Raw genomic sequence first — 115343 nt, forward strand, 5'->3', positions numbered from 1 at the left:
AAGCGTTTATTTTGAAGTTTTTACAACCGGCTTCTTTCGAAACCCTTCAACCTCAACAACTTACCGCTTGCCTCGAAGCGTTCATCGCTGCGAGGAGGCGAATAATACGCGCTTTGAAATCAGAGTCAACACCTTGATCTGAAAAAACTTTCTTCCGGCGTTTGTCTCCTCGCCGGCAACTAATGAAAGCGCCGCGAATCTGTAGAGAAACACCCCCACGGAGCGTAGCGGCCATGAGCGATGCGCAAAGCGAGAAAACCCCGGGCCTGTCGGCGGACGAGGAGCAGGAAGTCAGTCTTAGCCAGCCGCCCCGCGCGGCAGTACTGCACGAGATCATTCGGTACCAGGGCGACCAGGAACTGGAACGTACACTTGCCGCACTGTGGTGGTCGGCACTGGCCGCAGGCTTGTCCATGGGGCTGTCGCTCATGGCCATGGGCCTGTTCTACGCTCGCCTGCCGGAGGGGGACAGTGCCCAGGTGATCGCCAGCATCGGCTACAGCGCTGGCTTCCTTGCAGTGATACTGGCGCGTCAGCAGTTGTTCACCGAAAACACCCTGACCGCCGTGTTGCCGGTAATGACCGCCCCCACCCTGGCCAACTTCGGGCGCCTGCTGCGCCTTTGGGGCGTTGTACTGCTTGGCAACCTCGCCGGCACCTTGCTGGTGGCCTGGGTAATGCTGGAATTGCCGATCTTCGACAGCAAGACCGACGTGGCCTTCCTGGAGGTGGGCCGCAAGGTCATGAAGAACGATATCAGCCAGATGTTCGCCAAAGGCATCGTATCGGGGTGGATGATCGCCACGATGGTCTGGATGATCCCGTCGATGGAACACGCCAAGATCTGGATCATCCTGATGATCACCTACCTGATGGCCCTGGGCGACTTCACCCATATCGTGGTCGGCTCGGTCGAGGTGTCCTATCTGGTCTGGGCGGGCGATGAAACCTGGCGCAGCTTCTGGCTGGAGTTCGCCCTGCCGACACTGGCGGGCAACATCATCGGCGGCAGCTTCATCTTCGGCTTGATCAGCCATGCACAGGTGCGCAGCGACAGCGGCAAACCGCCCTCACGGCTACTGAAAGAGGACCAGCCACCTTCCCCGCGCCGCAATAACGGCAACAAATGAACGTCAGCGTGCCGCTTACCACGCGCTCGTTCGCCTGGCCGCGCTGACGCACGGGCTGCGGCTGCCACCAGTTCTGCCCGGCGTGCGGAGAGTCGAGGCCCACTGCACCGGCGAGGCGCGCTCGGCGAATACCGGGTCGGTAATAAAGAAGTGCCCGCGCAGTTCGAGCAATACCGTGGAATGGCCAAGACGCCACAAGCTGCGGTCAGGTGCGTCGAGTACCTGCTGGCAGGTAATGGGCTGGAGGCTGACCGGTGTGGTCGGCCGGGTCTCCGGCGGCTAGCGCAGGAACAGGTACTTGAGCCCGATGCGCAGTTTTTTCAATACGCCATCCGGTGGCAACGACGCCTGATTGTGAAAGCGCCCTTCCCGCTGAGGCGCCGGCTCGCCGGCAGGGTTGGCCAAAGGGACCATCAGCAACACTCCTAGCAACAGGAAGGCGTTCATGCTACCTCACAGTGATCGGATCAACCGTGAATTGGCTTGTAAGGTCATTTTTCGTCGATGAAACACTGTTCAACAATATTCATGCGAGTTATGCGATAAACGGTGCTTCAGCAGAAGAACGATGACCAATATGGATAAACGCAGCGGCAAAGGACTTTCATTCGCCAAACGCATCTACCTGCCGCGTGCCATCGGCCTGGGGATCGGCCTGTTCAGCGTCATGGCCGCCATTGCGCCGCTGTCACCGCCCACATGGACATGGCTGCTGCTACTGTTCAACGGCTTGTTGTGGCCGCATGTGGCCTACCTGTGGGCCGCCCGTTCGGCCATGCCCTACCAGGCAGAACAGCGCAACCTGGTGCTGGACTCCCTGATGGGTGGGTTCTGGACCGCCGCCATGCATTTCAATCCATTGCCCAGCGTGACCGTGCTGTCGATGATGACCATGAACAACGTCGCCGCCGGCGGAAAACGCATGGTCGTTCGCGGGGTGCTGGCCCAGCTGACGGGCATGCTCGTCGCCATCCTGCTGCTGGGCCCCGGCCTGCAACTGAACGCAACGCCCCTGCAGGTCTATGCCTGCCTGCCGATGTTGACCCTCTACCCGCTGGCGCTGGGCTGGGTCTGCTACCAGTTGGCGATCAAGCTGGCCGACCACAAGCGCCGGCTGAGCACCCTGAGCCTTACCGACAGCCTGACCGGTCTGCTCAACCACGGCGCCTGGAAAGACCTGCTGCTGCTGAAGTTCCAGGCTTGCCAGCAGCAACAGGGGCACGCGGTGATTGCCCTGATCGACATCGACCACTTCAAGACCATCAACGACACCTTCGGCCACGTGGTCGGCGACTGTGTGCTGCGCCAGCTCGGCGCCGAACTGCGGCGCAATCTGCGCGAAGGCGACCAGGCCGGGCGTTACGGCGGTGACGAATTCTGCGTGATCCTGCCGGACACCAGCGAGGCCCAAGCCTGCCAGGCCATGGAGCGCCTGCGCGTGCAGGTCGCCAGCTACCGTAACCCGCAGCTGCCGCACCTGCGCATCAGCCTGAGCATCGGCCTTTCGGCATTCGAGGCCGACCTGGAGTCACCCGAACACTGGCTCGAACAGGCGGACAAGGCGCTGTACACCGCCAAGCATGCCGGGCGCGACCAGGTCAATTTTGCCCACAGAGACGCTGCGGCGCTCAGGCTGGCCTATCCTGATTGAACCTCCTTCCTGACCAACTGGCGGGAGGCTGCCTGAAGGAGCCGCTCGCGCATGGCCAGGACCGCCAACCTTCCACCCGCCAGCCCCACACCACGCTTCCAGGTGCGTCGCCTGATTGCCGGCTTCAGCGCAGTTTTCGGCCTGGCCTGCCTGATCATCCTCGGCGCCCTGTTCAATATCGCGGGTACTCTTGACCATCAGGAACGCCAGCGCAGTGCCTCGCAGGCAACCAAGGCGCTGGAGCAACGGCTGCTCGCCTCGCGCCAGTTCCTGTCCAGCTATGCCGTGTGGGATGCTGCCTTCGAACACCTGGCGGGCCAGGCCGACTGGAAATGGGCCTACGAAGAAAAGAACGTGGGCGAGTCGCTGTACAGCGCCAGCGGCTATGAAGGGGTGTTCGTGGTGGAGGACGCTCGCACCACCTACGGTTTGTTCAAAGGCCAGCCTACCCAGGCAGCGGCCAATACCTATATTGATGCAGCGCTGCAGCCAATCATCGACCAGGCTCGGGCGGCGGCCATCCCACGTGAACAGATCACCCGTTTCGTCCTGTTCAACGGCTGGCCGGCAGTGCTCAGTGCCGCGGCGGTGCGCCCGGACCGGGATGTCACCGATAGCGAGGTGCGCCAGGCGCCGGTGATGCTGTTCGTCGACCAGCTCACCGAGGAAAAGCTGGCACAGCTGAGCAGCGGTGCCGGCCTGATCGGCATGCACGTGGAAAACGATGATGTGGGGGAGCACGGGCACCTGCGCATCGACCTCGGCGATACCGGCTACCACCTGTCCTGGAGCAGCCCGCTGCCAGGGCAGCAGTTACTGCGCGCGGTGTTGCCGCCGCTGGCGGGTGCCCTGCTGATACTCGGCCTGGTCATGCTGTACCTGTTCCGCCATGCCTTGCGCAGTTCGCGGGCGATCGACCTCACGCTCGCCGATCTGCAGCAGAGCAACCAGGCCCTGGAGGCCAGCGAGCAGCGTTTTCGCGCGGTGGCCGAGTCGGCCTCCGACTGGATCTGGGAAACCGATCGGCAACAACGCCTGACCTACCTTTCGCAACGCTTCGTCAATGTCACCGGCTACCCGGTGGACGACTGGCTCGGCCACCCGCTCAATCAGTTGCTGGCCTGCGATACCACGCCGCTCTCGCCGTGGCTGGATGCCCTGGCCGCGGTCGACCCGCAACAACTGGCCAACCTGCGCTGCACCTACCGCGACCAGAATGGCCAGAACCGCTACTGCCGGATATCGGCCCGCGCCATCTGGTACGACGGCAAGCCCGTCGGTTTTCGCGGCACCGCCAGCGACATCACCGACGAAGTCGACGCTCATGCGCGCATCCAGCACCTGTCGCTGCACGACCCGCTGACCGGGCTGGCCAACCGCAACAAGCTCGCCCGGCACCTCGAGCAGGCCTTGTTGCGCGGCAGTGATTCGCCGCCACTGACCTTGCTGCTGCTGGACCTGGACAACTTCAAGCCGATCAACGACTCCCTCGGCCATGCCGCCGGTGACGCCGTGCTGCAGGAGGTAGCAACACGCCTGCGCGACAGCACCCGCGATGGCGACCTGGTCGCGCGCCTGGGCGGCGACGAGTTCCTCCTGGTGCTCGGCGGCATGGACAACCGCAGCGAGATCGACCGCTTCTGTGCGCGCCTGATCAGCCTGCTGCAGCAACCGATCATCTTCGATAACCAGCCCCTGCACGTTGGCGCCAGTATCGGTGTCGCCCAGACCCGTACCCAAGGCTTCGATGCCGGCGAGCTGATCCGCTGCGCCGATATCGCCCTGTACCAGGCCAAGGCCGACGGCAAGTGCACCTGGCGCTATTTCGCTGCCGAAATGAACCAGCAGATCCAGTACCGCCGCCAACTGGAGAACGACATGCGGCGGGCCCTGCGCAACCAGGAATTCGAGCTGCACTACCAGCCGCGCTATCGCCTCAGCGACCTGCGCATCGTCGCGGTCGAGGCTTTGCTGCGCTGGCAGCACCCGCAGGAGGGGTTGCTGGGGCCGGACACCTTCATTCCGTTGGCCGAACAGAGTGACATCATTGTTGCGCTGGGCCGCTGGGTGCTGCGCGAAGCCTGCCGCACCGCCCATGACTGGCCCGCCGATGTACTGGTTTCCGTGAACCTGTCACCGGCGCAGTTCCTGCGCAGCGATGTGGTGGCCGATGTACGCGAGATCCTGCTGGAAACCGCCTTCCCTGCCCAGCGCCTGGAGCTGGAAATTACCGAGAACGTGATGCTCAATGACATCGAAGGCGCGCTGGGCACCATGCTGTCGCTCAAGGAGCTGGGCGTGCGCCTGAACATGGACGACTTCGGCACCGGCTACTCGTCGTTGGGCTACCTGCGCACCTACCCGTTCGACAGCATCAAGATCGACAAACGCTTCATCGGCGGGCTGAACAACACCGCTGGCAGCGATCGTGCCGTGGTCCAGGCCATCATCAACCTGGGCGAAGCGATGGGGCTCACGGTGACGGCCGAAGGGGTGGAGAGCGAGCAGCAGCTCAGGGCACTGCAGAAGGATCGCTGCCATGAAGTGCAGGGCTATTACCTGAGCAGGCCGCTGGACAGTGCGGGGCTCGAGGCGTTGTTGCAGCAGGCATCCCAGCGTTCGGCGCCCTACCTGTAGCGTAAGTTTGAAAACTTGCGCAGTCCCTGTGGGAGCAGGCGCGTCGAGGCGTCGAACCGCCGCGAACACCGGCGAAGCCGGTGCCATGCACCGCGTTGCATTCTTCGCGGGCACGCCCGCTCCCACAGGGATTTTCAGCACGGCTGCTGCAAGCTGCGCTCAGCCACGATTTCCGGCAGGTCGCGCCGGCGCAGGTAGGTGCGCAGCGGTTCACCGATGTTCAAACGGTCATCCACATGCTGCTCCAGCAACAGCGCCAGCCGTTCGCGGCACAGGGCCATGCGCTGCCCTTGCTCGGGCCGCCAGACAAACTCGCTGCAGGGCGTGATGCTGGCGTCGGCCACGTCCATACCGAACGAATCTTCGGAAAAACGCACGATGTGCACACCGCGCTTGCCATGAAAACCGACGAAGCCCTTGAGCTGGTCAGCAGCGTTGCAGATGTCCTGGGAAGTGATGGCCATGACGTAACCTCGCAATGAAATCGGAAGATACGCACGCCAGGCGGGGGTGGTTGCCTCTGCCGGGCAACTCGTGACTGGCAGCCTAACGCAAGCCGTCGCACAGGCGCCACGCTTTTCATCGATCAGCGGCCACCGTCAACCTGCGAATGCAGCACCTCGCCCAGCCACTGCATGAAGGCCTGCACCCGGCGTGGCACATGCCGTTGCCGGGCATACAGCAGTGACACGGGCATGGCCGGGGCCTGCCAGCCTTCCAGTACCGAAACCAACTCACCGCGCTGCAGGTGCTCGGCCACGCCCACCGCCGGCACCTGGATCAGTCCCAGCCCGGCCAGGCAGGCCGCCGAGTAGGCCTCGGCATTGTTGACCGTGACCACACCGGCCATGGCCTGGAAGTGCAGTTCACCGCCCTGCAGGTATTCGAAACCGGCACTGCGCCCCCCAAGGGTGCGCACGTAATGCACCAGGTGATGCTCGGCCAGGTCCTGCAGCGTGCGCGGCACGCCATGACGGGCCAGGTAGGCAGGGCTGGCACAGTTGCGCATGCTCAGTTGCCCGACCGGGCGCGCCACCACATCCAGGTCATGCAGGGCACCAATGCGCATCACACAATCGAAGCCTTCACGCAGCAGGTCGACCTGGCGGTCGGTGCAACTGAGCTCCACCTCCAGGCGCGGGAAGCGCTGTAGAAACTGCGGCAGCGCCGGGATGATGACCCGACGGGCCATCATGGTCGGCAGGTCGACCCGCAGGCGCCCGGCCAGCTCGGCGTCGTCGGCGCAGAACAGGCTCTCGATCTCGTCCATGCCCGACAGCAGGTCCTTGCTGCGCTCGTACAGCAAGGCGCCATCCTGGGTTGCCTGCACCCGGCGGGTGGTGCGGTTGAACAGCTGCGTACCCAGCAAACGCTCCAGCGCCCTGACCTGCTCCGACACGGTCGAACGGGGCAGCCCCAGGCTCTCGGCAGCCAGGGTGAAACTGCTGACCTCGCTCACCCGTACAAAGGTGCGCAACAACTCCAGCTTGTTCACTTGAACCTCGTCTATCCGGTTTTACCGAACAGTATTTCCATATTTGCCGGATTTAACAGCACAACACCGACCAATAACCTGTGCACATCAGCCCACCATGAGGTTTTCACCATGACCCGCAAGATTGCCCTGATCACTGGCGCCAGCCGCGGCCTGGGCCGCAACACCGCCGAACACCTGGCCGCACGCGGCATCGATGTCATCGGCACTTACCACAGCAAGGCCGAGGAAGCCCAGGCCGTGGCCGTGCGGCTGGAGCAGGCCGGGGTCAAGGCCGCCATGTTGCAACTGGACGTCAGCGACAGCGCCAGCTTTGCCGGCTTCGCCGAACGCCTGGGGGCAACCTTGCAGCAACACTTCGGTAGCGAGCGTTTCGATTTTCTGGTGAACAATGCCGGGATCGGCTTGAACGTGCCATACACCGAAACCAGCGAGGCGCAGTTCGACCAGTTGCTGAACATCCAGCTGAAAGGGCCGTTCTTCCTCACCCAGCGCCTGCTGCCGCTGCTGGTCGACAATGGCCGCATCGTCAACATTTCCACTGGCCTGGCGCGCTTTGCGCTGCCGGGGTATGCCGCCTATGCCGCGATGAAGGGGGCGATGGAGGTTCTGACCCGCTACCAGGCCAAGGAACTGGGCGCGCGTGGTATTCGCGTGAACATTCTGGCGCCGGGGGCGATCGAGACGGACTTTGGCGGCGGCGTGGTGCGGGACAACCGCCAGGTGAATGAATACATTGCCGGCAACACGGCGCTGGGGCGCGTGGGCCTGCCGGATGATATCGGAGCAGCGATTGCGCTGTTGCTGGAAGATGGCAATGGCTGGATCAACGGGCAACGGCTGGAGGTTTCAGGCGGGATGTTCCTCTGAGGTCAGGTTTTCTGGGGCCGCTTTGCGGCCCATCGCCGGCAAGCCAGCTCCCACCTCGACTGCATCGACCTCAAGCATTGTGCAGTACCTGTGGGAGCTGGCTTGCCGGCGATGAGGCCAGGACAGGCAACACAGGACAGTTGCTCCCACCACCGCATGAGCCTGGGTTGCCAGCGATCGGGCCACAGAGTAGCCACCTGCCTCATTGCTCATGCACCTGCACACTGGCCGTCATCCCCGCACTCAGGGTCACCCCCTCCGGCACCCGGTCCAGGCGAATCCTCACCGGTATCCGCTGCGCCAGGCGCACCCAGTTGAAGGTCGGTTCAACCTCCGGCAGCAACTGGCTGTCGGGGTTGCTGTTGCGGTCGGTGATACCACGGCTGATGCTCTCTACATGCCCTTGCATCGGCTCGCCTGCGCCCATCAGCCAGACCTTCACCGCATCCCCCACTCGAATGCGCGGCAGCTTGGTTTCCTCGAAGTAGGCCTGGATATAGAAGGTTGAATCGTCCACCAGGGCCATCACCGGTTCCCCGGTGTTCACATAGTTGCCCTCGGCCAGGCGCAGGTTGGTGATATGCCCGCTGCGCGGTGCCCGCACTTCACTGCGCGCCAGGTTGATTCTGGCAACCTGCAACTGTGCCTCGGCCTCATGCAGCTCACCACGGGCGATAGCCGCATTGATCTGTGCGTTTTCCCGCAATTCGGCACTGATCGCCTCCGGCCCCAGGGCGGTACGCCGGGCCGCTTCACGCTCGCGCAGGCGCAGTTGCTGGCTGCGGGTTTCGGTCACCGCGCTGGCTTGGTCGAAAGCAGCCTGGAAGCGTTCGCGGTCGATGCTCATCAGCAGGTCGCCGGCCTTGACCTGCTGGTTGTCACGGGCCTTCAGCTCGCGCACCCAGCCGGACACATCAGGGGCGATCACCACCACATCGGCGCGCACACGGGCATCGCGGGTCCAGGGGGTGAGCATGTAGTACTGCCACAGCTGATAGCCGGCGAACACGGCAAGGGCCACCACACACAAGGTGACCAGGGTACGTACGGCCGCACGCATCGAAACACTCCTTTATAAAGCTCCCAGCAGTCGCACCACCAGGAACAACACACAAACGAACAACGCCGCGTCGAACAGCGCTTCATGCCAGATCCAGCGCCCCAACGGCGTGGCCTGCACCAGCAGACGCAACAACCCGGTAAGCACCAGCGCCAGCAACACATAAACAAGGAAGGGGCTGAACAGCACGCCGCCCACTTCCCACTCACGCAACCCCATGGGCTTCCTCCTGCCAGCGGCACCACTTGCCCCAGCTTTTCTGCAGCTGCAGCACCGCCCCTTCGGCCAACCGCAGCGGATCGCTTGAGGGTAGACGGCGCAAGGCGCCAATGAACTGTTCGCTGGCGGCATCCAGGCGCTGACCGCGCCCGGGCGCCGGCCCCTTGGCCAGCACGGCCTCTACCTGCTGCAGGTATTCGCGCTCGGCCCGCCCCAACGGGGCCTGGGCAACCGCCAGGCACATGCGCAGGTGCACCAGTTCGTCGCCGATATCCAGGCCGTGCAGGCCGTCGTCCCAGCGCTTGCGTTCGCTCTCGGGCAGTTCGCCGGCATGCCGCGCCAGTTGCATCAGGCGGTCGGCCATGCGCCCGCCAAACCAGCTGTCGGCCCCGCGCAGGTCGCGCCGGGTCAGGCGCACCAGGTCGTTCTGGGTCGCCGCACGCAGGCGCCGGCCCAGCCAGGCCGGGTGGCGAAACACCAACAAACGGAAGGCCATCACCGCTGCCGACACACCCACCAGCATGGCCAGGGCACTGTTGAGCATGGTGGCCACCCCGAACTGCATGGCGTTGAGCGGCGACACCAGCACGATAAAGTGCAGGCAATAGGAGGTGGCCGTGGCCCCGGTCCGCGGATGAGCCATGCCCAGCGCACCAAGAAACAGCGGCACGCCCATGCCCAGGCAGAGCATGGCGAAGCTGCTCCATTGCGGCAGCAGAATCTGCCCGACCAGAAACGCCGCCGGTATCGCCAGGAAAATCCCACGCAAGAAGCTCAGGCCGATCTGCGCGCCGTTCTCGCGGCTGGCGAACAGGCTGCAGACCACGCAGGTCAGCACCAGGCCACCTGGTGCCGAAGGCCAGGCGGTGGCCAGCCAGAAGCCGCTCATTACCAGAAAGGCCAGCGCACTGCGTGAACCGAACAGCAAGGCCAGCGACCAGTCGCGGTGCGCGGCCAGGCCTTGGGACACATCTTTGGGCGCCCTGCCCGCCTCCACATCGTCCAGCGCCTGGCTGGCAGCCATGGCGTAATCCAGCAGCAGCGCCATGCGCGCCAGGCAGAAGTGCTCCGCCGGGCTGATCTGTTCATCGTGGGCAGCACCCCAGATGCGCTGGCGCAGCAACAACAGGCTCGGCTGGTCGGGCTTGCCCAGCAGTGCACGCACTTCCTCCAGCCAGGGTGCCAGGCGTTCGGCCTCGCGCTCATCAAGTTGCCGCCACTGCCGGCGCACCGAACGGGAAATGCGCAACAGCACCATCAGTTTCTGGCTCAGGCCACGAATGGCACGAGCGCGCTGGCGCCCGCGGTTGCCTTCGAACCAGGCGTGTTCGCGTTGGCTGTCGATGGCAACGATGCGCCCCAGGCTTTCCAGCAGGCCTTTGCGCGCCTCGTCTTCGCCGCCCAGCATGGCACTGGCGGCCTGCAGGCCGTTTTGCCAGGCCTGGCGGGCTTGCCCGCCCAGTTGCTGCTCTACCCGCATGGGCCAGAGCAAGGCACTGCTGGCGGTGGCACAGAAGATACCCAGGCAGATCTCGGTGCAGCGCGCCACGGCCTGGTCGAACACCTGCAACGGGTGGTCGATGGCCGGCAGGGCAATGATCGCCGCGGTGTAGCCTGCCAGCACGAAGGCATAGGCCCAGGCGCTGCGCAGTTGGGTGGAGGCGGCGGTGCACAGGGCCAGCCACAGCGCCAAGGTGAGCAGGAACAGCCATGGGGTCTGGGCAAACAGGCCGATGAACAGCACCGACGCAAACGTGCCGACCAAGGTACCGGCCAACCGCGCCAGGCCCTTCTGCACCACCATGCCCGACAACGGCTGGGCGACGATGAAGGCGGTCATCAGTGCCCAGGACGGTTGCTCCAGTCCCCAGCGCATCGCCAGCCACAGCGCCAGGCCGCCACCGAGCAGGGTCTTGATGGCGAACTTGAGGGCGAGGCTGCTGGGGGCGAACAGGGCCTGGAGGGTGATGGGCACGAGACGGACCTTGCGGGGATGGTCTTGTAGAAAGATAGACAATTGGGGAAAGGATAAAGCGGAAACGATTAATTAGCTAGCTAATCATCTTTGTTGTGGACAGGCCCTCCTGTGCTGCCCTCTTCGCGGGCACGCCCGCTCCCACATGGGACCGCGCACAGTCCGAATCCTGTGAAGTCATTGTGGGAGCGGGTTTACCCGCGAAGAGGCCGGTACAGGCAACACCAAAATTGCAGGCAAAAAAATGGGCGACCGAAGTCGCCCTAAATGCCTTGCGTGCTCGTGTACCCGGAAGGTCAGCGCGGCTTGCGCTTGTTCGAGTCCTTCCAGATGAAAATGCCCAGACCGGCAAAGAAGACGACCATCAACCCGACCGTTACCACTCCGGCGATAACCACGTTGTCGAAGAACATGCTGGCCTCCCCATTCGTTTGCCGTTGTCCGATGGGTGCAAGTTAACCAATGTGGGGGCGGGGAAAATTGATCGGTGTCAATGGTGCCCGGGGCCGGGCACGCGAGGCGGGTGCAGGGTTGACCTGCGTCAAGTTTCAGCGCTTCTTCGGCTTGCCCTTGGGCTTCTTTTTCTTGGCGGTGTTCAACGGCAGGGCCTGCTCGAACGCATTGCGCATCTCGTTCAGGCGCTTTTCCTTGAGGTCGTGGACGCGCTTGGCGCGTTCGGCATCGAAATCGATGAGGTTGTCTTGGCTCATGGGTGGGCTCGACGATCAACTGAGACTTGCATGATGAAGCCAGGCGCTGGCGCTGACCAGCCCCATGTCAGACTTCGATGTCCACCAGCAGCCCCTGGCGTACATGCTCGCCCATCAACGGCGCCACCGGCACGGTGTTGTCGGCGTTGACCTCGTCACCCGGCATCGCACTGTAGCGTTCGTCGTCGCCCTTCTGCCGGCGTTGCTGCTGGCGGCGCTGCTCGTCGCGCAGCAGCAGCGCCTGCTCCTGCGGGTCACGCTGGTGCTTGAGGTCGATGGCACTTTCACCGGATGCAGGCTGCGTCGGCACCACCGGCTTGATGTCGGGTGTCGGCTTGACCGGGTCCTGTTGCGAGGTCACCGGCGCGGCACTGAGCGGAATGATCGGTGGCAGCATGGACGTTCTCCTATGCCCCCTGTATCGGCAGGCGCGGGTTTACCTTGATGGCAGGCACAACACTTATTCGGCTTCGTCGTCAGGGTCGTCGTCGCTTGGCGGGCTGGCCTCGCTCCAGGGCCGCTTGTACACCTGCTGCCAGACCGCGTCCATGTGCTCGCGCAGCACCTGCGGCGCGGCCTTGAGCGAAGCGCTGTTCTCACGCTCACCGCCGATCGGCTCTTCGCCCGCCGGGGTGATCAGCGACTGGCCGGTGATACTGTAGCTGGCCTGCCCTTCGCGCATCTCGATGGCGATGTCGTGCGGGTCGATGCCACCGCCGCAGAAGGCGTGGCTGGCAACCGTCACTTCGGCGACGCCGTCCTTGTTCAGGTCACCGACATCGCTTACGTCGTTATAGAAGTCCACGTCCAGGTCCAGGCCCGGGCAGGTGGTTTCCTGTTCGATCTGCCAGCGCGCCTTGAACGCGTCGTTTTCGGCGGTGCGCCCGTACAGCGTGGCCTTGAGTACCACCTTGTCCACTTCCTGCTCGCTTTCCGGGTCGCTGGCCTGGCCATCGCTGCGGCTCAATACCAGCAGGCCTTCACCGTCGCGGTCACGAAAGTGCACGCTCTTGATCGGTGTCTGCACACCCAGTACCTCGAGCTGCTCGATCGGGATGGCGGGCAAGGTCTCGAAGTTTTTCTGCTCGCAGGCGGCCAGCAGCAACAGGCTGCCCACGGCCATCGAAGTGCTGATCCAGCGGTGCTTGGCAGACATGTTGATCCGGGGCCCTCGTCGGCAGCACGGTGGGGGGCGATGAAGCGGCTAGACTGTTGCTACCTATCGCACTTCGGCACCTTTCGATGCGCTCGGCACTTTGGTCTGACCGGCCGATCCGTTAACATAACCGGCTTTTTCATCGCGGGAGTTCAGGCAGTATGGCGCAGCAGTATCAACCGGGGCAACGCTGGATCAGCGACAGCGAAGCCGAGCTCGGCCTGGGTACCATCCTGGCGCAGGATGGCCGCCTGTTGACCGTGCTCTACCCGGCCACTGGCGACACCCGCCAGTATTCCCTGCGCAATGCGCCGCTGACCCGCGTGCGCTTCTCGCCAGGTGACCAGATCACCCACTTCGAAGGCTGGAAGCTGACCGTGCGCGAGGTCGAGGACATCGACGGGCTGATGGTCTACCACGGCCTGGACGGGCAGAACCAGCCGCGCACCCTGCCGGAAACCCAGTTGTCGAACTTCATCCAGTTCCGCCTGGCCAGCGACCGCCTGTTCGCCGGGCAGATTGACCCACTGTCGTGGTTCAGCCTGCGCTACAACACCCTGCAGCACACCAGCAAGCAGATGCAGTCGGCGCTGTGGGGCCTGGGCGGCTGCCGCGCCCAACCCATCGCCCACCAGTTGCACATCGCCCGCGAAGTCGCCGACCGCAGCGCGCCGCGCGTCTTGCTGGCCGACGAAGTGGGCCTGGGCAAAACCATCGAAGCCGGCCTGGTGATCCACCGCCAGCTGCTGTCGGGCCGCGCCAGCCGCGTTCTGATCCTGGTACCGGAAAACCTCCAGCACCAGTGGCTGGTGGAAATGCGCCGCCGCTTCAACCTGCAGGTGGCCCTGTTCGACGCCGAGCGTTTCATCGAAAGCGACGCCAGCAACCCGTTCGAGGATGCCCAGCTGGCGCTGGTGGCCCTGGAGTGGCTGGTCGACGACGAAAAGGCCCAGGACGCGCTGTTCGCCGCCGGCTGGGACCTGATGGTGGTGGACGAAGCCCACCACCTGGTCTGGCACGAAGACCAGGTCAGCGCCGAATATGGCCTGGTCGAACAGCTGGCCCAGGTGATCCCGGGCGTGCTGCTGCTCACGGCCACCCCCGAGCAGCTCGGCCAGGACAGCCACTTCGCCCGCCTGCGCCTGCTCGACCCCAACCGTTTCCACGACCTGGCCGCCTTCCGCGCCGAGAGCGAGCACTATCGCCCGGTGGCTGAAGCCGTACAGGAACTGCTCGACGAAGGCCGCCTGTCGCCCAAGGCCCACGCCACCATCCAGGGCTTCCTGGGTGCCGAAGGCGAAGCCCTGCTGGCCGCGGTCAGCGACGGCGATACCCAGGCCAGCGCGCGCCTGATCCGTGAGCTGCTCGACCGCCACGGCACCGGCCGCGTGCTGTTCCGTAACACCCGCGCGGCGATCCAGGGCTTCCCTGAGCGCCAGCTGCACCCTTACCCACTGGCCACGCCTGAGCAGTACCGCGACCTGCCAGCCGGCGAACATGCCGAGCTGTACCCGGAAGTCGCCTTCCAGGCCCAGGGCGAGGTGGCCGATGACGAGCGGTGGTGGCGTTTCGACCCGCGCGTCGACTGGCTGATCGACACCCTGAAGATGCTCAAGCGCACCAAGGTGCTGGTGATCTGCGCCCATGCCGAAACCGCGATGGACCTGGAAGACGCCCTGCGCGTGCGCTCCGGCATCCCGGCCTCGGTGTTCCATGAAGGCATGAGCATCCTCGAACGCGACCGCGCCGCCGCCTACTTCGCCGACGAAGAGTTCGGCGCGCAGGTGCTGATCTGCTCCGAGATCGGCAGCGAAGGCCGCAACTTCCAGTTTGCCCACCATCTGGTGATGTTCGACCTGCCGGCGCACCCCGACCTGCTCGAACAGCGCATCGGTCGCCTCGACCGTATCGGCCAGAAGCACACCATCCAGCTGCATATCCCGTACCTGCAGGACAGCCCGCAAGAGCGCCTGTTCCAGTGGTACCACGAAGGCCTCAACGCCTTCCTCAACACCTGCCCTACCGGCAACGCCCTGCAGCACCAGTTCGGCCCGCGCCTGCTGCCGCTGCTCGAAGGTGGCGAAAGCAAGGCCTGGGAAGCCCTGGTGGCCGATGCCCGCAGCGAGCGCGAACGCCTGGAAGCCGAACTGCATACCGGCCGTGACCGCCTGCTGGAACTCAACTCCGGCGGTGCCGGCGAAGGCCAGGCGCTGGTCGAGGACATTCTGGAACAGGACGACCAGTTCGCCCTGCCGATCTACATGGAAACCCTGTTCGACGCCTTCGGCATCGACAGCGAAGACCATTCCGAGAACGCCCTGATCCTCAAGCCGAGCGAGAAGATGCTCGACGCCAGCTTCCCGCTGGGCGACGACGAAGGCGTGACCATCACCTACGACCGTGGCCAGGCGCTGTCGCGCGAGGACATGCAGTTCCTCACCTGGGAGCACCCGATGGTGCAAGGCGGCATGGACCTGGTGCTGTCCGGCTCGATGGGCAACACCGCCGTGGCGCTGATCAAGAACAAAGCGCTCAAACCCGGCACCGTGCTGCTTGAACTGCTGTTCGTCAGCGAGGTGGTGGCACCGCGCAGCCTGCAACTGGGCCGTTACCTGCCACCGGCGGCATTGCGCTGCCTGCTCGACGCCAACGGCAACGACCTGGCGTCCCGCGTGGCCTTCGAAACCCTCAACGACCAGCTGGAAAGCGTGCCACGCGCCAGCGCCAACAAGTTCGTCCAGGCCCAGCGTGACGTGCTGGCCCAGCGCATCGGCAGCGGCGAGGCCAAGGTCATGCCGGCCCACGTCGAGCGCGTGGCCGAGGCCCAGCGCCGCCTCACAGCTGAAGCCGACGAAGAACTGGCTCGTCTGGTCGCGCTGCAAGCGGTCAACCCGAGCGTGCGCGACAGCGAGATCGAAGCGCTGCGCAAGCAGCGCGAAGAGGGCCTGGCGATGCTGGAAAAGGCCGCCCTGCGCCTGGAAGCCATTCGCGTGCTGGTGGCTGGCTAATACAGGTCAGAGACCACCGCCTTTGTGGGAGCGGCCTTGTGTCGCGAAAGGGCCGCAACGCGGCCCCAGAATTGACGCGCAATAGTTGAAATTGCTGGGGCTGCTTTGCAGCCCTTTCGCGACACAAGGCCGCTCCCACAGGGGGCCAATTTTCAGAACCCATTTACATATTCCAGGCTGCGATCAGGTTCATAACCAAATCGTAGAAATCAATGTGCCATTAGTCAGGAAGGGTTAAACACCTCTTCCTATACTGCCTCTGGACAGTCTGCACAGGGTTGTAGCGCAGACGAGTGAAAACTCGATCATGAGGCATTCCATGGAATGGCTGGGGCTGCAACTGTTCGCCGACCTGCCGGCAACCGGGCGCATCGTCATTGATTGCCGGCATGAACCGTTCCTGGTTCTGCTCGCCTACTTCGTCGCCTGTGCGGCCTGCTTCGCCACCCTGGACATGGCCGAGCGCCAATCCCACAGCGAAGACCCCACCGCCCACCGACAATGGAACATGCTCGGTGCCTGCTGCCTTGCTGGTGGCATCTGGGCCATGCACTTCATCAGCATGCTGGCCTTCCAGGCGCCAGTTGAAGTGCACTACGACGCGTCCCTGACCATCCTTTCGCTGCTCATCGCCCTGGCCGTCGCCTGGCTGGCCATGCACAGCCTCGACCGCAGCCAGATGCAAACACACCATTACCTGCAAAGTGCGGTACTGATCGGCCTGGGTATCATCGTGATGCACTTCGTAGGCATGGCCGCCCTGGAAACCGGCGCCCGCCAGTACTACCAGTCCGGCCTGCTGCTGGCGTCGGCCACCATTGCCCTGCTCACCAGCCTGACCGCGCTGTACCTGGCCCGCTACTTCCGGCATGGCAGCGGTACCCTGCACCAGGCCATGAAGTACGGCGCCAGCCTGCTGATGGCCGGCGGTATCGTCGCCACCCACTTCACCGCGATGTCGGCCATGACCCTGGTCATCCCGGCCGATACCGCCCTGCGCCTGCCCTCTGGCGACAACAGCCTGCAATTGGCGCTGGGCATCGGCTTCATCACCCTGCTGATCAGTGCTGCCAGCATCAGTACCGCGCTGGCCGACAAGAAGCTGCAAAGCAAGGAGCACGACCTGCGCCGGGTCAGCGTGCTGCTCAGCCAGCTCGACCAGGCCCGCGCGTCGTTGCAGCAGGCCGCGCACTACGATGCCCTGACCAGCCTGGTAAACCGCCGCGGTTTCAACCAGGTGTTCGCCGAACGCCTGGCCGAACACCAAGCCACGGAAAGCCACCTGGCAGTGATGTTCCTCGACATCGACCATTTCAAGCGCATCAACGACAGCCTCGGTCACGACGCCGGCGACGAACTGCTCAAGGTCATCGCCAGCCACATCAAGGCCGCCACCCGCAACCACGACCTGGTCGCACGCTTTGGCGGCGACGAGTTCTGCGTGGTCACCAGCCTCAACAACCGCGACGAAGCCCGCCACCTGGCCCAGCGCATCATGCAGAGGATGAAAGAGCCCATCAACCTGGGCGGCCGGCGCATGGTCATGACCACCAGTATCGGCATCAGCATCTTCCCCGACGACGGCACCACCGCCGAAGAGCTGCTCAAGCATGCAGACCTCGCCCTGTACCAGTCCAAGGGCAACGGGCGCAACAGCCTGAACTTCTTCAACGACAGCCTGAAGACCCAGGCCTCGATTGCCCTGCAACTGGAAGAGGAACTGCGGGTGGCGCTGCTAGAGGAGCATGGGCTGTGCGTGCACTACCAGCCGATCTTCGACCTGCGCAGCAGGCAAGTGGCCAAACTGGAGGCCCTGGTGCGCTGGCGACACCCGCAACATGGCCTGCTCGGGCCCGATCGTTTTGTCGCCATCGCCGAAGCCAACGGGCTGATCATCGACCTCGACCTGTGGGTGCTGCGCCACGCTTGCGCCGACCTGGCCTACCTGCAGCGCCACGGCCATGGCAACCTCAAGGTCACGGTCAATTGCTCGGCCGTCACCCTCAGCCACGACGAACTGCCCAACGAAGTGGAAAAGGCGCTGTTCCACGCCGGTCTCGCGCCTCGGCAGCTGGAACTGGAAGTGACCGAGAACGCCCTGATGGGTGATATCCAGCGCACGGTCAACCTGCTCAAGCGCGTGCGCGCCCTCGGCGTGGCGCTGTCGATCGATGACTTCGGCACCGGCTACTCGTCACTGGCCTACCTCAAGCGCCTGCCGCTGGACGTGCTGAAGATCGACCGCAGCTTCCTGCAGGATGTGCCGGGCAGCCAGAAGGACCGCGAGATCGTCCAGGCGATCATCGTCATGGCGCATACCCTGCATCTGCAGGTGGTCAGCGAGGGCGTGGAAACCGCCGAACAGCTGGCGTTTCTCGAAGCCCACGGCTGCGACTACCTGCAGGGCTACCTGCTGGGCCGCCCGGAGCCGCTTGCCGAACTGCGCTCGCTGCTGGAGCGGCTGCAGCACCAGGGCGGCGTGTTCAGCCCTTGCTGCGATACAGCTCAACCAGGGTCGCCGGATCTTTTTGCAGGTAACCCTGGCTTGCGTGCAGGCGCATCAATTGTGCGGCAAGGCCACTGAGCGGCGTCGCCGAGCCTTGCTCGCGGGAAAACTTGACCGCGCCATCGAGGTCCTTGAGCAGCGTGCGCACGTGCCACTTGATCGGCTCGAAGCGGCTTTCGGCCATTTGCGGAGCGAGGATCTGCAACGGCTTGGAATCGGCAAAGCCGCCCGCCAGCGCTTCGGCGATCAGCGTCGCATCGACCCCGGACTGTTCAGCCAAGGCCACCACTTCGGCGATCACCAGGGCATTGCAGGCCACGATCATCTGGTTGCAGGCCTTGGTCACCTGGCCTGCGCCCACCGCCCCCATGTGCGTCACCCGCTGGCCGAGTACCTGCAGTACCGGGCGCGCCCGCTCCAGGTCGGCCGCCTCGCCACCGACCATGATCGCCAGGGTGCCGGCTTCGGCCCCCGGCGTACCGCCGGAAACTGGCGCGTCCAACCAGGCCATGCCGCACAGCGCTGCCAGTTCGGCGGCCATTTCACGGGTGGCGGTTGGCTCCAGGCTGGAGAAATCGATCAGCAACTGGCCGCTGCGCCCGCCCTGGGCGATGCCTTGCTCGCCGAACACCACTTCGCGGACCACGGCCGTGTCGGCCAGGCACAGCAGCAGCATGTCGCTGTCGCGGCACAGTTCGGCAGGGCTGCTGGCCAGGCGCGCGCCGGCGGCGACCAGTACAGCGCACTTGTCCGGGCTGCGGTTCCACACGGTCAGCGGGTAGCCCGCTGCCAACAGGCGCCGGCACATGGGCAGCCCCATCAGGCCGATGCCGGCGAATCCAAGCGAAGGTAGTTTTGAGTTCATCAATGACTCCGGACAAATTCGATATCGATCCGGGCCGCTTTGCGGCCTTCGCGGGCGCGCCCGCTCCCACGGGACCAGCGCTGGTCTGAAGAGCAACATCTGACCTGTGGGAGCGGGCATGCCCGCGAAGGGCTGCAAGGCAGCCCCCATTACGCATCCCGTAAACTGTTACCGCCACGCCGAATTGTTACTTCCCTCTACCCGCTTTGAGCGCCTTCGAGCACCAAAACAGGGCTGCTGCGCATTTTCGCGCACCAAAAGCGATCACGCCTCTGCCGGGGGCTTCACCTGGATCACGATGAACGGCGAAACCACCACCGCCCAGATCTCTGGATCGCGGCTTTGCAGGTCATGGGCCTGCTCGGCGGTCACCGGCCCAACAGTGCCATCACTACGCCACTTGGCGAAGATCTCGCTGCGATTCTCGGCCATCGCCTCGGCAACGGTGATCAGGTCGAGGCTCGGGTCGACCCAAATCAGGTCACCCTTGGCCCAGAAACGCTCCAGCGCTTTCCACTCGATGATTGCCGTCTCGCCAAGCAATTTGGCATAGAGGGTGCTTGTTTGATCAGTCATGGGTGGTTTCCGCAAAAATCGGCCAATAAAAAAGGTCGGCATTTTTGCAGAAAAACCCGGTTTCAAATATGTAATTTGGTCGATTGATCCCGAACTTGTGGGGCGGGGTCGCAGATGCAGGCAGTTTGATGGCGCCTTTCTGTATCTTTGTGTCGACCATGCGACAACCCAGGAAGCAGGCACTTTTCGACCGCTTTTCAAGCGCTCGAACAGCGCTCTACACTGTACCGGTACAGTTCCGGGACATGTTCCGGGGGAAGGTGGGCTTGCGCGTTGGCATGGCCACGCCGCAAATCCCGCCCGGTCTGTAGCCCTGGCCGCCAGGACTATAAGAATTACAACAGAATGAGTGGAGCACTATGATCAAGATTTCCAAGCTGTTCGCCGCAATGGTTCTGGCAGGGGTAGCCAGCCATTCGTTTGCCGCCGATACCATCAAGATCGGGATTGCAGGTCCCAAGACCGGCCCTGTGACCCAGTACGGCGACATGCAGTTCATCGGCGCAAAGCAAGCCATCAAGGATATCAACGCCGCGGGCGGCGTGGATGGCAAGATGCTCGAAGCCAAGGAATACGACGACGCCTGCGACCCTAAACAGGCCGTTGCAGTCGCCAACAAAGTGGTCAACGACGGCGTCAAGTTCGTCATCGGCCACCTGTGCTCCAGCTCCACCCAGCCTGCGTCCGACATCTACGAAGACGAAGGCGTGATCATGATCACCCCGGCCGCCACCTCCCCGGAAATCACCGCGCGTGGCTACAAGCTGATCTTCCGTACCATCGGCCTGGACAGCGCCCAGGGCCCGGCTGCCGGCAACTACATCGCCGACCACGTCAAGCCGAAGGTGGTCGCCGTCCTGCACGACAAGCAGCAGTACGGTGAAGGCATCGCTACCGCGGTCAAGCAGACCCTGGAAGGCAAAGGCACCAAGGTTGCCGTGTTCGAAGGCCTGAACGCCGGTGACAAGGACTTCTCCTCGATCATCCAGAAGCTCAAGCAGAACAACGTCGACTTCGTCTACTACGGCGGCTACCACCCAGAGCTGGGCCTGATCCTGCGCCAGGCTCAGGAAAAGGGCCTGAAAGCCAAGTTCATGGGCCCGGAAGGCGTGGGCAACGACTCCATCTCGCAGATCGCCCAGAACGCCTCCGAAGGCTTGCTGGTGACCCTGCCGAAGTCGTTCGACGCGGACCCTGCGAACAAGAAGATCGTCGACGCCATCAAGGCTGACGGCAAGGACCCAAGCGGCCCGTTCGTGTTCCCGGCCTACTCGGCTGTCGAGCTGATCGCCCAGGGCATCAAGGCCGCCAAGTCCGAAGACGCCGAGAAGGTGGCCGAGGCCATCCACGCCGGCTCCTTCAAGACCCCGACCGGCACCCTGTCGTACGACGAGAAGGGCGACCTGAAAGACTTCAAGTTCGTGGTCTACGAATGGCACTTCGGCAAGCCGAAGACCGAAGTCTCCCCTCAGTAACTGCGTGACTAATAGCTGACCGTAGAAGCCCACTGTGCGAGCAGTGGGCTTTGTTTTACGAGGTTCATGGGCCTGATCCCCGCGATCCGGGGGCGGGCTCACCTGAAAATCTTAAAACCGTCACCCGCGGTTTCCTGGCCTACCCCCGCCAGCGAAATGCAAATCAGGTTTTTAGGAGCGCTGTAATGCCTGAGATCTACCATTTCTTCCAACAACTGGTTAATGGATTGACCATCGGCAGCACCTATGCCTTGATCGCCATCGGCTACACGATGGTGTACGGCATCATTGGCATGATCAACTTCGCCCACGGCGAGGTGTACATGATCGGTTCCTACGTGGCCTTCATCGCCCTGGCGGGCCTGGCCATGATGGGTATCCATTCGCTGCCGATCCTGATGACCGTCGCCTTCGTCGCGACGATCTTCGTCACCAGTGCCTATGGCTACAGCATCGAACGGGTTGCCTACCGCCCCCTGCGCAACAGCAACCGACTGATCCCGCTGATTTCCGCCATCGGCATGTCGATCTTCCTGCAGAACACCGTCTTGCTTTCGCAAGACTCCAAGGACAAGTCCATCCCCAACCTGATCCCCGGAAGCTTCTCGTTCGGGCCGGGCGGCGCGGAGGAAGTACTGATCAGCTACATGCAGATCCTGGTGTTCGTGGTCACCCTGGTGGCCATGACCTGCCTCACCCTGTTCATCTCCCGTTCCCGCCTGGGCCGCGCCTGCCGCGCCTGCGCCGAGGACATCAAGATGGCCAACCTGCTGGGCATCAACACCAACAACATCATCGCCCTCACCTTCGTCATCGGTGCCGCCCTGGCGGCGGTGGCGGCCGTGCTGCTGAGCATGCAGTACGGGGTGATCAACCCCAACGCCGGTTTCCTGGTGGGCCTGAAGGCCTTCACCGCGGCGGTGCTGGGTGGCATCGGCAGCATTCCGGGCGCCATGCTCGGCGGGCTGGTGCTGGGCGTGGCCGAAGCGTTCGGTGCCGATATCTTCGGCGACCAGTACAAGGACGTGGTGGCATTCGGCTTGTTGGTTCTTGTCCTGCTATTCCGGCCGACCGGCATCCTGGGCCGCCCGGAGGTTGAAAAAGTATGAACAGAAATCTCAAACAGGCGTTCTTCAGCGCCTTGCTGGTATGGGCCGTGGCCTTCCCGGTACTGGGCCTGAAACTGAGCATCGACGGCATCAGCCTGTCCGTGCACAGCCAGGGCTCGTTCAACCTCAGCATCATTGCCCTGTGCTCTGTGCTGATGTTCCTGCGCGTGCTGTTCGACAAGCAGTGGAACTCGGTAATGGGTCGCCGTTCGGATCGCAAGCTGATCCCGCCGGCGGTCAGCAACTACCTGACCCTGCCGAAGACCCAGCGCTACGTGATCATGGGCCTGATCGTCGCGGCACTGGTGTGGCCGTTCTTCGGCTCGCGCGGTGCGGTCGACATTGCCACGCTGATCCTGATCTACGTGTTGCTGGGCCTGGGCCTGAACATCGTGGTCGGTTTGGCAGGCCTGCTCGACCTCGGTTACGTCGGCTTCTACGCCGTAGGCGCCTACAGCTACGCCATGCTCTCGCACTACCTGGGCTGGAGCTTCTGGGTATGCCTGCCGATCGCCGGCCTGATGGCCGCTACCTTCGGCTTCCTGCTCGGCTTCCCGGTGCTGCGCCTGCGCGGTGACTACCTGGCGATCGTGACCCTCGGCTTCGGCGAGATCATCCGCCTGTTCCTGCGTAACCTCACCGACTGGACCGGCGGCCCCAACGGCATCAGCAACATCCCCAAGCCAGAGCTCTTCGGCCTGACTTTCGAACGCCGTGCCGCCGAGGGCATGCAGACCTTCCATGAGTTCTTCGGGCTGGAATACAACTCGATCAACAAGGTCATCTTCCTCTACCTGGTGGCCCTGCTGCTGGCCCTGCTGGCGCTGTTCGTGATCAACCGCCTGCTGCGCATGCCGATCGGCCGCGCCTGGGAAGCCCTGCGCGAAGACGAGATCGCCTGCCGTGCACTGGGCCTGAACCCGACCGTGATCAAGCTGTCGGCATTCACCCTGGGCGCCTGCTTCGCCGGTTTCGCCGGCAGCTTCTTCGCTGCGCGCCAGGGGCTGGTGACGCCGGAGTCGTTCACCTTCATCGAGTCGGCGATCATCCTCGCCATCGTCGTGCTCGGCGGCATGGGCTCACAACTGGGCGTGATCCTCGCGGCCATCGTGATGATCCTGCTGCCCGAGCTGATGCGTGAGTTCAGCGAATACCGGATGCTGATGTTCGGTGCGCTGATGGTGTTGATGATGATCTGGCGTCCGCAAGGCCTGCTGCCTATGCAACGTCCACACATGGAGCTGCGTCGATGAGCCGCGAAATTCTGCAAGTCAGCGGCCTGAGCATGCGCTTCGGCGGCTTGTTGGCGGTCAACGGCGTGGGCCTGACCGTCAAGGAAAAACAGGTGGTGGCACTGATCGGCCCGAACGGCGCCGGCAAGACCACGGTGTTCAACTGCCTGACCGGCTTCTACAAGCCCAGCGGCGGCACCATCCTGCTCGATGGCCAGCCGATCCAGGGCCTGGCCGGGCACCAGATCGCCCGCAAGGGCGTGGTGCGGACCTTCCAGAACGTGCGCCTGTTCAAGGAAATGACCGCGCTGGAAAACCTGCTGATCGCCCAGCACCGCCACCTGAACACCAACTTCTTCGCCGGCCTGTTCAAGACCCCGAACTTCCGCCGCAGCGAGAAGGAGGCCATGGAGCGCGCGCAGTACTGGCTGGAGAAGGTCAACCTGACCGAGTTCGCCAACCGTACCGCCGGCACCCTCGCCTACGGCCAGCAGCGCCGCCTGGAAATCGCCCGCTGCATGATGACCCAGCCGCGCATCATCATGCTCGACGAACCGGCAGCGGGCCTGAACCCGAAGGAGACCGAAGACCTCAAGGCGCTGATCGCCTACCTGCGTGAGTCGCACAACGTCACCGTGCTGCTGATCGAGCACGACATGAAGCTGGTGATGAGCATTTCCGACCATATCGTGGTGATCAACCAGGGCACCCCCCTGGCCCACGGCACGCCGGAAGAGATCCGCGACAACCCTGACGTGATCAAAGCCTACCTGGGGGAAGCGTAAATGCTGAAGTTCGAGAACGTTTCCACCTTCTACGGCAAGATCCAGGCGCTGCACAGCGTGAACGTGGAGATCAACCAGGGCGAGATCGTTACCCTGATCGGCGCCAACGGTGCCGGCAAGTCGACCTTGCTGATGACCCTGTGCGGCTCGCCGCAGGCGCACAGCGGCAGCATCAAGTACCTGGGTGAAGAACTGGTCGGCCAGCCGTCCTCGCACATCATGCGCAAGAGCATCGCGGTGGTGCCGGAAGGCCGCCGTGTGTTCTCCCGCCTGACCGTCGAGGAAAACCTGGCGATGGGCGGTTTCTTCACCGACAAGGGCGATTACCAGGAGCAGCTGGACAAGGTGCTGCAGCTGTTCCCGCGCCTGAAGGAGCGTTATATCCAGCGTGGCGGCACCATGTCCGGTGGCGAGCAGCAGATGCTCGCCATTGGCCGGGCGCTGATGAGCAAACCCAAGCTGCTGCTGCTCGACGAGCCCTCGCTGGGCCTGGCGCCGATCATCATCCAGCAGATCTTCGACATCATCGAACAGCTGCGCCGTGATGGCGTGACGGTGTTCCTGGTGGAGCAGAACGCCAACCAGGCGCTGAAGATCGCTGACCGGGCGTATGTGCTGGAGAACGGCCGGGTGGTGATGCAGGGTACTGGGGAAGCACTGTTGACCGACCCGAAGGTGCGCGACGCGTACCTGGGGGGTTGACCGGGAAAAGGGCCATCTACTGGCCCTTTTTTCTACCTGCCAGAAATGTATTGCCTGTGCTGGCCCTATCGCCGGCAAGCCAGCTCCCACAGGCCCCCACAACTTTCAGGAACTGTGGGGTACCTGTGGGAGCTGGCTTGCCGGCGATAGGGCCAGCACAGGCAACCATTAACTTGTGATCCAGCGCCAGCCTGAGTAACGTGGCCTGCTTTCACGGCAAAGACCCCCGGAGCCCGCCCCATGCGCCTCACCCCCACCCTGCTGCTCACCGCCCTGCTGCCCCTGTTCGCCGGCTGCCAGCTCATGGCTGACGCCCCCAGCGACCCGAACATCGGCACCACGCGCATGCAGGGCGAGTTGCGTGCTGCCGGAGGCCAGCTGCTTTTCAAGCCGTGCAGCGAAAACCGCACTTTCGTGATCAACGACGTCGCCGCCACCGGCATCCTGCAGGAAGCCGCCAACCTCGCCAAGGACGCCAACGACAAGCTGTTCGCCGACGTCCGTGGCCGCCTCACCGGCAGCAGGCAGGCCAACAACGACGGCCAACTGGAGGTTCGTCGCCTGTACCGCCTGGAACCTTCCACCCGCGCTTGTGAAGACCCCAACTTCAAGCAGCTGACCCTGCGCGCCAACGGCCACGAACCGGAATGGGACATCAAGGCCAGCGGCAAAGGCATGGTGCTCAACCGCGTCGGCCAGGAACCCCTGCCCCTGCCCTTCCTGGAAGAAGAAGTGCCCGGCGGCGGCCTGACCCTGACCAGCGAAGCCAACGGCCAGCACGTGGAGCTGTGGGTCGCGCCACAACGCTGCGTAGACACCGCCACCGGTGCCATCCACCACCTGCGCGCCGAACTGCGCATCGACGGCAAGACCCTGCAGGGCTGCGGTTACTACGGCGGTGCGCGCGACAACTGATCGCCGGGCGCTTTTATCCTGCCAGTCGGGGCGGCGAACAGCTTATACTTGGCGGTTTGTGTAAAGCCGCCGGCCGCCCATGGCCGGGATACTGGACCCTGCCATGCTACGAATCACCGAACTGAAGCTGCCCCTGGACCATCCCGACGAAGCCCTGCGTGAAGCCATCGTCCAGCGCCTGGGCATCCGCGACGAGCAACTGCTCAGCTTCAACCTGTTCAAGCGCAGCTACGATGCGCGCAAGAAGAACAGCGAACTGCTGTTCATCTACACCATCGACCTGGAAGCCAGCAACGAAGCCGAACTGCTCAGCAAGTTCGCCGACGATCGCAACATCGGCCCGGCGCCAGACGTGACCTACAAGTTCGTCGGCCAGGCCCCTGCCGATCTGCAGGAGCGCCCGATCGTGGTCGGCTTCGGCCCGTGCGGCATCTTCGCCGGCCTGTTGCTGGCACAGATGGGCTTCAAGCCGATCATCCTCGAGCGCGGCAAGGAAGTGCGCCAGCGCACCAAGGACACCTGGGGCCTGTGGCGCAAGAGCGTGCTCAACCCCGAGTCCAACGTGCAGTTCGGCGAAGGCGGCGCCGGTACCTTCTCCGACGGCAAGCTGTACAGCCAGATCAAGGACCCGCAGCACCACGGCCGCAAAGTGCTGGAAGAGTTCGTCAAGGCCGGTGCGCCGGACGAGATCCTGTACATCAACAAGCCGCACATCGGTACCTTCCGCCTCACCGGCATGGTCGAGCAGATGCGTCAGGACATGATCGCCCTCGGCGCCGAAGTGCGCTTCCAGCAGAAGGTCACCGACCTGCTGATCGAGGATGGGCAGCTGACCGGCGTGGTGCTGGAGAGCGGCGAACAGCTGCACTCGCGCCATGTGGTGCTGGCCCTGGGCCACAGTGCCCGCGACACCTTCCGCATGCTGCATGCCAAGGGCGTGTACATGGAAGCCAAGCCGTTCTCGGTGGGCTTCCGCATCGAACACCCGCAAACGCTGATCGACAAGGCGCGCCTGGGCAAGTACGCCGGTCACCCGAAACTTGGTGCCGCCGACTACAAGCTGGTGTACCACGCCAAGAACGGCCGTTCGGTGTACAGCTTCTGCATGTGCCCGGGCGGCACCGTGGTCGCCGCCACCAGCGAGCCAGGCCGGGTGGTTACCAACGGCATGAGCCAGTACTCGCGTAACGAGCGCAACGCCAACTCCGGCATCGTCGTCGGCATCGACCCCGAACGCGATTACCCGGGCGGCCCGCTGGCCGGCATCGAGCTGCAGGAGCGCCTGGAAGCCCACGCCTATGTGATGGGCGGCAGCAACTACCAGGCCCCGGCGCAGCTGGTGGGTGACTTCGTCGCCGGCCGGCCGTCGACTGCGCTGGGCAGTGTCGAGCCGTCCTACAAACCGGGCGTGACCCTGGGCGACCTGGCGCCGAGCCTGCCGGACTTCGCCATCGAGGCCATTCGCGAGGCACTGCCGGCGTTCGACCGGCAGATCAAGGGCTACAACCTGCATGATGCGGTGCTGACCGGGATCGAGACCCGCACCTCGTCACCGCTGCGCATTACCCGCGGTGAGGACTTCCAGAGCCTGAACCTGAAGGGGCTGTTCCCGGCGGGTGAAGGGGCTGGGTATGCGGGCGGGATCCTGTCGGCGGGTGTCGATGGCATTCGTATCGCCGAGGCGGTGGCGCGGGATCTGCTCGGTCTCTGAGCCTTTATTGCCTGCCAGGGCCCTTTCGCGGGCTCGCCCGCTCCCACAGGTGCAGCGCCCGCGATACCTGTGGGAGCGGGCGAGCCCGCGAATAGGCCCTGACAGGAATCAGAATTATCCAACCCAAATATCAGATTCTTCCTCCCCCTTCCTTCCCCATCTGCATCTAGGCTTCCCTCAGCCCAGCCAGTAACAACATATAACAAAAACGAATATAGTTTTTGTTTGAAAGCATATCGTCACAGGCTAGGGTGTACGCCCGTTCCATCGTCAACTGCTCATGGAGAGCCTATAGCCCGTGCGTAGCCTGTTCACCCGCTTCTTCCAGCTCGAAGCCGCCAGCGGCCTGCTGCTGATCGCTGCGGCCATCCTGGCCCTGGTCATCAACAACTCGCCATTGTCCTACCTGTACAGCGGCCTGCTCGACGTCCCCGTCGCCGTCCAGGTCGGCGCGCTGCACATCGCCAAACCGCTGCTGCTGTGGATCAACGACGGCCTGATGGCCCTGTTCTTCCTGCTCATCGGCCTGGAGGTCAAGCGCGAGGTGGTCGACGGCCACCTGTCCAAGCCCTCCCAGGTAATCCTGCCAGCCACCGCCGCCGTGGGCGGCATGGTGATACCGGCACTGATCTACTGGTTCATCAACCGTGACAACCCGGCGGCCGTGGCCGGCTGGGCGATCCCCACCGCCACCGACATCGCCTTCGCCCTCGGCGTACTGGCCTTGCTGGGCAAGCGCGTGCCGGTGTCGCTGAAACTGTTCCTGATGACCCTGGCGATCATCGACGACCTGGGTGCGATCATCGTCATTGCCCTGTTCTACTCGGGTACCCTGTCGAGCGTGTCGCTGCTGCTGGCCGCCGCCTGCCTGGTAGTGCTGGTGGCCATGAACCGGCTTGGCGTGGTCAAGCTTGGGCCGTACATGGTCGTTGGCCTGATCCTGTGGGTCTGCGTGCTCAAGAGCGGTGTGCATGCCACCTTGGCCGGGGTTGCCCTGGCCCTGTGCATCCCGCTGCGCACGCGCCATGCCGAACGCTCGCCACTGCTCGCCCTGGAGCACGCCCTGCATCCTTGGGTCGCCTACGCCATCCTGCCGCTGTTCGCTTTCGCCAATGCCGGTGTATCCCTGGCAGGCATGACCGTAGAAAGCTTCACCCACCCGGTGCCACTGGGCATCGCCGTAGGGCTGCTGCTGGGCAAGACCGTGGGTGTCTTCGGCCTGACCTGGGTCGCGGTCAAGCTGCGCCTGGCCGCGCTGCCTGCAGGCGCCAGTTGGGGGCAATTGCTGGGTGTGGCGATACTTTGCGGTATCGGCTTCACCATGAGCCTGTTCGTTGGCTCGCTCGCCTTTGTGCCTGGCAGCAGTGATTACGCCGGAATGGACCGCATGGGTATTCTCACCGGCTCGTTCTTCGCCGCCGTGATCGGCTATGCGATAACCGCCATGGCCAGCCGCAAGCCCAACGTCGGCTGACCTGGCCGCAGCATGAAAAAACCCCGACTGGCGAGCGCCATGTCGGGGTTTTGTCTTGTTGGGCAACGGTCAGTGCGTGACGCGGCTGGTGCCATCGACAGTCATGATGCGCACGCGGTCGCCAACGCGGAAGATCTCGTTCTGCTGCACGGCCTGCACATAGGCACGCATGCTGCCATCATCCTCACGCACGGTGATTTCGACACCTTGGGTACGAGTCAGCCCTTCTTCGGCGGCGGAACCGGCCAGGCCACCGGCAACGGCACCGATCACGGCAGCGACGATACTGCCACGGCCACCACCCACGGCGCTGCCGGCCACGCCACCGACGATGGCGCCAGCACCACCGCCGATCGGGGTCTTGGTGCCTTCGATCTTGACCGGGCGCAGGGACTCGATGGTGCCCATGCGCACGGTTTGCACGCGGCGGGCCTCATCACGGGAGTAGCTGTCACCGGTCAGGCTCGAGGCACAGCCACCCAGCAACAACGACATGGTGGTAAAGGTCGCCACCAGCAAAGCGGATTTACGCATGGGTAAAGTCTCCATAAGTCAGGTGCTCATTAGACGCTGCACGTTGACGGCTGTCACGGTACAAACGTAATAAAATTGTTTTCATTCAGCCAAGGGACAGCCTGCGTGGCTGTGTCGAGGCCTTTCAAGTGAGACCAAGGATAGCCATGGATTACTTCATCGTCGTGGTCACCACCGTTGCGGGGTTGTACTTCCACTGGTGGCTGTATGTGCGCATGCGCCGCTGGATGGACCGTGACCTGGCGTTGTCGCTGGCTGGGGCGGACCCTGCAAAACGCACGTATATGCTGCAAAGGCTGGAGCAGGCGCGGGTGGAGAAGGTGGGGCGCAAGCAGTTGGCGGGGTGGTTGGAGCGGGAGGCTGCGGGGTATCCGGGGTAGCCTTGGAGATTGCTGGGGCCGCTTTGCGGCCCTTTCGCGACACAAGGCCGCTCCCACAGATTGGGTCTGCGCTGTACCTGTGGGAGCGGCCTTGCGTCGCGATGGGCTGCGCAGCAGCCCCCGGAATCTCAGGGCGCCAACCGCTCCCGCAGCCACTGCCCATCCACCAGCCGGTAGTTCAGTCGGTCATGCAGGCGGCTGGCCCGCCCCTGCCAGAACTCGATGCGTTCAGGCAGCAAACGATACCCACCCCAATGTTCCGGGCAATGCGGCTGGGTGTCGGAAAAGCGCGCCTCGGTGGCCTTGACCAGCCCCTCCAGCTCCTCACGGCCGGCAATCACCCGGCTCTGCGGCGAAGCCCAGGCCCCCAGGCGGCTGCCCAGCGGGCGTACCTGGTAGTAGGCGTCCGACTCCTGGGGCGTGACCTTTTCCACCCGCCCTTCGATGCGCACCTGGCGCTCCAGTGCCGGCCAGAAGAAGGTCATGGCGGCGAAAGGGTTGACCAGCAGTTGCTGGCCCTTGGCACTATCGTAGTTGGTGAAGAAGGTGAAACCACGCTCATCGAGCCCCTTCAGCAGCAAGATACGGCAGTGAGGGCGGCCTTCACCATCGACAGTGGCCAAGGTCATGGCGTTGGCTTCCACCGGTACCTGCTCGGTTTTCACCGCATCGGCGAACCACTGGTGGAACAGGGCGAATGGCTCCCCCGGGGCCTGGGCTTCGGCCAGGCCATCACGGGTGTAGTCGCGGCGCATATCGGCCAGGGATTGGGTCATTGCTGCGTTCCTTGACGATCAGTTGGTCTTCGCAGGGCTGTTGGCAGCTACTTTCTTGTCAGTGGTAGCTTTCTTGGCGACGGGCTTGGCCGGCGCGGCTTTTTTCTTGGCCGTGGTCTTGGCTGGCGCCTTGGCCTTGGCTTTGGTCACAGGCTTCTTCGCCGCAGCCTTGGTGGTCGGCTTGCTGTCGGCAGCCTTGGCGGCAGGCGCCTTGACGTCCTGCACCGCCACCATCGGGGCCCGCGCCGGGGCGGCTTGCTGATACTTGGCCAGCAGGGCGACCATGGTGTTCTGCGGGGTCAGCAGCATTTCCACACGGCGGTTCAGGGCACGGCCCTCGGCGCTGTCGTTGGCGGCGCGCGGCATTTCCGAGCCCATGCCCTTGAGGTTCAGGCGATCACGCTGCAGGCCGCTGAGGCGGAAAATGGCCGACACCGAAGCGGCGCGCTCCAGGCTGAGCTTCTGGTTGGCGGCAGCGACACCGCTGCTGTCGGCATGGCCGAGCACCAGCACGGCGGTCTTGGCATCGCCCTCGACAGTCTTGGCCACACGAGTGATCGGGCCCAGGGTCATCGGCAGCAGCATGTTCGGACGATCAGGGTTGTACGAGCTGTCCACCGGGATGGTTACGGCCAGCACGTTGTCACGGCGTTCCAGTTCCAGCTTGCTGCCCTTGATCGCCTCACGCAGCTTGGGCTCGTACTCGTCCAGCCAGGCCTGGGTGGCCTTCTGGTCGATCTTCGGTACCACCGGCCCCTTTGCCTGCTTCTCTTCACCGCCGAACGGCCACCACCAACGGCTGGCGTTGTCGGACTTGGCGTCGGCCTTGGCCACGTTTTCCGTGACGGCTTGCTTCACTTCCTGCTCGGCAACCTTGTCCGAACCGAAGGGCCACCAGCTCGAGGCGCTGTCCTTCGAGCCGTCCTGGGAGTGGCTGGCGCAGCCGGTAACGGCGGTCAGGCACAGGGCGAGTGCTAAGGTTTTGTGTGAAGACATCAGCGATACACCATGAAATAGAAAGGAATTTTGCCTACGCCTTTCAGGCGTTGGCATTGAGGATAGTCAAAGGGGTGGGCCAACACCCGCATTACCCGATCAAAGGCAACTGGCAAGGACGCGTACCAGTTTCTGGGCTCGCGGGTCCATGAGCACATAAGGGCCGAGGGTATTGACCACGAAACCGAAGGCCACATCGTGTTCCGGGTCAGCGAAACCGACCGAGCCACCGGCACCTGGGTGGCCGAAGGCGCGGGCCCCGAGGCCGAAGGTGGCATTGGCCACGTCGGGCTGGTCGAGCATGCAGCCCAGGCCAAAACGGGTCTGGGTGAGCAGGGTGCGATCCTGCCCGAGGCTGTGCTCACGGGTCAGTTCGTCGAGCAGTTCGGATTCGAGCAGGCTGCCGTCCAGCAACCCGGCATAGAAGCCCGCCAGGCTGCGTGCATTGCCATGGCCATTGGCCGCTGGCTGCTGCATGCGCCGCCACTCCGGCTTGTTGGTACTGGTCAGGATCGCCGGCGGGTTGGTGAAGGCACGGGTCGACAGGGCCTCGGGCTCGCGCATGGTCACCTGCAGCAGGCGCTGCGCCGCAGCGTCCCCGGCGTTGCCCTTGCCACGGGCGATGTGCGCCACGCGATAAAACTCATCGTCCGCCAGGCCGACATGAAAATCCAGCCCCAACGGCCGAGCGGTACGGGCCACGATCGAGTCGCCGGGGCCACGGCCGTCGGCACGCCGGATCAGCTCGCCGATCAGCCAGCCGTAGGTAATGGCGGCATAGCCGTGCTCGGTGCCGGGTGTCCACCAGGGCGTTTCGGCAGCCAGCGCATCGACCATGGCCTGCCAGTCATACAGCGCTTCGGCCGGCAGCAGCTCACGGATGGCCGGCAAGCCGGCACGGTGGCTGAGCAACTGGCGCAGGGTGATAGCCTGTTTGCCTGCCTGGGCGAACTCGGGCCAGTAGTTGGCCACCGGCGCATCGAGCGTCAGCTTGCCCTCGCCGACCAGTTGCAGGGCGGTGACAGCGGTGAAGGTCTTGGTGCAGGAGAACAGGTTGGCGATGGTATCGCTGTGCCAGGCCTGCTGGCCGTCCTTGTCGGCACTGCCGGCCCACAGGTCGACCACGGTTTCGCCACCAACCTGGATGCACAGCGCGGCGCCACGCTCCTGGGGATCATCGAACAGCGCGGCGAAGGCTTCGCGCACTGCTTCGAACTTCAGCTCATAGTGACCCTGGATCTGCACCCGCTGTTCTCCGTACGACCAATTCCGAAAATGGTGTGCATTGTTTCAGTAGTTTGGCGTTTTGCAAACTGGCTTGGGCTGGGTGGTTACGATGAACGGTAGCCAAGCTGGACTTACTGTGGGAGCGGGCGTGCCCGCGAACACCGGCATAGCCGGTGCCATCCACCCGGTCGCCTGATTCGCGGGCACGCCCGCTCCCACATCCATTTGCACTAGTCAGGGAATCGGCTTTTCCAGTTGGGCACGCAGCTGGCTCATTGCCTGCAAGTTGCTCTTGCGCACGGCATCGACAAACCCCGGATATGGCATATCGGTGATCGCCACCAACCCGAGGTGGCCGTTCTCGCCATCGAGCAGGCGGCCGCTGGCCGGCTGGTCGAGGTACTGGAACCAGTGCGCGCCAACGATCATCGGCTGCGCCAGGGCCGCCTTGAGGAAGTTGCCGTAGGCCGGGCCACGGTCTTCTTCCCGCGCCACTTCCAGCGGCCCCGGCCAGAACGGCCCGCGATCGCGCGAGCCGAACTGGAACTCGGACACCAACACCGGCTTGTCCAGCTCGGCCAGGCGGGCGAAGTCGTAGCCATCCTGCGGCTTGAGGGTATAGAAGTTGAAGCTGAGCACATCGCAGAACTCCGCGCAGGCCTTGACCGCCTCCGGCGTGCTGACGGCATAGCGCCCCCCCAGCAGCAGGTGATTGGGCGCATGCCACTTCAACGAGTCGGCAATGGTCCTGAAGTAGGTTTCGGCGAACACCTGCTGGAAGTGCTGGTAATCACGCTCGATTTCCGGGTGCTCCGGGTCGGGCAACGGTGCCTCGAAGCCCGGGTCCTCCATCAGTTCCCAGGCGGTCAGCTCGATGCCCCAAGCCTTGGACAGCCCTTCCTGGTTGCGGTACTTGTCACGCAACTGCTTGAGGAAGGCGCGCTTGGCCGGTACATCGGTGGTCAGGCGCAAGGTACCGTAGGCCAGGCCGTAACGCGCTTTCGGGTCGCTACCGGGAGCGGCCCAGGCCAGTTCGTTGTCGGCGAAATAGCCGATCAGCCAGGGGTCGTCACGGTGATCGCGGGCGGCAATGGCCACGGCGCGCTCGGTAGCCATGGCAAAACGCGGGTCGAACGGGTCGGGCATGCGACCCCACCAGTCCATGCCGGTGCTGATGCTGGCGTAATCCCCCACGATCGATAGCGGCAAGGTGTACGGCATGCGCCTGGCCTGGCCCAGGGCCGGCTCGCTCCAGTTGCCGACCGTGTTGAAACCCCAGGCCTGCAGGCGGTCGAGCGCATGCGCCTGCCAGCGGGCACTATCCAGCGCCAATGGTGGGCAGTTGGCCGACTGCCCTTCTACCGCGGGCGGGCAGGGTTTGCCATAGGTGCGCTGCAGGTTGGCGGCATAGAAATCGAACCAGCGCCCCTGTTTGAAGTTGCGCCCTTGCGACGAGGGGTTGCCGTCGTCGTTGTTGCCATCGCCATAGAAGGCGGCCAGTGCATCACCCTCGCCCGGCAACGCCTTGAACATCCCTTCACGCCCGGCGACGTAGGTACGCCCGCCATCCGCGGCCACGGCATTCACCCCCAGGGAATAGAACGGGTGCCCCTCGGGCGTTACCAGGTACCAGCGGCCGTCACGCTTTTCGGTGCGGAAGAAGCCTTTGGCCTCGAACGCCGGCCCGGCCAGCAGGCCACCGTATGCATCCAGCTGCTGCTTGCCACGCTCTGCCAGCCAGCCTTTGAGCTGTTGCTGCTCGCGTGCATCGGCCACCTTGAGCTGCTCGTCATTGGCAACCTTTTCAGGCCAATGGCCGCGGGTGGACTGGCCATAGGCATCGATCAGCTCATGGTAGGCCGCCTTGTAGGCCTGGTCGTCATCCTGGATGCCGACCCGCTCGATCAGCAGGTTCTGCGCCACCTTGGGGTTGGGGATACTCAGGCTGACCGACGCCACCTGCTTGAGGTCGACCGCGCCGGCGCTGCTGGTCAGCAGCAGGCGCTGGCCGCCATGGTTCCAGGGCATGGGTGGGCCGGCGCGCATGCCCTGGCTCAGCGGCGAGCTGGCCGTCAGCGGTACCATCACGGTTTGCGCAGGACCGGCCGGAAGGTCGATGCGGCTGGTCAACGTGCGTCCATCACTCCCCTGCACCACGACGTCCACGGTCAGCGCCCAATCCATCGCGCTTTGCAGGCGCAAGGTCAGGAACTGACCGCCGGACCAATCCCACACACCGCTTTGCGGGCTCAGCCGCAGGGTCGGCCGCTGGGCCGGGTTGAACACCACGCGCCGCAACACTTCACCTTCGGCCGTCTGCTCCGCGTTGTACTGCGGCATGCCGGCATCCTCGGTCGCCACGTTGACCACCGAGGCCGGGCGCACGAAGCTGAACAGCGTCTGCTGCCCAGCCAGCAAGGGCGAGCTGAACAACAGGGCGAAAACGGCGGGCAGGGTACGGCGGACCATAAGGCTGGGGCTCTCCTTCAGGGCCCTCATGGCCCACGACTGAGTAATGGACAACGCGCCGGAGCAAGTGTGCTCCGGCGGTCAGGAAATCTCCCGCCGGAACGGCGGCAGCGCATTGAGAATAGCCTTGCCGTAGCGCTGGGTGACCAGGCGCCGGTCAAGCAAGGTGATGACGCCGCGGTCCTGTTCGGTTCGCAGCAGGCGGCCGCAGGCCTGGATCAGCCGCAGCGAGGCGTCGGGCACGGCAATTTCCATGAACGGGTTGCCGCCGCGAGCTTCGATCCACTCGGCCAACGCCGCTTCGACCGGGTCGTCGGGCACGGCAAAGGGAATCTTGGCGATCACCACGTGCTCGCAGTAGGCACCCGGCAGGTCGACACCCTCGGCAAAGCTGGCCAGGCCGAACAGCACGCTGTGCTGGCCATCGTCGACCCGCGCCTTGTGCTTGTTAAGGGTTTCCTGCTTGGACAGGTTGCCCTGGATCAGCACCAGCTTGCGCCAGTCACGGTCCAGGCCATCGAACACGTCCTGCATCTGCTTGCGCGAGGAGAACAGCACCAGCGCGCCGCGGGCATCTTCGACGATGCTCGGCAGTTCGCGGATGATCGCTGCGGTATGCGCCGCCGCATCCCGCGGGTCGGCCTTGAGGTCGGGGACCCGCAGCAGGCCGGCATCGCCATGCACGAACGGGCTGGGCACCACGCAGGTGACCGCGTCACGCGGCAACCCCGAGCGCATGCGGAAGCGGTCGAACTTGCCCAGCGCGGTCAGCGTCGCCGAGGTCACCAGCGCGCCATGGGCCACGCTCCACAGGCTGCGGCGCAGCATTTCGGCGGCCAGGATGGGGCTGGCGTTGACTTCGATATCGAACAGCGCACCGCTCTCGGCCAGGGTCAGCCAGCGGGCCATGGGCGGGCTGTCTTCCGGGTCTTCGGCGGTAAAGGCCGTCCACAGCTCCCAGTTGCCTTGGGCACGGGTGACCAGGCTACCGAACAGCGGGTACCACTCCTCGGCCTGGTGGCTGGCGATGCCGATGTTGACCTCACCGTCCATGCCTTCCTTGAGCAGGTCGACCAGGCGGGTGAACAGGTCGTTGAGGCGGGCAAAGCCCTTTTTCAGCTCGATGCCCACTTCGCGAATCTGTTCCGGCACCACGCCGCCTTCGAAGCGGTAACGCGGGCGCTCACGGCCTTCGTTGTCCTCGCTGGGGCGGAAGTCGGCAACCTGCTCGCACAGGGTGAACATGAACTGCTGCTGGGTGCGCACTTCCCGCGCAAGCTCCGGCACCTGCTCGATGTACTTGCCCAGGTCACCAGGCAACGGGTGCTGGGCCAGCAGCTTGGTCAGGTTCTTGGCGGTCTGCTCCAGCCAGTCGGCAGTGGAGCGCAGGCGTGAATAGTGGGCGAAATGGCCGATGGCCTTGTCCGGCAGGTGGTGGCCTTCGTCGAACACGTACATGGTGTCGCGCGGGTCGGGCAATACCGCGCCGCCGCCCAGGGCTAGGTCGGCCAGCACCATGTCGTGGTTGGTGACGATCACGTCGACCTTGCCCATGCCTTCGCGGGCCTTGTAGAACACACACTGCTGGAAGTTCGGGCAATGACGGCCGGTGCATTGGCTGTGGTCGGTGGTCAGGCGTGCCCAGTCCTGGTCTTCCAGGGCTTCGGGCCAGCTGTCGCGGTCACCGTCCCAGCGGTTGCCGGCAAGCTTCTCGATCATGCTGTTGAACAGCTTCTGGCTGCGCTCGTCGACTTCGATGTGGAAGCCTTCTTCCTCGAACAGCTGGGCGGTGGCCGATTGGGCGTGGCCCTCCTGCAGCAGGATGTCGAGCTTGGACAGGCACAGATAGCGGCCACGGCCCTTGGCCAGGGCGAAGCTGAAGTTCAGCCCGCTGCTGCGCATGAGGTCGGGCAGGTCCTTGAAGACGATCTGCTCCTGCAGCGCCACGGTGGCGGTGGCGATCACCAGGCGCTTGCCGGCGGCCTTGGCGGCCGGAATGGCAGCCAGGCTGTAGGCCACCGTCTTGCCGGTACCGGTGCCCGCCTCCACTGCCACCACGGCAGGCTCGCCAGCACGGCGGCCTTCTTCGTCGCAGGCGATGTCGCCGAGCACCTTGGCCACTTCGGCGATCATCAGGCGCTGGCCATAGCGCGGCTTGAGGCTCTTGGCTTCGAGAAAACGCGTATAGGCGCCCTGGATGGTGGCTTTGAGTTCGTTGCTGATCATGGTCTGCAGGCGCCCGGCGGGCTGGATATATTTTCAGTGTTTCGCATGGGGCGGCTATCATACCCCGCTATTGCCCTTTATGCCGCATGGAGATCCGGATGCTTGCCTTTGCCCTGCCCTACACACTGCATGTCCTGGCCGCCCTGGTGTGGGTCGGCGGCATGTTCTTCGCCTGGCTGGTGCTGCGCCCGGCAACGGTTGCAGCCCTTGAAGGGCCTGCCCGGCTGCGCTTGTGGGTGGAAGTTTTCCGACGCTTCTTCGGTTGGGTCTGGCTGGCCGTGGCGATTTTGGCGATAAGTGGTATCGGCATGTTGCACATGCGCTTCAGCGGCTTCGAGACTGCACCGAAGTATGTGCAGGTGATGATCGGTGGGGGCATCGCCATGTTTGCCCTGTTCATGCGCATCCAGGCGCTGCTGCTGCCGGAGTTGAGGGCCGCAGTGCAGGCCGAGGACTGGCCGGCAGGTGCGGCAGTGCTGGGGCGGATTCGGCGGATGGTGGGAATCAATCTGCTGCTGGGCCTGGCGGTGGTAGCCGTGGCCAGTTCGCGGCTGATGCTGTGATATTGCCTGCACCGGCCCTATCGCCGGCAAGCCAGCTCCCACAGGTACTGCACATGTCTTGCCGGCGATAGGGCCAGTACAGGTTTTCACAAGCGCTGCAGAATCAGCTCACCTGCAGCGCCGGCCAACCCAGGCTGGCCCGGCTGCCCCGGCCGGCCGTTGGCGCCGGCGTCTGTGCGGTACACCAGGCAACCCTTGCTAGCCCCGCCCTTGCCGGCCTTGCCTGCAGCCCCGGCCTTGCCCGGTGCGCCGCCGTCCAGGCGCACCACGATGCGTTCTTGCGGGAAGCCCTGCGGCACGCTCAAGCGGATGCGCCCACCCGGCGCACCATCGTGCCCGTTGCCGCCGTCATCGCCATTGGCACCGCGGCTGGCCTGGCCCCAGGTGCAGCCACCGGCCTGGCCGTTGGCGCCATCGAGCCCCACGTACCCCGGCGCACCGGCACCGCCACGGGCATCGATGGCCAGGCGCTCGGCATCCACTTCAGCCAGTTTCAGGTCCAGGCTGCGGCCCGACCGGGCTCCCCGCTGGTAAGTACCCGCCGCTCCCGGCGCACTGAATTCGCTACCCTCACCCAGCCGCGCGCTGCGCGCCTCGATCAGCAACGGGCTATCGGACGGTGCAATGGCGATACGCGCATCGCGCCCCAACTCCAGTTGGTCGACCTTCAACTCAGCGAGCGTGGCAGGCAGCAGCAGGGTTGCGGCATCGGCGACACGCAACTGTGCCAGGTGCACGCTTGCCGACTTGTCGGGCAGGCGCAGCATGGAATTGGCAGCGACCTCCAGGCTTTCGGCCTGGGCCAGGGGAACGGCCAACATGGCCAGCAACATCAGATTACGCATTTCGCGGCGCCTCCTGCACACGGGGGATGGACATGACATGGAAGATACCCGTCAACAGGATCTGCAGACGATCGAACCAGCGGTGGCTGCGCCCGCGCAGGCTGCCATTGAAGAACAGCACTTCGAGCAGGTGCAGGCCCAGCAAGGTGATGCCGGCGGCGTTGATCAGCAGGTTGAACGGCAAGGGTTGTGGCATCAACTGATTGAACAACACCACACCCCAGAAAGCGACTGTCAGGACCTTGCCCAAGCCCAGGATGAACTTCATATCCCGCCCCCATGGATTGTTGTTATGTCGAGACGGCCCGTTCGAGCGGGCCGTGCGACCAACATTAACTGCAATGTCAGGACAGGCGCCAGCACCACTCAGTTGAGGTGCAGCTCCACCCGTCGGTTGCGGGCGCGGCCCTCCTCGCTTTCGTTGTCGGTGAGCGGTTCACTCTCGCCGCGCCCCTGGCTGGTGACCTTGCCCGCCTCCAGCCCCTGGCTGATCAGGTAAACGGCCACGCTGCTGGCGCGGCGTTCGGAAAGTGCCTGGTTGTAGCTGTCGGAGCCCACGTTGTCGGTATGCCCGATCACGCTTACTTTCGCCACTGTCGGTGAATCGAGCTTCGCCACCAGGCCTTGCAGGCGCTGCTGGGCCGCCGGGGTCAGCTCGGCGGAATCGAAGGCGAACATCACCGCGCCGTTGTCATCCAGGATGATCACCTCTGGCGAGGGTTCAGTGGCGGGCGGCGATGCGGGGTACACCTTCAACGGGCAACCCATGTGGTCGACCGCAGTGTTGGCGGGGGTATCGGGGCAAAGATCGCGGCGGTCGAAAATACCGTCGCCATCTTCGTCGCCATCCTGGGCGTAACAGATCAGGCCCCCGGCAATGGCGCCAAGGGCACCGCCGCCAGCCGCCCAGCTCGAACTTTCGATGGCGCCCAGGCCACCACCGACCAGGCCGCCGAGCAGGCTGCAGATGGGCCAGGTTCTCTGGTTGAGCGGCGCGCCGCCATCGCTGTGGGTGGCGCAGCCCGCGAGCAGGCTGGCAGCCACCAACAGCGGCAGCGCCGCCTTCGACGTCACACTCATGCTGAATGCTCCTGTGTCATTGGCCACGGACGGCTGACCGCCGTTGAAGGCGCGCCCGTGCCACTGCTCAAGGCACGGGCGCACGCCGTTCTACCGCTGGATCTTGATCTCGGTACGGCGGTTCATGGCGCGCCCATCGGCCGTGGCGTTGTCTGCCACCGGCTGGGTTTCACCAGCACCGACCACCGACACGAAGCTGCTGCGCGGCACACCGCTCTCGACCAGGTAATCGGTCACCGAGTGGGCTCGGCGCTCGGACAGTTTCTGGTTGTAGCTGTCGGAGCCGACGCTGTCGGTATGGCCGCTGACGCTCAGGCGGGCGGACGGCGCTTCCTGTTTCAGGCGCGTGGCAATGGTGTTGAGGCGCTCCTTGTCGCTGGCGGTCAGGCGCGCAGAGTCGAACTCGAAGTGCACATCGCGGATGACGATGACTTCTTCCTTCTGCACCACCACTTCCTCGACCACCGCGGCCGGCTCTGGCGGGCAGCCGTTGGCATCGACCTGCACACCGCGCGGGGTGCCTGGGCACTTGTCACGGCTGTCCGGCACGCCGTCGCCATCCTCGTCGCCATCGCCATGGGCCCAGCAATAGCCCGCCGCCAGGCCACCGCCCAGCAACGCGCCCCAACCAGCCCAGCTGGAGCTCTCGATGGCGCCCAGGGCAGCGCCGCTTACACCCCCGACGGCGGCACATTTCGGCCAGTCGGTCTTTTGCAAACCTGCACAACCAGTCAACACACTGGTGAGCAGAACCAGGGGTATCGCTGTGCGTACTATGCTCATTTCATTGCTTCTCCTAGGGGGAATCGGCATAAGGCCGATTTCAGGGAGTAAAGACCGAGCATCTGATCCCTGCCACCAATAAGCCACGACACAGTCACATGCCTCTTTGCCCGCACGCTGCGGCCCGCTAGTCTTGGACGACTTCAACGAGGATTGCCAATGACCGACGGTTTTTCCCAGCGCACCCCGCAGCAGGCCCTGGCGGCCCTGCTCGAGCGCTTCACCCCGCAACGCCTGCTGCTGGTGGGCACGCGCTTCCCGGCGCTGGACGCCTTCGCCCAGGCGCACCCACAGGTAACCATCGCCACGGCCGCCCCAGGCCCGTTGCCGGCCGAACTGGCAGCCCAGCGCTTTGACCTGGCGGTACTGGTGGACTGCCTGGAGCACCTGCCCAAACGCACCGGCCTGGAATTGCTCGGCGGCATTCGCAACCTCAATGCCAGCCGGGTCGCGGTGCTGGCCGACCTGGCCGCCTGTGGCTGGCAAGACACCGATTTCTTTGCCCTGGCCCTGTCGGCCAGCGAGAAATTCCGCCGTGACCAGCAGGTATTGAGCCTGTTCACCTATGATCTACATGACTACAAGCAGGTACCGGACTGGCTGAATGCCAAGTTCTGGGCCAACCCTGAAAACTTCGGCAAGTACTGGTGGTGATGATGAGTGTCTCGGTCTGCCCTTGTGGCAGTGGCAACCTGCTCGACGCCTGCTGCGGGCATTACCATGCCGGCACCCCGGCACCTGATGCCCAGGCGCTGATGCGCTCACGCTACAGCGCTTACGTGCTGGGCCTGGTCGACTATCTGGTGGCCACCACCCTGCCCGCCCAGCAAGCCGGCCTGGACCGTGCCGCCATGGCCGCCTGGAGCGCCCAGAGCACCTGGCTGGGCCTGGAGGTGGAAAGCGCAGAGGTGCTGGGCGGCCAGCCGGAGCACGGCTTTGTCACCTTCACTGCACGCTGGCACGACCAGGAGGGTGACCATCAGCACCGCGAACGCTCGGCATTCGTCCAGCATGCCGGGCGCTGGTACTTCATCGACCCCACGGTCGGGCTCAAGGCCGGGCGCAACGACCCCTGCCCCTGCGCCAGCGGCCAGAAGTTCAAGAAATGCTGCGCCAGTTACGTGGGTAGCTGAACATGATCGCCCGCACCCGCCCGCTGCTGCTCGCCACCCTGATGGCATGCCTGGCACTGCTGGCGGGCTGCGCCAGCTGGGGCAGTGACGACTGGCGCGAGCCCGAGGTGCACCTGGTCGAAGTGGAGACGGTCAAGGCCAGGTTGCTGGAGCAGGAGTTCGTGCTGCATCTGCGAATCGACAACCCCAATGACAGCCGCCTGTTCATCCGCAACCTGTCGTACGCCATACGCCTCAACGACCTGTTGCTGGTGCAGGATGAAACCAGCGTGTGGCGCAGTGTCGGCGGGCATGCCCGGCGTACTTTCAAGATCACCGCGCGGACCAACCTGTGGCAGCACCTGAAACCACTGGCCAAGCTGCTGAAAAGCGAACAACCGCTGCACTACAGCCTGCAGGGCGAGCTGGCGACCGGGTTGCTCATCCATCGGGACCTGCACTTGTCGCGCAGTGGTGAGATAATCCCCGGCGATTACAAACCGGAGTAACCCTGCAATGTCCCAGCAACCCCACGTTCATGGCCCTGACTGCAACCACGATCATGATCACCACCACGATCATGGCCATGTACACGGCCCGCACTGCAACCACGGCCACCAGGAGCCGGTACGCAACGCCCTGAAGGACGTTGGCCGTAACGACCCGTGCCCGTGCGGTAGCCAGAAAAAGTTCAAGAAGTGCCACGGCGCCTGACCTGAACAGCGCTTGCGCGTCCCTGCCGCGGGCCGCGCAGTGGGTAGCCGGGGCCTAGCTGGCCCTGGCAGGCCCTGAAACCTTGCGCTGCAGCAACCCTGCGGTGGCCATGAGCAGCACGATGCACAGGGCCATGCAAATGGCATTGGTGCCATCCCAACCGACCGTGCCCAGCAACAGCGACGGGCTGAATGCGCCAATGGTCGCGAACACCGCGATGGCCAGATCGTTCTTCCCCTGCATCCGCATCGCTGCCGGGCTGTTTTGCAGCGTCTGCGCCAACAGCGCCCCACCGCCCACGTAGGTCAGGTTCCAACCCAGGCCCAGGGCTATCAGTGACAAGGTCATCATCGCGTAGCTGTGCGACCACATGTTCATGGCCGTGCAACCGATCAGCAGGCCCAGGCCGAGACAGATGGTGGCCCGGATGCCGAGCTTGTGGATGATGGCGCCGGTGAAGAACGACGGCGCAAACATGGCAATCACATGCCATTGAATCGCCAGGCGAACGTCGGAAAAGTCCTCATGCATGTGTTTCATGTGCATGGACGCCTGGATCATCAGCAAATTCATGATCCCATAGCCCAGCGCGGCCACTGCCATGGCCACGGCAACCACCGGGCTCAGCGGCTCGGCGGTCGTGCCAGCCGGTTTCGCTGCACGGACGTTACTGGCGGTGCCGGTATCGCCGGGCAGGCAGGCCGCTGTCAGCAACGACATCACCGCCAGGCCGACAAAAGCGGCGTAGCACAGCGAAAACAGCGGATACCCACCAACGTCCCTCAGGCACTCGGTGAGCGCCGGCCCGACCACGGCGGCGATCACCCCACCGGCCACGACCAGGGAAAGCGCCTTGGGCTTCAGGTTCTGGGCCAGATTGTCGGTGGCCGCGAAGCGGTTGAAGTTGGCAAACGCAATGTAGATGCCCAATGCCGAATGGCTGATCACCAGCATCGGGAACTGCTGGTACTGCACCGCCAGGTAACCACTGATGCCAGACACCGCCAAAGGGATCGAGCCCAGCATGAAGGCGCGCTTGCGGCCAATACGGCTCATCAGCCTGGAGACTGGATAGGTGGCCAGCATCAGGCAGAGGAACTGGAAACCATAGGGCACGGTGGACCACGTGGCGGCAGGCGCCAGCGCCGCCCCGACAATGGCCGCCATGGTCACGGACATGACCGCAGTCGTCAGGTTGATCGATTGCGCGGTGAAATACAGGTACGTGCGCCGCGGGAGTGTGCTCGACATAGCGTGTGCTCACGGTTGGTGGACGGGTCGATTCGGCATTGGGAAAGCTGCCGACAGGTGCATGGTCGCATCTGCCGTGCCCTGAAATTCGAACAGTCGACGCGCTTTCCGGTTAACTGTTAGGCTGTTTTTTCTAACAGCTGCTGGACCCGCCATGCGCCCGCACAGCCTTCATGACCAGTTGAAACAGCGCCTCGAAGCCGGCGAATGGCTGCCCGGCCAGCGCATGCCGTCCATCCGCAAGCTGACGGCGGCGGTTGGCTGCAGCTACCACGATGTCGTCTCCAGCTATGCCCGGCTGGTCAGCGAAGGTGTGTTGACTGCCATTCCTGGCCGCGGCTACTTCGTCGCCAGCCACACACGGCAAACCGGCGCAGTGGATGCGCCCGCAGGCATGGCCGGCGACCCACTGTTCAAGCTGCTGCAGGGGGGCCAGCACTACATCAAACTGGGCAGCGGCTGGCTGCCACCCGCCTGGCGTGACACCGAGCTGCTGGCCAAGGCGATTCGGCGCACGGCGCGGCTGGAGCAGAGCTCGTTGGCGGAATATGGCGACATCCAGGGCTACCTGCCCATGCGCAAACAGCTGTGCGTGCACCTGAAACGCCTGACCCGTGTCGATGCCCGGCCAAGCCAGTTGCTGACTACGCTGGGCGCCACACAAGCGCTGGACCTGGTGGCGCGGTTGTTGATCAAGCCAGGCGATCACGTGTTCGTCGACGAGCCCGGCAACGGCAACCTGATCAAACTGATCCAGTTGGCCGGCGGCCACGTGGTCGGGGTGCGCCGAACCCAGGACGGACCAAGCGTGGAAGACATGCAGGAGCACCTGGCCAGGCACAAGGTGAAGGCGTTCTTCTGCAACAGCACCTTCCACAACCCGACCGGCGGCAACATCAGCCCGCACAATGCCTTCAGCGTCCTGCGCCTGGCGGTGGAACACGACTTCTTCGTGGTCGAGGACGATGTCTACGGCGACTTCAGCCCGGGTGTGCGCCAGACCTTTGCCGAACTGGACAACCTTGAGCGGGTCATCTACATCGGCAGCTTCTCGAAATGCCTGTCCGCTTCATTGCGCGTGGGCTACATCGCCTGCTCGGCAGAGCTTATAGAGCCGCTGACGCGCCTGAAGCTGCTGACCTGCGTGGCGGTGCCGGCGTTTTGCGAACGCTTCGTCAACACCATCTTGTCCGACGGCACCTATGCCCGGCACATGCAAGACCTGCAGCAGCGCCTGATCCGGCAGCAGGCGCAGACCCAGCAGTTGTTGCGGGCGCGTGGCTGGCAGTTCGACATAACGCCCCAAGGCGGCATGTTCCTGTGGGTCTACCACCCCGAACTGGCCGACCTGCAGCCTTTCATGCGTCGCCTGGAACAGCACAAGGTGCTATTGATGCCAGGCTCGGCCTTTGCCGTCAGCCGTGACTATCAACGCCTTGCTCGCATCAATTGCACGCACTTTTCCGACGCCGTGGCCGAACATTTCAAGGTTTGAGTCGGCACTGGCAAATAAACCGCCCAGGGACCTTGCACGGCGCCTGCGCGCTCACTACCTTAGCGCCTTTCGAAACCCGCCACGCCTTGCAGGAGCCCTTGTCATGGCCGCCTCCGCCTTTCCTCCATTCCGCCCGCGGTTCGCAACCGCTGCCACGCTGCTCGGCATGCTCGGGCTGGCCGGCTGCCAGACGGGCGGCTACCAGGGCAGCGTGCCACCGACCAGCGGCGTGCAGCCGCTCAAGGGCCTGGCGCAGAACGTCTCGGTACGGCGCAACGCAATGGGCGCACCACTGATCGAAAGCAGCAGCTTCCATGACGCCCTGTTCAGCCTGGGCTATGTGCATGCCGGCGACCGCATCGAGCAGATGGTCGCCATGCGCCTGCTGGCGCAAGGCCGCCTGGCCGAGCTGGCCGGCAGCGACGCGCTGGACATCGACCGCCTGATGCGCGCGGCCAACCTCAAGCAGAGCGCCGCCCAGCAGTACGCCGACGCGTCGCCACGGCTCAAGCGCTTCTTCGAAGTGTATGCACGCGGGGTCAACGCCTACCTGTTCCGCTACCGCGACAAGCTGCCCGCCGGCCTGGCCAGCAGTGGCTACCGCCCCGAATACTGGAAGCCCGAAGACTCGGCGCTGATCTTCAGCCTGTATGCGTTCAGCCAGTCGGTGAACCTGCAGGAAGAACTGAGCGCCCTGACCCTGGCGCAGAAAGCCGGCAGCGACAAGCTGGCCTGGCTGCTGCCCGGTGCCCCGGACGAGCCGTTGGCCGAAGCCGAAGTGGACAAGCTCAAGGGCCTGAACCTCGCCAGCCAGTTGCCGGGGCTACCGGCCCTGGCAGCTGCCAGCCAGAAGCTGGCCGACCTTGACCTACTGGGCAGCCCGGGCTCGGCCAACCTGGCCCTGGCGCCGCAGCGCAGCCGTAGCGGCAAGAGCCTGCTGGCCAGCGACAGCCGAGCCGCCTGGGCCCTGAGCCCGGTACAGATCCACACCGGCAAGTACCAGGTCGCCGGCCTGTCGTTGCCCGGCCTGCCGATCGTGCTGGCCGGCTACAACGGCAAGCTGGCCTGGAGCAGCAGCGCGGTCATGGCCGACAACCAGGACCTGTACCTGGAGCAACTGCGCCACCAGGGCAGCCAGCTGAGCTACCTGGCCGACGGCAAATGGCTGCCGGCCCGCGCCCGTAGCGAAACCTTCTTCGTCCGCGGCCAGCGCCCGCTGCGCGAGGTGATGTACGATACCCGCCACGGCACCCTGCTGGCCCAGCCAGGCAATGCCAGCCTGGGCCTGGCGCTGAACCTGCCACAGTTCAAGGGCGACCGCAGCCTGGATGCGCTGTTCGACCTGACCCGTGCCAAGAGCGTGGAGCGTGCCTTCGACAGCACCCGTGAAGTGACCGCCGCCGCCCTAAACTTCGTCTTCGCCGAACCCGAGCACATCGGCTGGCAAGTCAGTGGCCGCTACCCCAACCGCCGCGAAGGCCAGGGCCTGCTGCCCTCGCCGGGCTGGGACGGGCGCTACGACTGGGACGGCTATGCCGACCCGATGCTGCACCCTTACGACCAGGACCCGCCCGCCGGCTGGATCGGCCACGCCAACCAGCGCAGCCTGCCGCGTGGCTATGGCATGCAGCTGTCCAGCACCTGGTACTACCCCGAGCGCGCCGAGCGCCTGGCCCAGCTGGCCGGCAATGGCCGCCACGACAGCCGCAGCCTGATGGCCCTGCAGAACGACCAGACCACCCTGCTGGCCGACAAGCTCAAGCAGATGTTCGACGCCCCGGGCATGGCCCAGCCGCTCAAGCAGGCGATCGACGCCCTGCCCGCCGCACAGCGCGACAAGGCCCGCGACGCGCTGGCCCGGCTCAAGGCCTTCGATGGCCGCCTGAGCCCGGTATCGGCCGATGCCGCACTGTACGAACTGTTCCTCCAGGAAGTGGCCCGGCAAACCTTCCTCGACGACCTGGGCCCGGAATCCGGCCCGGCCTGGCAGGCTTTCGTCAGCAATGCGCGGTTGTCGTTCTCGGCGCAGGCCGACCACCTGCTGGGCCGCGACGACAGCCCGTTCTGGGATGACCGCAGCACGCCGCAGAAAGAAGACAAGCCGGCCATTCTCGCCCGCAGCCTGGCTGGCGCGGTGGATGCCGGCACCGCGCAACTGGGCGCCGACCGCCGCGCCTGGCAGTGGGGCAAGCTGCACCAGTACCGCTGGCCTGCACCGGCCTACCATGGCCTGGGCGACGCCCTTGGCCGCTCGCCGCTGGCTGCCGGTGGCGACTTCACCACCCTGGCCCTGACGCCATACACCTGGGGCAGTGACTTCGACACCCGCCTGCCGGCCTCGGCGCGGATGATCGTCGACTTCGGCCAGGCCGAGCCATTGCAGGTGCTGACCAGCAGCGGGCAATCCGGCAACCCGGCCAGCACGCATTACAGCGATGGGCTGGATGCCTGGTTCAAAGGGCGCTTCATGAGCCTGCCACTGCAGCAGCAGAACTTCGGGCGGGCGTATGGCAACCAGCGTTTGACCCTGGTGCCCGGCAAGTAAACCTCTCAATCAAGCCGCCACCTGTGGCGGCTTGGGCTATGCACTAAACAGCAACGACTGAAAGCTCGATCCGCTGTCCCAACACGTGCAGCGCATGCTCGACCTGCTCGATCTTGGAACGGTGCAGCAGATCGACCAGACGATCGACCTGGGGACGATTCACTCCAAGTCGGCGCGCCATCTCGGTCTTGCTGATTTTTTGTGCAACCATCGTATTCCACAACGCTGCCTTCGCGGCGGTCAGGGCTGGCAGACGTACGACGGGTTGACCTTCGGTTGGTGTTGCAGGCAGCGGAATAGCTATTTTTTGATCCACATAGAACGAAAGTGCGGACTCCAAGGCATCCACGGCATCGAACAGAGCTTCCTCCGAAGTGTCACCTGCGCAGGCCATCTCAGGCACATCGGGACAACTCACCCAGACACTGCCGTCTTCCAGATGAACGACTACCGGATATTCGAATACCATCACGTGCTCCCCTAAACCGTTCATGATTTCAACCCTAGGTCCTCGACCTGAGGACACAGTTAACCGCAAAAGGCGGTTCGGCATTTCTGAATGGCAAGTAGTCCATTTCGCTTGTTAAAACGTTCGAACTCTCATGACATTCCCGCGCTCCTAACAAGAACGTCGGCCACCAGCGCCCATACCATGGACCTCGTCATCGCCCGCCCCGAAGGCCTGTACTGTCCGCCCGGTGATTTCTACATCGACCCCTGGCGGCCAGTGGAGCGTGCCGTCATCACCCACGGCCACGGCGACCATGCCCGCGTCGGCAACCGCCATTACCTCACCGCCGCCCCAGGCGCCGGCATCCTGCGCAGCCGCCTGGGCCAGGACATCAACCTGCAAACCCTGCCGTACGGCGAACACCTGCTGCACCATGGCGTAACCCTGAGCCTGCACCCGGCCGGGCATGTACTGGGCTCGGCGCAAGTGCGTCTGGAGTACCAGGGCGAGGTCTGGGTCGCCTCCGGCGACTACAAAGTGGAACCCGACGGCACCTGCACGCCGTTCGAACCGGTGCGCTGCCACACGTTCATCACCGAATCGACCTTCGGCCTGCCCATCTACCGTTGGCCCAGCCAGGGCGAGATCTTCACCGGCATCAATACCTGGTGGCGCGCCAATAGCGAACAGGGCAAAGCCAGCGTGCTGTTCTGCTATGCCTTCGGCAAGGCCCAGCGAATCCTCCATGGGCTGGACGCCAACATTGGTCCTGTCCTCGTGCATGGCGCTGTCGAACCACTCAACCGGGTGTACCGGGACGCTGGCGTCTACCTTCCGCAAACCCGCTATGTCGGCGATATCCCACGCAACGACCCGCTGCTGCGCCAGGCACTGGTCCTGGCACCGCCTTCGGCGGGTGGCAGCAGCTGGATGCGCCGTTTCGGCGACTACAGCGATGCCTTTGCCAGTGGCTGGATGCTGTTGCGCGGCACCCGCCGCCGGCGCGGGGTAGACCGAGGTTTCGTGCTCTCGGACCATGCCGATTGGCCGGGGTTGCTCTGGGCCATCGGCCAGACTGGCGCAGAACGCGTGATGGTCACCCATGGCTCGGTCAATGTGCTGGTGCGCTACCTTATCGAACAAGGCCTCGATGCCCGCGCCTTCGTGACCGAGTACGGCGAGGAAGATGACGTGGTAGCTGCGGAGCCAGACGCATGAAGGCATTCGCCGAGCTGTACCTGAGGCTGGATGCGACCACCTCCAGCACTGCAAAGCTCACGGCGCTACGCGACTACTTCAGCACCGCCCCGGCTGTGGATGCCGCCTGGGCGGTGTACTTCCTGGTAGGTGGCCGCCCTCGCCAACTGGTGCCTACACGCGTGCTGCGGGAGCTGGCTGGCAGGTTGGCGGGGCTGCCTGACTGGCTGTTCGAGGAATGCTACCAGGCCGTTGGCGACCTGGCCGAAACCATCTCCCTGCTGGTACCGGAAAGCCACCACCCTGGCGACGACGGCCTCGCCCGCTGGGTCGAAGCCCATCTGTTGCCATTGCGTGGCCTGCCGGTCGAGGAGATCCAGCAACGCCTGCCGCCTCTTTGGGCGCAGTTGGACCGCCCCAGCCTGATGCTCTGCCTGAAACTCATCACTGGCAGCTTTCGCGTGGGGGTATCGAAGCTGTTGGTCACTCGCGCCCTCGCGCAACTGGCCGGGCTGGATGCCAAACGCGTGGCCCAGCGCCTGGTTGGCTACACCGACATCAGCCACCGCCCGACGGCAGCCAGCTATCAACGGCTGATAGCCCCGGAATCAGACGATGAACATAGCCAGCGTGGCGGCCAGCCCTACCCGTTTTTTCTGGCCCACCCCCTGCAGGTACCAACCGAACAGCTCAATGCACTGCTCGGGCCGCCAAGCGAATGGCAGATCGAATGGAAATGGGATGGCATTCGCGCCCAGGTGGTCAAGCGCGAAGGCCAACTGTGGGTCTGGTCACGCGGTGAGGAACTGGTCACCGAACGCTTCCCCGAATTGCACAGCCTGGCGCAGACGCTACCCGACGGTGTCGTGCTCGATGGCGAGATCCTGGTGTGGAAACCCGGCGGCTCAGCGGCTGAACTGGCTGTACAACCCTTTGCCATGTTGCAGCAGCGCCTGGGTCGCAAGACCTTGGGCAAGAAGCTGCTGAGCGACGCGCCGGTCGTGCTGCAGGCCTACGACCTGCTGGAATGGCAAGGCGAGGACTGGCGCAGCCGGCCGCAGCATGCACGCCGCCAACAGCTGGAACACGTGCTTGAGCAGCACCCATTGGCCCCGGTGTTGCTCTCGCCTCTACTCGAAGGCCGGGACTGGGCCGACCTTGCCTGCCAGCGGGAACAGTCCCGCAGCCTGGGGGTGGAAGGGCTGATGCTGAAACAGCGCGAGGCGTTGTATGGCGTGGGGCGCACCAAGGACATGGGCATCTGGTGGAAGTGGAAGATCGACCCATTCAGCGTCGATGCCGTGCTGATCTATGCCCAGCGCGGCCACGGCCGGCGGGCCAGCTTGTACAGCGACTACACCTTCGCCGTGTGGGACGCGCCAGCCGGTACGCCGGGTCGGGCACTGGTCCCCTTTGCCAAGGCCTATTCGGGGCTCAGTGATGAAGAAATGCGTAAGGTCGACGCCATCATCCGCAAGACCACGGTTGAAACCTTCGGGCCGGTGCGCAGCGTGACGCCGACGCTGGTGTTCGAGCTTGGCTTCGAGGGCATCGCGCTGTCCAGGAGGCACAAGAGCGGCATTGCCGTGCGCTTTCCGCGGATGCTGCGCTGGCGGCTGGACAAGCCAGTGGAAGAAGCGGATGACCTGGCTACATTGCAGGCGCTGCTGGCCTGAAACCAATTCGATACCACGTTGGCTTTTTCGCGGGCTCGCCCGCTCCCACAGGTTCATCACAGGCCCGAGGATTGTGAGGTTCCTTGTGGGAGCGGGCGCGCCCGCGAAGAAGCCGACGCGGTAATCGGGGCGCAATCGAAGGAGGCGCAAGCCCGAAAACTGTGCTTCCATCTCTGTGCCGACTGTGTCGCAGACCGTTTTCGCCACGCACCCAGGACCACCATGCACCATTCAACTCACGACCTGCTCTCGCCCGTTCCGGGCATTACCCGCCAGTTGCACAGCTTCCACTTCGGACCTCGCAGTGGCGGCAAAGTCTATATTCAGGCCTCGCTGCATGCCGACGAGCTGCCCGGCATGCTGGTGGCCTGGCACCTCAAGCGCCGCCTGGGTGAACTGGAACAGCAAGGCCGCCTGCAGCGCGAGATCATCCTGGTGCCGGTGGCCAACCCGGTCGGCCTGGAACAAGTGCTGCTGGACGCGCCGCTGGGGCGTTTCGAACTGCAAAGCGGCGAAAACTTCAACCGTAACTTCGTCGACCTTTCCGACAGCATCGGCGACCAGATCGAAGAACACCTGACCGAAGACCCGGCACACAACCTCGCGCTGATCCGCGAATACCTGCGCCGGGGGCTGGACGCACACCCGGCGCGCACACCGCTGCAGGCCCAACGCCTGATACTGCAGCGCCTGGCCTGCGATGCCGACATGGTGCTGGACTTGCACTGCGACTTCGAGGCGGTCGAGCACCTGTACACCACGCCAGACGCCTGGCCGCAGATCGAACCGCTGGCCCGCTACCTGGGTGCCCAAGCCAGCCTGCTGGCCACCGATTCGGGCGGGCAGTCGTTCGATGAATGCTTCAGCCTGGTCTGGTGGCAGCTGCAACAACGCTTCGGCAAACGGTTCCCGATTCCGCTGGGCTGCTGCTCGGTAACCGTCGAGTTGCGCGGCCAGGCCGATGTCAGCCATGACCTGGCCAGCAAGGACTGTCAGGCGATCCTCGACTTCCTTACCCATGCGGGGGTCATCGAAGGCGCAAGCCCGGCCCTGCCCGCCTTGCGCTGCTCGGCCACGCCGCTGGCCGCAGTAGAACCGGTGATAACGCCACTGGGCGGGTTGCTGGTGTACCACGCCCGGCCAGGCCAGCACCTGGAGGCGGGCCAGTTGATCGCTGAAGTCATCGACCCGCTCAGCGACCGGGTGACGGCCATCCGCAACAGCCAGCCCGGCCTGCTGTATGCACGTAACGTACGGCGCATGGCTACCGCAGGCATGGTCATCGCCCACGTCGCAGGCGAGCAGGTGTGCCGCAGCGGCTATCTGCTGGCAAACTGATTCGGTAAAACCATTGCGCCTGGCTGGTTGTCTCTAGAAACAAAGCCACCGAAGGACCCTATGCCCCATGCCCGCCGCCACCGACCTCGCCAAGGCCTGGTTCGCCAAGCGTGGCTGGAAGCCTTTCGCTTTCCAGCGCCGTGTATGGGCGGCCGTGGACCGGGGCGAATCCGGCTTGCTGCATGCCAGTACCGGTGCCGGCAAGACCTACGCGGTATGGCTCGCCGCGCTGCGGGCCTTCAAGGCCGAAGCCCAGGGGCGTCATGCTGCACCCTTGCAGGTGGTGTGGGTTACCCCCATGCGAGCCTTGGCCGCCGACACCGCCCGCGCATTGCAGATGCCGCTGGACGACCTGGGCCTGCCCTGGAGCGTGGGCATTCGCAGCGGCGACACCGGCAGCGCCGAACGTGCCCGGCAAGCACGGCGCCTGCCCAGCGTACTGGTCACTACCCCTGAAAGCCTTACGCTGCTGTTGACCCGGGCACAAGCTCGCGAAGACTTCGCCACACTGCGCCTGGTAGTGGTGGACGAATGGCACGAACTGCTGGGCAACAAGCGCGGGGTACAACTGCAACTGGCGCTGGCCCACCTGCGCCACTGGCACCCGAGCCTGCCGACCTGGGGCCTGTCCGCCACCCTCGGCAATCTTCAACATGCGCTGGACGTATTGCTGCCACAAGGCGGCTTGCTTGTACAAGGCAGACAAGACAAGCCGCTGCAGGTCGATACCCTGCTGCCAACGGCCATCGAGCGCTTCCCCTGGGCAGGGCACATGGGCTTGAAGATGCTCGACCAGGTCAGCCGGGAGATCGATGCCAGCACCAGTTGCCTGGTATTCACCAACACGCGGGCGCAGGCCGAACTCTGGTACCAGGCCCTGCTCGAAGCACGCCCCGACTGGGCCGGCCTGATTGCCTTGCACCATGCCTCGCTGGCCCGCGATACCCGTGACTGGGTCGAGCGCAGCCTCAAGCAAGGCAGCCTGAAGGCAGTGGTCTGCACCTCCAGCCTGGACCTGGGGGTGGACTTCCTGCCCGTGGAGCGAGTACTGCAGATCGGTTCCGCCAAGGGCATTGCCCGCCTCGTGCAACGGGCCGGGCGCTCCGGCCACGCGCCGGGGCGGCGCTCCCGGGTTACTCTGGTGCCCACCCACAGCCTGGAACTGGTGGAAGCAGCCGCCGCCAGGCAGGCCTTGGCAGCCGGGCACATCGAGGCCCGTCATTCGCCGCGCTTGTGCATGGACGTGCTGGTGCAACACCTGGTCAGCATGGCCCTGGGCAGTGGCTTTCACCCGGAGCAGTTACTGGCCGAAGTGCGCAGCACCTGGGCCTTTCGCGAGTTGCGCGACAGCCAGTGGCAATGGGCGCTGGACTTCGTCTGCCATGGCGGCAGTTCACTCAGCGCCTACCCGGACTACCAGCGCGTCGAGCGCCAGGCCGACGGTGCTTACCGGGTTGCCAGCGAACGCCTGGCACGTCGCCACCGCATGAGTATCGGTACTATCGTCAGCGACGCCAGCCTGCAGCTCAAGTACTGGAGCAAGGGCGGTGGAGGCAAGGCGCTGGGCAGCGTCGAAGAGGCGTTCATTGCCCGTTTGCGCCCTGGCGATACCTTGGTGTTCGCCGGGCGAGTGCTGGAACTGGTGCGCGTGGAAAACATGACCGCCTACGTACGCCGCAGCACCGCGCAAGGCAGCGGTCGCTCGCTGGAATGGTGGCCGCATGCCGCTTTCCAGCGAACTGGCCGACGCACTGGTCGAACAGCTTGGCGCAGCATCCCAAGGGCGCTTCCAAGGCCCGGAGATGCGTGCAGTGCGCCCTCTGCTGACCTTGCAGGCGCTATGGTCGGCGCTGCCCACCCCCGGCAAGCTGCTGGCCGAGACCTTCAAGTCGCGCCAGGGTTGGCACCTGTTCCTGTACCCGTTCGCCGGACGCATGGCCAACCTTGGCCTGGCCAACCTGATTGCCTGGCGAGTGAGCCGCGTGCAGCCGCTTTCGGTTTCGATTGCCGTCAATGACTACGGGTTCGAACTGCTCAGCCCGGGCAACGTGGACTGGGCAACGCATCTGCCACAGGCGCTGGGTACCGAATACCTGCTGGAGGATGTGCTGGCCAGCCTCAATGCAGGAGAAATGGCATTGCGCCGTTTTCGCGAGATCGCGCAGATTGCCGGGCTGGTGTTTGGCGGGTATCCGGCGGCGCAGAAAAGCCTGAGGCAGATCCAGGCCTCCAGCGGGTTGTTCTATGAGGTATTTCGCAAGCACGACGCCGGCAACTTGCTGCTAGCCCAGGCTCGGGACGAAGTGCTGAATGAGGAACTGGAGATCGAGCGGCTGCACCGGCAATTGCTGAAAATGGGGCAGTTACGGCTGGAGCTGCGACAGCTTGAGCGGCCCGGGCCGTTGGCATTTGCCTTGTTGGTGGAAGGCATGCGCGAAACGTTGAGCACCGAGAAACTGGCGGACCGGATTGCCAGGATGGTCGCAGAGCTGAATAGTGCGGCGGACGCTACGAAATGACCAACTTTCTATCCATCGAACACCATGGCCAGGTGCTCTGGCTGCTTTCGGACAAGGCCATCTACTGGCCGGCCCGTCGTGCCCTGCTGGTGGCCGATGTGCACATCGGCAAGGCAGCAAGCTATCGCGCCCTGCACCAACCGGTGCCACGCGGCACCACCGAAGCGACACTCGAGCGCCTGGATGCATTGCTGGCCGCGCATGATTGCGAGCAACTGATCGTTCTTGGCGATTTCCTGCATGCACGAACAGCGCGGGCGCCAGCAACGCTCACCAGGCTGCAGACATGGAGGGAACGGCACAAGGCCCTGAAAATCGTGCTGATACGCGGCAATCATGATCGCAACGCCGGTGATCCACCCGTGTCGCTCGAAATAGAAGTCATGAACGAACCCTGGCTGCTGGAACCCTTCGCGCTCCAGCACGAACCCGAACCGCACCCCAGCCACCCGGTACTGGCAGGCCATGTACATCCGGTATTTGTACTGCGTGGCAAGGCTCGGCAACGCCTGCGACTGCCCTGCTTCCTGATCGATGGCCAGGTCAGCCTGTTGCCGGCGTTCGGTGAATTCACCGGGGGGTGGGAAATCACGCCCACGAGCGCCAGCCGGGTGTACCTGGCAGGGGCAGACCGTGTCTGGGCGCTCTAGCGGAGTTAACTCAGGCTACAGGCGCCGGAGGAGGCTCATCAGGCAAGGTTGGCTCGCCCGGTTCCATGGGTGGTGTTTCACCGGGCTCCGGCGGTTGCGGGGTATCCGGGTCAGGCTGGTGGGGCACGCCGCCCGCCTGCATGGGCAGCGGGTGTGCCAGCAGTGACCATGGCAGCAACCCGACGTGGTTGGGCTGCAGACCTGCCAGCTTGGCACTGATTGCGGGGTGGAGTTTCATTGGCTGCTCCTGACAAGGCCACTGCGCATCATGCGCACCGGCGTTATCCAGTTGGAGTGCCAAAGGCGCGGGGAATTCCCCGCGCTCGTCGGCTCAGGTACGCGGCAGGGTGACGCCGCGTTGGCCCTGGTACTTGCCGCCACGGTCCTTGTACGACACTTCGCATTCTTCGTCGGACTGCAGGAACAGCATCTGGGCCACACCTTCGTTGGCGTAGATCTTCGCCGGCAGCGTGGTGGTGTTGGAGAACTCCAGTGTCACATGGCCTTCCCACTCGGGCTCGAGCGGGGTGACGTTGACGATGATGCCGCAACGGGCGTAGGTGCTCTTGCCCAGGCAGATGGTCAGCACATCACGCGGAATGCGGAAATACTCGACGGTGCGCGCCAGGGCGAAGGAGTTCGGCGGGATGATGCATACGTCGCTCTTGATGTCGACGAAACTGCCGGCATCGAAGTTCTTCGGGTCGACGGTGGCCGAGTTGATGTTGGTAAACACCTTGAATTCGTCGGCGCAGCGCACATCGTAACCGTAGCTGGAGACGCCGAAGGAGATCACCCGGCTGTCCTGTTCGCCGCGCACCTGGCGCTCGACGAACGGTTCGATCATGCCGTGTTCCTGCGCCATGCGGCGAATCCACTTGTCCGATTTGATGCTCATGGCGGGGTGTCCTGAAGAGTTGCGAGGTGAAAATTCGAGACGCGCATCTTACCGGTCCCAGCGCCCAGGTTAAAGTTCCATGCCTCATCCCGCGCCGGGCGGGGGCTGCAGCCGCCGTCGATCCGAATTTGCGTAAAGCGCCTTCTGACCATTGGCAGGTTGCGGAAAGTGGGGTAAGGTGGCGCCACTGTGCTGCACGTGACACCGAGAATCTCTAGTTTGATGCACGATCCTGATCGGCCCATCGCTGAATTTTCTGCTCTCTTTGCGCTCAGTCCCGGCCAGGGTTTTTCCTGACCGTTATCAAATTGTCCAAGGAGACAGAAAAATGTCCAACCGTCAATCCGGTGTTGTTAAGTGGTTCAACGATGAGAAAGGCTACGGCTTCATCACCCCTCAGTCGGGCGACGACCTGTTCGTGCACTTCAAAGCCATCCAAGCTGACGGCTTCAAAACCCTGAAAGAAGGCCAGGCTGTTACTTTCGTCGCTACCCGCGGCCAGAAAGGCATGCAGGCTGAAGAAGTTCAGATCGCCTAAGTCGATCGAAGCTTCCTAGCTTTCAAAAAACCCGCCTTCTGGCGGGTTTTTTTATGCCTGGCCGAAAGACCGAGTCGCCTGCTTCGCGGGCTTGCCCGCTCCCACAGGTACAACACAAGCTTCAAATGCTGTGCAGTCCCTGTGGGAGCGGGCAAGCCCGCGAAGAGAGCGACGCGATCTGACAGGTCAATCTTCGCTGATGGTAATGCTAGGCATCGCCGGCGCAGCAGCTTCCTGCAGCACGATCCGCGCGCCCACCTGGCGGGCCAGTTCCTGATAGACCATGGCAATCTGGCTTTCCGGCTCGGCGATCGCCGTCGGCTTGCCACTATCGGCCTGCTCGCGGATCAGCATCGACAGCGGCAACGACGCCAGCAGGTCGACGCCATACTGGCTCGCCAGCTTCTCGCCACCGCCTTCGCCGAACAGGTGCTCGGCATGGCCGCAGTTCGAGCAGATGTGCACAGCCATGTTCTCCACCACGCCCAGCACCGGGATGTTGACCTTGCGGAACATCTCCACGCCCTTCTTGGCATCCAGCAAGGCCAGGTCCTGCGGGGTGGTGACGATCACCGAACCGGCCACCGGTACCTTCTGCGCCAGGGTCAGCTGGATGTCACCGGTGCCCGGCGGCATGTCGATCACCAGGTAATCCAGGTCGTCCCAGGCGGTCTGGGTCACCAGCTGCAGCAGCGCGCCGGAAACCATCGGGCCACGCCATACCATCGGCGTGTTGTCGTCAGTCAGGAACGCCATGGACATGACTTCCACGCCATGGGCCTTGATCGGCACGAACCACTTCTGCTCGCGAATCTGCGGGCGAGTGCCTTCGGCGATGCCGAACATCACGCCCTGGCTGGGGCCATAGATATCGGCATCGAGAATACCCACCCGCGCACCCTCGCGGGCCAGCGCCAGGGCCAGGTTGGCCGCGGTGGTCGACTTGCCCACACCGCCCTTGCCCGAGGCCACGGCGATGATGTTCTTGACGTTGGCCATTGCCGGCACCTGGGCCTGGGCCTTGTGCGCGGCCACCACGCAGTCGATCGACACCTGGGCACTGCTGACGCCCTCGAGGTTGCCGATGGCGGTCTGCAACACCTGGGCCCAGCCGTTCTTGAACAGCCCTGCGGCATAACCCAGCTGCAACTGCACGCTGACCTGCCCGCCCTGGATATCGATGGCGCGCACGCAGCCGGCGCTGACCGGGTCCTGGTTCAGGTAGGGGTCGGTGTACTGGCGAAGCACGCCTTCGACGGCGGCACGGGTGACGGCACTCATGGAGACTCCCAATGGCAAACTGAATGTAAAACAGACGCCTATCCTAACCCGTCAATCGTCAGCAGATGCGCATGCGGGGTGAAATATCTTCGCCAGCCCTTTATAGTGGCCGATCAACCTCATTTTTACCCCGTCGCCAGATAAGTAGCCGAGCCACCATGTCCGAGCCACGTCAGATTCTCGTCACCAGCGCCTTGCCCTATGCCAACGGATCGATCCACCTTGGCCATATGCTCGAGTACATCCAGACAGACATGTGGGTCCGCTTCCAGAAGCTGCGCGGCAACCAGTGCATCTACGTCTGCGCCGACGACGCCCACGGTTCGGCCATCATGCTGCGCGCCGAGAAGGAAGGCATCACCCCGGAACAGCTGATCGCCAACGTCCAGGCCGAACACAGCAGCGACTTCGCCGACTTCCTGGTGGACTTCGACAACTTCCACTCCACCCACAGCGAAGAAAACCGCGAGCTGTCGGGCCTGATCTACGCGCGCCTGCGTGACGCCGGGCACATCGCCACCCGTTCGGTGACCCAGTACTTCGACCCGGAAAAGGGCATGTTCCTCGCCGACCGCTTCATCAAGGGCACCTGCCCCAAGTGTGCGGCCGAAGACCAGTACGGCGACAACTGCGAAAAATGCGGCGCCACCTACGCGCCCACCGAGCTGAAGAACCCCAAGTCGGCGATCTCCGGCGCCACCCCGGTACTGCGTGATTCCCAGCACTTCTTCTTCAAGCTGCCGGACTTCCAGGCCATGCTGCAGCAGTGGACCCGTAGCGGCACGCTGCAGGACGCGGTAGCCAACAAGTTGGCCGAATGGCTGGACTCGGGCCTGCAGGAATGGGACATCTCCCGCGACGCGCCGTACTTCGGCTTCGAGATCCCAGGCGAGCCAGGCAAGTACTTCTACGTGTGGCTGGATGCACCGATCGGCTACATGGCCAGCTTCAAGAACCTTTGTGCACGCCGCCCGGAGCTGGACTTCGACGCGTTCTGGAACGAAGGCTCCAAGGCCGAGCTGTACCACTTCATCGGCAAGGACATCGTCAACTTCCACGCCCTGTTCTGGCCAGCCATGCTCGAAGGCGCCGGCTTCCGCAAGCCGAGCGCGGTCAACGTGCACGGCTACCTGACCGTGAACGGCGCCAAGATGTCCAAGTCGCGCGGCACCTTCATCAAGGCCCGCACCTACCTCGACCACCTGCAGCCGGAATACCTGCGTTACTACTACGCGGCCAAGTTGGGCCGTGGCGTCGATGACCTGGACCTGAACCTGGAAGACTTCGTGCAGAAGGTCAACTCCGACCTGGTCGGCAAGGTGGTCAACATCGCCAGCCGCTGCGCCGGTTTCATTCACAAGGGCAACGAAGGCGTGATGGTGGCTGGCGATGCCGCACCGGAGCTGACCGAAGCCTTCCTGGCGGCCGCCCCGTCGATCGCCGACGCCTATGAAGGCCGCGACTTCGGCCGTGCCATGCGCGAAATCATGGCGCTGGCCGACCGTGCCAACGCCTGGATCGCCGACAAGGCACCATGGTCGCTGGCCAAACAGGAAGGCAAGCAGGATGAAGTGCAGGCCATCTGCGCCCAGGGCATCAACCTGTTCCGCCAACTGGTGATCTTCCTCAAGCCTGTCCTGCCAGTGCTGGCCGCCGACGCCGAGGCCTTCCTCAACGTGGCACCGCTGACCTGGAACGACCACCTGTCGCGCCTGGAAAACCACCAGCTGAACCCGTTCAAGGCGCTGATGAGCCGTATCGAACCGGCCAAGGTCGAAGCCATGGTCGCCGCCAGCAAGGAAGACCTGCTGGCCGCCGAAGCCAAGGCCCCGGCCGGCAACGGCGAGCTGGCCAAGGACCCGCTGTCGGCGGAAATCGAGTTCGACACCTTCGCAGCCGTCGACCTGCGCGTTGCACTGATCGTCAAGGCCGAGGCCGTGCCGGGTGCCGACAAGCTGCTGCAACTGACCCTGGACATCGGTGACGAGCGCCGCAACGTGTTCTCCGGCATCAAGTCGGCCTACCCCGACCCGTCCCAGCTGGAAGGCCGCCTGACCATGATGGTGGCCAACCTCAAGCCACGGAAGATGCGCTTTGGCGTGTCCGAAGGCATGGTCATGGCGGCCGGGCCTGGCGGTGAAGAAATCTACCTGCTGAGCCCGGACAGCGGTGCCAAGCCGGGCCAGCGCATCAAGTAACAAAACCTGCTGGACCTTGTGGGAGCGGGCGTGCCCGCGAAACTGACTACGCGGTGCATGGCACCGGCGTTGCCGGTGTTCGCGGGCACGCCCGCTCTCACAATGACTCCGGCACCTTGATGCCAAACCCGGACAATCGCCCCGATTCCCGGCTATCGTCATCTCATGAGCGACTACATCCTGGTCCTGATCAGCGCTGCGCTGGTCAATCACCTGTGCCTGCAACAACAGCCACTCCCAAGGCTGCACCTCCATGTGCACGGCCTCGCCTGCGCACTGTGCATTGCCTTGGGGGTGATCGGCGCACAACTACTGGTGCGCGGGTTGCTTGCCCCGCTGCAGGCCCAGGACCTTGCCCTGTTCCTGTTGCTGCCCTGGCTGGCCGTGCTTGCCTGGGGCGTGCCATGGCTGCTGACAAGGTGGCGCCCGAGCTGGCCGGTGACGCAACTGCCCGCGCTGCTGTTGAGCAACGCGGTAGTACTGGGGTTGGCCCTGCAACAGGCAAGCGACGACAGCACATGGCTCGCTACCTTGCTGCAAGGCCTGCTGGCCGGCGGCGGCTTCTGGCTGGCGTTGGTGCTGTTCGCCGACCTGCGCCAGCGCAGCGCTCATGCCGACGTCCCCGGGGCAATGCGCGGCCTGCCCATCGAACTGCTTGGGGCCGGGGTAATGGCCATGGCGTTTTCCGGCTTCAACGGGCTGTTCGCCCAATGACCGCCAAGCCCGACCCGCGGCTACGCACCAGCATGGGCCTGGTGTTGCTGGCCTGCGTACCTGGCCTGCTGGCGCTGTTCTGGCTGCATGGCTGGAGTTTGCTACTGAACCTGTTGCTGTGCGCCAGCGCCGCGCTGCTGTGCGAGGCGCTGTTGCTTACCTTGCGAGCACAACCGCTGCGCACTGCGCTGAATGACGGCAGCGCGCTGGTGACCGCCGTGCTGCTGGCCGCCGCCCTGCCCACCCTGGCGCCCTGGTGGTTGCCTGTGGTCGCAGCCAGCGTTGCCATCGGCATCGGCAAGCAGGCCTTTGGCGGGGTCGGGCGCAACCTGTTCAACCCGGCCATGGTCGGCTACGCCTTCGTGCTGCTGAGCTTCCCGTTGCAGATGAACCATTGGCCGGGGCCGGCACCAGGCCTGCTCGACAGCCTGCAGCTGGTGTTCGCCGGCGGTGAGCAGATCGATGCCTGGGCCCAGCCGACATTGCTCGACGGCCTGCGCCACAACCGCAGCCTGACCATCGATGAACTGTTCGCCAGCCACCCGGGCTTCGGCAGCATCGGAGGGCGGGGCAGCGAATGGGTCAACCTGGCGTTCCTGCTGGGCGGCCTGTTTTTGCTGCAACGCAAGGTGATCAGCTGGCATGCGCCGGTTGGCCTGCTGGCAGGGTTGTTCCTGTTCAGCCTGTTGGGCTGGAATGGCTCGGGTTCGGACTCCAACGGCTCCCCGCTGCTGCACCTGTTCTCCGGCTCGACCATGATGGCGGCGTTCTTCATTGCCACCGAACCGGTATCCGGCCCCCGGCAGGAGTGGGCGAAGCTGGGGTTTGGCCTGGGGGCGGGCCTGCTGATCTACCTGATCCGCACCTGGGGCAGCTACCCGGACGGTACGGCATTCGCCATCCTGCTGATGAACCTCATGGCGCCGAGCCTCGAACGCCTGGCTTTGCAGCGCCAGCAGGTTGCACGATGAAGCGCCTGGTACGTGATGTGGGCCTGTTGCTACTGACCGGGGTACTGGCACTGTCGGCCACCCTGGCCTGGCGACACTGGACCAGCGCGGCCATCGCCGACGCCGAGAAACAACTGAATAGCCGTCAGCGGCTGGCAGTGCTGCCAGAAGGCAGTTACGACAACCAGCCCCTGGACAGCCCGCTGCCCAGGCCCGCCGCACAGCGGCCAAACAGCCGTATCCTGGCAGCTTACCGGGCGACGCTGGCAGGCAAGCCGGCCGCCATCATCCTGGTCACCCAGGCCCAGGGCTATGCCGGGCCGATCGTGCTGAGCGTGGCCATCACCGCGGACGGCCGGCTGATCGGCAGCCAGGTAGTCGAGCAACAGGAAAGCCCCGGGCTGGGTGCACGCCTGGGTGATCCGCAGCTGAACTGGCTTGGGCAATTTGCCAACCGCCAGTTGGGCGATCGCTGGGCGCTGAAGCGCGACCAGGGCGACTTTGACCAGTTGGCTGGCGCAACCGTGACCTCACGGGCGGTGATCGGCGCGCTGCAGGAAGCGCTGAGCTACTTCGATGAGCAGCGCAGCGTATTGCTGGAGGGCGCCATGCATGAATAGGTTGTGCCTGCTCGGCGCAAGCCTGGTGCCCCTGTTGGGCGCCACCCGAACCCTGAGCGAAGGCGCCACCATCGGCGTGTGTGCGGTGCTGATGAGCAGCCTTCACCAGTTGTTGCTGGCCCCCCCTGCGCCAGCGGCTTGCCACCTGGACCTATGTGCTGGCCAGCCTGCTGCTGTTGGCGGCCCTGGCCAGTTGCCTGCAACTGGCGCTGCGTGCCTGGCTGCTGCCAGTGGCACTTGCCCTCGGCCACTATCCCGCACTGCTGTGCCTGCAATGCCTGGCCACTGACCACCTGCTGCCCGATCAAGGGCGCTGGCGCCTGCTCGCCGGCCACCTTTGTGCGCTGCTTGCCACATGCCTGCTGCTCGGCGCCAGCCGCCAATGGTTGGCCGACGGTACCGGCCTGCACCTGGCCAGTCTGGCCCCGGGCGCCTTGCTACTGCTCGGACTGCTGTTGGCCTTGTACAATCGCCTGCGCCCGGGCCCCGCCCAACCACGTCGTCAAGGAAAGCTCTGATTTCATGAATGCCGCCAAACGCCTGGAGATCTTTCGCAGGCTGCACGAAGACAACCCCGACCCGAAGACCGAACTGGCCTACACCACCCCGTTCGAACTGCTGGTCGCCGTGACACTGTCTGCGCAGTCCACCGATGTCGGCGTCAACAAGGCCACCGCACGCCTGTTCCCGGTCGCCAACACCCCCGAGGCCATCTATGCGCTGGGCGTCGAAGGCCTGAGCGAGTACATCAAGACCATTGGCTTGTACAACAGCAAGGCCAAGAACGTCATCGAAGCCTGCCGACTGCTGATCGAACGCCATGGCAGCCAGGTACCGCAAACCCGCGAAGCCCTGGAGGCGCTGCCCGGCGTGGGCCGCAAGACCGCCAACGTGGTGCTCAACACGGCGTTCCGCCAGCCAACCATGGCGGTGGATACCCATATCTTCCGGGTCAGCAACCGCACGGGCATTGCGCCAGGCAAGACGGTGCTGGAGGTGGAGAAAAAGCTGATCAAGTTCGTGCCAAAGGATTACCTGCTCGACGCCCACCACTGGCTGATCCTGCACGGGCGCTATGTGTGCCAGGCACGCAAGCCGCGCTGCGGCAGTTGCCGGATCGAAGATTTGTGCGAGTACAAGCACAAGACCTCCGACGATTGAGTCGATAGCTGGAAACCACCTGCAGCGATTGAAAAAATCTTTTTTACCAGCGTCTGCTTTCTGGTTATAAGGACGGCCAATGGCCCCTTGGCTTGGAGCGACTCATGAGTAGCGATAAAGACGACCTGTCGATCGAAGATGATTTTGTTGCCGCGGATGACGAAGCGGAACCCCAGGTAGAAACCGCAAAGACCAACCTGAGCAAGCGCCGCACCATCGATAATATGCTGGAAGAAAGGCGCCTGCAGAAGCAGCTGGCCGACTTCGACTACGATCTGTAACCCTGGCAAAGCCTCCTGGCTGGAGGCTTTACGGCCTTGGCGGTCAGTTCAACCCTTGCCGCTGCGCCAGCTCGATCAGGTCGACCAGCGAGCGCGCATTGAGCTTGAGCAACAGGCGCGACTTGTAGGTACTGACCGTCTTGTTGCTGAGGAACATGCTGTCGGCAATCTCCTTGTTGGAACGCCCTCGCGCCAGCTGTTGCAACACCGTCATCTCGCGCGCCGAGAGGCGGTTGACCATATCCGTCTCGCTTCCGCCTCTGCCGCGTGACACATGCAAGGCCTGGTTGGGGAAGTAACTGTAGCCCGACAGCACGGCCTTGATGGCGCTCAGCAGCTCGGTGAGTTCCTGCTGCTTGCACACATACCCCGCAGCCCCCGCCTGCATGCAGCGCATCGAGAAGTTGCCGGGGGCCTGCGATGTGAGCACCAGCACCTTGCTGCCCGGGCTGAAAGTTGTCATGCGACCGATCACCTCCAGGCCATCCAGCTTGGGGATACCGATATCGAGCACCACGATATCCGGCAGGTGTTGCCGTGTGAGTTGCAGCGCAGCCACCCCGTTGTCGGTTTCCGCCACGACGTCATACCCATGCCGCTCCATCAGCATGCGTACGGCCAGGCGTATGACCGGATGATCATCCACGATAAGCACTTTATTCATGCGATATCCATTCATTGCTTTTGCTTTGGCCCGCCAAGATAACCTACAGAACGCTTACTGGCGCGGTGATTTACCGGCGAAATATATGAACAGATAGAACCTACAACACTTACAGAAATTTCCTACACTCAACTGATGCACTTGTAACAATCAAATCCCCTGTTACCGAATGAACGGTATCACCGGCCGGTAAAAGTGCACCAGTTGAAAACCGGCCGACATCTCGGGAAATATTCAGTTCAAATACGCTGAACAGACACGGCCATCAGAATTCCGAGCGATTATTCTCACCCGGGAAACAATCCAGTCTTTAGTTGAGCATCGCCGTAAGGCAAAGATGTGCAAAATCGCTGGAGACGACCCATATGCACCAAGTACAACCTGTCGCCCCGCTGACGATCATTGCCATCTTCGCAGGGATTATCGAAGCCTCCGCCCTTGCCACATTGCCGTTTCTCAGCGAATCCAGCCAAAAGCTCTATACCTGGTTCCTGGTGGGCTTTCCATTCTTCCTGACGGCACTGTTCTTCCTCACGCTCAACTTCAATTACAAGTCGTTCTACGACCCTTCATCAAACAGGACGGCAAATGACAACACCTCGACACAGAGCGATGTGGCCAAACATGCAATGCCCGGTAATACCAGCGAAGCGCTGCAGGGTGAGCCTGTCACATTCATGTTTTCCGGCCCGGATGCCTATCGCATGATGGAGCAGCAATTGCTGTCCGCCCTTGCCCAACCGCCGCAGCAAGCGCGCACGTGGCGGTTTTGCAACCTGGATAGACGCCAGTGCGCACAACTATCGATCAGCGCGCTTGATGGACAGCAGGCGAGCGACGGCCATTGATATCACAGCCAAAAAAAACCCCGGCCTGAGCCGGGGTTCTTGCTGCACATGCCAGCGATCAGAGCAGCGAGCGGCCCTTGTTGGCAGCAATGCGCATACGCAGGGCGTTGAGCTTGATGAAGCCCGCTGCGTCCGCCTGGTTGTAGGCGCCGCCATCTTCCTCGAAGGTAGCGATGTTGGCATCGAACAGCGAGTCGTCCGACTTGCGGCCGACAACGGTGACGTTGCCCTTGTACAGCTTCAGGCGTACCACGCCGTTCACGTTGACCTGCGAAGCGTCGATCATCTGCTGCAGCATCAGACGCTCCGGGCTCCACCAGTAGCCGGTGTAGATCAGGCTGGCGTACTTCGGCATCAGCTCATCCTTCAGGTGAGCAACTTCGCGGTCCAGGGTGATCGACTCGATGGCACGGTGGGCCTTGAGCATGATGGTGCCGCCTGGGGTCTCGTAGCAGCCACGCGACTTCATGCCGACGTAACGGTTCTCGACGATGTCCAGACGGCCGATGCCATTGGCACCACCGATACGGTTCAGGTCGGCCAGGACGGTGGCCGGGGTCTTCTCGACACCGTCGATGGCAACGATGTCACCGTTGCGGTAGGTCAGCTCGATGTAGGTAGCCTGGTCCGGGGCGTTCTCGGGCGAGACGCTCCAGCGCCACATGTCTTCTTCGTGCTCGGTCCAGGTATCTTCCAGGACACCGCCTTCGTAGGAGATGTGCAGCAGGTTGGCGTCCATCGAGTACGGCGACTTCTTCTTGCCGTGGCGCTCGATCGGGATGCCGTGCTTCTCGGCGTAGTCCATCAGTTTCTCGCGGGACAGCAGGTCCCACTCACGCCATGGGGCGATTACCTTGACGCCTGGCTTCAAGGCGTAGGCACCCAGTTCGAAACGCACCTGGTCGTTGCCTTTGCCGGTGGCGCCGTGGGAAATGGCGTCGGCGCCGGTTTCGTTGGCGATTTCGATCAGGCGCTTGGCGATCAGCGGACGGGCGATGGAAGTACCCAGCAGGTACTCGCCCTCGTAGACGGTGTTGGCGCGGAACATCGGGAACACGAAATCACGCACGAATTCTTCGCGCAGGTCGTCGATGTAGATCTCTTTAACGCCCATTGCCTGGGCCTTGGCACGAGCCGGCTCGACCTCTTCGCCCTGACCCAGGTCAGCGGTGAAGGTCACCACTTCGCAGTTGTAGGTATCCTGCAGCCACTTGAGAATCACCGAAGTATCAAGGCCGCCGGAATACGCCAGTACGACCTTTTTTACGTCCGCCATGCCATCACTCCACGGGGTTGTACGGAAAGGGATCGATTCTAACGACGTTACGGATAAATTTACAGTGGGGCGACAGCTTCTGACGACAAAGCGACAGGAAGTTTCGGAAGGGCGACTTACCGTCGGAAAGTATGAAATACCGTGTTGGAGCGGCCTTCAGGACTTGGCAGGTGTTGGCTCAGGGGCCTTTTCGACAGGCTTCTCCACCGGCTTCTCGATCACCGTCACCCGATCCAGTTCAATATTCACCCGACGATTACGCGCCCGGTTGGCAGCATTGGTGTTCTTCGCCAATGGGTAACGCTCGCCGTGGAAACGCACGGTAATCTGCTCTTCCGGAACGCCATGGGCCTTGAGGTAGTCGGCCACCGCCAGTGCCCGGCGGCGCGACATGTCGCGATTGGTCAGGCGGTTGCCACTGTTGTCGGAGTGGCCGTTGAGCTCGACATGGTTCACCGTCAGGTCAGCCTTCATGTAGTCGAGGATCACGTCCAGCCGCGCCTTGGCCGCACCATCCAGCTCGAAGCCGCCCCCGGGGAAGCCCACCTGGGTCTGGCGCACCTGATCGTAATTCATCGGCAGCAGCTTGCCGGCACAGGCCTGATAGTCGCTGTAGGCCTTGGCGAAGCTGACCGGTAGCACACGCACTTCCATCGGCCTGCCCGCCTCGCCGGCGTAATTGCGTACCACCGTGCTGCGCCCATCGAGCAGGCCGTTGATCAGGCGGCTGGCCTGGCCCTGGGACGAACTGAACAGCACCCCGGTGCGGGCCATACGCACGCTGCCCAGGTTGATGTCGCTGCGCCCGGGTTGCCACGGCGCAGCGGCTGCCAGCAAGGTGGCCGTGCCCGCACCCAGTACATTGCTGTCCGAACGCAGCTGGAACACCGGCTGCTCGCCCGCGCGGCGCACGAACTCGCCGCTGCCGAAGCCGTCGATCGGCTGGATCAGCCGGCACTCGAACTGGTCACCCTCGACCTTCCAGGCGATGTTCTCCATGCGCGTCTGGAAGGTCAGCGCGCCGGCCGGCAGGCTGGCGAACAGGGTCAACAGGGCTAGGTAACGCTGGCGCACGGGCGGCTCCACAAATTCTGACGGCTTACCTGCAGGCTATCGGACGCCTGCCGGAAAACTTGATAGCCGTGCTCCACCCAGGGTTTTCCGGTAGCATTGGGGCTTGAGTTCGACCCGCCTGGAATCCCCAATGTCCGATCGCCTGACCCTCCTGCGTCCCGACGACTGGCACATCCATCTGCGCGATGGTGCCGTCCTGCCCCACACCGTTGGCGACGTGGCGCGTACTTTCGCCCGTGCCATCATCATGCCCAACCTGGTTCCGCCGGTACGCAATGCCGTCGAGGCCGGCGCCTACCGTGAGCGCATCCTGGCCGCCCGCCCGGCTGGCAGCCGCTTCGAGCCGCTGATGGTGCTGTACCTCACCGACCGCACCAGCCCCGAGGACATCCGCGCGGCCAAGGCCAGCGGCTTCGTGTACGCCGCCAAGCTGTACCCTGCCGGCGCCACCACCAACTCCGACTCGGGCGTGACCAGCATCGACAACATCTTCCCGGCCATCGAGGCGCTGGCGGAAGTTGGCATGCCGCTACTGGTGCATGGCGAAGTGACCCGCAGCGAGATCGACGTGTTCGACCGCGAGAAGCGTTTCATCGACGAGCACATGCGCCGTGTGGTCGAGCGCTTCCCCACGCTGAAGGTGGTGTTCGAGCACATCACCACCAGCGATGCCGCGCAGTTCGTCACCGAGGCCCCGGCCAACGTCGGCGCGACCATCACCGCGCAGCACCTGCTGTACAACCGCAACCACATGCTGGTTGGCGGCATTCGCCCGCACTTCTACTGCCTGCCGATCCTCAAGCGCAACACCCACCAAGTGGCGCTGCTGGACGCGGCCACCAGCGGCAACCCGAAGTTCTTCCTGGGTACCGACTCGGCCCCGCACGCCCGTCACGCCAAGGAAGCCGCCTGCGGTTGTGCCGGTTGCTACACCGCCTACGCAGCCATCGAGATGTACGCCGAAGCATTCGAGCAGCGTAACGCGCTGGACAAGCTGGAAGGCTTCGCCAGCCTGCACGGCCCGGCGTTCTACGGCCTGCCGGCGAACACCGACACCATTACCCTGGTCCGCGAAGAATGGACCGCCCCGGACAGCCTGCCGTTTGGCGAGCAGACCGTGGTCCCGCTGCGCGCCGGCGAAAAACTGCGCTGGCGCCTGCTGGAGGAAAACGCGTGAGCGAAGACCTCTACGAAGACGACCTGGACACCCAAGGCAGCAGCGGCTCGCGCCACCCGATGGCCGAGCGCTTCCGCGGCTATCTGCCGGTAGTAGTGGATGTTGAAACCGGCGGCTTCAACAGCGCTACCGATGCCCTGCTGGAAATTGCCGCTGTCACCATCGGCATGGACGAAAAGGGCTTCCTGTTCCCCGAGCACACCTACTTCCACCGGGTGGAGCCATTCGAGGGCGCCAACATCGAGGCGGCCGCGCTGGAGTTCACCGGGATCAAGCTGGACCACCCGCTGCGCATGGCGGTCAGCGAGGAAAGTGCGCTGACCGACATCTTCCGCGGCGTACGCAAGGCGCTCAAGGCCAATGGCTGCAAGCGGGCGATCCTGGTCGGCCACAACAGCAGCTTCGACCTGGGCTTCCTCAATGCGGCGGTAACGCGCAATGACCTGAAGCGCAACCCGTTCCACCCGTTCTCCAGCTTCGACACCGCTACCCTGGCGGGCCTGGCTTACGGCCAGACCGTACTGGCGCGGGCCTGCCAGAGCGCAGACATCGACTTCGACGGGCGTGAGGCGCACTCGGCGCGTTATGACACCGAGAAGACGGCCGAGCTGTTCTGCGGCATCGTCAACCGCTGGAAAGAGATGGGCGGCTGGCGCGATTTCAACGATTGAGTTGAAAAAGCATTCGCGGGCTTGCCCGCTCCCACAGGTACTGCAGTGGCCTCAGCCATTGTGCGATTTCTGTGGGAGCGGGCAAGCCCGCGAAGAGGCCGGCACAGGACGGCACAAAAAAACCGGCCACAAGGGCCGGTTTTTCATGCACGCGGCAATTACAGCTTGCCAGCGTTCTCGCTCAGGTAGGCAGCAACGCCTTCCGGCGAAGCGTTCATGCCTTTGTCGCCTTTTTTCCAGTTGGCAGGGCAGACTTCGCCGTGCTCTTCGTGGAACTGCAGGGCGTCAACCAGGCGCAGCAGCTCGTCCATGTTGCGGCCCAGTGGCAGGTCGTTGACGATCTGCGAACGGACAACGCCGTTGGTGTCGATCAGGAAGGCGCCACGGAAGGCCACGCCGCCTTCGGACTCGACGTCGTAGGCCTTGCAGATTTCGTGGGTCATGTCGGCAGCCAGGGTGTATTTGACCTGGCCGATACCGCCGTTGTTGACCGGGGTGTTACGCCAGGCGTTGTGGGTGAAGTGCGAGTCGATCGACACGCCAATCACCTCCACGTTGCGCGCCTGGAAGTCAGGGATGCGGTTGTCCAGGGCGATCAGCTCGGACGGGCAGACGAAGGTGAAGTCCAGCGGGTAGAAGAACACCAGGCCGTACTTGCCCTTGATGGCCGAAGCCAGGTTGAAGCTGTCGACGATCTCGCCATTGCCCAGCACGGCCGGAACGGTGAAATCGGGGGCTTTCTTACCAACGAGTACGCTCATTGTAATCTCCTGATGAGGGTGAAAAACCGTTTGCCGGGCCAGACGGGCTTGCCCGACATCCAACAAAGGCCGACCATCATACACGGCTTCTGGTGACAGGCCGACTCCAACGACGAAGCAACCGCCGGTCGCTCAAGCACGGCCCTTTCAGAAACTCCTTTGACAAGCATTCTCATTAACATTAAGCTCCACCCCATCGAGCCCACCAACGATGGTCAGCCTTTATGTATGTGTGTCTTTGTGTCGGCGTTACCGACGGACAGATCCGCGATGCGATCTATGAAGGATGCTGCAGCTACAAGGAAGTGCGAGCCGCGACCAATGTCGCCAGCCAGTGTGGCAAATGTGCCTGCGTGGCCAAGCAGGTGGTCCGCGAGACCCTGACCGAACTCCAGGTCAGCCAGGCAGCCCTGCCCTACCCCGTGGAATTTACCGCAGCCTGAAAACCCAGAATTCGAAGAACCGGACCTTGCGTCCGGTTTTTTTATGCCCGCAATTCAATAAGTTAGCGCTCCAACGCGGTTCACAAACATTCTTATTTCCATTAATTTTCACTTATTATTCAAGAACTTAGGTTTGACACACCTAAGTATCGGGCTCAAACTTCACTGTATTGGCACACTTCTACAGGGCAGGAACCCGACATGAAAGGCGACGTAAGCGTCATCCAGCATCTCAACAAGATCCTCGGAAACGAGCTGGTCGCGATCAACCAGTACTTCCTGCACGCACGCATGTACGAAGATTGGGGCCTGAACAAACTCGGCAAGCACGAGTACAAGGAATCCATCGACGAGATGAAGCACGCTGACAAACTGATCAAGCGTATTCTCTTCCTCGAAGGCATCCCCAACGTCCAGGACCTGGGCAAGCTGCTGATTGGCGAGCACACCAAGGAAATGCTCGAGTGCGACCTGAAGATCGAACAGAAAGGCCTGGTCGACCTGAAAGCAGCCATCGCCCATTGCGAAACCGCTGGCGACTTTGGCTCGCGTGACATGCTCGAAGACATCCTCGAGTCCGAGGAAGAACACATCGATTGGCTGGAAACCCAGCTGGGGCTGATCGACAAGATTGGTATCGAGAACTACCTGCAGTCGCAGATGGGCGAAGAATAAATATTCGCCCCATGAAAAAACCCGCGATCAGCGGGTTTTTTCATGCTTGCCGGAAATTCAGGCCTCGGAAGCCTTGGCCTTCGCAGCCGCTTCCTTGATCAGGGTCTGCAGCTCACCCTTCTCGAACATTTCCAGCATGATGTCGCTGCCGCCGACCAGCTCACCGGCTACCCACAGTTGCGGGAAGGTCGGCCAGTTGGCGTACTTTGGCAGGTTCGCACGGATTTCCGGGTTCTGCAGGATGTCGACGTAGGCGAACTTCTCGCCACAACCCATCACGGCCTGCGATGCACGCGCAGAGAAGCCACACTGCGGGGCATTCGGCGAGCCTTTCATGTAAAGCAGAATGGTGTTGTTAGCAATCTGCTCTTTGATCGTTTCGATGATATCCATGTAGCACCTCGGCTGAACTTTCCGACGCGGTCGTCGGCACGGTGACGCATTGTAACGGAAAGCCGAGCAGCATGCTCGGCCTTACCGTTCCTTACGCGGCCTCTACCTGCACGGGTACGCCATTGAGGGCGGCATTGCCGGAAACCTGATCACGCAGGCGCTCATCGGTGAGGTCGTTGGCGCTCACGCCAGGTTGCGCCTGGGCGGTCTGCATGTGCACGCCCCGACGAGAGTGACCGAAGCCATGGGGCAGGCTCACCACGCCCGGCATCATGTCCTCGCAGGCCTGCACCTCGACTTCAAGGTCCCCGGTACGCGAGCGGATACGAACCCGCTGGCCGTCCTGCAGTTGCCGCTGCTGCAGGTCCTGCGGGTGCATCAACAACTGATGTCGCGGTTTGCCTTTCACCAGCCGATGAAAATTGTGCATCCACGAATTGTTGCTGCGTACATGGCGACGGCCGATCAGCAGCAGTTCGCCCGGCGTCGGAGGGGCTTGTTGTGCCAACCGCCCCAGGTCGTCCAGCAGCACCTGGGGCGCCGCCTCGACAGCCTTGCTGGCAGTCGTCAGGCGCGCTGCGAGGTTGGCGCGCAATGGCCCCAGGTCGAGGCCATGCGGGTGCTCGTCCAGCGCTGCCAGCGACAACTGCCAGGGCGTCGCTTCACCATAGCGCCCCTTGCGCAGGGCCAGGTCGATCATCTGCGCTGGCGCCCAGGTCGGCTTCAACTCCAGCTCGGCGCGCTTGGCGAACGCTTGTGCCAGCCCGACGAAAATCTCCCAGTCATGCAATGCCCCTTCGGGCTTGGCCAGGATCGCCCGATTGAAACGGGTCACGTTGCGCACGGCCAGCAAGTTGAACGTGGAGTCGTAATGGTCGTTTTCCAGCGCCGAGGTGGAGGGCAGGATCAGGTCGGCATGCCGGGTGGTTTCGTTGATGTACAGGTCGATGCTGAGCATGAACTCCAGCCCCTCCAGCGCCACATCCAGCTGGCGGCCGTTGGGCGTGGACAGCACGGGGTTGCCAGCCACCGTCACCAGCGCGCGCACCTGCCCTTCGCCGGGTGTCAGCATTTCCTCGGCCAAGGCCGCCACGGGCAGTTCGCCGCCGTACTCGGGCAAGCCCGACACCCGGCTCTGCCAAGCGTTGAAATGGCCACCCGAGGTGGTCGCCACCAGGTCGACGGCAGGCTCGGTGCACAACGCGCCGCCTTCACGGTCAAGGTTGCCGGTCACCAGGTTGATCAGTTGCACCAACCAGTGGCAAAGGGTGCCGTAGGTCTGGGTCGATATCCCCATGCGGCCGTAGCACACCGCCTTGTCGGCCGCGGCGAAGTCCCGTGCCAGCTGGCGGATGTCTGTAGCGGCAATGCCACAGTGCGCACTCATGGCCTCCGCGCTGAACGGCGCGATCGCTTCGCGCACCTGCTGCAGACCCGCGACCGGCAAGTGCGAGCCGCGCGCCAGGCCTTCAGCGAACAGGGTGTTGAGCAAGCCGCACAACAAGGCCGCATCCCCTCCAGGGCGAATGAACAGGTGACTGTCGGCCATCGCCGCCGTTTCGCTGCGCCGCGGGTCCACCACCACCAGGCGCCCACCCCGGGCCTGCAGCGCTTTCAGGCGCTTTTCCACGTCCGGCACGGTCATGATGCTGCCGTTGGAGGCCAGCGGGTTGCCGCCGAGGATCAGCATGAAACCGGTCTGGTCGATGTCCGGGATCGGCAGCAGCAGGCCATGGCCGTACATCAGGTGGCTGACCAGGTGCTGCGGCAACTGGTCCACCGAGGTGGCAGAGAAGCGGTTGCGGGTTTTCAGCAGGCCCAGGAAGTAGTTGCTGTGGGTCATCAGGCCGTAGTTGTGCACGCTCGGGTTGCCTTGGTACACCGCCACGGCATTGCGCCCATGGGCCTGCTGGATCGCCCACAGCCTGTCGGCGGCCAGGGCAAAGGCCTCGTCCCAGCCGATGGCCTGCCAGTGCTCGCCCACCCGCTTGTGCGGTTGGCGCAGGCGGTCGGGGTCATTCTGGATGTCCTGCAGGGCCACGGCCTTTGGGCAGACATGGCCGCGGCTGAATGGGTCCTGGGGGTCGCCCTTGATCGAACTGATCAGCGCCCGCCCGTCGTCGTCATGGCTGACTTCGATGTTCAGCCCACAGATCGCTTCGCACAGGTGACAGGCACGGTGATGCAGGGTCTTGGTCATGGCCGCCTCTGCCTTGTTGTTATGGAGGATGTGTAGAGGGTTGTCGAACATCGACTATGCGCCCAGCCCCCGCCGCCGGCCAGCGCGCTTCGCGGCGTGAATCCACCGACATCAGGCACACGATTTGCGACAGCCATTTGCCAAATTGCCGGCAAGCCGTGTACAACCCTCTGTAGCAAATAAAAAACAGCACTGCCCGTCGGGTAAAGACACCCTTTGCAACACCCTTTGGTACTGGGCAGCTGTTTCCCCTCTTGGCTTCAGGCGACATTTACTTATAGTATTGCGCCTTTCCCTATTTCGTCCGCCCCCGTGCGGCTTACGCCGCAGGTCACTCCCGTTGTCAAAAAAAACCATACGGTCGACCTGCATACCGTTGCAGATAAGGTAGTCAATCATGAGCGCTAGGCACTTTCTCTCCCTGCTGGACTTCACCACCGACGAATTGCTCGGGGTGATCCGCCGCGGCATCGAGCTGAAGGACCTGCGCAAGCGAGGCGTGCTGTTCGAGCCGCTGAAGAACCGCGTGCTGGGCATGATCTTCGAGAAGTCCTCGACCCGTACCCGCGTGTCGTTCGAGGCCGGCATGATCCAGCTCGGCGGCCAGGCCATCTTCCTGTCCCCGCGCGACACCCAGCTGGGCCGGGGCGAGCCGATCGGCGACAGTGCCATCGTGCTGTCGAGCATGCTCGACGTGGTGATGATCCGTACCCACGCCCACAGCACCCTGACCGAATTCGCCGCCAACTCGCGTGTGCCGGTGATCAACGCGCTGTCCGACGAGTCGCACCCGTGCCAGCTGCTGGCCGACATGCAGACCTTCCTCGAACATCGCGGCTCGATCCAGGGCAAGACCGTGGCCTGGATCGGCGATGGCTTCAACATGTGCAACTCGTACATCGAGGCAGCCAGGCAGTTCGACTTCCAGCTGCGCATCGCCTGCCCGGAAGGCTACGAGCCGGACCCACGCTTCATGGCCATTGGTGGCGACCACGTGCAGATCGTGCGTGACCCGAAGGAAGCCGTGCGCGGCGCCCATCTGGTGACCACGGATGTCTGGACTTCCATGGGCCAGGAGGAGGAAACTGCACGGCGCCTGGCGCATTTCGCGCCTTACCAGGTCACCCGCGAACTGCTCGACCTGGCGGCACCCGACGCCCTGTTCATGCACTGCCTGCCAGCCCACCGTGGTGAGGAAATCAGCCATGACCTGCTCGACGACCCACGTTCGGTCGCCTGGGACCAGGCTGAAAACCGCCTGCATGCACAGAAGGCCCTTCTCGAATTCCTTGTAGAACCGGCTTACCACCACGCATGAGTCAACCCCTACTGCTCAACCTGCGCAACCTCGCCTGCGGCTATGGCGACCAGCGCATCGTCCAGAACCTCAATCTGCACCTGAACGCAGGCGACATCGGTTGCCTGCTGGGTTCATCCGGTTGCGGCAAGACCACCACCCTGCGCGCCATCGCCGGTTTCGAACCCGTGCACGACGGCGAGATCCAGCTGGCTGGCGAGGTCATTTCCCGGGCTGGCTTCACCCTGGCCCCGGAAAAACGCCGCATCGGCATGGTGTTCCAGGATTACGCGCTGTTCCCGCACCTGACCGTGGCACAGAACATTGCCTTCGGCATCGCCAAGCACCCGCGCCAGGCCGAGGTCATCGAAGAGATGCTCGAGCTGGTCAAGCTGGGCGGCCTGGGCGGGCGCTACCCGCATGAACTGTCCGGCGGCCAACAGCAACGGGTCGCCCTGGCCCGTGCGCTGGCACCGGAGCCGCAACTGCTGCTGCTCGACGAGCCATTCTCCAACCTTGACGTGGAGCTGCGCCGGCGCCTGAGCCATGAGGTTCGCGACATTCTCAAGAGCCGCGGCACCAGCGCCATCCTGGTGACCCATGACCAGGAAGAGGCCTTTGCCGTCAGCGACCAGGTTGGCGTGTTCAAGGAAGGCCGCCTGGAGCAGTGGGACACGCCCTACAACCTTTACCACGAGCCGCAGACGCCGTTCGTGGCCAGCTTCATTGGCCAGGGATATTTCATCCGTGGGCAGATGATCAGCCACGAAGCGGTCAATACCGAGCTGGGTGAACTGCGCGGCAACCGTGCCTACATCATGGCGCCGGGCAGCTCTGTGGATGTGCTGCTGCGCCCTGACGATATCGTCCACGCACCGGGCAGCGCCCTGCAGGCGAACATCGTCGGCAAGAGCTTCCTTGGGGCATCGACCCTGTACCGCCTGCAGTTGCCGACCGGCAGCCAGCTGGAGGCGATCTTCCCTAGCCATAACGACCATCAGGTCGGTGAGGATGTGGGGATTGCGGTCAAGGCCGATCACCTGGTGCTGTTCCCGGTGCCGGGCAGCGTGGCGGCGCAGTTGCCGCGGCAGGAGAACGGGGTGCGCCGGTACAGTTCGGCGACCTGATTCGAAATTTTGGGGCCGCTTTGCGGCCCTTTCGCCGGCAAGCCAGCTCCCACAGAATCACCACATGCCCTGTAGGCAACGCTGTACCTGTGGGAGCTGGCTTGCCGGCGATGGGCTGCAAAGCAGCCCCCAAGATTCTCAGCCTCTACCGATCCCGGCAAACTTGCCCTGGGTGTGTTCCGCCAGCACCACGGCCGCCAACTCCACCTCCAGCCCACGCCGCCCGGCGCTGACATGGATGGTTGCAAAGTTCTGCGCCGAGTCATCGATGAAGGTGCGCAGGCGCTTCTTCTGCCCCAGCGGGCTGATCCCGCCCACCAGGTACCCCGTGGCCCGCTGCGCAACCGCCGGGTCGGCCATCTCGCACTTTTTCACCCCGGCAGCATGGGCCAGGGCCTTGAGGTCGAGCGTACCCACCACAGGCACCACCGCCACCAGCAATTCACCCTTCTCACTGCTCGCCAGCAAGGTCTTGAACACCTGCTGCGGGTCGAGACCGAGCTTTTCCGCCGCCTCCAGGCCGTATGACGCCGATTTGGGGTCATGTTCGTAACTGTGCACACGATGCTCAGCACGGTGTTTCTTCAACAGATCTAGGGCGGGGGTCATGCAGGGGCTCCGGTCGGGGACAGCTCGGCGGCTACTTTAGGACAATTCCCACACCTCAGCCAGCGAACCGCAACTGCGCGCCTCTAGTACGCGGATCCGCACCTGAAACCAGCATCCAGATCGTGACCGGCCGTTCACTTTCGACCTTTGACATCAGCGTTTCTTGTCTATATTTTTTCGTTTCTGAATAAATGGTGCACTTTTAAGGTGCATTTCCTACATCTGCCTGGGGTCAACGGGGATAGATTCCGGGCTTTGCTGTCGAGCGCCACGCGCCTCACAACAAAAAAAACGAGGTCATACATGACGACTGCTCTACGCCAACCCGCGCTGTCCAGCCAATGCCTGGCCGAGTTCCTCGGCACTGCCCTGCTCATCTTCTTCGGTACCGGCTGCGTCGCCGCGCTCAAGGTCGCGGGCGCCAGCTTCGGCCTTTGGGAAATCAGTATCATCTGGGGCGTGGGCGTCAGCATGGCGATCTACCTCACCGCCGGTGTTTCCGGCGCGCACCTGAACCCTGCGGTGAGCATCGCCCTCACCCTGTTCGCCGGTTTCGACAAGCGCAAGCTGCCCTTCTACATGCTGGCCCAGGTATGCGGCGCATTTTGTGGCGCAGCGTTGGTCTACACCTTGTACAGCAACCTGTTCTTCGATTTCGAACAAACCCACACCATGTTGCGCGGTAGCGAAGCCAGCCTGGAACTGGCCTCGGTGTTCTCCACCTATCCGCACCCATCGCTGTCCACCGGCCAGGCGTTCCTGGTCGAAGTGATCATCACCGCCATCCTGATGGCCGTGATCATGGCCCTGACCGACGACAACAACGGCCTGCCGCGCGGCGCCATGGCCCCGCTGCTGATCGGCCTGCTGATCGCCGTGATCGGCAGCGCCATGGGCCCGTTGACCGGCTTTGCCATGAACCCGGCCCGCGATTTCGGACCAAAACTCATGACCTTCCTGGCCGGTTGGGGCGAAATCGCCTTCACTGGCGGTCGGGACATGCCTTATTTCCTGGTTCCGGTGTTCGCACCGATCCTTGGCGCCTGCCTGGGCGCCGCGACCTATCGCGGCCTGATCGCCCGCAACCTGCCAATGGCAGCCGCCGTGAACCCTGAGACAAATGACAATCGCCAGGGCGATACTCAAGTCAATTGACGCCGGCATCACGCCCAGCCCTGACCCCCTATTTTCGCAAGGCCTACGACCATGACAGACACCCAGGATAAGAACTACATCATCGCCCTGGACCAGGGCACCACCAGTTCGCGGGCCATCATTTTCGACCGCGACGCCAATGTGGTGGGTACCTCCCAGCGCGAATTCGCCCAGCACTACCCGCAGGCGGGCTGGGTCGAGCACGACCCGATGGAAATCTTCGCCACGCAGAGCGCGACCATGGTCGAGGCCCTGGCCCAGGCGGGCATCAGCCACGCCCAGGTCGCCGCACTGGGTATCACCAACCAGCGTGAAACTACCGTGGTATGGGACAAGGAAACCGGCCGCCCGGTTTACAACGCCATCGTCTGGCAGTGCCGCCGCAGCACCGAGATCTGCGCCCAGCTCAAGCGCGACGGCCATGAAGACTACATTCGCGAAACCACCGGCCTGGTCACCGACCCGTACTTCTCCGGCACCAAGCTGAAATGGATCCTCGACAATGTCGAGGGCGCCCGTGAACGCGCCGAGCGCGGCGAGCTGCTGTTCGGCACCATCGATACCTGGCTGATCTGGAAGTTCTCCGGCGGCAAGGTGCATGTCACCGATTACACCAACGCCTCCCGTACGCTGATGTTCAACATCCACAGCCTGCAGTGGGACGACAAGCTCCTGGAAATCCTCGGCATCCCACGGCAGATGCTGCCCGAGGTACGCCCTTCCTCCGAGGTCTACGGCCACACCAAGAGCGGCATCGCCATTGCCGGTATCGCCGGCGACCAGCAATCGGCGCTGTTCGGCCAGATGTGCGTGGAGCCGGGCCAGGCCAAGAACACCTATGGCACCGGCTGCTTCCTGCTGATGAACACCGGCGACCAGGCGGTGAAGTCGTCCCATGGCCTGCTCACCACCATCGCCTGCGGCCCGCGTGGCGAAGTGGCCTACGCGCTGGAGGGCGCGGTGTTCAATGGTGGATCCACCGTGCAGTGGCTGCGTGACGAACTGAAGATCGTCAACGACGCACTGGATACCGAATACTTTGCCAGCAAGGTCAAGGACAGCAACGGCGTATATCTGGTGCCTGCCTTCACCGGCCTGGGTGCCCCGTACTGGGACCCGTATGCCCGTGGCGCACTGTTCGGCCTGACCCGTGGCGTGAAGGTGGACCACATCATCCGCGCCGCTCTGGAATCGATCGCCTACCAGACCCGCGACGTGCTCGACGCCATGCAGCAGGACTGCGGCCAGCGCCTGTCCGAGTTGCGCGTGGACGGTGGTGCGGTGGCCAACAACTTCCTCATGCAGTTCCAGGCCGACATCCTCGGCACCTGCGTGGAGCGGCCGAAGATGCGCGAAACCACGGCGCTGGGTGCGGCCTACCTGGCAGGCCTGGCCTGTGGTTTCTGGAGCGGTCTGGACGAACTGCGCGACAAGGCGATCATCGAGCGCGAGTTCAGCCCGCAGCTGGATGAAACGCAGAAAGAGAAGCTGTATGCCGGCTGGAAGAAGGCAGTCGACCGTACCCGTGACTGGGAAGATCACGAGGCCTGATCCCCGGCGCGATAGCTTGTCCAAATCCTGTGGGTTTAGTTTGCCGGCTTGATTGGGGCTGCTTTGCAGCCCTTCGCGGGCTTGCCCGCTCCCACAGGAATCGAGCATTTTCTGAGCCTCGCGCTAAACCTGTGGGAGCGGGCAAGCCCGCGAAGGGCCGCAAAGCGGCCCCAATTTGCTTAACTGACCGGTATTGGGGGACGACGGGGTGCCGCAGCAGGGGACCGCGTGAAACAGCCGGCCCGATAGTCTACTGGTCGTAGTCCGCGTCCTACGGCATCATTGCAGCATTTGTCCGGCAGCCCCAAAGGACCGCCCATGAATCTGCCCCCTCGCCAACAACAAATCCTCGAACTGGTGCGCGAACGCGGTTACGTCAGTATCGAAGAAATGGCGCAGCTGTTCGTCGTCACACCGCAAACCATCCGCCGTGATATCAACCAGCTGGCCGAGCTCAATCTGCTACGCCGCTACCACGGGGGCGCGGCCTACGATTCGAGCATCGAGAACACCGCCTACGCCATGCGCGCCGACCAGATGCGTGACGAAAAGCAACGCATCGCCGAAGCGGTGGCCCGGCAGATTCCCGACCATGCCTCACTGTTCATCAATATCGGCACCACCACCGAATCCATCGCCCGGGCGCTGCTCAACCACAACCACCTGAAAGTCATCACCAACAACCTGCACGTGGCCGCGATCCTTGCCGCCAAGGACGATTTCGAAGTGCTGGTGGCAGGTGGCACGGTGCGCCGTGATGGCGGTGTTGTCGGCCAGGCCAGTGTCGACTTCATCAACCAGTTCAAGGTCGACTTCGCCCTGGTGGGCATCAGCGGCATCGACGAAGATGGCAGCCTGCTCGATTTCGACTACCAGGAGGTGCGGGTGTCACAGGCGATCATCGCCAATGCCCGTCAAGTGATCCTTGCCGCCGACTCCAGCAAGTTCGGGCGCAACGCCATGGTGCGCATGGGCTCGATCAGCCTGGTCGACTGCCTGGTGACCGACCAGGCGCCAACCCCCGCCCTCACCCAGCTGCTGAACCAGTACAAGATCCGGCTTGAGGTGGTTTGAGGGCTGCAGGCGCATGCCGCAAGGCTTGTCGCGCGTATGAGATCGAGCGTCGTCCGCGCCGCGCTCGATCCCACAGACGCCACACCTTTCAAACCGATCATCCAAAATTTTCGTAAATGTTCATTTCATTGTCATCTGATCAGTTTTTTCTATAAAGACTGACTGGCGACCGGCTTTCTGTTGCGCTAGTATTTTCGAAAACGAACATCAATTTTCATATTCGATGTGAACAGCCCCAGGAGGCCTTGCCCGTGTCCCAGCCCGTTTCGTCCCAGCCCCCAGTCGCCGACTGCTATGACCTCGCCGTGATCGGCGGCGGCATCAATGGCGTGGGCATCGCTGCCGACGCCGCCGGGCGTGGCCTCAAGGTATTCCTCTGCGAAAAGGACGACCTGGCCCAGCACACCTCGTCGGCCAGCAGCAAACTGATCCACGGCGGCCTGCGCTACCTGGAGCACTACGAGTTCCGCCTGGTACGTGAAGCGCTGGCCGAGCGCGAAGTGCTGCTGGCCAAAGCCCCGCACATCGTCAAGCCGATGCGCTTCGTGCTGCCGCACCGCCCGCACCTGCGCCCGGCCTGGATGATTCGCGCCGGCCTGTTCCTCTACGATCACCTGGGCAAGCGCAAGCGCCTGGGTGCTTCGCGCAGCCTGCGCTTCGGCCCTGGTTACCCGCTAAAGCCTGCAATCAGCCGTGGCTTCGAATATGCCGACTGCGCGGTGGACGACGCCCGCCTGGTAGTGCTGAATGCGATGGCCGCACGGGAAAAAGGTGCCCATATCCATACCCGTACCCGCTGCCTGCGTGCGGAGCGTGTGAATGGCCTGTGGCAGGTGGAGTTGCAGCACGCTGACGGCCGCCTGCAGACCATTAGCGCCCGCGCGCTGGTCAACGCTGCCGGCCCGTGGGTGGCCAGCTTCATCAAGGATGACCTCAAGCTCGATGCCCCCTATGGCATCCGCCTGATCCAGGGCAGCCATATCATCGTGCCGCGCATGTACGAAGGCGAACATGCCTACATCCTGCAGAACGAGGACCAGCGCATCGTCTTCTGCATCCCGTATCTGGAGCGCTTCACGCTGATCGGCACCACCGATCGCGAATACAGCGGCGACCCCGCCAAAGTCGCGATCACCGAGCAGGAAACCGATTATCTGCTCAAGGTGGTCAACGCCCATTTCAACCACCAGATCAGCCGCAGCGACATCGTGCACACCTATTCCGGCGTGCGCCCACTGTGCAACGACGAATCGGACAATCCGTCCGCGGTCACCCGCGACTACACCCTGGCGCTGTCCGCCAGTGAAGGGCAAGCGCCGTTGCTGTCGGTATTCGGTGGCAAGCTGACCACCTACCGCAAACTGGCCGAGTCGGCCATGGCCGAGCTCAAGCCACACTTCCCACAGATGCGCGGCAGCTGGACCGCTGGCGCGCCGCTTCCAGGTGGTGAACAGATGACCACGGTGCAGGCCCTGGTCGATGCGGTGCTGGCGCGTTGTGGCTGGTTGCCGGTCGATATCGCCAGGCGCTGGGTGCTGACCTATGGCAGCCGCGTATGGCAGTTGCTGGATGGCGTGCAAGGGCCGGAAGACCTGGGCCAGGCCATTGGCGGTGGGTTGTTCGCCCGGGAGGTGGACTACCTTGCACACAACGAATGGGCATGCAGCGCTGAAGACATTCTCTGGCGCCGCACCAAGCTGGGCCTGTTCACCAGCAGCAGCGAGCAACAGGCGCTTGCAGACTATCTGCAACAAGAGCAGCAGGCGCGCACCCAAGCGGCGTGACCCATGGCCTGCCCGCACCCACGGAACGGCGAGCAAGCCGTCCGTGAGTGCGCACCGGGTGCGTAACCGCTGCAGTCACAGGTTCAACCGGTCATAAGCTTCCCTGGCCAACGTGCTTAGCAAGTCACGTTCGGCAACCTGATAATCACTCATGACCGTTCTGCCGCGTTGTACGTGTGTCCATTCATCGATGCGCTGCGCGGCCAGGTCCGCCTCGATCTGTTCCAGGCGCAGGTCGAAGCGCTGCCGCAGCGTGTCGAAACGATCCGGGTAACGCTGGCGCACATGCACTTCCCAGAACGGGCGCTGGGCGAGTGAGACGATCAGGTCCTCTCGGTTTTCCATTTCCAGCACACTATTCTGAACGCTGCGCAGATCCTGCTCGGTGACGTTGGCGAAATCTTCGAAGTGCATCGTGTCCGGCAGGATGGGCAGGTCCAGCGGCTGCCGCAGGCGCAGCCTGAAAAAAAGCCTCGTTTCGATATCGTCCACGATCGACGCATCCACTCTGCGCAACTGCCTGATATGCGCAGCGGCGAACTGGTCGACGGCATCCAGGCGAGCCAGTTGCCGCCCCAGACGAACCAGCCCTCCTTCCAGTTCCGCCGGTGGAACACGGCTGCTCACCCGCTCCGCCAGCAAGCTCAACTCCAGTTGCTCCAGAATCAACAGCATCTGGTCTTCGCAGGTGCGGGGGGACGAGGCCTCGGCAAACACCCGCAACCGCAGCTGTTCATGTTGCTCGCATGCCTGAAGGATGCGCCAGATGCGTTTACGGAAATAACCGGGATGTTCATGAAAATCGTCGCTGTCGAGAAAGTCCGCAAGAAACTGGAACAGCCCTTGCGCATCGGGCTCCTGGTGTAACGACTCCCACAATGCGGCCCTGGGCGCTTTCAATGCGCCGTCTTTGCCGACCCAGGCATCGCGGACAGCCTGGTCAACAGCACGATGGCGGAACGAGCCACCACCCCTGCTGCCAGCGCGGTCAACACCGGCAGCCCGATCAAGCGCGGCCTCGCCCTGGGCATCGAGCGGGTTGTCATGCAGGCTGAACGACTGCAATCGCTCGCCCAAGCCGTTCAGTTCCTGGCGCAACTGGCGAATACGGTTTTCCCTCAAGTCCACATGCCCACGCAGGATCACGTCCGCGGGCGTCGTCTCCAGGCCTGCGTCGCGCAGCCGAACATCAGTAAGTTGGTGCAAGCCGGTCAGCACAGGCGCGCGCCCCAACGGGTTGTGGCTCAGATCCAGCATCGCCAGCCGCCCCAGGCTGGCCAGGCGCCGTTCACTGGCGACATTCATCACGATACGGTTGCCGGAAAGGTTCAAACGCAGCAGACGCGACAGTCGCTCGAGCCCGACAGGCACTTGCTCGAGACGATTGCCAGCGAGATCCAACTCGATCAGGTTGCCGAAACGTGACAGGAAGTCTGCACCGACTTCGCTCAAGTTCATGTTTCGCAGCACCAGCCTGCTGACGTGTCCGAAATCCAGCCCAGCGGGCAACACCGGCAGGGAGCCAAGCCGCTCTCCGTCGATTGTCAGAACATATTCGCCGGCGTGATTGGTTATTTTCCGCCGCCAGCTTCGCCGTACCTGCCGGGCCACCCGGCGTCGCCTGGCATACTCAAGTACACTTGGAGCCTCGGCGCACCAGCCATGCAACGCCTCCCGCAACCGGGAAAGCTGCTGCTGGAGCTGGCTGAAGTGTTCCCATAGCCCTGTCGAGTGTTGCATGAGCTCCGCCAGGTAAGCGTCCATCTGCTCATCGGTCAACGTCGGAAATACCTGGTGAATGCCGCTTCTGATTGCCTGCCAGCTGCTTTCGGCACGGCCACTGAGAGGGTACCCGATGCGCCCGTCGGCAAATCTGTGCACCGGGCGCAGCCCCTGCCCGACCGGCGCCAAGCCGATCAGCCGCGCGGCCCGTTCACGGTCGGCAGCGGCCAGGGTAGCCAGGGAATCACGCAGACCCTGCTCCCCTTCGATACCGCCGAGCAGCCCTTTCTGATCGTCCTCGAGCAGGCGCAGCAGCGCTTGTGAAAGCTCCAGGTTCTGGCTGGCAGCGTCAGCAAGATGGTATCCCTGCTCGCCTCTGACGATGCAACGCACATCAGCAGTTTGCTCGGCACCGAAAGCCATCAAGAGCCGGCCGTTTACCTGCGCCTCACGCAGCTCCACGCGAACCGGTTCCGGCCACGGGGCGGTTTCCGATACAAGCCCCAACGCCAAGGCCTCGCTGTCTGCATTGGCCGCGCGCAGCAGGCGCACGCCGGCGCAGGCCCGATCGAGACGAGTGTCATGCAGTAGCCAGCGCGCACGTTCCGCCAGCGCCAGCGGTACTCGCCGACCTTGGGCCAGGTTATCGAGTTGCACACCAGAAGCCTGGCCAAGCAACTCGTCCAACGCGTGCGCAGACAACGTGGGGAAGTCACGCACAAGCACGGCAGCTGCCTCGGCACTGGGCTTGGGTTGGCGCTCGGTGAAGACGCGATCAAGCGCTGCCCCCCGTAACAATGGCATCTGCTCATGCAATTGATGGAACTCGAAGGCGTCCAGCAAACGGCTCGGAGCCGGAGCATTCTCTACACGCAGCCGGCGAAGCTGCTCCAGCTTCAGGCCGGTGATCTGCAACAGCTGGTGCGCCGTTTCATCAGGCACTTCTGCCAGGCTCGCCGCCAGGCGCCGCATCAGGCGAGCAGCGCCCTGCCAACGCTGTGGCTGCTCGAGCGCATGATGCCAACCACCGCCGTTGTCCTCCACCCACGGCGCAAGTGCCTCGGCGCGGTCCGGGTGACGAATACGCGGTATCCCGTCCTGCGGATCGTCCCAGACCTGAAAGGCCGACTCTTCACTGCGCAGCAGACGGTAATCGGAAGCGCCCCCAGCGTCGGCCAATTTCGCCTCGGCAGCATCCACGCCATATCCTTCGAGATTTGGCGAACACAGCCTTACCTTGCCCAAGCCATCAGATAACGGCACGAGGCCATCGACGAAGGCGACTCGCTTCAAGCCTTGGATCACTGCCGCGCCGCCCTTGGCAAGGAGCAGACCGGTGGCGACGTTTTCCGCCACACCAAAAAGGTGGTCCAGCGCACCCTCGCGATCCCCGATACGCCAGTCCTGGTAGCCCTCATAGACTTCAGAAGCCACTTGCACCGCAGCCACCGCCAGCAATGCCTCCCCAAGAACCGGCACGAACAGGCCCGCCAGGTTGAGCAGGTCCAACCCCAGTGATGCATAGGCATTGAACCGCTCGTTGCGCGCCTGCTGGTCTTCATCGCCCGTGGGCACGGCGAGCAGTCGGGCATCGTCGTAGATCTTGCCGATCTGCAAGCGTCGCAGGTGTACGTACAACGGTTCACTGACAGCCAGGTGGCGACCGTCGAGTTCGATAGCCGAACCCGCCCTCTTCGCCAGGCGCTCGGTCAACAGGGTAAAGAAGCGGCCTCGGTCCCGCTCACTGACAAACCGAGCGAAGAATGCACGGTAGCCTGGGCTCTGCAAACGAATGGCCAGTGCAGCGTATAGCGCTTGCCAGGTGGCAAACCGAGCGACAGGGGTGATCGGATCGCCGGGAATCCAGGCAATGACCCCCTCGATACCATCGCCGCCTGCCTGTGCCACTTCGAGGGTCACTACACCGCGGATGCATTTCCCCAGCAGGTAGAGCTGCCGCGCCATGGTCACCTGGGGCAATGCCGGCACCACCGGGGTTTCAGCCAACACGGGCAACAGTTGCAGATAGCTGCGTTCGTCCAGCGCGCCCTTGAACAAAGCCATGTACACAGCGACCTGAAAATGCGCGCGCTGATTGTCTTCGAACAGTTTGTGTACCTCGCGCTCGGCCTGCCCCGGCGCGGCGCCTTGAGGATCACTCGGCTTCAGGCAGGTATCGAGCTTGGCCTGGTATCTTCCACCCACGTCCAATTGCCTGCACAGCTTCGCGAACACCTCGAACTTCAATGGCAGCCTTCTGCCATTCCCGTCCAGGAAATAGGCTTTTCGCAGGGAGTCAGCCTTTGTCTCGTTTACGTGATAGTTGTGCAGCGCGGCGGTCAACAAATTGCGTGTAGACCAACTGACAGGGTATGCCTTGCGTATCCCCGGTTGCACGGATGGCTGGAACTCCGATTCCTGCTGGAACACCTGCCAACGCCACGCCTGCTCATTGCTGACCCCGGCTTGCTGCAGGCCAGCGGTAAGCAGTTGCCGGGCAAACGCTTCCAGCGATGGAATCTTGTGTAGCACCTCGCCCAGGTTGCGGGTGGTCTGTTCCTGTTTGCGCAAGGCCTTCAGGAAAGTGCTCCGCCGGTCGGCTGGGGCATGCGTGAGCCAATCGGGCAACTGGCGGGCAATCAGCGTATCGACCGAGTCAGGGGGGAAATCAACGGATGTCATGTGGTGTCTCCAGCGGCAATGGGCGGCCACCTCAACACCTGCGCACCGGGCATGGGCACTAGATAATGCTCATGGATCGAACCTTGGTTTCCCGGCTGGCCGTCATTGCCCCCTGGCGGCACCACAGGCAGCTCAGCGCAGCACTATCTACCGCCAAGCCGGGTTCCCAACGTGATGCTCTGGTGGCTTTTTCAGCCCCGGAGATCACCACGTGCCGCCCATCGAAAGTATCCCGTCCGACTCCATCGACCATCTGATCGCGCAGCAGCTTCCTGACTGGTTGATCCGCGCGGACGCACAGCACCGTGAAGCCTATCGCGAAGCCTTGAGCGAACAGCAACAGGCAGCCGACAGCCTCAAGCATCTGCTTGCCTCGATACCGGGTATTGAACAGTTCGCCGTCCCTCTGCTCGAAGGCGCCTTGCTTGCAGAAGGGCTTGGCGAGATCGACCCTCGGTCTACATACGTGGTCATCAGCGAAGCGTTTCAGTTGCCCTCTGCTGCAGAAAAGCTTTACCAACCCAGCATCACTCACACCACACGACAGAGCCTGCTAGCCGCCGCGCTACACAACTTCGAAGCACACGAAACCCAGCCTTGGTGGCAGCGCAAGGCGCATCTGGTGGACGAAAAGGGCAGGCGCCTGGCGATGACGTTCGAGCGCTTTGCCAGCCTGTGCCGCACGCTGGACATCGGCGGACGATACCAAGCCCTTCTGAACCGCATCCTCAAACCCAAAGCAGGCCGAGGCCAACCAGCGGATCAGGCGCGAATCAAGGTGGAACAGCAGTTTCAGCGTGGTATTCGTTCGCGCATGCGAGCCGCGCTTCATGAAGGCAGGCTCAAGGGCCAGCTGGATGAGCAGGATCTGCTGCGGTTGCTATCAGTGCTTGCGACCCCTGCCCAGCCGGTGCATGGCAAAGGCAGCCTGATCCCGCGCCAACTGTATCTGCTGGGCAAGTGCATGGTCGGCATCATCGCGCTCGAATGGCGGCCGCTGCCGGATTCCGCCATCGATGAGATCATCGTCTGGATCCCCGATGACCCTGACCGAAGCGTGCGTTTCTACGACTCGTGGCGCGAGCTCTACGACGACCTTGCCAGGCGCCTCGAACATCGGTCGTTCCAGACCTTTCTGCGGCGCTTCATCAAGGCGCAGGACAGGAGCGAGTTCGACCAGGCGCTCTCACGGGCTTTGGCTGCATCGCAGAAGGAGCACGCCCCGGAACTTGACGGGCGCAACCTCGCCGTGAGTGGTGATGTGTTCGCCCACGTGCAGGCCTTGCTGGTTACCAGGATCTTCGACGATGCCGCCTACCTGGCCGTAGCGACCGATCAGGAAGACCGTCTAAGCAGGCACAGGCGCTTGCAGGCCATGCTCGGCGCAGGGCTGGACCTGCTGGGGCTGGTTGCATTCGTCGTGCCCGTCGTAGGCGACCTGATGCTGGTGCTTAGCGCTGCGCAACTGTTGGACGAGGTCTACGAAGGCTATCAGGACTGGCAACTGGGTGATCGCCAAGGGGCTCTGGATCACCTGTTCACCGTGGCCCAGGGCCTGGTGTTCGCCGGTGCCAGCGCAGGCGCGATAAAGGCAATACGGCGGGTACCTTTTGTCGATGGGTTGGCGCCAAGGCCGCTTCCTGAAGGCAAAATCAAACTGGCTCGCTCTCCTCACTACTTCCCAGCCGAGGAAAACGCGTCGGTACTGCTGCAGGGGTTGCAAGGCAACCACCTGGGTGAACTTCAGGAGTCGAGCGCCAGCATGCTGCAGGATGTCACCGGTTTTTCCACGGAGCAGTTACGCCAGCTGTGCCTGGAACACGCCCCGCCGCCAGCGCGGCTGCTCGACATCCACGAACGTATTGCACTGCATACCGACCACCCAGGGTTACGCGGCGCGGCCTTCGAGGAGCAATTGCTCGCCCGGCGCCAGGCTGTTTCCGATGAGCAGAAAACATTGATGAATGCCTTCAGGTACCTCTCACCGAGGGGTGCCCAGGAAATCATCGAGCACAGCAGCTCCTCACAGCTGAAAAAACTCCAGGCAAGCGGGCGTGTGCCGTTGGGCATGGCGGAACGTGCCCGCTGGTATGAGCGGGACAGCCGTATCGACCGGGCTTGCCTTGGCATGCGCCTGGCGGCGCTGGGTACAGCCGACAGCGAAAAACTGGTGATGGGGCTGATCGAGCGCCAAGCACCCTGGCCGGCCGCATTGCGTGTGGAACTGCGTGAAGGTCACCAGAAAGGTCGCCTGTTGTATGCAAGCCCAGATACGCAGAACAGCCAGGTGTCGATCATCGTGCGACAACCAGACGGCTACAGGCTGGCCAATGACGCGAATCACCTGGCCAGCGGTACCTTGCTCGAAACGGTACTGCGCACCTTTGACGAGCAGCAGAAAACCAAGCTTGGAAACCGCAACTTGCAGGCCAGGCAGCTCCGTCAGCAACTCCTTGTGGCCGCGGTGCAGGATCGGCAACGCACGGCGGAAATCCTCGGGCTACCCCGTATCGGTGCCAATCTGCGGCCGCCCAGGCGCTTTGCCGATGGAAGGCTTGGATACCCACTCAGCGGTGGCGGCGAAAGCAGCCGGCAGGCCATTCGCCAAGGCATCCATCAGATCTTCCCGACACTGAGCGAACTGCAACTGCACGCCTACCTGAACGCCGTGCGTCAGCGAGGCGAAAACCTGTGGAGCCATTATCAGATGCTGCAACGCCAGCTTGGCGAACTACGCGAGACGCTACGGGCCTGGCAGGCCGACTGGCAGTCGCCGGTCGACGCCATCCGTCGCCGCCGTATCGTCGATGCCCTTCGCCGCAGCTGGCGGCGCAAGCTGGTGGATGGCAACGACCAGTACGAGTTGTTCATAGACGGCGAGTCCGTACCGACCCTGCCAGCGTTGCCAGCAGGCATCGAATACGGGCATGTGCGCCGGCTGACATTGCGCGACATGCATCTGGAACACATCGATGCCCAATTCCTCAGGCGTTTTCCCAACATCGTCGATCTGGATCTCAGCGGCAACCGGCTGACCCAGGTGCCCGAGGGTATCGAAAGCCTTACCCAGCTGCGACGCGTGAACCTTGGCAACAACCGGATCACGCTGGACCAGACGGCAAGCAACCGCCTGGCCCAACTGCAGCGCCTCGATACGCTGATACTGAGCTACAACCCGCTCAATGGGTTGCCTGACCTGTCGGCGTTGCCGCATGTGCGTGACCTGCAGTTGCGCGCCACGGGCCAGGCAGACATCAGCCAGATTCACCAGCTGATAACGATGCGCGCCCATGTCGATCTGCGCGACAACAGGATCAGCGAGCTACAGCGGGAAATGCGCGGGCTGCGCCTGCGCCTGCAGCGCCTCAACCTGCACGACAACCCCTTGAGCGAAAGCAGTATCGAATATCTCGACGAAGCGCGCGGCGTCACCGATGCCGGTGGCAGGGGCAGCGCCAGCTACACCCACGGGGTGGTCGACGAGGACACCCGCGCCAATTGGGTAGCCTCCAGAAACGAGCTGCTGCGCGCTCAACGCGAGGCAGCCTGGGACCGCCTGATCGAAGAGCCTGGTTCGGCAAGCATGTTCCGGTTCCTGGCCGACTTCGCCCAAAGCGAGGACTTCCAGGACAATCCTCGCCATTATCGTCGGCGCGCCTGGCATATCCTGGAAGCTTGCGAAAACAACGAAGCACTGCGTGAACAGCTGTTTCGCGAGGCCGATGGACCACGCAGCTGCGATGACCGCCTGCTGCTGATGCTCAACCAGATGGAAGTCGGCGTCATGGCTTATCAGGGCGTCGAAGGCGTACCTGCTGCGATGAGAGAAACAAGCTTGCTGCACCTGGGGGAGCAGTTGCATCGTCTCGACCTGTTGGATGCCATTGCCAATCGCCATGTCCAGCGCTTGCGCCAGGCAGGGCGCAGGCCGGATGAAATCGAAGTCCGCCTGTTCTATCGCTTGCGCCTTGCAGACGCCCTCGACCTGCCAGTACCGCCCGATGAAATGCATTTCGCTTCGTACGCGCATGTGACGTCCGCAGACCTGAACGATGCGCAACTGGAAGTGCTGGGCACCTACGAGACGTTACCCATGCTGGATGCGCTCGCCGTCCGCCCCTATTGGCAGACCTACCTGCGTGAAACCTATGCGGAGCGTTTCGAGGCGATGACCGGGCCTTACCACGATCGGATGGAAGCGCTCGAAGCGCAGGCCACGGCGGGCCAGGAAGGCGACTACGAAGAACGCGCCAGCTCACTGATGCACGAACTGGCGGCAGAAGAATCAACCTTGATGCGCCGTTTGACGGCCGAAGCGTGGGCACGTTCCAGGTCGGCTGACGTGGACCGCCCGCTTCAGCGCTGATCCTCGAACGCTGCCCCGGTCAGGTTGCCTGGACCGGCGCCTGACCGGGTTGGTAGCGGCAGCGTGTGACGAGATATGCGTTCGGATTCCCGAATGGCCGAAAACAATTCGTTCGGAAATGCGCACGCAACTCACCGTCATACAATGGTCAAAAAAGATTGATTCCCAGCAAATTCGCGGCGTTATCATCGAACACAGGGCTTGGCACGACTCATGCTCTACACTTGGTAGCCGAATGCAATCGTTTATTTCTGTATTCGTTGAACGAAGAGTCCGCCAACGGCTCCATAAAAAAAACAAACACGTCGAGGAAAATTTGATGCGCATCGTTCGTCAATTGCTGGGCGCCGCCATCGCGGCCGCTGTGATCGCTTCGCCGGCCATGGCCGAAGAACTGACCGGCACCCTGAAGAAGATCAAGGATTCGGGCACCATCACCCTGGGCCACCGCGACTCCTCCATCCCGTTTTCCTACCTGGCCGGCAAGCCCGAGCCCGTGGGCTACTCGCATGACATCCAGCTGGCTGTCGTCGACGCCCTGAAGAAGCAGCTGGGCACGGACATCAAGGTCCGCTACAACCTCGTCACCTCCCAGACCCGCATCCCGCTGGTGCAGAACGGCACCGTGGACCTCGAGTGCGGCTCCACCACCAACAACGTCGAGCGCCAGCAGCAGGTCGGCTTCTCGGTCGGCATCTTCGAAGTCGGTACCCGCCTGCTGACCAAGGTCAAGGACGGTCAGCCGGCATACAAGGACTTCCCGGACCTGGCCGGCAAGAACGTGGTGACCACCGCCGGTACCACCTCCGAGCGCATCCTCAAGGCGATGAACGCCGACAAGCAGATGAAGATGAACGTGATTTCCGCCAAGGACCACGGTGAAGCCTTCAACATGCTCGAAAGCGGCCGCGCCGTGGCCTTCATGATGGACGACGCCCTGCTCGCCGGCGAAATGGCCAAGGCTCGCAAGCCGTCGGACTGGGTCATCACCGGTACCCCGCAGTCGTACGAAATCTACGGCTGCATGGTGCGCAAGGATGACGCGGCCTTCAAGAAAGCGGTCGACGACGCCATCGTCGGCTACTTCAAGTCGGGTGAAGTCAACAAGAGCTACGACAAGTGGTTCCAGCAGCCAATCCCGCCAAAGGGCCTGAACCTGCAGTTCCCGATGAGCGACGAGCTGAAGAAACTGATCGCCGAGCCGACCGACAAGGCTGCGGACGAGAAGAAGTCCTGACTCTCAGATAGTGGCCTGGTGCTCAACAGCACCAATCAATACTGCAGGCCACTCATTAGTGTCTAACCTTTCATCCGAGGGCGCCAAGCGCTCTCGGATGCTCGAAGGTGCCCGTGAAACAATCGTCTGAGGGGAAATCCCGATGAATTACAACTGGGACTGGGGCGTGTTCTTCAAGTCCACCGGCGTGGGCAGCGAAACCTATCTGGACTGGTACGTCACCGGCCTAGGCTGGACCATCGCCATCGCCATCTCCGCCTGGATCATCGCCTTGCTGCTGGGCTCGGTCCTCGGTGTCATGCGTACCGTGCCGAACCGTGTGGTAGCAGGTATCGCCACCGCCTACGTGGAGCTGTTCCGCAACGTACCGCTGCTGGTGCAGCTGTTCATCTGGTACTTCCTGGTGCCGGACCTGCTGCCAGAGGGCCTGCAGGAATGGTTCAAGCAGGACCTCAACCCGACCACTTCGGCGCTGATCAGCGTGGTCATCTGCCTGGGCCTGTTCACCGCCGCCCGCGTGTGCGAACAGGTGCGTACCGGCATCCAGGCGCTGCCCCGCGGCCAGGAAGCCGCCGCCCGCGCCATGGGCTTCAGCCTGTCGCAGATCTACACCAACGTGCTGCTGCCACAAGCCTACCGGATCATCATTCCGCCGCTCACCTCGGAATTTCTGAACGTGTTCAAGAACTCGTCGGTGGCGTCGCTGATCGGCCTGATGGAACTGCTGGCTCAAACCAAGCAGACCGCCGAATTCTCGGCCAACCTGTTCGAGGCCTTCACCCTGGCCACGCTGATCTACTTCACCCTGAACATGGGCCTGATGCTGCTGATGCGCATGGTCGAGAAGAAAGTCTCGGTGCCCGGCCTGATTTCCGTAGGGGGCAAATAAATGGACATGGATTTCAGCGAAATCATCCCGGCCCTGCCTGCCCTGTGGGAAGGCATGGTCATGACCCTGCAGCTGATGGTCATGGGCGTGGTCGGCGGCATTGTGCTGGGGACCATCCTGGCCCTGATGCGCCTGTCGTCGAGCAAGCTGCTGTCGAACGTGGCCGGCGCCTACGTCAACTACTTCCGCTCGATCCCGCTGCTGCTGGTAATCACCTGGTTCTACCTGGCGGTACCATTCGTGCTGCGCTGGATTACCGGCGAGGACACCCCGGTAGGTGCCTTCACCTCCTGCGTGGTGGCATTCATGATGTTCGAGGCCGCGTACTTCTGCGAAATCGTCCGCGCCGGCGTGCAGTCGATCTCCAAGGGCCAGATGGGCGCCGCCCAGGCACTGGGCATGACCTACGGCCAGACCATGCGCCTGATCATCCTGCCCCAGGCCTTCCGCAAGATGACCCCGCTGCTGCTGCAGCAGAGCATCATCCTGTTCCAGGACACCTCGCTGGTATACACCGTGGGCCTGGTGGACTTCCTCAACTCGGCACGCTCCAACGGCGACATCATCGGGCGCTCCCATGAGTTCCTGATCTTCGCCGGTGTCGTGTACTTCCTCATCAGCTTCTCCGCTTCGTGGCTGGTCAAGCGCCTGCAAAAAAGGATCACCGTATGATTTCCATCAAGAACGTCAACAAGTGGTACGGGGACTTCCAGGTACTGACCGACTGCAGCACCGAGGTCAAGAAGGGTGAAGTGGTGGTGGTATGCGGCCCGTCAGGCTCAGGCAAGTCCACCCTGATCAAGTGCGTCAACGCCCTGGAGCCGTTCCAGAAAGGTGACATCGTGGTCGACGGCACCTCGATCGCCGACCCCAAGACCAACCTGCCCAAGCTGCGTTCGCGCGTTGGCATGGTGTTCCAGCACTTCGAGCTGTTCCCGCACCTGTCCATCACCGAGAACCTGACCATTGCCCAGCGCAAGGTGCTTGGCCGCAGCGAAGCGGAAGCGACCAAGAAGGGCCTGGCCCTGCTCGACCGTGTCGGCCTCGGTGCCCATGCCAAGAAGCACCCCGGCCAACTGTCCGGCGGCCAGCAGCAGCGCGTGGCCATCGCCCGTGCGCTGTCGATGGACCCTATCGTCATGCTGTTCGACGAACCGACCTCGGCGCTGGACCCGGAAATGGTCAACGAAGTACTGGACGTGATGGTCGAACTGGCCCACGAAGGCATGACCATGATGTGCGTGACCCACGAAATGGGCTTCGCCCGCAAGGTGGCCAACCGCGTGATCTTCATGGACAAGGGCAACATCATCGAGGATTGCCAGAAGGAAGACTTCTTCGGCAACCCGAGCGCCCGCCACGAGCGTACCCAGCACTTCCTCAGCAAGATCCTGCAACACTGATTTTGCTTCACTGAAGCGGTCGGCGCCGCTGCCCTTTCGGGCAGCAGGCGCTGGTCGTGACAAGGCCACTGTGATGAAATGCGATCCTTCGCTTCTTCTCCCTGCCAAGCCTGCCGTGAAATCCCGCCTGCTCCGCCAATTGCTGTTGCCGCCACTGATCATCCTGCTGATGGTCGGCCTGGGAATGGCTGGCTACCTGATCAGCGAGAGCAACGGTATCCGCACCCTCAGCGAAAACGGCGAACGCCAGCTGGAGCTGCACGCGCGCACGGTCGAGAGCGAAATCAGCAAGTACACCTACCTGCCGAGCCTGCTGGAGCTGGAAGACAGCGTCTCGCACCTGCTCACCGACCCTGATGGCGGCTCGCGGCAGATCGTCAACGAATACCTCGAAGGCCTGAACCGGCGCAGCCGCAGCCGGGCCATCTTCGTCCTCGACACCAATGGCCGGGTCCAGGCCACCAGCAACTGGCGCGATGCCGACTCGTTCCTCGGCGAGGACCTGTCGTTCCGTGCCTACTTCCAGACCGCCGTGCGCGGCGAGCCCGGGCGTTTCTACGGTATCGGCAGCACCACCGGCGAGGCTGGCTATTACCTGGCCCACGGCCTGGAGGAACACGGCAAGATCATTGGCGTGGCGGTGATCAAAGTGCGCCTGGACACCCTCGAGGAGCGCTGGCAGCGTGCCCGCCTGGAAGCTTTCGTCAGCGACGAGAACGGCATCATCATCCTCTCCAGCGACCCGGCCCGGCGCCTGAAGTCGGTACGCCCGCTGACCCCGCAGATCAAGGAGCGCCTGGCCCGTAGCCTGCAATACTACTGGTGGCCGCTGAACGAGCTGCAGCCCCTGGCCCGGGAAACCCTGGCCGATGGTGTGGAAAAGCTGACCTTCCCGGCCAACAGCGAAACCGCACAGGGCAAGGCCCGCGAAATGGCCTACCTGGCCCAGACCCGGCGCCTGGTCGACACGCCCTGGCATTTCACCCTGCTGACCCCGCTGCAGGACCTGCGCCGCGAATCCATGGTACAGGGCATCCTGGTGGGCGTGGCCTTCGCCCTGCTGGCGATCCTCGGCATTGCCTGGAACGAACGGCGCAAGGTCATCGCCACCCGCCTGGCAGCCCGCGAGGCCCTGCAGGAAGCCAACAGCCAGCTGGAGCGACGGATTACCGAACGCACGGCCGACCTGCGTGCCAGCAATGAACGCCTCAAGGGCCAGATTCGCGAGCGCCGGCATGCCGAGCAGACCCTGCGCCACGCCCAGGACGAACTGGTACAGGCCGGCAAGCTGGCCGCCATCGGGCAGATGTCCACCAGCATTGCCCACGAACTGAACCAGCCGTTGGCCGCGCTGCGCACGTTGTCCGGCAACACCGTGCGCTTCCTCGAGCGCGGGGCACTGGAAACCGCCAGCACCAACCTGCGCACCATGAACGACCTGATCGACCGCATGGGCCGCATCACCGCCAGCCTGCGCTCGTTCGCCCGACGCAGTGACGACAGCGGCCAGGCCTCGCTGGCCAAGGCGGTGGACGCTACCCTGCAGGTGCTGGCCAACCGCATCAGCGCCTGCCACCTGCAGCTGCACAATCAGTTCGAGGACCAGCAGCTGGCCATCGACCAGACCCGCCTGGAGCAGATCTTGGTCAACCTGATCGGCAACGCCCTGGATGCCATGGCCGCCCAGCCGCTGCCGCAACTGTGGCTGGAAGGCGAGCTGCAGGGCGACAAGTACCGTTTGCAGGTGCGCGACAATGGCCACGGCATCGACGCCGAGGCGCGCAAGCACCTGTTCGAACCTTTCTTCACCACCAAACCGGGCGAACACGGCCTGGGCCTGGGCCTGACCCTGTCGGCGAGCCTTGCCGCCGCCGCCAAGGGCAGCCTCAACGTCGAGCACCCCGCCAGCGGCGGCACGGCCTTCGTCCTCGCCCTGCCCCTGGTCTCCCCCCCTAGCGAATCGGCAGAGCACCCATGAACCAAGCGCCTCTTACCGTCCTGATCGTCGAAGACGACCCGCATGTGCTGCTCGGCTGCCAACAGGCGCTGGCCCTGGAAGACATCGCCTGCGAAGGAGTGGGCAGCGCCGAGCAGGCGCTGGAACGCATCGGCGACGACTTCGCCGGCATCGTCGTCAGCGATATCCGCCTGCCGGGCATCGATGGCCTGGAGCTGCTCAACCGCCTCAAGGCCCGCGACCGCAGCCTGCCGGTGGTGCTGATCACCGGCCACGGCGATATCGACATGGCGGTCGGCGCCATGCGCAATGGCGCCTACGACTTCATGGAAAAACCCTTCTCCCCGGAGCGCCTGGTCGACGTGGTGCGCCGCGCCCTTGAGCAGCGCGGGCTGTCGCGCGAAGTGGTGGCCCTGCGCCGCCAGCTGGCCGAACAAAGCAGCCTGGAGGGGCGCATCATTGGCCGCTCGCCGGCCATGGAGCACCTGCGCGAACTGATCGCCAACGTCGCCGATACCTCGGCCAACGTGCTGATCGAAGGCGAAACCGGTACCGGCAAGGAACTGGTCGCCCGCTGCCTGCACGACTTCAGCCGCCGCCAGGGCCAGCCGTTCGTGGCACTGAACTGTGGCGGCCTGCCGGAAAACCTGTTCGAAAGCGAGATTTTCGGCCACGAGGCCAACGCCTTCACCGGTGCCGGCAAACGCCGCATCGGCAAGATCGAACACGCCAACGGCGGCACGCTGTTCCTCGACGAGGTAGAGAGCATGCCGATCAACCTGCAGATCAAGCTGTTGCGCGTACTGCAGGAGCGCACCCTGGAGCGGCTGGGCTCGAACCAGAGCATTCCGGTGGACTGCCGGGTGATCGCGGCCACCAAGTCCGACCTGGATGCCATGGGCCAGAGCGGCCAGTTCCGCAGCGACCTGTATTACCGGCTGAACGTGGTGACCCTGGAGCTGCCGCCGCTGCGCGAGCGCCGCGAAGACATCCTGCAGCTGTTCGAACACTTTCTGCAGCAGTCGGCCCTGCGCTTCGACCGCGAAACGCCTGTGCTGGACAGCCAGACCTTGTCGCGCCTGATGGCCCACGACTGGCCGGGCAACGTGCGTGAACTGCGCAACGTTGCCGAACGCTACGCCCTCGGCCTGCCAGCGTTCAAGAAAGGCCCCAGCGGTGGTGCCAGCCAAGGTTTGGGCTTTGCCGAGGCGGTGGAAGCGTTCGAGCGCAACCTGCTCGGGGATGCCCTGCAACGTACCGGCGGCAACCTGAGCCAGGCCAGCCAGGAGCTGGGCATGGCCAAGACCACGCTGTTCGACAAAGTGAAGAAATACGGCCTCGGCTGACCTCAACCCCAACCTGGAAAGACAACGTGGACCTGGTATTCAAAGCTGCACTGGGCGCTGGCGTGGTGGTGCTGCTGGCGGTGCTGTCGAAGACGCGCAATTACTACATCGCCGGGCTGGTGCCGCTGTTCCCCACCTTCGCCCTGATTGCCCACTACATCGTCGGCAAGGGGCGCAGCATTGCCGACCTGAAGACCACCATCCTGTTCGGCATGTGGTCGATCATTCCGTACTTCGTGTACCTGGCGACCTTGTATGTACTGGTCGACCGCATGCGCCTGGAGGCATCGCTGGCGTTGGCCACGGTGGCCTGGCTGATGGCGGCGACCGTGCTGGTGACCTTGTGGGTGCGGATGCACTGAGTTGCATCGGCGTAGACTTCTTCGCGGGCACGCCCGCTCCCACAGGTATTGCACATGATTGAAAGCGGGTGCATTCCCTGTGGGAGCGGGCGCGCCCGCGAAGAGGCCAACGCCGATTCAGAGCCCTGCGATATGCGTGACATCCTGCCGATGCGCCTGCAGGTAGGGCAACACCGCCCCCAGCAACGGCGCCTTGAACGGCTCCTGGAAGCGGTGCGCCAACCCCGGTATCAAGCGCAGCTGGCTGCCCTGGATATGCGCCGCCAGGTGCACGCCATGCATCACCGGCAGCAACGGGTCGGCCGTGCCATGCACCACCAGGGTCGGCACCCGCAACTGGTTCAACAACTCGACCCTGCTCGGCTCGGCCAGTATCGCCATGATCTGGCGCTTGGCCCCCTCCGGGTTGAACGCCCGGTCATAGGCCACCGCCGCCTGCTGCAGCAAGGCCGAACGGTCGTCACGCACCTCGGGGCTACCCAGCGCCGCCAGCAGGTCGGCCTGCTGTTCGATGGCCACTTCGCGGTTCGGCGCGCTGCGCCGGGCCAGCAACTGCACCAGCGCCGGATCCGGCGCTGGCAACCCCGCCGCCCCTGAACTGGACATGACCAGCGTCAGGCTGCGCACGCGCTCGGGCGCCATGGCGGCCAGGTGCTGGGCAATCATGCCGCCCATGCTCACCCCCAGCACATGAAACTGGCGCACGCCCAACGCATCCATCAGGCGCAGGCCATCGTCCGCCATGTCGGTCAGCGTATAGGGCGCAGCCACCGGCAGGCCCAGCTTGTAGCGCAGCAGTTCGACCGTCAGGTTGGCCGACGGTGGCAGCTGGCTCCAGCGTGACAGGCCGACATCGCGGTTGTCATAGCGAATCACCCGAAAGCCCTGGCGGCACAACGCTTCGACCACGTCGTCCGGCCAGTGGATCAGCTGCCCGCCAAGGCCCATCACCAGCAGCAAGGCCGGGTCGCGTGGCGCACCGACGCTCTGATACACCAGGCTGAGCGCGCCCAGTTCGGCACGCTGCACCGGCACGTGGGCGTCACAACGCTGTTCAGCGAAACTCGCCGGTACGCCGAATACAAAGAAAAGAAAAAGCCAAAAAGCCCGCATGAAAGAAACACCAGAATGCAGATCCCCAGTAGAGCGCGAGTCTGATGAATTCTGTTCGGGCGCGCTGCCACAGTTCAGTGACAGTTTGATGACTCCCGCCAGGCGGTGCGGCGGTACGCCCAGTCGACAGGCGCGGCAACATGAGGGAAACTCAACTCATTCCCTGTTTCCTCAAGTCCACACACCGGAGTCAGCTGTGCTGGAGATCCGTCACCTGAAAACCCTTCATGCCCTGCGCGAGGCCGACAGCCTGGTGGAGGCCGCCGAGCGCCTGCACCTGACCCAGTCGGCGCTGTCGCACCAGTTCAAGGAGCTGGAAGAGCGCCTGGGCCTGCCGCTGTTCGTGCGCAAGACCAAGCCGATCCGCTTCACCAGCGCCGGGTTGCGCCTGCTGCAACTGGCCGATGCCACCCTGCCGCTGCTGCGCGGCGCCGAACGTGACATCGCGCGCCTGGCCGGTGGCACCGCCGGGCGCCTGCACATGGCCATCGAATGCCACAGCTGCTTCCAGTGGCTGATGCCGACCATCGACCAGTTCCGTGACGCCTGGCCGGAGGTGGAGCTGGACCTGGCCTCCGGCTTTGCCTTCGCCCCGCTGCCGGCCCTGGCCCGCGGTGACCTCGACCTGGTGGTGACCTCCGACCCGCTGGACCTGGCGGGCATCACCTACGTGCCGCTGTTCACTTACGAGGCGATGCTGGCGGTGGCCAACCAGCATCCGTTGGCCAGCAAGCCCTACATCGTGCCGCAGGACCTGCTTGACCAGACCCTGATCACCTACCCGGTGGAGCGCGACCGCCTGGACATCTTCACCCGCTTCCTGGAGCCGGCCGACATCGAGCCCGCTGCCGTGCGCACCTCGGAGCTGACGGTGATGATGATGCAACTGGTAGCCAGCGGCCGAGGCGTGTGCGGCATGCCGCACTGGGCGCTGCACGAGTACAGTTCGCGCGGGTATGTGAAGGGCAAGCGCCTGGGTGAAAAAGGCCTGTTCGCCACGCTTTATGCCGCTGTGCGCACCGACATGCTCGATGCGCCATACATGCGCGACTTCCTGCTGACGGCGAAGGACACCTCGTTCGCCACCCTCGATGGCGTCAGCGCGGTGCGCTGACGGCCTGGCGGTATAGCGGCAGGATCAGGTCGCGGGTCAGGGGTGCCAGCTGCATGGCGGGGGCCTGGTCTGCGGCCAGCCACACCACCTCCTCGATCTCCGCGGCCGGCAGCACGGCTGCGGCGCTGTCGACACGGAACAGTTCGGCCTGTACCTCGAAGCCCGGCTCGTTGGCGGCCGGGGCGCTGAACTGGCCCAGGTGCACGGCCTGGGCCGGGTCGATGTGCAGGCCCAGTTCCTCATGCAGCTCGCGCACCAGTGCCTGCACCGGGGTTTCGCCAGCATCGATCTTGCCACCGGGCTGCATGAAGGCCTGGGTGCCGCGTTTGCGTACCAGCAGGGTGCGTCCCTGGGGGTCGATCAGCAGGGCGGCGGCGATGCGGATGGTGTTGGGCATGGGCTGGGCTCACCTGAAACAATGGCCGGGGAGGATCCCATGGGGTTCCTGGCCTGACAAGGCCAGTGTTTCCTGTGCCGGCCCTTTCGCGGGCGCGCCCGCTCCCACAAGTCCTCCACTGCTCTTGAAAGCAACGCAGTACCTGTGGGAGCGGGCATGCCCGCGAAAGGGCCGGCACAGGATATAGCCGACCGGCCAGACGAACGGCCCCTTGCCAACCCGCCCCACACCCTCCATAACCAACACATGAACCTGCCCGCCAAACACCACCCGGTGCTCGAGCTGTTCCACCCCGCCGTGCGCACCTGGTTCCGTCGCCACTTCGCCACGGTGACCGATGCCCAGGCCCAGGCCTGGCCGTTGATCCATGCGGGCCAGTCGATGCTGCTGGCCGCGCCGACCGGTTCGGGCAAGACCCTCAGTGCATTCCTGGCCGTGCTCGACGAACTGTTCCGCCAAGGCCTGGAGCATCAGGGCGAGCTACCAGCGCAGACCCAAGTGGTCTACGTTTCGCCACTCAAGGCGCTGTCCAACGATATCCGCCTGAACCTGCAAGCCCCGCTCGAAGGCATCAGCCAGGCCCTCGCGGACCAGGGCCTGAACGCCCCGCGCATCACCACCGCCGTGCGCAGCGGCGACACCCCGCAGAAGGAGCGTGCTGCCATGCGCAAGCTGGCGCCGCACATCCTGGTGACCACCCCCGAATCGCTCTACGTGCTGATGGGCTCGGCTTCTGGCCGTAAAGGCCTGGCCAGCGTGCACACGGTGATCGTCGACGAAATCCATGCCCTGGCAGGCAACAAGCGGGGCGCCCACCTGGCACTGACCCTGGAGCGCCTGCAGGCCCTGTGCAACCGGCCGTTGCGGCGCATCGGCCTGTCGGCCACGCAACGCCCGGTCGAGCGGGTGGCGCAATTTCTGGTCGGCAACGGCCGCCCCTGCGCAATCGTCGATGTCGGCCATGCTCGGCAGCGCGACCTGGACATCGAGGTGCCGCCAGTGCCGCTGGGTGCAGTTATGGCCACCGATGTCTGGGGCCTGGTCTATGACCGCCTGGCCACCCTGGCGCGCGAACATCGCACCACCCTGGTGTTCGTCAACACCCGACGCCTGGCCGAGCGCATCACCCGCCACCTCAGCGACCGCCTGGGCAAGGAGGCGGTTGCCGCGCACCACGGCAGCCTGGCCAAGGAGCTACGCCTGGATGCCGAACAACGCCTGAAAAACGGACAACTGCAGGTGCTGGTGGCCACTGCATCGCTGGAGCTGGGCATCGATATCGGCGACATCGACCTGGTCTGCCAGATCGCTTCGCCAGGCTCGATCGCGGCCTTGCTGCAGCGGGTCGGCCGCGCCGGACACCAGGTCGATGGCGTGCCCAAGGGGCGCTTGTTCCCGACCTCGCGCGATGACCTGATCGAATGCGTGGCCCTGCTCGACTGCATACGCCGGGGCGAGCTGGATGAACTGCACATTCCCCGGGCGCCGCTGGATGTGCTGGCCCAGCAGATCGTCGCCGAAGCCAGCAACCAGCCCTGGCACGAACAGGCCCTGTTCGACTGCCTGCGCCAGGCCACACCCTACGCCGAGCTCGACCAGCAACATTACCAGGCCCTGCTGCGCATGCTCGCCGAGGGCTACAACGGCCGCCAGGGCGTGCGCAGTGCCTACCTGCACCGCGATGCGGTGAGCGGCACCCTGCGCGGCCGCCGCGGCAGCCAGCTGACCGCCCTGACCAGCGGCGGCACCATCCCCGACAACGCCGACTACGCCGTGCTGCTCGAACCGCAGGCGCTGAACATCGGCAGCGTCAACGAAGACTTTGCCGTGGAAAGCATCGCCGGCGATATTTTCCAGCTGGGCAATGCCTCCTATCGCATCCTGAGGGTCGAGCCGGGTCGGGTGCGGGTGGAGGATGCCCAGGGCCTGCCACCGACCATCCCGTTCTGGCTGGGCGAGGCGCCGGGGCGCAGCGACGAGCTGTCTGCCGCGGTGGCCCGGCTGCAGGCGCAGATCGACCAACAGCTGGCTGACAACAACCAGGCCGAGGTGCTGGCATGGTTGCAGGCCACCTTCGAACTGGACGAAGCCGCCGCTGGGCAGCTGCTCGACTACCTGGCCCGCACCCGCGAAGTGCTCGGCGCCCTGCCATCGCAGGACACGCTGGTGATGGAGCGCTTCTTCGATGAGTCCGGCGGTACCCAGCTGATCATCCATTCGCCCTACGGCAGCCGCATCAACCGCGCCTGGGGCCTGGCCCTGCGCAAGCGCTTCTGCCGCACCTTCAACTTCGAGTTGCAGGCGGCAGCCAGCGAGGACGCCATCGTGCTGTCGCTGTCCTCCAGCCACAGTTTCGAACTGGACGACGTGTGGCGTTACCTGAACAGCCGCAGCGCCGAGCCGATCCTTGTCCAGGCGCTGCTCGATGCGCCGCTGTTTGGCGTGCGCTGGCGCTGGAACGCCAGCGTGACCATGGCTCTGCCGCGCTTTGTCGGCGGTCGCAAGGTGGCGCCACAGATCCAGCGGATGAAGAGTGAAGACCTGATTGCCGCCGTATTCCCCGATCAGATCGCCTGCCTGGAGAACATCGTCGGCGAGCGGCAGATTCCCGATCATCCGCTGGTCGAGCAAACCCTCGACGACTGCCTGCACGAGGCGATGGACAGCGAAGGCTGGCTGGCGCTGTTGCGGCGTATGGAAAGCGGCACGGTGCGCCTGGTGTGCCGCGACCTGCCCGCCCCTTCGCCCCTGGCGGCGGCCATCCTCAATGCACGGCCCTATGCCTTCCTGGATGACGCGCCACTGGAAGAACGGCGCACTCAGGCGGTGCTCAACCGGCGCTGGAGCGAAGTGCAGAGCGGCGACGACCTGGGCGCGCTGGACGCCGATGCCATCGCCGCCGTCGCAACCGAGGCCTGGCCGCAACCGGGCAATGCCGACGAAATGCATGAAGCGTTGATGGGCCTGGGGGCCATCAGCCAGGACGAAGTGCAGGGCAATGCCAGCTGGGAGCTGCTGCTCAGGCAGTTGGCCAAGGCCGGCCGGGCCTTGCGCCTGGTGGATGAAAAGCTGTGGTTGGCGCGTGAGCGGTTGAGCCTGCTGCAAGTGCTGTATCCCGGCTCCCGGGTGGAACCGGCGTTGCAGGCACTGCCAGGCTTCGATCAGGCCATCGAGCCGGACATTGCGCTGGTCGAACTGCTGCGAGCCCGCCTGAGCGGCCATGGCCCGCTGACCCGTGCGCAGATTGCGGCAGCACTTGGCAAACCGCTGCCAGCCATCGAACAGGCCCTGGCCCGCCTGGAGGCCGAAGGCTACGTGCTGCGTGGGCATTTCAGCCCCGGCGCAAGCGAACTGCAGTGGTGCGAGCGCCATTTGCTGGCGCGCATCCACCGCTACACGGTCAAACGCCTGCGCCGGGAGATCGAGCCGGTCAGCCTGCAGGACTTCATGCGCTTTCTGTTCGACTGGCAGCACCTGGCTGACGACACGCGCCTGCGCGGCCCGCAAGCCGTGGCCGAGGTACTAGGCCAGTTGCAAGGATTTCCGAGTGCAGCCGGAGCCTGGGAGGCCGAACTGCTGCCGGCACGTATCAAGGACTACAGCCCGCACTGGCTCGACGATGCCTGCCGTAGCGGGCAGTTCGCCTGGAGCCGGCTGGCGGCGACCGTGTCGAGAAACACCTTTTCGAGCACACCGCTGGTGCTGTTGCCGCGCGAGCATCTTGGGTTGTGGCGCAGCCTTGCTCCCGTACCTGCCCTGGATAGCCTCGGCGCACGGGCGCAACGCGTCCACGAGGTGCTGAACGCACATGGCGCGCTGTTCTTCGACGAGCTGACACACGATGCCCACCTGCTGCCCAGCGAACTGGAAACGGCCTTGCAAGAGCTGGTAGGCGCAGGCCTGGTGGGGGCTGACAGCTTCACCGGCCTGCGCAGCCTGATCACCCCGGCGGCGAAACGCACATCGCGCAACAGCCGACGCGGCCACCCGCCGCTGTCCAGCAGCATGTCCCATGCCGGGCGCTGGGCCTTGCTGCGCAGGGGCGCTGTAGACGACAGCCAGCGCCTGGAGCACATCGCCCGGGCCCTGCTTCGGCGCTATGGCGTGGTGTGCTGGCGCCTGCTGGAGCGCGAAAGCGATGTGCTGCCGCCCTGGCGCGAACTGCTGCGCTGCTATCACAGGCTGGAAGCGCGTGGCGAGATTCGTGGCGGGCGTTTCATTGCCGGGCTGGCCGGCGAACAGTTCGCCTTGCCGGAGGCGGTGGGGCTGCTGCGGCAGGTGCGCAAGCGTGAATTGGACGGGGCACTGGTGGTGGTAAGCGCCAGTGACCCGCTGAACCTGGTCGGGTCGTTGCTGCCGGGGGCGAAAGTGCCGGCGGTGAGTGGCAACCGCCTGTTGTATCGCGACGGGGTGCCGGTGGCGGTGCGGGTGGCCGGGCACTATTCGTACCTGGACGAAGCGCCGGCGCAAGAGCAGGAAAGCTGGCGGCAGAAGCTGCTGCGCGACACTATCTGAATGCTTTTTTGCGGTACTGGCCCTATCGCCGGCAAGCCTGCTCCAACCTCGACCGCATCGGCCTTGAGCGATGCGCTACCCCTGTGGGAGCCGGCTTGCCGGCGATAGGGCCAGTACAGCCAGCACAAGGCTTGGCGAGAATGATTTTCGCTACCCCGATTTTAATTTGCACAGCCGTGCAACTTGGCTATGGTCGGGGTTTGCCCCAGGCCCTGAGCCTGACCGCGCCATCGCAAGGACCCTGTATGAGCCTGTCACTTCTCAGCCGCTATGCCTTCTTCGCCGCCTGTGTGCTGTTCACCCTGGCGAGCCTGCCGTTCACCCACCATGAATGGTTGTGGCCGTTCACCCTGAGCACCGCCATCCTCAGCCTGATCGGCCTGTTCGACCTGTTGCAGCAACGCCACGCAGTACGCCGCAACTACCCGATCCTGGGCAACATCCGCTATCTGGTCGAGGCCATTCGCCCGGAAATCCGCCAGTACCTGCTGGAGGCAGACAGCGACGCCCTGCCGTTCTCCCGCGCCCAGCGCTCGCTGGTATATGCACGGGCGAAGAACGAAGCCTCGGACAAACCCTTCGGCACCCTGATCGACGTGTACGAGTCCGGCTTCGAATTCATCGGCCACTCCATGCGCCCGGCGCCATTGGCCGACCCGGCCAGCTTCCGGGTCGTCGTCGGCGGGCCGCAGTGCAGCCAGCCATACTCGGCATCGATCTTCAACATATCGGCGATGAGCTTTGGCTCGCTCAGCGCCAACGCCATCCGCGCCCTCAACCAAGGCGCCAAGCTGGGCAATTTCCACCATGACACCGGCGAAGGCAGCATCAGCCCCTATCACCGCGAGCACGGTGGCGACCTGGTCTGGGAACTGGGCAGTGGCTACTTCGGGTGCCGCACGCCGGACGGGCGCTTCGACCCCGAACGCTTTGCCGCCCAGGCACGCAGCCCGCAGGTGCGGATGATCGAGATCAAGATGAGCCAGGGCGCCAAGCCCGGCCATGGCGGCATCCTGCCCAAGCACAAGGTGACCCGGGAAATTGCCGAAACCCGTGGCGTGCTGATGGGCGAAGACTGCATATCGCCATCGCGCCACAGCGCCTTCTCCACCCCCATCGAGATGATGCAGTTCATTGCCCAGCTGCGTGAGCTGTCTGGCGGCAAACCGGTAGGCTTCAAGTTCTGCCTGGGCCACCCGTGGGAGTTCATGGGCATCGCCAAGGCCATGCTGGAAACCGGCATCCTGCCCGACTTCATCGTCGTCGACGGCAAGGAAGGCGGCACCGGCGCGGCGCCGGTGGAGTTCACCGACCACATTGGCGTACCGCTGCGCGAGGGGCTGCTGTTCGTGCACAACACCCTGGTCGGCCTGAACCTGCGCGACAAGATCAAGCTGGGCGCCAGCGGCAAGATCGTCAGCGCGTTCGACATTGCCAGCGTACTGGCCATTGGCGCCGACTGGGCCAACTCGGCGCGCGGCTTCATGTTCGCCATCGGCTGCATTCAGTCGCAGAGCTGCCACACCAACAAGTGCCCGACCGGTGTGGCCACGCAAGACCCACTGCGCCAGCGTGCGCTGGTGGTGCCGGACAAAGCCCAGCGGGTGCTGAACTTCCATCACAATACCTTGCGTGCCCTGGCCGAAATGCTTGCGGCAGCAGGCCTGGAGCACCCGGCGCAGCTGGAAGCCAAGCACCTGGTACGGCGCATCTCGGCCACCGAGATCAAGCTGTTCTCACAGATGCATGTGTTCTTGAAGCCGGGTGAGCTGCTGACTGGCGAGGTGAACGGGCAGTTCTATTCGCGCATGTGGCAGCTGGCGCGGGCGGACAGCTTCGAACCGAACAGCGAAGTGGCAGCCTGATAGAACCCTGGGGCTGCTACGCAGCCCATCGCGACACAAGGCCGCTCCCACAGGAGTACGCTATCTCTTGTGGGAGCGGCCTTGTGTCGCGAAAGGGCCGCAAAGCGGCCCCAGCCATTTCAGATCAGGAAGCAGTACTGGCCACGCCCTGCGCATCTTTCGGCGCCAGGCGGAATGCGTAGTACAGCACCGTCAGCAGCACCAGGAACGCCGGGCCAATGTACAGCGCCACGCGGGTGTCCTCGAAGTACGCCATCAGGCCGACCACCAGCACCAGGAAGGCCAGCGCCAGGTACGAGCTCAGCGGCCACAACCACATACGGTACTTCAGTGCCTTGCGCTCGGCAGTGGTGAGGCCGGCACGGAACTTCAGCTGCGCCAGCAGGATCATCACCCAGGTCCAGATCGCGCCGAAGGTGGCGATCGAAGTCACCCAGACGAAGACCTTCTCCGGCACCAGGTAGTTGGCCAGCACGCCCAGCAGCAGCGCGCCGATCGACAGCAGCAGCGCGTTGCGCGGCACGCCGTTCTTCGACGTACGGGCGAAGGCCGCCGGGGCCTGGCCGTTCTGCGCCAGGCTGTAGAGCATGCGCCCGGTGCTGAAGATGCCGCCGTTGCACGACGACAGCGCTGCAGTGATGACCACGAAGTTGATGATGCCGGCGGCGGTCTTGATGCCCAGGCGCTCGAAGGTCATGACGAACGGGCTGCCCTGGCTGCCGATTTCGCTCCACGGGTAGATCGACAGGATCACGAACAGCGCACCGACATAGAACAACAGGATGCGCCAGAACACCGAGCCAATGGCCTGTGGGATGGTCTTTTGCGGGTTGCGTGCTTCACCGGCGGTCAGGCCGATCATTTCCACGCCCAGGTAGGCGAACATCACCATCTGCAGCGACATCAGCACGCCGGTCACGCCATTGGGCATGAAGCCGCCATTGCTCCACAGGTTGGAGATACCCACTGCCACGCCGTCATTGCCGAAGCCGAAGGCAATGATGCCGATGCCGCCAAGGACCATGGCGATGATGGTGACAATCTTGATCAGGGCGAACCAGAACTCGAACTCACCAAACGCCTTGACGGCCACCAGGTTGACCGCCCCCATGCTGCCCAGCGCCGCCAGGGCCCAGATCCAGCGTGGTACGTCGGGGAACCAGATGCCCATGTAGATGGCCACCGCGGTGATTTCGGCAACGCAGGTCACCAGCCACAGGAACCAGTAGTTCCAGCCGGTAAGGAAACCCGCCAGCGGGCCGAGGTAGTCCTGGGCATAACGGCTGAACGAGCCGGCGACAGGGTTGTGCACGGCCATTTCGCCAAGGGCGCGCATGATCACCAGAATGGCCAGGCCGCCGATGATGTAGGACAGCATGATGGCGGGGCCGGCCATTTCGATGGCCTTGGCCGAACCGAGGAAAAGACCGACACCGATACAGGCGCCCAGCGCCATCAGGCGGATGTGCCGTTCGCCCAGTTCACGTTTGAGCGGGCCGCCTTCGGTGGCCTGGCCGTGGGCAGGGTGGTTGCCGACTGGCATAGCAATACAACCTCATTTTGTTATTGGATTTGACCTTCGTGCAGCACCGGCCAGGCCGATAGGCGTGGCGTTGGCTTGCCGAGCTGGCCTCGTGGGCCGGCCCGTGTGCCGGAATAGAGCGCCCGGCAAGGCGAAGGGGGCGAGCAGTATAGGAAGACCGTTGCAGGGGTTTTCACTGTAAATATGCAGAAATTTGGCGAGAACTCGGGCTCTGTGGGAGCTGGCTTGCCTGCGATCGGGCGCAAAGCGGCCGCAAAATTTCCTGGCCACCATAGCAATATCGCCTTACGAAAAAACCCACACCAAAGCCGCATAGCCCTACGCCACTTTTCTCCGTCTCTTACAAATTTTTCACCTGACCCGCTCAACGTCTAAGCTTCAGACAAGCAAGACGAAAATACCTGGCCGGATAGAAGACTATGGGCGCACTGTGGCAATCGGAACCAAGCAGAACGGAAGCACCCGAGATACCTCCGGCCGAGACGCCACAACCCAAGTCCCCCCGTCAGCGTCGGCTATGGTGGCGGCTGATCATCCTCATCCTGCTGGTGGCGCTGGTGGCCATCGGCTTCGCTGCGTATGACGAATTCCGCACCTCCAACCTGCAGTCGCGGGAATTCAGCAAGCTGGCCAGCACCCTCACCTATTCGCTGCAACCAGGCCCCAGCGATGCCATCGTCTACCCCGGCGAAGGGCCGTTCGACAAACGCCTGGGCTACAGCGCCCTGGGCGAATTCCTGCCGCGCCTGCTCAAGCGCGACTACCTGATCAGCGAGCAGGTGAAGTTCTCGCCGGCGTTGATGAACTACGTCGATCATGGGCTGTTCGCCCCCTATATCGAGAAAATCCAGGCTGGCCTGTCGATCACCGACTGCCGCGGCGACATGCTGTACCAGTACAACTACCCGCAACACCTGTACCCGGACTTTGCGGCGATCCCGCCGGTGATCGTCAACAGCCTACTGTTCATCGAGAACCGCGACCTGCTCGACACCAAGGACCCACGCAACAACCCGGCCGTGGACTGGCCGCGCTTCGCCAAGGCCGCCTACAGCCAGGTGGCCAAGTACCTGGCCCTGCCCGGCCAGTCCGCTGGCGGAAGCACCCTGGCCACGCAGCTGGAAAAGTACCGCCATTCACCGGACGGCCTGACCGTTTCCGGCGCCGAGAAGATCCGCCAGATGATTTCCGCCAGCGTGCGCGCCTACCAGGGCGGCCCTGACACCACCGAGGCGCGCCAGCGCATCGTGCGGGACTACCTCAACAGCGTGCCGCTGTCGGCAGTGCCTGGGCATGGCGAAGTGCATGGCATGGCCGAAGGCCTGCGGGTGTGGTACGGCGCCGACTTCGACCAGGTCAACCAGGCCCTGAACTCCACCGCCAGCGACCCTGAGAGCATGGCCGCACGCGGCCTGGCCCTGCGCCAGGTGCTGTCACTGATGATTGCCCAGCGCCGGCCGTCGCACTACCTGTCCAAGGGGCGGCTAGAGCTGGCCGAACTGACCGACGCGCACATCCGCGTGCTGGCCGCCAACAAGGTCATCGAGCAGCCACTGGCCGACGCGGCACTGGCCAGCAAGGCGGTATACCGCGACTGGGTGGCGCAACCGACCATCGTGCCGATCGTCACCAACAAGGGCATCAGCCTGGCACGCAACCGCCTGGCGGCCATGCTCAACCGCCCGCTGTACGACCTCGACCGGCTCGACGTGTCGGCCACCAGTACCCTGCAGTCCGACCTGCAGCTGCAGGTCAGCCAGTACCTGAAAAACCTTGCCGACCCTGAATTTGCGGCGCAGATCGGCCTGATCGGCGAACGCCTGCTCACCGCCAAGACCACCGACCAGGTGAGCTACAGCTTCACCTTGTTCGAGCGCACCGCCGACGGCTCGCGGGTGCGGGTGCAGACCGACAGCACCGACCAGCCCTTCGACATCAACGAAGGCAGCAAGCTGGAGCTGGGTTCCACCGCCAAGTTGCGGGTGCTCACCACCTACCTGGAGATCATCGCCGAACTGCACGACAAATACGCCGGCAAGCCAGCCGCCGAGTTGAAGAAAGTCGAAGTCGCCGAACTCGACCGCATCAGCCAGTGGTCGCTGGAATGGCTGGCGCAGAACAGCAAGAACCAGAGCCTGGACGCGATGCTCGATGCGGCGCTGGAACGCAAGTATTCGGCCAACACCGGCGAAGCCTTCTTCACCGGCGGCGGCATGCATGTGTTCAACAACTTCCGCAAGGAAGACAACAGCCGCAACCCAACCCTCAAGGATGCATTGCGCGAGTCGATCAACCTGCCGTTCATCCGCCTGATGCGCGACCTGGTGCGCTACGTGACCTACCAGCAGCCGTACAACCGCGTGCCGCTGCTCAAGGACGACTCCGACCCGCGCCGCCAGGAATACCTGGCCCGTTTCGCCGACAAGGAAGGCACCAACTACCTGATGCGCTTCTGGAAGAAATACCAGCGCAAGACCTCGCAGCAGCGCCTGGACACCTTCCTCGACAGCATGCGCGTGACCCCGCAACGGTTGGCGGCCGTGCACCGCTACCTGTTCCCCGAGGCTGGCCAGGAAACCTTCAACGCCTTCGTCCGCGCCCACCTCAAGGGTGACAAGATCGTCCTGGGCAAACTGACCGATGGCCGCCTGTCGGAGATGTACGACGCCTACGGCCCGGGCAAGTACGACCTGCCCGACCAGGGCTATATCGCCAAGGTTCACCCGCTGGACTTGTGGCTGCTGGGTTACCTGCTGAAGAACCCCGGTTCGACCTTGACCGAAATGGTCAATGCCAGCCGCTTCGAGCGCCAGGAGGTTTACGGCTGGCTGTTCAAGAGCCGCCATCAGGGTGCCCGTGACAGCCGCATTCGCACCATGGTCGAGATCGAAGCGTTCCTCGACATTCACCAGCGCTGGAAGCGCGTGGGCTATCCATTCGACCACCTGGTGCCCTCGCTGGCCACCGCCATCGGCAGCTCGGGCGACCGCCCCGCCGCCCTCTCCGAACTGGTCGGCATCATCCAGAACGACGGCGTGCGCCTGCCGACCTTGCGGATTGACACCCTGCACTTCGCTGCCAACACGCCTTACGAGACCAAGCTGGTCACTGACCCGGACCGGGGTGTGCGGATTCTGCCGGTCGAAGTGGCGCGCGCCCTCAAAGGCGCCATGTCGCAGGTGGTGGATGCGGGTACCGCGCGGCGTATTTCCGGCAGTTTCAAGCTGCAGGACGGCACGCCACTGGTTATGGGTGGCAAGACCGGTACCGGTGACAACCGCATCGAAAGCTTTGGTGCTGGCGGCCGGCTGATCGGCTCGCGCTCGCTGAACCGTACCGCCACCTTCGTGTTCTTCCTGGGCGACAACCACTTCGGTACCTTGACCGCGTTCGTGCCGGGGCGCTCGGCAGAGGCCTTCAAGTTCACCTCGGCGCTGCCGGTGCAGGTACTCAAGGGCATGGCTCCGATCCTCATGCCATACCTGCAACCGGGCAATCCGAATGAGTGCAAAGCGCCGCAAGTGGCCATGCACACAGCCACGCCGCAAGGGGATACATCGAACAACTAGATGATAATCATCTGCAATTAAGGGCTTGTCTTTAGATATATCTTGAGTAATATCTTAAGATATATCGCAAACGACGGAGCCCTGCCCCTATGCGCGAACATACCCCCCATGACCCCTTCGAGCGGCGCCCAGGTCGTGGCGAACGCGGCCCGCGCGTCTTCGCCCCCGGCGACCTCAAGCTGCTGATGCTGGCCCTGCTCGCCGAGCAGCCAGGCCACGGCTACGACCTGATCCGCCAGATCGAAAACCTGTTCGACGGCAGCTACAGCCCAAGCCCCGGGGTGATCTACCCCACCCTCAACTTCCTCGAGGAGGCCGAACTGATCAGCGGCCAGGTGCAGGGCAGCAAACGCCTCTACGCCATTACCGAAGCCGGCCGCACCGCCCTGGCCGAACAGGCCGTCGCACTGGACGGCGTGCGCATGCGCATCGAAGTCAGCAAGCGCGCCCTGCGCGGCCACGACCGCCCACCAGAGATTCATGAAGCGGTCGGCAACCTGCGCCACGCACTGCACATGCACAGTGGCCGCTGGACACCGGAAGAAATCGAGCGGGTCCGCGACCTGCTCAACCACACCGCCAAGGCCATCGCCTCCGGGCCGGCCGAACCTGTCAGGGAGACACCCCATGAGTGACACCATTCACCGCGTCAACCACGAAATCCGCCAACGCCGCCTGCAGGTGCTGCGGGTCACCGAACTGACCCCGCGCATGCGCCGCATCACCCTCGGGGGTGCCGAGCTGCAGGGCTTCACCAGCGTGGGCAGCGACGACCATATCAAGCTGCTGTTCGCCGAAACGCCGGAGCAACAACAGGCCATCGAGGCTCGTAACCTGGGCCGAGAAGGTGGCGCGCGGCCTACCATGCGCGAATACACGCCACGGCGCATCGACCTGGTGGCCAATGAGCTGGACATCGACTTCGTGCTGCACGGCGATGGCCCTGCCTCTACCTGGGCAGCCCAGGCGGCACCCGGGCAAACCCTGGACATTGCCGGGCCGCGGGCTTCGATGGTGGTGCCGGACATTTTCGACAGCTACCTGCTGATCGGTGACGAAACTGCCATCCCGGCCATTGGCCGCCGTCTGGAGGAGTTGCCTGCGGGCCGTCAGGTGCTGGCGGTTATCCAGATCGAAGACGAGCAGGAACGCCAGCCACTGCCGAGCAAGGCACAGGTGGAGGTGATCTGGGTACGTCGCCAACAGGAGGACTTGCTGGCACTGGTGAAGAACCTGACCTTGCCGCAGGGCCGTTTGTACGGCTGGGTGGCACTGGAAAAGGCCCTGAGCCGGCAGGCCAAGGCACTGTTGCTGGAGAAAGGCTTGCCTGAGGATGCGCTCAAGGCTGTGGCCTACTGGCGTGCCGACGGGACTGCGGACGACGAATGATTGATTATTGCTGCCCCGGCCCTATCGCCGGCAAGCCAGCTCCCACAGGTACCCCGCAGCGTTCAAGGGCTGCGCAATTCCTGTGGGAGCTGGCTTGCCGGCGATAGGGCCAGTGCAGGTCAAGCCAATCTGTGCGGCCCCCGCCACCTGTCCAGCCCCAGCAACACCAGCCCAATCCCCCAGAACCCCGCCAACACCCCCAGGGCATTGAGCAATACCTGCCCATACCCCAGGCTCGCCACATCGATGAACGGGTAGGCATACACGCCAATCTCGCTCCCCCGCCACAGCGCGTAGGCAAAATACGTCGCCGGGTACACCGCCCAGACCAGCAGATGCCATAGCCGCAACCTGCCCTTGGGCACC

96 protein-coding genes and 3 pseudogenes (1 of these 99 running past the window's edge) are annotated in these 115343 nt (G+C 63.8%); 60 read left to right on the plus strand and 39 right to left on the minus strand.

What is annotated here, in order from left to right; translation table 11 throughout:
- The first annotated feature begins 233 nt into the window (after positions 1-233).
- Positions 234-1130 (plus strand): formate/nitrite transporter family protein, encoded by an 897-nt coding sequence (locus B2790_RS11710; RefSeq protein ID WP_137164695.1) that lies wholly within the window; start codon positions 234-236, stop codon positions 1128-1130.
- A gap of 84 nt (positions 1131-1214) precedes the next feature.
- On the opposite strand, the pseudogene B2790_RS11715 reads toward B2790_RS11710, so the two are convergent.
- Positions 1215-1577: pseudogene (locus B2790_RS11715) on the minus strand (hydrolase); the annotation flags it as partial.
- 130 nt (positions 1578-1707) lie between these two features.
- On the opposite strand from B2790_RS11715, the gene B2790_RS11720 reads away from it, so the two are divergent.
- Both B2790_RS11720 and B2790_RS11725 read left to right on the plus strand, forming a co-directional pair.
- A complete protein-coding gene (locus B2790_RS11720; RefSeq protein WP_286919000.1) occupies positions 1708-2781 on the plus strand; it encodes a diguanylate cyclase in 1074 nt (357 codons plus the stop codon).
- 51 nt (positions 2782-2832) lie between these two features.
- Positions 2833-5418 (plus strand): bifunctional diguanylate cyclase/phosphodiesterase, encoded by a 2586-nt coding sequence (locus tag B2790_RS11725; RefSeq protein ID WP_286918889.1) that lies wholly within the window; start codon positions 2833-2835, stop codon positions 5416-5418.
- A 134-nt stretch (positions 5419-5552) separates the two neighbouring features.
- Here B2790_RS11725 and B2790_RS11730 read toward each other — a convergent pair whose 3' ends face one another.
- Entirely contained in the window at positions 5553-5882 is a 330-nt protein-coding gene (locus B2790_RS11730) for a DUF2025 family protein (RefSeq protein ID WP_085692248.1), read from the minus strand.
- A 122-nt stretch (positions 5883-6004) separates the two neighbouring features.
- The gene (locus B2790_RS11735) at positions 6005-6913 is read right to left on the minus strand and encodes a LysR family transcriptional regulator (protein ID WP_085590170.1); all 909 of its coding nucleotides are present in this window, start codon (positions 6911-6913) and stop codon (positions 6005-6007) included.
- 111 nt (positions 6914-7024) lie between these two features.
- Between B2790_RS11735 and B2790_RS11740 the strand changes: the two genes are divergently transcribed.
- On the plus strand, positions 7025-7783 hold the full coding sequence (locus B2790_RS11740; protein WP_286918890.1) for an SDR family NAD(P)-dependent oxidoreductase: 759 nt from the start codon (positions 7025-7027) through the stop codon (positions 7781-7783).
- Between the two features lie 202 nt (positions 7784-7985).
- Here B2790_RS11740 and B2790_RS11745 read toward each other — a convergent pair whose 3' ends face one another.
- From B2790_RS11745 to B2790_RS11775, 7 genes are all read right to left on the minus strand, one after another.
- Complete coding sequence (locus B2790_RS11745) at positions 7986-8843, minus strand: HlyD family secretion protein (RefSeq protein WP_286918891.1); 858 nt, start codon at positions 8841-8843, stop codon at positions 7986-7988.
- A gap of 12 nt (positions 8844-8855) precedes the next feature.
- A complete protein-coding gene (locus tag B2790_RS11750) occupies positions 8856-9062 on the minus strand; it encodes a DUF1656 domain-containing protein (protein ID WP_046614712.1) in 207 nt (68 codons plus the stop codon).
- Entirely contained in the window at positions 9049-11037 is a 1989-nt protein-coding gene (locus B2790_RS11755) for an FUSC family protein (protein ID WP_286918892.1), read from the minus strand. Before B2790_RS11755 ends, B2790_RS11750 begins: the two co-directional genes overlap by 14 nt.
- A gap of 296 nt (positions 11038-11333) precedes the next feature.
- Positions 11334-11450, minus strand: coding sequence for a cytochrome c oxidase subunit CcoM (ccoM, locus tag B2790_RS11760; protein ID WP_025340347.1), 117 nt, complete (start codon positions 11448-11450; stop codon positions 11334-11336).
- Positions 11451-11585: 135 nt separating this feature from the next.
- Positions 11586-11747, minus strand: a complete 162-nt coding sequence (locus tag B2790_RS11765; protein ID WP_075046112.1) for a hypothetical protein — start codon at positions 11745-11747, stop codon at positions 11586-11588.
- Between the two features lie 67 nt (positions 11748-11814).
- Positions 11815-12144, minus strand: a complete 330-nt coding sequence (locus B2790_RS11770) for an aspartate-semialdehyde dehydrogenase (protein WP_085590175.1) — start codon at positions 12142-12144, stop codon at positions 11815-11817.
- A 63-nt stretch (positions 12145-12207) separates the two neighbouring features.
- Positions 12208-12903 carry a M949_RS01915 family surface polysaccharide biosynthesis protein gene (locus B2790_RS11775; RefSeq protein WP_286918893.1) on the minus strand — a complete coding sequence of 232 codons (696 nt, stop codon included), beginning with the start codon at positions 12901-12903 and terminating at the stop codon, positions 12208-12210.
- 161 nt (positions 12904-13064) lie between these two features.
- Here B2790_RS11775 and rapA point away from each other — a divergent pair, with 161 nt between their 5' ends.
- Both rapA and B2790_RS11785 read left to right on the plus strand, forming a co-directional pair.
- Positions 13065-15911 (plus strand): RNA polymerase-associated protein RapA, encoded by a 2847-nt coding sequence (rapA, locus tag B2790_RS11780; RefSeq protein WP_274121147.1) that lies wholly within the window; start codon positions 13065-13067, stop codon positions 15909-15911.
- Positions 15912-16230: 319 nt separating this feature from the next.
- Positions 16231-18495, plus strand: coding sequence for a putative bifunctional diguanylate cyclase/phosphodiesterase (locus B2790_RS11785; protein ID WP_085614179.1), 2265 nt, complete (start codon positions 16231-16233; stop codon positions 18493-18495).
- Here B2790_RS11785 and B2790_RS11790 read toward each other — a convergent pair.
- Complete coding sequence (locus B2790_RS11790; RefSeq protein WP_286918894.1) at positions 18395-19282, minus strand: NAD(P)-dependent oxidoreductase; 888 nt, start codon at positions 19280-19282, stop codon at positions 18395-18397. The two genes, B2790_RS11785 and B2790_RS11790, sit on opposite strands and share 101 nt — an antisense overlap.
- A 264-nt stretch (positions 19283-19546) precedes the next feature.
- A complete protein-coding gene (locus B2790_RS11795; RefSeq protein WP_085590181.1) occupies positions 19547-19858 on the minus strand; it encodes a DUF2288 domain-containing protein in 312 nt (103 codons plus the stop codon).
- 359 nt (positions 19859-20217) lie between these two features.
- Here B2790_RS11795 and B2790_RS11800 point away from each other — a divergent pair, with 359 nt between their 5' ends.
- From B2790_RS11800 to nhaA, 8 genes are all read left to right on the plus strand, one after another.
- Positions 20218-21333, plus strand: coding sequence for a branched-chain amino acid ABC transporter substrate-binding protein (locus B2790_RS11800; RefSeq protein ID WP_025340355.1), 1116 nt, complete (start codon positions 20218-20220; stop codon positions 21331-21333).
- Between the two features lie 185 nt (positions 21334-21518).
- The gene (gene livH / locus B2790_RS11805; RefSeq protein WP_025340356.1) at positions 21519-22442 is read left to right on the plus strand and encodes a high-affinity branched-chain amino acid ABC transporter permease LivH; all 924 of its coding nucleotides are present in this window, start codon (positions 21519-21521) and stop codon (positions 22440-22442) included.
- The gene (locus B2790_RS11810) at positions 22439-23695 is read left to right on the plus strand and encodes a high-affinity branched-chain amino acid ABC transporter permease LivM (protein ID WP_025340357.1); all 1257 of its coding nucleotides are present in this window, start codon (positions 22439-22441) and stop codon (positions 23693-23695) included. Before livH ends, B2790_RS11810 begins: the two co-directional genes overlap by 4 nt.
- Entirely contained in the window at positions 23692-24459 is a 768-nt protein-coding gene (gene livG, locus B2790_RS11815; protein ID WP_025340358.1) for a high-affinity branched-chain amino acid ABC transporter ATP-binding protein LivG, read from the plus strand. Before B2790_RS11810 ends, livG begins: the two co-directional genes overlap by 4 nt.
- Positions 24460-25161 carry an ABC transporter ATP-binding protein gene (locus B2790_RS11820; protein WP_013973921.1) on the plus strand — a complete coding sequence of 234 codons (702 nt, stop codon included), beginning with the start codon at positions 24460-24462 and terminating at the stop codon, positions 25159-25161.
- 240 nt (positions 25162-25401) lie between these two features.
- Entirely contained in the window at positions 25402-26076 is a 675-nt protein-coding gene (locus tag B2790_RS11825) for a COG3650 family protein (RefSeq protein ID WP_025340360.1), read from the plus strand.
- A gap of 103 nt (positions 26077-26179) precedes the next feature.
- The gene (locus B2790_RS11830; protein ID WP_286918895.1) at positions 26180-27787 is read left to right on the plus strand and encodes an NAD(P)/FAD-dependent oxidoreductase; all 1608 of its coding nucleotides are present in this window, start codon (positions 26180-26182) and stop codon (positions 27785-27787) included.
- Positions 27788-28085: 298 nt separating this feature from the next.
- Positions 28086-29261, plus strand: a complete 1176-nt coding sequence (nhaA, locus tag B2790_RS11835) for a Na+/H+ antiporter NhaA (protein WP_085590187.1) — start codon at positions 28086-28088, stop codon at positions 29259-29261.
- Positions 29262-29330: 69 nt separating this feature from the next.
- Here the strand turns inward: nhaA and B2790_RS11840 are convergent, their stop codons facing one another.
- Positions 29331-29795 carry a glycine zipper 2TM domain-containing protein gene (locus tag B2790_RS11840; protein ID WP_013973925.1) on the minus strand — a complete coding sequence of 155 codons (465 nt, stop codon included), beginning with the start codon at positions 29793-29795 and terminating at the stop codon, positions 29331-29333.
- 146 nt (positions 29796-29941) lie between these two features.
- Between B2790_RS11840 and B2790_RS11845 the strand changes: the two genes are divergently transcribed.
- Positions 29942-30175 (plus strand): hypothetical protein, encoded by a 234-nt coding sequence (locus B2790_RS11845; RefSeq protein WP_025340363.1) that lies wholly within the window; start codon positions 29942-29944, stop codon positions 30173-30175.
- Between the two features lie 128 nt (positions 30176-30303).
- On the opposite strand, the gene pdxH is transcribed toward B2790_RS11845, so the two are convergent.
- The 5 genes from pdxH to dinG all read right to left on the minus strand — a co-directional run bounded on the left by pdxH (position 30304) and on the right by dinG (position 37869).
- The gene (pdxH, locus tag B2790_RS11850) at positions 30304-30951 is read right to left on the minus strand and encodes a pyridoxamine 5'-phosphate oxidase (RefSeq protein ID WP_286918896.1); all 648 of its coding nucleotides are present in this window, start codon (positions 30949-30951) and stop codon (positions 30304-30306) included.
- Between the two features lie 18 nt (positions 30952-30969).
- A complete protein-coding gene (locus B2790_RS11855) occupies positions 30970-31947 on the minus strand; it encodes an OmpA family protein (RefSeq protein WP_286918897.1) in 978 nt (325 codons plus the stop codon).
- A 99-nt stretch (positions 31948-32046) separates the two neighbouring features.
- On the minus strand, positions 32047-33192 hold the full coding sequence (locus B2790_RS11860) for a serine hydrolase domain-containing protein (protein WP_286918898.1): 1146 nt from the start codon (positions 33190-33192) through the stop codon (positions 32047-32049).
- A 216-nt stretch (positions 33193-33408) separates the two neighbouring features.
- The gene (locus B2790_RS11865; RefSeq protein ID WP_286918899.1) at positions 33409-35643 is read right to left on the minus strand and encodes a beta-galactosidase; all 2235 of its coding nucleotides are present in this window, start codon (positions 35641-35643) and stop codon (positions 33409-33411) included.
- A gap of 81 nt (positions 35644-35724) precedes the next feature.
- Positions 35725-37869 carry an ATP-dependent DNA helicase DinG gene (gene dinG, locus B2790_RS11870; RefSeq protein WP_286918900.1) on the minus strand — a complete coding sequence of 715 codons (2145 nt, stop codon included), beginning with the start codon at positions 37867-37869 and terminating at the stop codon, positions 35725-35727.
- Positions 37870-37967: 98 nt separating this feature from the next.
- Here dinG and B2790_RS11875 point away from each other — a divergent pair, with 98 nt between their 5' ends.
- The gene (locus B2790_RS11875) at positions 37968-38432 is read left to right on the plus strand and encodes a CopD family protein (protein WP_003258897.1); all 465 of its coding nucleotides are present in this window, start codon (positions 37968-37970) and stop codon (positions 38430-38432) included.
- A gap of 86 nt (positions 38433-38518) precedes the next feature.
- On the opposite strand, the gene B2790_RS11880 is transcribed toward B2790_RS11875, so the two are convergent.
- From B2790_RS11880 to B2790_RS11895, 4 genes are all read right to left on the minus strand, one after another.
- Entirely contained in the window at positions 38519-39277 is a 759-nt protein-coding gene (locus tag B2790_RS11880) for a collagen-like triple helix repeat-containing protein (RefSeq protein ID WP_075046127.1), read from the minus strand.
- Positions 39270-39545, minus strand: a complete 276-nt coding sequence (locus B2790_RS11885) for a DUF1145 domain-containing protein (protein WP_025340369.1) — start codon at positions 39543-39545, stop codon at positions 39270-39272. The genes B2790_RS11880 and B2790_RS11885 overlap by 8 nt, the downstream gene beginning before the upstream one ends.
- Before the next feature lie 98 nt (positions 39546-39643).
- Complete coding sequence (locus tag B2790_RS11890; RefSeq protein WP_286918901.1) at positions 39644-40357, minus strand: OmpA family protein; 714 nt, start codon at positions 40355-40357, stop codon at positions 39644-39646.
- Positions 40358-40447: 90 nt separating this feature from the next.
- Positions 40448-41140 (minus strand): OmpA family protein, encoded by a 693-nt coding sequence (locus B2790_RS11895; RefSeq protein WP_025340371.1) that lies wholly within the window; start codon positions 41138-41140, stop codon positions 40448-40450.
- Between the two features lie 159 nt (positions 41141-41299).
- On the opposite strand from B2790_RS11895, the gene B2790_RS11900 reads away from it, so the two are divergent.
- The 4 genes from B2790_RS11900 to B2790_RS11915 are packed head-to-tail and all read left to right on the plus strand — an operon-like array spanning position 41300 to position 42966.
- Positions 41300-41794, plus strand: a complete 495-nt coding sequence (locus tag B2790_RS11900) for a DUF6231 family protein (RefSeq protein ID WP_025340372.1) — start codon at positions 41300-41302, stop codon at positions 41792-41794.
- A 2-nt stretch (positions 41795-41796) separates the two neighbouring features.
- A complete protein-coding gene (locus B2790_RS11905; RefSeq protein WP_015271542.1) occupies positions 41797-42273 on the plus strand; it encodes a YchJ family protein in 477 nt (158 codons plus the stop codon).
- A 2-nt stretch (positions 42274-42275) separates the two neighbouring features.
- Positions 42276-42761 (plus strand): LEA type 2 family protein, encoded by a 486-nt coding sequence (locus tag B2790_RS11910; RefSeq protein WP_075046129.1) that lies wholly within the window; start codon positions 42276-42278, stop codon positions 42759-42761.
- A gap of 7 nt (positions 42762-42768) precedes the next feature.
- Positions 42769-42966 carry an SEC-C metal-binding domain-containing protein gene (locus B2790_RS11915; RefSeq protein ID WP_003258907.1) on the plus strand — a complete coding sequence of 66 codons (198 nt, stop codon included), beginning with the start codon at positions 42769-42771 and terminating at the stop codon, positions 42964-42966.
- Between the two features lie 54 nt (positions 42967-43020).
- Here B2790_RS11915 and B2790_RS11920 read toward each other — a convergent pair whose 3' ends face one another.
- On the minus strand, positions 43021-44217 hold the full coding sequence (locus tag B2790_RS11920; RefSeq protein ID WP_286918902.1) for an MFS transporter: 1197 nt from the start codon (positions 44215-44217) through the stop codon (positions 43021-43023).
- A gap of 154 nt (positions 44218-44371) precedes the next feature.
- Here B2790_RS11920 and B2790_RS11925 point away from each other — a divergent pair, with 154 nt between their 5' ends.
- Both B2790_RS11925 and B2790_RS11930 read left to right on the plus strand, forming a co-directional pair.
- Positions 44372-45712 (plus strand): PLP-dependent aminotransferase family protein, encoded by a 1341-nt coding sequence (locus B2790_RS11925; RefSeq protein WP_274079432.1) that lies wholly within the window; start codon positions 44372-44374, stop codon positions 45710-45712.
- A gap of 103 nt (positions 45713-45815) precedes the next feature.
- Positions 45816-48257 (plus strand): penicillin acylase family protein, encoded by a 2442-nt coding sequence (locus B2790_RS11930; protein ID WP_286918903.1) that lies wholly within the window; start codon positions 45816-45818, stop codon positions 48255-48257.
- Positions 48258-48300: 43 nt separating this feature from the next.
- On the opposite strand, the gene B2790_RS11935 is transcribed toward B2790_RS11930, so the two are convergent.
- Positions 48301-48726, minus strand: coding sequence for a type II toxin-antitoxin system HicB family antitoxin (locus B2790_RS11935; RefSeq protein ID WP_038408384.1), 426 nt, complete (start codon positions 48724-48726; stop codon positions 48301-48303).
- A 183-nt stretch (positions 48727-48909) separates the two neighbouring features.
- On the opposite strand from B2790_RS11935, the gene B2790_RS11940 reads away from it, so the two are divergent.
- The 5 genes and pseudogenes from B2790_RS11940 to pdeM all read left to right on the plus strand — a co-directional run bounded on the left by B2790_RS11940 (position 48910) and on the right by pdeM (position 56088).
- Positions 48910-49926, plus strand: coding sequence for a ligase-associated DNA damage response exonuclease (locus tag B2790_RS11940; protein ID WP_286918904.1), 1017 nt, complete (start codon positions 48910-48912; stop codon positions 49924-49926).
- Positions 49923-51581: an ATP-dependent DNA ligase gene (locus tag B2790_RS11945; protein ID WP_286918905.1), complete on the plus strand. Its 1659-nt coding sequence runs from the start codon at positions 49923-49925 to the stop codon at positions 51579-51581. The genes B2790_RS11940 and B2790_RS11945 overlap by 4 nt, the downstream gene beginning before the upstream one ends.
- A 222-nt stretch (positions 51582-51803) precedes the next feature.
- Positions 51804-52919: a succinylglutamate desuccinylase/aspartoacylase family protein gene (locus B2790_RS11950; protein WP_286918906.1), complete on the plus strand. Its 1116-nt coding sequence runs from the start codon at positions 51804-51806 to the stop codon at positions 52917-52919.
- A gap of 67 nt (positions 52920-52986) precedes the next feature.
- Positions 52987-55438 (plus strand): annotated as a pseudogene (locus B2790_RS11955) (ligase-associated DNA damage response DEXH box helicase).
- Entirely contained in the window at positions 55435-56088 is a 654-nt protein-coding gene (pdeM, locus tag B2790_RS11960; RefSeq protein WP_274120314.1) for a ligase-associated DNA damage response endonuclease PdeM, read from the plus strand. The pseudogene B2790_RS11955 and the gene pdeM overlap by 4 nt, the downstream one beginning before the upstream one ends.
- Positions 56089-56098: 10 nt before the next feature.
- On the opposite strand, the gene B2790_RS11965 is transcribed toward pdeM, so the two are convergent.
- Both B2790_RS11965 and dcd read right to left on the minus strand, forming a co-directional pair.
- Positions 56099-56326, minus strand: coding sequence for a hypothetical protein (locus tag B2790_RS11965; protein WP_003254918.1), 228 nt, complete (start codon positions 56324-56326; stop codon positions 56099-56101).
- A gap of 93 nt (positions 56327-56419) precedes the next feature.
- Complete coding sequence (dcd, locus tag B2790_RS11970) at positions 56420-56986, minus strand: dCTP deaminase (protein ID WP_003258001.1); 567 nt, start codon at positions 56984-56986, stop codon at positions 56420-56422.
- Between the two features lie 328 nt (positions 56987-57314).
- On the opposite strand from dcd, the gene B2790_RS11975 reads away from it, so the two are divergent.
- The gene (locus tag B2790_RS11975; protein WP_003254922.1) at positions 57315-57524 is read left to right on the plus strand and encodes a cold-shock protein; all 210 of its coding nucleotides are present in this window, start codon (positions 57315-57317) and stop codon (positions 57522-57524) included.
- A gap of 186 nt (positions 57525-57710) precedes the next feature.
- Here the strand turns inward: B2790_RS11975 and apbC are convergent, their stop codons facing one another.
- On the minus strand, positions 57711-58805 hold the full coding sequence (apbC, locus tag B2790_RS11980) for an iron-sulfur cluster carrier protein ApbC (RefSeq protein WP_016713757.1): 1095 nt from the start codon (positions 58803-58805) through the stop codon (positions 57711-57713).
- A gap of 158 nt (positions 58806-58963) precedes the next feature.
- Here apbC and metG point away from each other — a divergent pair, with 158 nt between their 5' ends.
- The 7 genes and pseudogenes from metG to B2790_RS12015 all read left to right on the plus strand — a co-directional run bounded on the left by metG (position 58964) and on the right by B2790_RS12015 (position 64729).
- Positions 58964-61003, plus strand: a complete 2040-nt coding sequence (gene metG, locus B2790_RS11985) for a methionine--tRNA ligase (RefSeq protein WP_015271555.1) — start codon at positions 58964-58966, stop codon at positions 61001-61003.
- Between the two features lie 165 nt (positions 61004-61168).
- Positions 61169-61717, plus strand: coding sequence for an Rnf-Nqr domain containing protein (locus tag B2790_RS11990; RefSeq protein ID WP_286918907.1), 549 nt, complete (start codon positions 61169-61171; stop codon positions 61715-61717).
- Positions 61714-62688: an RnfABCDGE type electron transport complex subunit D gene (locus tag B2790_RS11995; protein ID WP_274079424.1), complete on the plus strand. Its 975-nt coding sequence runs from the start codon at positions 61714-61716 to the stop codon at positions 62686-62688. Before B2790_RS11990 ends, B2790_RS11995 begins: the two co-directional genes overlap by 4 nt.
- Positions 62685-63287 carry an RnfABCDGE type electron transport complex subunit G gene (locus B2790_RS12000; RefSeq protein WP_274079423.1) on the plus strand — a complete coding sequence of 201 codons (603 nt, stop codon included), beginning with the start codon at positions 62685-62687 and terminating at the stop codon, positions 63285-63287. The genes B2790_RS11995 and B2790_RS12000 overlap by 4 nt, the downstream gene beginning before the upstream one ends.
- Positions 63280-63805 (plus strand): annotated as a pseudogene (locus B2790_RS12005) (Rnf-Nqr domain containing protein). Before B2790_RS12000 ends, B2790_RS12005 begins: the two are co-directional and overlap by 8 nt.
- Before the next feature lie 4 nt (positions 63806-63809).
- Positions 63810-64448 carry an endonuclease III gene (gene nth / locus B2790_RS12010; protein WP_025340388.1) on the plus strand — a complete coding sequence of 213 codons (639 nt, stop codon included), beginning with the start codon at positions 63810-63812 and terminating at the stop codon, positions 64446-64448.
- A 104-nt stretch (positions 64449-64552) separates the two neighbouring features.
- Positions 64553-64729 carry a PA3496 family putative envelope integrity protein gene (locus B2790_RS12015; protein ID WP_003258006.1) on the plus strand — a complete coding sequence of 59 codons (177 nt, stop codon included), beginning with the start codon at positions 64553-64555 and terminating at the stop codon, positions 64727-64729.
- Between the two features lie 43 nt (positions 64730-64772).
- Here B2790_RS12015 and B2790_RS12020 read toward each other — a convergent pair whose 3' ends face one another.
- Positions 64773-65393 carry a response regulator transcription factor gene (locus tag B2790_RS12020; RefSeq protein WP_023660944.1) on the minus strand — a complete coding sequence of 207 codons (621 nt, stop codon included), beginning with the start codon at positions 65391-65393 and terminating at the stop codon, positions 64773-64775.
- A gap of 365 nt (positions 65394-65758) precedes the next feature.
- Here B2790_RS12020 and B2790_RS12025 point away from each other — a divergent pair, with 365 nt between their 5' ends.
- On the plus strand, positions 65759-66241 hold the full coding sequence (locus B2790_RS12025; protein WP_286100424.1) for a hypothetical protein: 483 nt from the start codon (positions 65759-65761) through the stop codon (positions 66239-66241).
- Between the two features lie 58 nt (positions 66242-66299).
- On the opposite strand, the gene B2790_RS12030 is transcribed toward B2790_RS12025, so the two are convergent.
- A complete protein-coding gene (locus B2790_RS12030; protein WP_013973956.1) occupies positions 66300-67517 on the minus strand; it encodes an argininosuccinate synthase in 1218 nt (405 codons plus the stop codon).
- Positions 67518-67673: 156 nt separating this feature from the next.
- Entirely contained in the window at positions 67674-68591 is a 918-nt protein-coding gene (locus B2790_RS12035; protein WP_286918908.1) for a flagellar protein MotY, read from the minus strand.
- Positions 68592-68721: 130 nt separating this feature from the next.
- Here B2790_RS12035 and pyrC point away from each other — a divergent pair, with 130 nt between their 5' ends.
- The gene (gene pyrC, locus B2790_RS12040) at positions 68722-69768 is read left to right on the plus strand and encodes a dihydroorotase (RefSeq protein ID WP_015271562.1); all 1047 of its coding nucleotides are present in this window, start codon (positions 68722-68724) and stop codon (positions 69766-69768) included.
- Positions 69769-69827: 59 nt separating this feature from the next.
- Entirely contained in the window at positions 69828-70439 is a 612-nt protein-coding gene (gene rnt / locus B2790_RS12045) for a ribonuclease T (protein ID WP_230388460.1), read from the plus strand.
- 158 nt (positions 70440-70597) lie between these two features.
- Here rnt and B2790_RS12050 read toward each other — a convergent pair whose 3' ends face one another.
- Positions 70598-71200 carry a peroxiredoxin gene (locus B2790_RS12050; protein WP_003254945.1) on the minus strand — a complete coding sequence of 201 codons (603 nt, stop codon included), beginning with the start codon at positions 71198-71200 and terminating at the stop codon, positions 70598-70600.
- A 224-nt stretch (positions 71201-71424) separates the two neighbouring features.
- On the opposite strand from B2790_RS12050, the gene B2790_RS12055 reads away from it, so the two are divergent.
- Positions 71425-71643: a bacterioferritin-associated ferredoxin gene (locus tag B2790_RS12055; RefSeq protein ID WP_003254947.1), complete on the plus strand. Its 219-nt coding sequence runs from the start codon at positions 71425-71427 to the stop codon at positions 71641-71643.
- Between the two features lie 201 nt (positions 71644-71844).
- Positions 71845-72318, plus strand: coding sequence for a bacterioferritin (gene bfr, locus B2790_RS12060; RefSeq protein WP_003258014.1), 474 nt, complete (start codon positions 71845-71847; stop codon positions 72316-72318).
- Positions 72319-72375: 57 nt separating this feature from the next.
- Here the strand turns inward: bfr and grxD are convergent, their stop codons facing one another.
- Both grxD and B2790_RS12070 read right to left on the minus strand, forming a co-directional pair.
- Complete coding sequence (grxD, locus tag B2790_RS12065; RefSeq protein WP_003254949.1) at positions 72376-72711, minus strand: Grx4 family monothiol glutaredoxin; 336 nt, start codon at positions 72709-72711, stop codon at positions 72376-72378.
- Positions 72712-72802: 91 nt separating this feature from the next.
- Positions 72803-74911 carry a molybdopterin-dependent oxidoreductase gene (locus tag B2790_RS12070; RefSeq protein ID WP_286918909.1) on the minus strand — a complete coding sequence of 703 codons (2109 nt, stop codon included), beginning with the start codon at positions 74909-74911 and terminating at the stop codon, positions 72803-72805.
- Positions 74912-75308: 397 nt separating this feature from the next.
- Here B2790_RS12070 and argF point away from each other — a divergent pair, with 397 nt between their 5' ends.
- Both argF and B2790_RS12080 read left to right on the plus strand, forming a co-directional pair.
- Complete coding sequence (gene argF / locus B2790_RS12075) at positions 75309-76229, plus strand: ornithine carbamoyltransferase (protein WP_013973960.1); 921 nt, start codon at positions 75309-75311, stop codon at positions 76227-76229.
- Entirely contained in the window at positions 76226-77335 is a 1110-nt protein-coding gene (locus B2790_RS12080) for an ABC transporter ATP-binding protein (RefSeq protein WP_025340392.1), read from the plus strand. Before argF ends, B2790_RS12080 begins: the two co-directional genes overlap by 4 nt.
- Before the next feature lie 138 nt (positions 77336-77473).
- Here the strand turns inward: B2790_RS12080 and ybaK are convergent, their stop codons facing one another.
- Positions 77474-77944, minus strand: coding sequence for a Cys-tRNA(Pro) deacylase (gene ybaK, locus B2790_RS12085; RefSeq protein ID WP_075046147.1), 471 nt, complete (start codon positions 77942-77944; stop codon positions 77474-77476).
- A 303-nt stretch (positions 77945-78247) separates the two neighbouring features.
- Here ybaK and B2790_RS12090 point away from each other — a divergent pair, with 303 nt between their 5' ends.
- The 4 genes from B2790_RS12090 to glpD all read left to right on the plus strand — a co-directional run bounded on the left by B2790_RS12090 (position 78248) and on the right by glpD (position 83508).
- On the plus strand, positions 78248-79099 hold the full coding sequence (locus tag B2790_RS12090; protein WP_137164727.1) for an MIP/aquaporin family protein: 852 nt from the start codon (positions 78248-78250) through the stop codon (positions 79097-79099).
- A 51-nt stretch (positions 79100-79150) separates the two neighbouring features.
- Positions 79151-80650, plus strand: a complete 1500-nt coding sequence (glpK, locus tag B2790_RS12095) for a glycerol kinase GlpK (RefSeq protein WP_015271569.1) — start codon at positions 79151-79153, stop codon at positions 80648-80650.
- Positions 80651-80968: 318 nt separating this feature from the next.
- Positions 80969-81724, plus strand: coding sequence for a DNA-binding transcriptional repressor GlpR (gene glpR, locus B2790_RS12100; RefSeq protein ID WP_046614760.1), 756 nt, complete (start codon positions 80969-80971; stop codon positions 81722-81724).
- A gap of 251 nt (positions 81725-81975) precedes the next feature.
- Positions 81976-83508 (plus strand): glycerol-3-phosphate dehydrogenase, encoded by a 1533-nt coding sequence (gene glpD, locus B2790_RS12105; protein WP_286918910.1) that lies wholly within the window; start codon positions 81976-81978, stop codon positions 83506-83508.
- Between the two features lie 75 nt (positions 83509-83583).
- On the opposite strand, the gene B2790_RS12110 is transcribed toward glpD, so the two are convergent.
- Complete coding sequence (locus tag B2790_RS12110) at positions 83584-87912, minus strand: NEL-type E3 ubiquitin ligase domain-containing protein (protein WP_286918911.1); 4329 nt, start codon at positions 87910-87912, stop codon at positions 83584-83586.
- Positions 87913-88123: 211 nt separating this feature from the next.
- On the opposite strand from B2790_RS12110, the gene B2790_RS12115 reads away from it, so the two are divergent.
- The 8 genes from B2790_RS12115 (at position 88124) to B2790_RS12150 (ending at position 99472) form a co-directional block, all read left to right on the plus strand.
- A complete protein-coding gene (locus B2790_RS12115; protein ID WP_286918912.1) occupies positions 88124-92278 on the plus strand; it encodes an NEL-type E3 ubiquitin ligase domain-containing protein in 4155 nt (1384 codons plus the stop codon).
- Between the two features lie 319 nt (positions 92279-92597).
- Complete coding sequence (locus B2790_RS12120) at positions 92598-93515, plus strand: glutamate/aspartate ABC transporter substrate-binding protein (protein WP_025340398.1); 918 nt, start codon at positions 92598-92600, stop codon at positions 93513-93515.
- 142 nt (positions 93516-93657) lie between these two features.
- Positions 93658-94404 (plus strand): amino acid ABC transporter permease, encoded by a 747-nt coding sequence (locus B2790_RS12125; RefSeq protein WP_025340399.1) that lies wholly within the window; start codon positions 93658-93660, stop codon positions 94402-94404.
- Complete coding sequence (locus B2790_RS12130) at positions 94405-95076, plus strand: amino acid ABC transporter permease (protein WP_075046155.1); 672 nt, start codon at positions 94405-94407, stop codon at positions 95074-95076. It abuts the gene before it with no gap.
- On the plus strand, positions 95073-95807 hold the full coding sequence (locus B2790_RS12135; RefSeq protein WP_003258023.1) for an amino acid ABC transporter ATP-binding protein: 735 nt from the start codon (positions 95073-95075) through the stop codon (positions 95805-95807). The genes B2790_RS12130 and B2790_RS12135 overlap by 4 nt, the downstream gene beginning before the upstream one ends.
- Before the next feature lie 73 nt (positions 95808-95880).
- Complete coding sequence (locus tag B2790_RS12140) at positions 95881-97785, plus strand: sensor histidine kinase (RefSeq protein ID WP_025340401.1); 1905 nt, start codon at positions 95881-95883, stop codon at positions 97783-97785.
- Positions 97782-99110 carry a sigma-54-dependent transcriptional regulator gene (locus tag B2790_RS12145; protein ID WP_025340402.1) on the plus strand — a complete coding sequence of 443 codons (1329 nt, stop codon included), beginning with the start codon at positions 97782-97784 and terminating at the stop codon, positions 99108-99110. The genes B2790_RS12140 and B2790_RS12145 overlap by 4 nt, the downstream gene beginning before the upstream one ends.
- Positions 99111-99136: 26 nt before the next feature.
- The gene (locus tag B2790_RS12150) at positions 99137-99472 is read left to right on the plus strand and encodes a GlpM family protein (protein ID WP_013973973.1); all 336 of its coding nucleotides are present in this window, start codon (positions 99137-99139) and stop codon (positions 99470-99472) included.
- Positions 99473-99589: 117 nt separating this feature from the next.
- On the opposite strand, the gene B2790_RS12155 is transcribed toward B2790_RS12150, so the two are convergent.
- Positions 99590-100585: an alpha/beta fold hydrolase gene (locus B2790_RS12155; protein WP_274078343.1), complete on the minus strand. Its 996-nt coding sequence runs from the start codon at positions 100583-100585 to the stop codon at positions 99590-99592.
- 196 nt (positions 100586-100781) lie between these two features.
- Here B2790_RS12155 and metR point away from each other — a divergent pair, with 196 nt between their 5' ends.
- On the plus strand, positions 100782-101699 hold the full coding sequence (metR, locus tag B2790_RS12160; protein ID WP_003258025.1) for a transcriptional regulator MetR: 918 nt from the start codon (positions 100782-100784) through the stop codon (positions 101697-101699).
- Here metR and B2790_RS12165 read toward each other — a convergent pair.
- Positions 101683-102096, minus strand: coding sequence for an NUDIX hydrolase (locus tag B2790_RS12165; protein ID WP_003258026.1), 414 nt, complete (start codon positions 102094-102096; stop codon positions 101683-101685). The genes metR and B2790_RS12165 overlap by 17 nt on opposite strands.
- Positions 102097-102342: 246 nt before the next feature.
- On the opposite strand from B2790_RS12165, the gene B2790_RS12170 reads away from it, so the two are divergent.
- Positions 102343-106611 (plus strand): DEAD/DEAH box helicase, encoded by a 4269-nt coding sequence (locus B2790_RS12170; RefSeq protein WP_286918913.1) that lies wholly within the window; start codon positions 102343-102345, stop codon positions 106609-106611.
- A 245-nt stretch (positions 106612-106856) separates the two neighbouring features.
- Positions 106857-108476: an FMN-binding glutamate synthase family protein gene (locus B2790_RS12175; protein ID WP_286918914.1), complete on the plus strand. Its 1620-nt coding sequence runs from the start codon at positions 106857-106859 to the stop codon at positions 108474-108476.
- 124 nt (positions 108477-108600) lie between these two features.
- On the opposite strand, the gene B2790_RS12180 is transcribed toward B2790_RS12175, so the two are convergent.
- Entirely contained in the window at positions 108601-110019 is a 1419-nt protein-coding gene (locus tag B2790_RS12180) for an amino acid permease (protein ID WP_274078341.1), read from the minus strand.
- 419 nt (positions 110020-110438) lie between these two features.
- Here B2790_RS12180 and B2790_RS12185 point away from each other — a divergent pair, with 419 nt between their 5' ends.
- The 3 genes from B2790_RS12185 (at position 110439) to B2790_RS12195 (ending at position 114977) form a co-directional block, all read left to right on the plus strand.
- Entirely contained in the window at positions 110439-113588 is a 3150-nt protein-coding gene (locus B2790_RS12185) for a transglycosylase domain-containing protein (RefSeq protein WP_085692276.1), read from the plus strand.
- Positions 113589-113677: 89 nt separating this feature from the next.
- On the plus strand, positions 113678-114223 hold the full coding sequence (locus B2790_RS12190; RefSeq protein WP_046614772.1) for a PadR family transcriptional regulator: 546 nt from the start codon (positions 113678-113680) through the stop codon (positions 114221-114223).
- A complete protein-coding gene (locus B2790_RS12195; RefSeq protein ID WP_075046163.1) occupies positions 114216-114977 on the plus strand; it encodes a siderophore-interacting protein in 762 nt (253 codons plus the stop codon). Before B2790_RS12190 ends, B2790_RS12195 begins: the two co-directional genes overlap by 8 nt.
- Before the next feature lie 119 nt (positions 114978-115096).
- Here the strand turns inward: B2790_RS12195 and B2790_RS12200 are convergent, their stop codons facing one another.
- Positions 115097-115343, minus strand: the 3' portion of a protein-coding gene (locus B2790_RS12200; RefSeq protein ID WP_286918915.1) for a Pr6Pr family membrane protein. It continues 389 nt past the right edge of the window; 247 of the gene's 636 nt are visible here — the last part of the coding sequence; its start codon lies beyond the right edge, outside the window; it ends in the stop codon at positions 115097-115099.

It is taken from the genome of Pseudomonas sp. UBA6753, assembly GCF_002453565.1.
GTDB lineage: Bacteria > Pseudomonadota > Gammaproteobacteria > Pseudomonadales > Pseudomonadaceae > Aquipseudomonas > Aquipseudomonas putida_Z.

Bases quoted from the DNA above. Each gene is read 5' to 3' on its own strand.
- B2790_RS11710 (WP_137164695.1), top strand. From the start codon at position 234: ATGAGCGATGCGCAAAGCGAGAAAACCCCGGGCCTGTCGGCGGACGAG.
- B2790_RS11720 (WP_286919000.1), top strand. From the start codon at position 1,708: ATGGATAAACGCAGCGGCAAAGGACTTTCATTCGCCAAACGCATCTAC.
- B2790_RS11725 (WP_286918889.1), top strand. From the start codon at position 2,833: ATGGCCAGGACCGCCAACCTTCCACCCGCCAGCCCCACACCACGCTTC.
- B2790_RS11730 (WP_085692248.1), bottom strand. From the start codon at position 5,882: ATGGCCATCACTTCCCAGGACATCTGCAACGCTGCTGACCAGCTCAAG.
- B2790_RS11740 (WP_286918890.1), top strand. From the start codon at position 7,025: ATGACCCGCAAGATTGCCCTGATCACTGGCGCCAGCCGCGGCCTGGGC.
- B2790_RS11745 (WP_286918891.1), bottom strand. From the start codon at position 8,843: ATGCGTGCGGCCGTACGTACCCTGGTCACCTTGTGTGTGGTGGCCCTT.
- B2790_RS11750 (WP_046614712.1), bottom strand. From the start codon at position 9,062: ATGGGGTTGCGTGAGTGGGAAGTGGGCGGCGTGCTGTTCAGCCCCTTC.
- ccoM (WP_025340347.1), bottom strand. From the start codon at position 11,450: ATGTTCTTCGACAACGTGGTTATCGCCGGAGTGGTAACGGTCGGGTTG.
- B2790_RS11765 (WP_075046112.1), bottom strand. From the start codon at position 11,747: ATGAGCCAAGACAACCTCATCGATTTCGATGCCGAACGCGCCAAGCGC.
- B2790_RS11770 (WP_085590175.1), bottom strand. From the start codon at position 12,144: ATGCTGCCACCGATCATTCCGCTCAGTGCCGCGCCGGTGACCTCGCAA.
- B2790_RS11775 (WP_286918893.1), bottom strand. From the start codon at position 12,903: ATGTCTGCCAAGCACCGCTGGATCAGCACTTCGATGGCCGTGGGCAGC.
- rapA (WP_274121147.1), top strand. From the start codon at position 13,065: ATGGCGCAGCAGTATCAACCGGGGCAACGCTGGATCAGCGACAGCGAA.
- B2790_RS11785 (WP_085614179.1), top strand. From the start codon at position 16,231: ATGGAATGGCTGGGGCTGCAACTGTTCGCCGACCTGCCGGCAACCGGG.
- B2790_RS11790 (WP_286918894.1), bottom strand. From the start codon at position 19,282: ATGAACTCAAAACTACCTTCGCTTGGATTCGCCGGCATCGGCCTGATG.
- B2790_RS11795 (WP_085590181.1), bottom strand. From the start codon at position 19,858: ATGACTGATCAAACAAGCACCCTCTATGCCAAATTGCTTGGCGAGACG.
- B2790_RS11800 (WP_025340355.1), top strand. From the start codon at position 20,218: ATGATCAAGATTTCCAAGCTGTTCGCCGCAATGGTTCTGGCAGGGGTA.
- livH (WP_025340356.1), top strand. From the start codon at position 21,519: ATGCCTGAGATCTACCATTTCTTCCAACAACTGGTTAATGGATTGACC.
- B2790_RS11810 (WP_025340357.1), top strand. From the start codon at position 22,439: ATGAACAGAAATCTCAAACAGGCGTTCTTCAGCGCCTTGCTGGTATGG.
- livG (WP_025340358.1), top strand. From the start codon at position 23,692: ATGAGCCGCGAAATTCTGCAAGTCAGCGGCCTGAGCATGCGCTTCGGC.
- B2790_RS11820 (WP_013973921.1), top strand. From the start codon at position 24,460: ATGCTGAAGTTCGAGAACGTTTCCACCTTCTACGGCAAGATCCAGGCG.
- B2790_RS11825 (WP_025340360.1), top strand. From the start codon at position 25,402: ATGCGCCTCACCCCCACCCTGCTGCTCACCGCCCTGCTGCCCCTGTTC.
- B2790_RS11830 (WP_286918895.1), top strand. From the start codon at position 26,180: ATGCTACGAATCACCGAACTGAAGCTGCCCCTGGACCATCCCGACGAA.
- B2790_RS11840 (WP_013973925.1), bottom strand. From the start codon at position 29,795: ATGCGTAAATCCGCTTTGCTGGTGGCGACCTTTACCACCATGTCGTTG.
- B2790_RS11845 (WP_025340363.1), top strand. From the start codon at position 29,942: ATGGATTACTTCATCGTCGTGGTCACCACCGTTGCGGGGTTGTACTTC.
- pdxH (WP_286918896.1), bottom strand. From the start codon at position 30,951: ATGACCCAATCCCTGGCCGATATGCGCCGCGACTACACCCGTGATGGC.
- B2790_RS11855 (WP_286918897.1), bottom strand. From the start codon at position 31,947: ATGTCTTCACACAAAACCTTAGCACTCGCCCTGTGCCTGACCGCCGTT.
- B2790_RS11865 (WP_286918899.1), bottom strand. From the start codon at position 35,643: ATGGTCCGCCGTACCCTGCCCGCCGTTTTCGCCCTGTTGTTCAGCTCG.
- dinG (WP_286918900.1), bottom strand. From the start codon at position 37,869: ATGATCAGCAACGAACTCAAAGCCACCATCCAGGGCGCCTATACGCGT.
- B2790_RS11875 (WP_003258897.1), top strand. From the start codon at position 37,968: ATGCTTGCCTTTGCCCTGCCCTACACACTGCATGTCCTGGCCGCCCTG.
- B2790_RS11880 (WP_075046127.1), bottom strand. From the start codon at position 39,277: ATGCGTAATCTGATGTTGCTGGCCATGTTGGCCGTTCCCCTGGCCCAG.
- B2790_RS11885 (WP_025340369.1), bottom strand. From the start codon at position 39,545: ATGAAGTTCATCCTGGGCTTGGGCAAGGTCCTGACAGTCGCTTTCTGG.
- B2790_RS11890 (WP_286918901.1), bottom strand. From the start codon at position 40,357: ATGAGTGTGACGTCGAAGGCGGCGCTGCCGCTGTTGGTGGCTGCCAGC.
- B2790_RS11895 (WP_025340371.1), bottom strand. From the start codon at position 41,140: ATGAGCATAGTACGCACAGCGATACCCCTGGTTCTGCTCACCAGTGTG.
- B2790_RS11900 (WP_025340372.1), top strand. From the start codon at position 41,300: ATGACCGACGGTTTTTCCCAGCGCACCCCGCAGCAGGCCCTGGCGGCC.
- B2790_RS11905 (WP_015271542.1), top strand. From the start codon at position 41,797: ATGAGTGTCTCGGTCTGCCCTTGTGGCAGTGGCAACCTGCTCGACGCC.
- B2790_RS11910 (WP_075046129.1), top strand. From the start codon at position 42,276: ATGATCGCCCGCACCCGCCCGCTGCTGCTCGCCACCCTGATGGCATGC.
- B2790_RS11915 (WP_003258907.1), top strand. From the start codon at position 42,769: ATGTCCCAGCAACCCCACGTTCATGGCCCTGACTGCAACCACGATCAT.
- B2790_RS11920 (WP_286918902.1), bottom strand. From the start codon at position 44,217: ATGTCGAGCACACTCCCGCGGCGCACGTACCTGTATTTCACCGCGCAA.
- B2790_RS11925 (WP_274079432.1), top strand. From the start codon at position 44,372: ATGCGCCCGCACAGCCTTCATGACCAGTTGAAACAGCGCCTCGAAGCC.
- B2790_RS11930 (WP_286918903.1), top strand. From the start codon at position 45,816: ATGGCCGCCTCCGCCTTTCCTCCATTCCGCCCGCGGTTCGCAACCGCT.
- B2790_RS11935 (WP_038408384.1), bottom strand. From the start codon at position 48,726: ATGGTATTCGAATATCCGGTAGTCGTTCATCTGGAAGACGGCAGTGTC.
- B2790_RS11940 (WP_286918904.1), top strand. From the start codon at position 48,910: ATGGACCTCGTCATCGCCCGCCCCGAAGGCCTGTACTGTCCGCCCGGT.
- B2790_RS11945 (WP_286918905.1), top strand. From the start codon at position 49,923: ATGAAGGCATTCGCCGAGCTGTACCTGAGGCTGGATGCGACCACCTCC.
- B2790_RS11950 (WP_286918906.1), top strand. From the start codon at position 51,804: ATGCACCATTCAACTCACGACCTGCTCTCGCCCGTTCCGGGCATTACC.
- pdeM (WP_274120314.1), top strand. From the start codon at position 55,435: ATGACCAACTTTCTATCCATCGAACACCATGGCCAGGTGCTCTGGCTG.
- B2790_RS11965 (WP_003254918.1), bottom strand. From the start codon at position 56,326: ATGAAACTCCACCCCGCAATCAGTGCCAAGCTGGCAGGTCTGCAGCCC.
- dcd (WP_003258001.1), bottom strand. From the start codon at position 56,986: ATGAGCATCAAATCGGACAAGTGGATTCGCCGCATGGCGCAGGAACAC.
- B2790_RS11975 (WP_003254922.1), top strand. From the start codon at position 57,315: ATGTCCAACCGTCAATCCGGTGTTGTTAAGTGGTTCAACGATGAGAAA.
- apbC (WP_016713757.1), bottom strand. From the start codon at position 58,805: ATGAGTGCCGTCACCCGTGCCGCCGTCGAAGGCGTGCTTCGCCAGTAC.
- metG (WP_015271555.1), top strand. From the start codon at position 58,964: ATGTCCGAGCCACGTCAGATTCTCGTCACCAGCGCCTTGCCCTATGCC.
- B2790_RS11990 (WP_286918907.1), top strand. From the start codon at position 61,169: ATGAGCGACTACATCCTGGTCCTGATCAGCGCTGCGCTGGTCAATCAC.
- B2790_RS11995 (WP_274079424.1), top strand. From the start codon at position 61,714: ATGACCGCCAAGCCCGACCCGCGGCTACGCACCAGCATGGGCCTGGTG.
- B2790_RS12000 (WP_274079423.1), top strand. From the start codon at position 62,685: ATGAAGCGCCTGGTACGTGATGTGGGCCTGTTGCTACTGACCGGGGTA.
- nth (WP_025340388.1), top strand. From the start codon at position 63,810: ATGAATGCCGCCAAACGCCTGGAGATCTTTCGCAGGCTGCACGAAGAC.
- B2790_RS12015 (WP_003258006.1), top strand. From the start codon at position 64,553: ATGAGTAGCGATAAAGACGACCTGTCGATCGAAGATGATTTTGTTGCC.
- B2790_RS12020 (WP_023660944.1), bottom strand. From the start codon at position 65,393: ATGAATAAAGTGCTTATCGTGGATGATCATCCGGTCATACGCCTGGCC.
- B2790_RS12025 (WP_286100424.1), top strand. From the start codon at position 65,759: ATGCACCAAGTACAACCTGTCGCCCCGCTGACGATCATTGCCATCTTC.
- B2790_RS12030 (WP_013973956.1), bottom strand. From the start codon at position 67,517: ATGGCGGACGTAAAAAAGGTCGTACTGGCGTATTCCGGCGGCCTTGAT.
- pyrC (WP_015271562.1), top strand. From the start codon at position 68,722: ATGTCCGATCGCCTGACCCTCCTGCGTCCCGACGACTGGCACATCCAT.
- rnt (WP_230388460.1), top strand. From the start codon at position 69,828: ATGGCCGAGCGCTTCCGCGGCTATCTGCCGGTAGTAGTGGATGTTGAA.
- B2790_RS12050 (WP_003254945.1), bottom strand. From the start codon at position 71,200: ATGAGCGTACTCGTTGGTAAGAAAGCCCCCGATTTCACCGTTCCGGCC.
- B2790_RS12055 (WP_003254947.1), top strand. From the start codon at position 71,425: ATGTATGTGTGTCTTTGTGTCGGCGTTACCGACGGACAGATCCGCGAT.
- bfr (WP_003258014.1), top strand. From the start codon at position 71,845: ATGAAAGGCGACGTAAGCGTCATCCAGCATCTCAACAAGATCCTCGGA.
- grxD (WP_003254949.1), bottom strand. From the start codon at position 72,711: ATGGATATCATCGAAACGATCAAAGAGCAGATTGCTAACAACACCATT.
- B2790_RS12070 (WP_286918909.1), bottom strand. From the start codon at position 74,911: ATGACCAAGACCCTGCATCACCGTGCCTGTCACCTGTGCGAAGCGATC.
- argF (WP_013973960.1), top strand. From the start codon at position 75,309: ATGAGCGCTAGGCACTTTCTCTCCCTGCTGGACTTCACCACCGACGAA.
- B2790_RS12080 (WP_025340392.1), top strand. From the start codon at position 76,226: ATGAGTCAACCCCTACTGCTCAACCTGCGCAACCTCGCCTGCGGCTAT.
- ybaK (WP_075046147.1), bottom strand. From the start codon at position 77,944: ATGACCCCCGCCCTAGATCTGTTGAAGAAACACCGTGCTGAGCATCGT.
- B2790_RS12090 (WP_137164727.1), top strand. From the start codon at position 78,248: ATGACGACTGCTCTACGCCAACCCGCGCTGTCCAGCCAATGCCTGGCC.
- glpK (WP_015271569.1), top strand. From the start codon at position 79,151: ATGACAGACACCCAGGATAAGAACTACATCATCGCCCTGGACCAGGGC.
- glpR (WP_046614760.1), top strand. From the start codon at position 80,969: ATGAATCTGCCCCCTCGCCAACAACAAATCCTCGAACTGGTGCGCGAA.
- B2790_RS12110 (WP_286918911.1), bottom strand. From the start codon at position 87,912: ATGACATCCGTTGATTTCCCCCCTGACTCGGTCGATACGCTGATTGCC.
- B2790_RS12120 (WP_025340398.1), top strand. From the start codon at position 92,598: ATGCGCATCGTTCGTCAATTGCTGGGCGCCGCCATCGCGGCCGCTGTG.
- B2790_RS12125 (WP_025340399.1), top strand. From the start codon at position 93,658: ATGAATTACAACTGGGACTGGGGCGTGTTCTTCAAGTCCACCGGCGTG.
- B2790_RS12130 (WP_075046155.1), top strand. From the start codon at position 94,405: ATGGACATGGATTTCAGCGAAATCATCCCGGCCCTGCCTGCCCTGTGG.
- B2790_RS12135 (WP_003258023.1), top strand. From the start codon at position 95,073: ATGATTTCCATCAAGAACGTCAACAAGTGGTACGGGGACTTCCAGGTA.
- B2790_RS12140 (WP_025340401.1), top strand. From the start codon at position 95,881: ATGAAATGCGATCCTTCGCTTCTTCTCCCTGCCAAGCCTGCCGTGAAA.
- B2790_RS12145 (WP_025340402.1), top strand. From the start codon at position 97,782: ATGAACCAAGCGCCTCTTACCGTCCTGATCGTCGAAGACGACCCGCAT.
- B2790_RS12155 (WP_274078343.1), bottom strand. From the start codon at position 100,585: ATGCGGGCTTTTTGGCTTTTTCTTTTCTTTGTATTCGGCGTACCGGCG.
- B2790_RS12165 (WP_003258026.1), bottom strand. From the start codon at position 102,096: ATGCCCAACACCATCCGCATCGCCGCCGCCCTGCTGATCGACCCCCAG.
- B2790_RS12170 (WP_286918913.1), top strand. From the start codon at position 102,343: ATGAACCTGCCCGCCAAACACCACCCGGTGCTCGAGCTGTTCCACCCC.
- B2790_RS12175 (WP_286918914.1), top strand. From the start codon at position 106,857: ATGAGCCTGTCACTTCTCAGCCGCTATGCCTTCTTCGCCGCCTGTGTG.
- B2790_RS12180 (WP_274078341.1), bottom strand. From the start codon at position 110,019: ATGCCAGTCGGCAACCACCCTGCCCACGGCCAGGCCACCGAAGGCGGC.
- B2790_RS12185 (WP_085692276.1), top strand. From the start codon at position 110,439: ATGGGCGCACTGTGGCAATCGGAACCAAGCAGAACGGAAGCACCCGAG.
- B2790_RS12190 (WP_046614772.1), top strand. From the start codon at position 113,678: ATGCGCGAACATACCCCCCATGACCCCTTCGAGCGGCGCCCAGGTCGT.
- B2790_RS12195 (WP_075046163.1), top strand. From the start codon at position 114,216: ATGAGTGACACCATTCACCGCGTCAACCACGAAATCCGCCAACGCCGC.